The 110,553-nt window shown below is 61.5% G+C and carries 118 protein-coding genes, 5 tRNA genes and 2 pseudogenes (2 of these 125 cut by a window edge); 52 read left to right on the top strand and 73 right to left on the bottom strand.

Annotated features, from left to right (window positions below; translation table 11 throughout):
- The 4 genes from BLW62_RS14100 to BLW62_RS14115 form a co-directional block, all read left to right on the top strand.
- Window positions 1-28: the 3' end of a DUF7311 family protein gene (locus tag BLW62_RS14100; RefSeq protein ID WP_090507694.1), read on the top strand. 437 nt of this gene lie to the left of the window's left edge; only the last 28 of its 465 coding nucleotides appear in the window; the start codon falls outside the window, past its left edge; it ends in the stop codon at window positions 26-28.
- 31 nt (window positions 29-59) lie between these two features.
- Window positions 60-1,985 (top strand): ATPase, T2SS/T4P/T4SS family, encoded by a 1,926-nt coding sequence (locus tag BLW62_RS14105; RefSeq protein WP_090507871.1) that lies wholly within the window; start codon window positions 60-62, stop codon window positions 1,983-1,985.
- Between the two features lie 3 nt (window positions 1,986-1,988).
- Window positions 1,989-3,710: a secretion system protein gene (locus BLW62_RS14110; protein WP_090507695.1), complete on the top strand. Its 1,722-nt coding sequence runs from the start codon at window positions 1,989-1,991 to the stop codon at window positions 3,708-3,710.
- Between the two features lie 75 nt (window positions 3,711-3,785).
- Entirely contained in the window at window positions 3,786-5,144 is a 1,359-nt protein-coding gene (locus tag BLW62_RS14115; RefSeq protein ID WP_090507696.1) for a DUF7125 family protein, read from the top strand.
- A gap of 53 nt (window positions 5,145-5,197) precedes the next feature.
- Here BLW62_RS14115 and BLW62_RS14120 read toward each other — a convergent pair whose 3' ends face one another.
- Window positions 5,198-5,893, bottom strand: a complete 696-nt coding sequence (locus tag BLW62_RS14120) for a MinD/ParA family ATP-binding protein (protein WP_090507697.1) — start codon at window positions 5,891-5,893, stop codon at window positions 5,198-5,200.
- Window positions 5,890-6,261 (bottom strand): DUF7857 domain-containing protein, encoded by a 372-nt coding sequence (locus BLW62_RS14125; RefSeq protein WP_090507698.1) that lies wholly within the window; start codon window positions 6,259-6,261, stop codon window positions 5,890-5,892. Before BLW62_RS14125 ends, BLW62_RS14120 begins: the two co-directional genes overlap by 4 nt.
- A gap of 184 nt (window positions 6,262-6,445) precedes the next feature.
- Here BLW62_RS14125 and BLW62_RS14130 point away from each other — a divergent pair, with 184 nt between their 5' ends.
- Both BLW62_RS14130 and BLW62_RS14135 read left to right on the top strand, forming a co-directional pair.
- Complete coding sequence (locus BLW62_RS14130; protein ID WP_090507699.1) at window positions 6,446-7,459, top strand: type II glyceraldehyde-3-phosphate dehydrogenase; 1,014 nt, start codon at window positions 6,446-6,448, stop codon at window positions 7,457-7,459.
- A 119-nt stretch (window positions 7,460-7,578) separates the two neighbouring features.
- Window positions 7,579-7,980, top strand: coding sequence for an Hsp20/alpha crystallin family protein (locus tag BLW62_RS14135; protein WP_076583746.1), 402 nt, complete (start codon window positions 7,579-7,581; stop codon window positions 7,978-7,980).
- 99 nt (window positions 7,981-8,079) lie between these two features.
- Here BLW62_RS14135 and BLW62_RS14140 read toward each other — a convergent pair whose 3' ends face one another.
- Window positions 8,080-8,955 (bottom strand): ATP-grasp domain-containing protein, encoded by an 876-nt coding sequence (locus tag BLW62_RS14140; RefSeq protein ID WP_090507700.1) that lies wholly within the window; start codon window positions 8,953-8,955, stop codon window positions 8,080-8,082.
- Between the two features lie 147 nt (window positions 8,956-9,102).
- Between BLW62_RS14140 and BLW62_RS14145 the strand changes: the two genes are divergently transcribed.
- On the top strand, window positions 9,103-9,948 hold the full coding sequence (locus BLW62_RS14145) for a bile acid:sodium symporter family protein (RefSeq protein ID WP_090507701.1): 846 nt from the start codon (window positions 9,103-9,105) through the stop codon (window positions 9,946-9,948).
- Window positions 9,949-10,093: 145 nt separating this feature from the next.
- On the opposite strand, the gene BLW62_RS14150 is transcribed toward BLW62_RS14145, so the two are convergent.
- Window positions 10,094-10,624, bottom strand: a complete 531-nt coding sequence (locus BLW62_RS14150; protein WP_090507702.1) for a 50S ribosomal protein L16 — start codon at window positions 10,622-10,624, stop codon at window positions 10,094-10,096.
- A gap of 193 nt (window positions 10,625-10,817) precedes the next feature.
- Here BLW62_RS14150 and BLW62_RS14155 point away from each other — a divergent pair, with 193 nt between their 5' ends.
- The 3 genes from BLW62_RS14155 (at window position 10,818) to BLW62_RS14165 (ending at window position 14,065) form a co-directional block, all read left to right on the top strand.
- On the top strand, window positions 10,818-11,999 hold the full coding sequence (locus BLW62_RS14155; RefSeq protein ID WP_090507703.1) for a CBS domain-containing protein: 1,182 nt from the start codon (window positions 10,818-10,820) through the stop codon (window positions 11,997-11,999).
- A 180-nt stretch (window positions 12,000-12,179) separates the two neighbouring features.
- The gene (locus BLW62_RS14160) at window positions 12,180-13,265 is read left to right on the top strand and encodes an ABC transporter ATP-binding protein (protein WP_090507704.1); all 1,086 of its coding nucleotides are present in this window, start codon (window positions 12,180-12,182) and stop codon (window positions 13,263-13,265) included.
- Window positions 13,265-14,065 carry an ABC transporter permease gene (locus tag BLW62_RS14165; RefSeq protein ID WP_090507705.1) on the top strand — a complete coding sequence of 267 codons (801 nt, stop codon included), beginning with the start codon at window positions 13,265-13,267 and terminating at the stop codon, window positions 14,063-14,065. Before BLW62_RS14160 ends, BLW62_RS14165 begins: the two co-directional genes overlap by 1 nt.
- Before the next feature lie 95 nt (window positions 14,066-14,160).
- Here the strand turns inward: BLW62_RS14165 and BLW62_RS14170 are convergent, their stop codons facing one another.
- Window positions 14,161-15,177 carry an NADP-dependent oxidoreductase gene (locus BLW62_RS14170; protein ID WP_090507706.1) on the bottom strand — a complete coding sequence of 339 codons (1,017 nt, stop codon included), beginning with the start codon at window positions 15,175-15,177 and terminating at the stop codon, window positions 14,161-14,163.
- A 254-nt stretch (window positions 15,178-15,431) separates the two neighbouring features.
- Between BLW62_RS14170 and BLW62_RS14175 the strand changes: the two genes are divergently transcribed.
- The 6 genes from BLW62_RS14175 (at window position 15,432) to BLW62_RS14200 (ending at window position 21,168) form a co-directional block, all read left to right on the top strand.
- Complete coding sequence (locus BLW62_RS14175) at window positions 15,432-16,139, top strand: carbonic anhydrase (protein ID WP_090507707.1); 708 nt, start codon at window positions 15,432-15,434, stop codon at window positions 16,137-16,139.
- Window positions 16,140-16,268: 129 nt separating this feature from the next.
- Window positions 16,269-16,487 (top strand): hypothetical protein, encoded by a 219-nt coding sequence (locus tag BLW62_RS14180; RefSeq protein WP_090507708.1) that lies wholly within the window; start codon window positions 16,269-16,271, stop codon window positions 16,485-16,487.
- A gap of 106 nt (window positions 16,488-16,593) precedes the next feature.
- Window positions 16,594-16,788: a cold-shock protein gene (locus BLW62_RS14185; protein ID WP_004267330.1), complete on the top strand. Its 195-nt coding sequence runs from the start codon at window positions 16,594-16,596 to the stop codon at window positions 16,786-16,788.
- 133 nt (window positions 16,789-16,921) lie between these two features.
- Window positions 16,922-17,323 carry a cupin domain-containing protein gene (locus BLW62_RS14190; protein WP_090507709.1) on the top strand — a complete coding sequence of 134 codons (402 nt, stop codon included), beginning with the start codon at window positions 16,922-16,924 and terminating at the stop codon, window positions 17,321-17,323.
- A gap of 107 nt (window positions 17,324-17,430) precedes the next feature.
- Entirely contained in the window at window positions 17,431-18,954 is a 1,524-nt protein-coding gene (locus BLW62_RS14195; RefSeq protein ID WP_090507872.1) for an NAD(P)H-dependent oxidoreductase, read from the top strand.
- A 147-nt stretch (window positions 18,955-19,101) separates the two neighbouring features.
- A complete protein-coding gene (locus BLW62_RS14200; RefSeq protein ID WP_090507873.1) occupies window positions 19,102-21,168 on the top strand; it encodes a DEAD/DEAH box helicase in 2,067 nt (688 codons plus the stop codon).
- 43 nt (window positions 21,169-21,211) lie between these two features.
- On the opposite strand, the gene BLW62_RS14205 is transcribed toward BLW62_RS14200, so the two are convergent.
- Window positions 21,212-21,466, bottom strand: coding sequence for a hypothetical protein (locus BLW62_RS14205; protein ID WP_090507710.1), 255 nt, complete (start codon window positions 21,464-21,466; stop codon window positions 21,212-21,214).
- Window positions 21,467-21,552: 86 nt separating this feature from the next.
- On the opposite strand from BLW62_RS14205, the gene BLW62_RS14210 reads away from it, so the two are divergent.
- From BLW62_RS14210 to BLW62_RS14220, 3 genes are all read left to right on the top strand, one after another.
- Window positions 21,553-21,625, top strand: a tRNA-Pro gene (locus tag BLW62_RS14210).
- Window positions 21,626-21,829: 204 nt separating this feature from the next.
- Complete coding sequence (locus BLW62_RS14215) at window positions 21,830-22,492, top strand: DUF502 domain-containing protein (protein WP_090507711.1); 663 nt, start codon at window positions 21,830-21,832, stop codon at window positions 22,490-22,492.
- A gap of 266 nt (window positions 22,493-22,758) precedes the next feature.
- Window positions 22,759-24,861 (top strand): minichromosome maintenance protein MCM, encoded by a 2,103-nt coding sequence (locus tag BLW62_RS14220; RefSeq protein ID WP_090507712.1) that lies wholly within the window; start codon window positions 22,759-22,761, stop codon window positions 24,859-24,861.
- Window positions 24,862-24,929: 68 nt separating this feature from the next.
- Here BLW62_RS14220 and BLW62_RS14225 read toward each other — a convergent pair whose 3' ends face one another.
- From BLW62_RS14225 to BLW62_RS14280, 12 genes are all read right to left on the bottom strand, one after another.
- Window positions 24,930-25,829: a transcription initiation factor IIB gene (locus tag BLW62_RS14225; protein ID WP_090507713.1), complete on the bottom strand. Its 900-nt coding sequence runs from the start codon at window positions 25,827-25,829 to the stop codon at window positions 24,930-24,932.
- 197 nt (window positions 25,830-26,026) lie between these two features.
- On the bottom strand, window positions 26,027-27,292 hold the full coding sequence (thrC, locus tag BLW62_RS14230) for a threonine synthase (RefSeq protein ID WP_090507714.1): 1,266 nt from the start codon (window positions 27,290-27,292) through the stop codon (window positions 26,027-26,029).
- 389 nt (window positions 27,293-27,681) lie between these two features.
- A complete protein-coding gene (argF, locus tag BLW62_RS14235) occupies window positions 27,682-28,602 on the bottom strand; it encodes an ornithine carbamoyltransferase (RefSeq protein WP_090507715.1) in 921 nt (306 codons plus the stop codon).
- Complete coding sequence (locus BLW62_RS14240) at window positions 28,602-29,699, bottom strand: [LysW]-lysine hydrolase (protein WP_090507874.1); 1,098 nt, start codon at window positions 29,697-29,699, stop codon at window positions 28,602-28,604. Before BLW62_RS14240 ends, argF begins: the two co-directional genes overlap by 1 nt.
- An 8-nt stretch (window positions 29,700-29,707) precedes the next feature.
- Window positions 29,708-30,856 carry an aspartate aminotransferase family protein gene (locus tag BLW62_RS14245; protein ID WP_090507716.1) on the bottom strand — a complete coding sequence of 383 codons (1,149 nt, stop codon included), beginning with the start codon at window positions 30,854-30,856 and terminating at the stop codon, window positions 29,708-29,710.
- Window positions 30,853-31,713 carry an acetylglutamate/acetylaminoadipate kinase gene (locus BLW62_RS14250; protein WP_090507875.1) on the bottom strand — a complete coding sequence of 287 codons (861 nt, stop codon included), beginning with the start codon at window positions 31,711-31,713 and terminating at the stop codon, window positions 30,853-30,855. Before BLW62_RS14250 ends, BLW62_RS14245 begins: the two co-directional genes overlap by 4 nt.
- A gap of 56 nt (window positions 31,714-31,769) precedes the next feature.
- On the bottom strand, window positions 31,770-32,843 hold the full coding sequence (gene argC / locus BLW62_RS14255) for an N-acetyl-gamma-glutamyl-phosphate reductase (protein WP_090507717.1): 1,074 nt from the start codon (window positions 32,841-32,843) through the stop codon (window positions 31,770-31,772).
- Window positions 32,843-33,718 carry a lysine biosynthesis protein LysX gene (gene lysX / locus BLW62_RS14260; RefSeq protein ID WP_090507718.1) on the bottom strand — a complete coding sequence of 292 codons (876 nt, stop codon included), beginning with the start codon at window positions 33,716-33,718 and terminating at the stop codon, window positions 32,843-32,845. The genes argC and lysX overlap by 1 nt, the downstream gene beginning before the upstream one ends.
- A 58-nt stretch (window positions 33,719-33,776) precedes the next feature.
- Window positions 33,777-33,941, bottom strand: coding sequence for a lysine biosynthesis protein LysW (gene lysW, locus BLW62_RS14265; protein WP_005554620.1), 165 nt, complete (start codon window positions 33,939-33,941; stop codon window positions 33,777-33,779).
- Between the two features lie 195 nt (window positions 33,942-34,136).
- Entirely contained in the window at window positions 34,137-35,609 is a 1,473-nt protein-coding gene (argH, locus tag BLW62_RS14270; RefSeq protein WP_090507719.1) for an argininosuccinate lyase, read from the bottom strand.
- Between the two features lie 2 nt (window positions 35,610-35,611).
- Complete coding sequence (locus BLW62_RS14275) at window positions 35,612-36,847, bottom strand: argininosuccinate synthase (RefSeq protein WP_090507720.1); 1,236 nt, start codon at window positions 36,845-36,847, stop codon at window positions 35,612-35,614.
- 461 nt (window positions 36,848-37,308) lie between these two features.
- Complete coding sequence (locus tag BLW62_RS14280; protein WP_090507721.1) at window positions 37,309-38,403, bottom strand: helix-turn-helix transcriptional regulator; 1,095 nt, start codon at window positions 38,401-38,403, stop codon at window positions 37,309-37,311.
- Window positions 38,404-38,489: 86 nt separating this feature from the next.
- On the opposite strand from BLW62_RS14280, the gene BLW62_RS14285 reads away from it, so the two are divergent.
- A complete protein-coding gene (locus tag BLW62_RS14285) occupies window positions 38,490-38,675 on the top strand; it encodes a DUF7554 family protein (protein WP_090507722.1) in 186 nt (61 codons plus the stop codon).
- A 50-nt stretch (window positions 38,676-38,725) separates the two neighbouring features.
- The gene (locus BLW62_RS14290; protein WP_090507723.1) at window positions 38,726-39,226 is read left to right on the top strand and encodes a 2'-5' RNA ligase family protein; all 501 of its coding nucleotides are present in this window, start codon (window positions 38,726-38,728) and stop codon (window positions 39,224-39,226) included.
- A gap of 25 nt (window positions 39,227-39,251) precedes the next feature.
- On the opposite strand, the gene BLW62_RS14295 is transcribed toward BLW62_RS14290, so the two are convergent.
- Entirely contained in the window at window positions 39,252-41,402 is a 2,151-nt protein-coding gene (locus BLW62_RS14295) for an ATP-dependent DNA helicase (RefSeq protein WP_090507876.1), read from the bottom strand.
- A 179-nt stretch (window positions 41,403-41,581) separates the two neighbouring features.
- Between BLW62_RS14295 and BLW62_RS14300 the strand changes: the two genes are divergently transcribed.
- The 3 genes from BLW62_RS14300 to BLW62_RS19130 all read left to right on the top strand — a co-directional run bounded on the left by BLW62_RS14300 (window position 41,582) and on the right by BLW62_RS19130 (window position 43,365).
- A complete protein-coding gene (locus tag BLW62_RS14300; RefSeq protein ID WP_090507724.1) occupies window positions 41,582-41,998 on the top strand; it encodes a hypothetical protein in 417 nt (138 codons plus the stop codon).
- A gap of 113 nt (window positions 41,999-42,111) precedes the next feature.
- Entirely contained in the window at window positions 42,112-42,648 is a 537-nt protein-coding gene (locus BLW62_RS14305) for a metallophosphoesterase (protein WP_090507725.1), read from the top strand.
- A 591-nt stretch (window positions 42,649-43,239) separates the two neighbouring features.
- Window positions 43,240-43,365, top strand: a complete 126-nt coding sequence (locus tag BLW62_RS19130; RefSeq protein ID WP_257787611.1) for a DUF7859 family protein — start codon at window positions 43,240-43,242, stop codon at window positions 43,363-43,365.
- 52 nt (window positions 43,366-43,417) lie between these two features.
- Here BLW62_RS19130 and BLW62_RS14310 read toward each other — a convergent pair whose 3' ends face one another.
- Entirely contained in the window at window positions 43,418-44,440 is a 1,023-nt protein-coding gene (locus tag BLW62_RS14310; protein WP_090507726.1) for a threonine aldolase family protein, read from the bottom strand.
- A 156-nt stretch (window positions 44,441-44,596) separates the two neighbouring features.
- On the opposite strand from BLW62_RS14310, the gene BLW62_RS14315 reads away from it, so the two are divergent.
- The 3 genes from BLW62_RS14315 to BLW62_RS14325 all read left to right on the top strand — a co-directional run bounded on the left by BLW62_RS14315 (window position 44,597) and on the right by BLW62_RS14325 (window position 46,522).
- Entirely contained in the window at window positions 44,597-44,806 is a 210-nt protein-coding gene (locus tag BLW62_RS14315; RefSeq protein ID WP_090507727.1) for a hypothetical protein, read from the top strand.
- A gap of 70 nt (window positions 44,807-44,876) precedes the next feature.
- Window positions 44,877-45,971 (top strand): aminopeptidase, encoded by a 1,095-nt coding sequence (locus tag BLW62_RS14320; RefSeq protein ID WP_090507728.1) that lies wholly within the window; start codon window positions 44,877-44,879, stop codon window positions 45,969-45,971.
- A 134-nt stretch (window positions 45,972-46,105) separates the two neighbouring features.
- Window positions 46,106-46,522, top strand: a complete 417-nt coding sequence (locus BLW62_RS14325; protein ID WP_090507729.1) for a universal stress protein — start codon at window positions 46,106-46,108, stop codon at window positions 46,520-46,522.
- A 22-nt stretch (window positions 46,523-46,544) separates the two neighbouring features.
- On the opposite strand, the gene BLW62_RS18775 is transcribed toward BLW62_RS14325, so the two are convergent.
- The 5 genes from BLW62_RS18775 to BLW62_RS14345 all read right to left on the bottom strand — a co-directional run bounded on the left by BLW62_RS18775 (window position 46,545) and on the right by BLW62_RS14345 (window position 49,270).
- Window positions 46,545-46,703, bottom strand: coding sequence for a hypothetical protein (locus BLW62_RS18775; RefSeq protein WP_175459760.1), 159 nt, complete (start codon window positions 46,701-46,703; stop codon window positions 46,545-46,547).
- Window positions 46,704-46,715: 12 nt separating this feature from the next.
- Entirely contained in the window at window positions 46,716-47,216 is a 501-nt protein-coding gene (locus BLW62_RS14330; protein ID WP_090507730.1) for a hypothetical protein, read from the bottom strand.
- Between the two features lie 71 nt (window positions 47,217-47,287).
- Window positions 47,288-47,980: an alpha/beta hydrolase gene (locus BLW62_RS14335; RefSeq protein WP_090507731.1), complete on the bottom strand. Its 693-nt coding sequence runs from the start codon at window positions 47,978-47,980 to the stop codon at window positions 47,288-47,290.
- A complete protein-coding gene (locus BLW62_RS14340; protein ID WP_090507732.1) occupies window positions 47,980-48,600 on the bottom strand; it encodes a VOC family protein in 621 nt (206 codons plus the stop codon). Before BLW62_RS14340 ends, BLW62_RS14335 begins: the two co-directional genes overlap by 1 nt.
- 49 nt (window positions 48,601-48,649) lie before the next feature.
- Entirely contained in the window at window positions 48,650-49,270 is a 621-nt protein-coding gene (locus tag BLW62_RS14345; RefSeq protein WP_090507733.1) for an NAD(P)/FAD-dependent oxidoreductase, read from the bottom strand.
- 358 nt (window positions 49,271-49,628) lie between these two features.
- Between BLW62_RS14345 and BLW62_RS14350 the strand changes: the two genes are divergently transcribed.
- A complete protein-coding gene (locus BLW62_RS14350) occupies window positions 49,629-50,714 on the top strand; it encodes a glutamate--cysteine ligase family protein (RefSeq protein ID WP_090507877.1) in 1,086 nt (361 codons plus the stop codon).
- 17 nt (window positions 50,715-50,731) lie between these two features.
- On the opposite strand, the gene BLW62_RS14355 is transcribed toward BLW62_RS14350, so the two are convergent.
- From BLW62_RS14355 to BLW62_RS18780, 6 genes and pseudogenes are all read right to left on the bottom strand, one after another.
- Window positions 50,732-51,889 carry an MFS transporter gene (locus BLW62_RS14355; RefSeq protein ID WP_090507734.1) on the bottom strand — a complete coding sequence of 386 codons (1,158 nt, stop codon included), beginning with the start codon at window positions 51,887-51,889 and terminating at the stop codon, window positions 50,732-50,734.
- 683 nt (window positions 51,890-52,572) lie between these two features.
- Window positions 52,573-52,823: pseudogene (locus tag BLW62_RS19030) on the bottom strand (DUF7692 domain-containing protein).
- Between the two features lie 324 nt (window positions 52,824-53,147).
- The gene (locus BLW62_RS14365; RefSeq protein WP_090507735.1) at window positions 53,148-54,059 is read right to left on the bottom strand and encodes a hypothetical protein; all 912 of its coding nucleotides are present in this window, start codon (window positions 54,057-54,059) and stop codon (window positions 53,148-53,150) included.
- 156 nt (window positions 54,060-54,215) lie between these two features.
- On the bottom strand, window positions 54,216-54,914 hold the full coding sequence (locus BLW62_RS14370; protein ID WP_090507736.1) for a hypothetical protein: 699 nt from the start codon (window positions 54,912-54,914) through the stop codon (window positions 54,216-54,218).
- A gap of 1,502 nt (window positions 54,915-56,416) precedes the next feature.
- Window positions 56,417-56,491: transfer RNA gene (locus tag BLW62_RS14385), tRNA-Arg, on the bottom strand.
- A 195-nt stretch (window positions 56,492-56,686) separates the two neighbouring features.
- Complete coding sequence (locus BLW62_RS18780) at window positions 56,687-57,142, bottom strand: hypothetical protein (protein ID WP_175459761.1); 456 nt, start codon at window positions 57,140-57,142, stop codon at window positions 56,687-56,689.
- A gap of 359 nt (window positions 57,143-57,501) precedes the next feature.
- Here BLW62_RS18780 and BLW62_RS14395 point away from each other — a divergent pair, with 359 nt between their 5' ends.
- Window positions 57,502-58,074, top strand: a complete 573-nt coding sequence (locus BLW62_RS14395) for an AAA family ATPase (protein WP_090507878.1) — start codon at window positions 57,502-57,504, stop codon at window positions 58,072-58,074.
- On the top strand, window positions 58,071-58,484 hold the full coding sequence (locus BLW62_RS14400; RefSeq protein ID WP_090507739.1) for an RNA-binding domain-containing protein: 414 nt from the start codon (window positions 58,071-58,073) through the stop codon (window positions 58,482-58,484). Before BLW62_RS14395 ends, BLW62_RS14400 begins: the two co-directional genes overlap by 4 nt.
- Window positions 58,485-58,506: 22 nt before the next feature.
- Here the strand turns inward: BLW62_RS14400 and BLW62_RS14405 are convergent, their stop codons facing one another.
- The 4 genes from BLW62_RS14405 to BLW62_RS14420 form a co-directional block, all read right to left on the bottom strand.
- On the bottom strand, window positions 58,507-58,881 hold the full coding sequence (locus BLW62_RS14405; RefSeq protein WP_139305418.1) for a hypothetical protein: 375 nt from the start codon (window positions 58,879-58,881) through the stop codon (window positions 58,507-58,509).
- Between the two features lie 220 nt (window positions 58,882-59,101).
- Window positions 59,102-60,493 carry a signal recognition particle protein Srp54 gene (locus tag BLW62_RS14410; RefSeq protein WP_090507741.1) on the bottom strand — a complete coding sequence of 464 codons (1,392 nt, stop codon included), beginning with the start codon at window positions 60,491-60,493 and terminating at the stop codon, window positions 59,102-59,104.
- 61 nt (window positions 60,494-60,554) lie between these two features.
- Window positions 60,555-61,016, bottom strand: a complete 462-nt coding sequence (locus BLW62_RS14415; RefSeq protein ID WP_090507742.1) for a toxin-antitoxin system TumE family protein — start codon at window positions 61,014-61,016, stop codon at window positions 60,555-60,557.
- A complete protein-coding gene (locus BLW62_RS14420) occupies window positions 61,017-61,553 on the bottom strand; it encodes a DUF7342 family protein (RefSeq protein WP_090507743.1) in 537 nt (178 codons plus the stop codon).
- A gap of 124 nt (window positions 61,554-61,677) precedes the next feature.
- Here BLW62_RS14420 and BLW62_RS14425 point away from each other — a divergent pair, with 124 nt between their 5' ends.
- Entirely contained in the window at window positions 61,678-61,899 is a 222-nt protein-coding gene (locus BLW62_RS14425) for a type II toxin-antitoxin system HicB family antitoxin (RefSeq protein WP_090507744.1), read from the top strand.
- 62 nt (window positions 61,900-61,961) lie between these two features.
- Window positions 61,962-63,482: a dihydrolipoyl dehydrogenase gene (locus tag BLW62_RS14430; RefSeq protein ID WP_090507745.1), complete on the top strand. Its 1,521-nt coding sequence runs from the start codon at window positions 61,962-61,964 to the stop codon at window positions 63,480-63,482.
- Here BLW62_RS14430 and BLW62_RS14435 read toward each other — a convergent pair.
- Entirely contained in the window at window positions 63,479-64,276 is a 798-nt protein-coding gene (locus BLW62_RS14435) for a sulfurtransferase (RefSeq protein ID WP_090507746.1), read from the bottom strand. The two genes, BLW62_RS14430 and BLW62_RS14435, sit on opposite strands and share 4 nt — an antisense overlap.
- A gap of 281 nt (window positions 64,277-64,557) precedes the next feature.
- Here BLW62_RS14435 and BLW62_RS14440 point away from each other — a divergent pair, with 281 nt between their 5' ends.
- Entirely contained in the window at window positions 64,558-65,415 is an 858-nt protein-coding gene (locus tag BLW62_RS14440) for a sulfurtransferase (protein WP_090507879.1), read from the top strand.
- 146 nt (window positions 65,416-65,561) lie between these two features.
- Here the strand turns inward: BLW62_RS14440 and BLW62_RS14445 are convergent, their stop codons facing one another.
- Window positions 65,562-66,743 (bottom strand): polysaccharide deacetylase family protein, encoded by a 1,182-nt coding sequence (locus tag BLW62_RS14445; protein ID WP_090507747.1) that lies wholly within the window; start codon window positions 66,741-66,743, stop codon window positions 65,562-65,564.
- Between the two features lie 195 nt (window positions 66,744-66,938).
- Here BLW62_RS14445 and BLW62_RS14450 point away from each other — a divergent pair, with 195 nt between their 5' ends.
- Window positions 66,939-67,571, top strand: coding sequence for a rubrerythrin family protein (locus tag BLW62_RS14450; protein WP_090507748.1), 633 nt, complete (start codon window positions 66,939-66,941; stop codon window positions 67,569-67,571).
- Between the two features lie 14 nt (window positions 67,572-67,585).
- Here BLW62_RS14450 and BLW62_RS14455 read toward each other — a convergent pair whose 3' ends face one another.
- The 6 genes from BLW62_RS14455 to BLW62_RS14480 form a co-directional block, all read right to left on the bottom strand.
- Window positions 67,586-67,858 (bottom strand): DUF7553 family protein, encoded by a 273-nt coding sequence (locus BLW62_RS14455; RefSeq protein ID WP_090507749.1) that lies wholly within the window; start codon window positions 67,856-67,858, stop codon window positions 67,586-67,588.
- A 103-nt stretch (window positions 67,859-67,961) separates the two neighbouring features.
- On the bottom strand, window positions 67,962-68,801 hold the full coding sequence (gene thiM, locus BLW62_RS14460; RefSeq protein WP_090507750.1) for a hydroxyethylthiazole kinase: 840 nt from the start codon (window positions 68,799-68,801) through the stop codon (window positions 67,962-67,964).
- 10 nt (window positions 68,802-68,811) lie between these two features.
- Window positions 68,812-69,462 (bottom strand): thiamine phosphate synthase, encoded by a 651-nt coding sequence (thiE, locus tag BLW62_RS14465; RefSeq protein ID WP_090507880.1) that lies wholly within the window; start codon window positions 69,460-69,462, stop codon window positions 68,812-68,814.
- Between the two features lie 83 nt (window positions 69,463-69,545).
- On the bottom strand, window positions 69,546-70,292 hold the full coding sequence (locus tag BLW62_RS14470) for a CatB-related O-acetyltransferase (protein ID WP_090507751.1): 747 nt from the start codon (window positions 70,290-70,292) through the stop codon (window positions 69,546-69,548).
- A 216-nt stretch (window positions 70,293-70,508) separates the two neighbouring features.
- Entirely contained in the window at window positions 70,509-71,129 is a 621-nt protein-coding gene (locus BLW62_RS14475) for a GNAT family N-acetyltransferase (RefSeq protein WP_090507752.1), read from the bottom strand.
- A 71-nt stretch (window positions 71,130-71,200) separates the two neighbouring features.
- Entirely contained in the window at window positions 71,201-72,253 is a 1,053-nt protein-coding gene (locus tag BLW62_RS14480) for a phosphatase PAP2 family protein (RefSeq protein ID WP_090507753.1), read from the bottom strand.
- Window positions 72,254-72,490: 237 nt separating this feature from the next.
- On the opposite strand from BLW62_RS14480, the gene BLW62_RS14485 reads away from it, so the two are divergent.
- Window positions 72,491-72,931 carry a hypothetical protein gene (locus BLW62_RS14485; RefSeq protein ID WP_090507754.1) on the top strand — a complete coding sequence of 147 codons (441 nt, stop codon included), beginning with the start codon at window positions 72,491-72,493 and terminating at the stop codon, window positions 72,929-72,931.
- 76 nt (window positions 72,932-73,007) lie between these two features.
- Here the strand turns inward: BLW62_RS14485 and BLW62_RS14490 are convergent, their stop codons facing one another.
- From BLW62_RS14490 to BLW62_RS14520, 7 genes are all read right to left on the bottom strand, one after another.
- Complete coding sequence (locus BLW62_RS14490) at window positions 73,008-74,807, bottom strand: Coenzyme F420 hydrogenase/dehydrogenase, beta subunit C-terminal domain (RefSeq protein WP_090507755.1); 1,800 nt, start codon at window positions 74,805-74,807, stop codon at window positions 73,008-73,010.
- Window positions 74,797-76,482: a nitrite/sulfite reductase gene (locus BLW62_RS14495; protein WP_090507756.1), complete on the bottom strand. Its 1,686-nt coding sequence runs from the start codon at window positions 76,480-76,482 to the stop codon at window positions 74,797-74,799. The genes BLW62_RS14490 and BLW62_RS14495 overlap by 11 nt, the downstream gene beginning before the upstream one ends.
- A gap of 381 nt (window positions 76,483-76,863) precedes the next feature.
- Complete coding sequence (locus BLW62_RS14500) at window positions 76,864-77,466, bottom strand: hypothetical protein (RefSeq protein ID WP_090507757.1); 603 nt, start codon at window positions 77,464-77,466, stop codon at window positions 76,864-76,866.
- A 115-nt stretch (window positions 77,467-77,581) separates the two neighbouring features.
- A complete protein-coding gene (gene ftsY, locus BLW62_RS14505) occupies window positions 77,582-79,030 on the bottom strand; it encodes a signal recognition particle-docking protein FtsY (protein ID WP_090507758.1) in 1,449 nt (482 codons plus the stop codon).
- Between the two features lie 21 nt (window positions 79,031-79,051).
- On the bottom strand, window positions 79,052-79,498 hold the full coding sequence (gene pfdA / locus BLW62_RS14510; RefSeq protein WP_076583852.1) for a prefoldin subunit alpha: 447 nt from the start codon (window positions 79,496-79,498) through the stop codon (window positions 79,052-79,054).
- Window positions 79,495-79,671, bottom strand: coding sequence for a 50S ribosomal protein L18Ae (gene rpl18a, locus BLW62_RS14515; protein ID WP_090507759.1), 177 nt, complete (start codon window positions 79,669-79,671; stop codon window positions 79,495-79,497). Before rpl18a ends, pfdA begins: the two co-directional genes overlap by 4 nt.
- 80 nt (window positions 79,672-79,751) lie before the next feature.
- On the bottom strand, window positions 79,752-80,705 hold the full coding sequence (locus BLW62_RS14520; protein WP_090507760.1) for a DUF6159 family protein: 954 nt from the start codon (window positions 80,703-80,705) through the stop codon (window positions 79,752-79,754).
- A gap of 149 nt (window positions 80,706-80,854) precedes the next feature.
- Between BLW62_RS14520 and BLW62_RS14525 the strand changes: the two genes are divergently transcribed.
- Window positions 80,855-81,175, top strand: coding sequence for an ASCH domain-containing protein (locus BLW62_RS14525; protein WP_090507761.1), 321 nt, complete (start codon window positions 80,855-80,857; stop codon window positions 81,173-81,175).
- Window positions 81,176-81,353: 178 nt separating this feature from the next.
- On the opposite strand, the gene BLW62_RS14530 is transcribed toward BLW62_RS14525, so the two are convergent.
- The 6 genes and pseudogenes from BLW62_RS14530 to BLW62_RS19225 form a co-directional block, all read right to left on the bottom strand.
- Window positions 81,354-82,019: a translation initiation factor IF-6 gene (locus BLW62_RS14530; RefSeq protein ID WP_090507762.1), complete on the bottom strand. Its 666-nt coding sequence runs from the start codon at window positions 82,017-82,019 to the stop codon at window positions 81,354-81,356.
- A 2-nt stretch (window positions 82,020-82,021) separates the two neighbouring features.
- Window positions 82,022-82,300 carry a 50S ribosomal protein L31e gene (locus tag BLW62_RS14535; protein WP_090507763.1) on the bottom strand — a complete coding sequence of 93 codons (279 nt, stop codon included), beginning with the start codon at window positions 82,298-82,300 and terminating at the stop codon, window positions 82,022-82,024.
- A gap of 2 nt (window positions 82,301-82,302) precedes the next feature.
- The gene (locus BLW62_RS14540) at window positions 82,303-82,455 is read right to left on the bottom strand and encodes a 50S ribosomal protein L39e (RefSeq protein WP_006092547.1); all 153 of its coding nucleotides are present in this window, start codon (window positions 82,453-82,455) and stop codon (window positions 82,303-82,305) included.
- Between the two features lie 202 nt (window positions 82,456-82,657).
- On the bottom strand, window positions 82,658-83,215 hold the full coding sequence (gene thpR, locus BLW62_RS14545) for an RNA 2',3'-cyclic phosphodiesterase (protein WP_090507764.1): 558 nt from the start codon (window positions 83,213-83,215) through the stop codon (window positions 82,658-82,660).
- Window positions 83,216-83,279: 64 nt separating this feature from the next.
- A complete protein-coding gene (locus BLW62_RS14550) occupies window positions 83,280-83,795 on the bottom strand; it encodes a hypothetical protein (RefSeq protein ID WP_090507765.1) in 516 nt (171 codons plus the stop codon).
- A 232-nt stretch (window positions 83,796-84,027) separates the two neighbouring features.
- Window positions 84,028-84,168, bottom strand: a pseudogene (locus BLW62_RS19225) (ABC transporter ATP-binding protein); the annotation flags it as partial.
- 198 nt (window positions 84,169-84,366) lie between these two features.
- Between BLW62_RS19225 and BLW62_RS14560 the strand changes: the two are divergent.
- The gene (locus BLW62_RS14560) at window positions 84,367-85,260 is read left to right on the top strand and encodes a tetratricopeptide repeat protein (protein ID WP_090507766.1); all 894 of its coding nucleotides are present in this window, start codon (window positions 84,367-84,369) and stop codon (window positions 85,258-85,260) included.
- 3 nt (window positions 85,261-85,263) lie between these two features.
- Window positions 85,264-85,554 carry a DUF424 domain-containing protein gene (locus tag BLW62_RS14565; protein ID WP_090507767.1) on the top strand — a complete coding sequence of 97 codons (291 nt, stop codon included), beginning with the start codon at window positions 85,264-85,266 and terminating at the stop codon, window positions 85,552-85,554.
- A 26-nt stretch (window positions 85,555-85,580) separates the two neighbouring features.
- On the opposite strand, the gene BLW62_RS14570 is transcribed toward BLW62_RS14565, so the two are convergent.
- Both BLW62_RS14570 and BLW62_RS14575 read right to left on the bottom strand, forming a co-directional pair.
- Window positions 85,581-86,456, bottom strand: a complete 876-nt coding sequence (locus tag BLW62_RS14570) for an ABC transporter permease subunit (RefSeq protein WP_090507768.1) — start codon at window positions 86,454-86,456, stop codon at window positions 85,581-85,583.
- Complete coding sequence (locus tag BLW62_RS14575; RefSeq protein WP_090507769.1) at window positions 86,453-87,427, bottom strand: ABC transporter ATP-binding protein; 975 nt, start codon at window positions 87,425-87,427, stop codon at window positions 86,453-86,455. The genes BLW62_RS14570 and BLW62_RS14575 overlap by 4 nt, the downstream gene beginning before the upstream one ends.
- A 385-nt stretch (window positions 87,428-87,812) precedes the next feature.
- Here BLW62_RS14575 and BLW62_RS14580 point away from each other — a divergent pair, with 385 nt between their 5' ends.
- Window positions 87,813-89,057 (top strand): aminotransferase class V-fold PLP-dependent enzyme, encoded by a 1,245-nt coding sequence (locus BLW62_RS14580; RefSeq protein ID WP_090507770.1) that lies wholly within the window; start codon window positions 87,813-87,815, stop codon window positions 89,055-89,057.
- A gap of 159 nt (window positions 89,058-89,216) precedes the next feature.
- Here BLW62_RS14580 and BLW62_RS14585 read toward each other — a convergent pair whose 3' ends face one another.
- On the bottom strand, window positions 89,217-89,489 hold the full coding sequence (locus BLW62_RS14585) for a PadR family transcriptional regulator (protein WP_076583876.1): 273 nt from the start codon (window positions 89,487-89,489) through the stop codon (window positions 89,217-89,219).
- A gap of 562 nt (window positions 89,490-90,051) precedes the next feature.
- A complete protein-coding gene (locus BLW62_RS14590; RefSeq protein ID WP_006182670.1) occupies window positions 90,052-90,246 on the bottom strand; it encodes a cold-shock protein in 195 nt (64 codons plus the stop codon).
- A 366-nt stretch (window positions 90,247-90,612) separates the two neighbouring features.
- Between BLW62_RS14590 and BLW62_RS14595 the strand changes: the two genes are divergently transcribed.
- The 3 genes from BLW62_RS14595 (at window position 90,613) to BLW62_RS14605 (ending at window position 93,493) form a co-directional block, all read left to right on the top strand.
- Window positions 90,613-91,350, top strand: a complete 738-nt coding sequence (locus BLW62_RS14595; RefSeq protein WP_090507771.1) for a queuosine precursor transporter — start codon at window positions 90,613-90,615, stop codon at window positions 91,348-91,350.
- A gap of 103 nt (window positions 91,351-91,453) precedes the next feature.
- Window positions 91,454-92,536, top strand: a complete 1,083-nt coding sequence (locus BLW62_RS14600; protein ID WP_090507772.1) for an aminopeptidase — start codon at window positions 91,454-91,456, stop codon at window positions 92,534-92,536.
- A 342-nt stretch (window positions 92,537-92,878) separates the two neighbouring features.
- Entirely contained in the window at window positions 92,879-93,493 is a 615-nt protein-coding gene (locus BLW62_RS14605; RefSeq protein ID WP_090507773.1) for a DUF309 domain-containing protein, read from the top strand.
- Window positions 93,494-93,544: 51 nt separating this feature from the next.
- Here the strand turns inward: BLW62_RS14605 and BLW62_RS14610 are convergent, their stop codons facing one another.
- Both BLW62_RS14610 and azf read right to left on the bottom strand, forming a co-directional pair.
- Entirely contained in the window at window positions 93,545-94,516 is a 972-nt protein-coding gene (locus BLW62_RS14610) for an aldo/keto reductase (protein WP_090507774.1), read from the bottom strand.
- A gap of 99 nt (window positions 94,517-94,615) precedes the next feature.
- Window positions 94,616-95,362: an NAD-dependent glucose-6-phosphate dehydrogenase Azf gene (gene azf, locus BLW62_RS14615; RefSeq protein WP_090507881.1), complete on the bottom strand. Its 747-nt coding sequence runs from the start codon at window positions 95,360-95,362 to the stop codon at window positions 94,616-94,618.
- A 98-nt stretch (window positions 95,363-95,460) separates the two neighbouring features.
- Here azf and BLW62_RS14620 point away from each other — a divergent pair, with 98 nt between their 5' ends.
- Window positions 95,461-95,826 carry a dihydroneopterin aldolase family protein gene (locus BLW62_RS14620; RefSeq protein ID WP_090507882.1) on the top strand — a complete coding sequence of 122 codons (366 nt, stop codon included), beginning with the start codon at window positions 95,461-95,463 and terminating at the stop codon, window positions 95,824-95,826.
- A gap of 159 nt (window positions 95,827-95,985) precedes the next feature.
- Window positions 95,986-96,408 (top strand): DUF5790 family protein, encoded by a 423-nt coding sequence (locus tag BLW62_RS14625; protein ID WP_090507775.1) that lies wholly within the window; start codon window positions 95,986-95,988, stop codon window positions 96,406-96,408.
- Between the two features lie 113 nt (window positions 96,409-96,521).
- Here BLW62_RS14625 and BLW62_RS14630 read toward each other — a convergent pair whose 3' ends face one another.
- A complete protein-coding gene (locus tag BLW62_RS14630; protein WP_090507883.1) occupies window positions 96,522-97,259 on the bottom strand; it encodes a creatininase family protein in 738 nt (245 codons plus the stop codon).
- A gap of 240 nt (window positions 97,260-97,499) precedes the next feature.
- On the opposite strand from BLW62_RS14630, the gene BLW62_RS14635 reads away from it, so the two are divergent.
- The 3 genes from BLW62_RS14635 (at window position 97,500) to BLW62_RS14645 (ending at window position 100,003) form a co-directional block, all read left to right on the top strand.
- Window positions 97,500-98,519: a sensor histidine kinase gene (locus tag BLW62_RS14635; RefSeq protein WP_090507776.1), complete on the top strand. Its 1,020-nt coding sequence runs from the start codon at window positions 97,500-97,502 to the stop codon at window positions 98,517-98,519.
- A 114-nt stretch (window positions 98,520-98,633) separates the two neighbouring features.
- Window positions 98,634-99,599 carry a phosphatase PAP2 family protein gene (locus BLW62_RS14640; protein WP_090507777.1) on the top strand — a complete coding sequence of 322 codons (966 nt, stop codon included), beginning with the start codon at window positions 98,634-98,636 and terminating at the stop codon, window positions 99,597-99,599.
- A 59-nt stretch (window positions 99,600-99,658) separates the two neighbouring features.
- A complete protein-coding gene (locus tag BLW62_RS14645; RefSeq protein ID WP_090507778.1) occupies window positions 99,659-100,003 on the top strand; it encodes a DUF5789 family protein in 345 nt (114 codons plus the stop codon).
- Between the two features lie 64 nt (window positions 100,004-100,067).
- Here BLW62_RS14645 and BLW62_RS14650 read toward each other — a convergent pair whose 3' ends face one another.
- On the bottom strand, window positions 100,068-102,011 hold the full coding sequence (locus BLW62_RS14650; protein ID WP_090507779.1) for an ABC transporter ATP-binding protein: 1,944 nt from the start codon (window positions 102,009-102,011) through the stop codon (window positions 100,068-100,070).
- 76 nt (window positions 102,012-102,087) lie between these two features.
- A complete protein-coding gene (locus tag BLW62_RS14655) occupies window positions 102,088-102,582 on the bottom strand; it encodes a DUF192 domain-containing protein (protein ID WP_090507780.1) in 495 nt (164 codons plus the stop codon).
- Between the two features lie 60 nt (window positions 102,583-102,642).
- Between BLW62_RS14655 and BLW62_RS14660 the strand changes: the two genes are divergently transcribed.
- Window positions 102,643-102,716 (top strand) — tRNA-Val (locus BLW62_RS14660).
- 300 nt (window positions 102,717-103,016) lie between these two features.
- Here the strand turns inward: BLW62_RS14660 and BLW62_RS18785 are convergent.
- Window positions 103,017-103,193 carry a hypothetical protein gene (locus BLW62_RS18785; RefSeq protein ID WP_175459763.1) on the bottom strand — a complete coding sequence of 59 codons (177 nt, stop codon included), beginning with the start codon at window positions 103,191-103,193 and terminating at the stop codon, window positions 103,017-103,019.
- Window positions 103,194-103,552: 359 nt separating this feature from the next.
- On the bottom strand, window positions 103,553-103,999 hold the full coding sequence (locus BLW62_RS14665; RefSeq protein ID WP_090507781.1) for a DUF7344 domain-containing protein: 447 nt from the start codon (window positions 103,997-103,999) through the stop codon (window positions 103,553-103,555).
- Between the two features lie 222 nt (window positions 104,000-104,221).
- Here BLW62_RS14665 and BLW62_RS14670 point away from each other — a divergent pair.
- Both BLW62_RS14670 and BLW62_RS14675 read left to right on the top strand, forming a co-directional pair.
- Window positions 104,222-104,295 (top strand) — tRNA-Phe (locus tag BLW62_RS14670).
- 1,081 nt (window positions 104,296-105,376) lie between these two features.
- On the top strand, window positions 105,377-106,237 hold the full coding sequence (locus BLW62_RS14675; protein ID WP_090507884.1) for an aldo/keto reductase: 861 nt from the start codon (window positions 105,377-105,379) through the stop codon (window positions 106,235-106,237).
- Here the strand turns inward: BLW62_RS14675 and BLW62_RS18790 are convergent, their stop codons facing one another.
- Entirely contained in the window at window positions 106,238-106,405 is a 168-nt protein-coding gene (locus BLW62_RS18790; protein WP_175459764.1) for a hypothetical protein, read from the bottom strand.
- Between the two features lie 208 nt (window positions 106,406-106,613).
- A tRNA-His gene (locus tag BLW62_RS14680) sits at window positions 106,614-106,685 on the bottom strand.
- A 160-nt stretch (window positions 106,686-106,845) separates the two neighbouring features.
- Here BLW62_RS14680 and BLW62_RS14685 point away from each other — a divergent pair.
- On the top strand, window positions 106,846-107,301 hold the full coding sequence (locus BLW62_RS14685; RefSeq protein ID WP_076581651.1) for a DUF5814 domain-containing protein: 456 nt from the start codon (window positions 106,846-106,848) through the stop codon (window positions 107,299-107,301).
- Window positions 107,302-107,351: 50 nt separating this feature from the next.
- Here BLW62_RS14685 and BLW62_RS14690 read toward each other — a convergent pair whose 3' ends face one another.
- The 4 genes from BLW62_RS14690 to BLW62_RS14705 all read right to left on the bottom strand — a co-directional run bounded on the left by BLW62_RS14690 (window position 107,352) and on the right by BLW62_RS14705 (window position 110,019).
- The gene (locus BLW62_RS14690; protein WP_090507782.1) at window positions 107,352-107,771 is read right to left on the bottom strand and encodes a DUF8146 domain-containing protein; all 420 of its coding nucleotides are present in this window, start codon (window positions 107,769-107,771) and stop codon (window positions 107,352-107,354) included.
- A 94-nt stretch (window positions 107,772-107,865) separates the two neighbouring features.
- On the bottom strand, window positions 107,866-108,357 hold the full coding sequence (locus BLW62_RS14695; protein WP_090507783.1) for a VOC family protein: 492 nt from the start codon (window positions 108,355-108,357) through the stop codon (window positions 107,866-107,868).
- A gap of 89 nt (window positions 108,358-108,446) precedes the next feature.
- Window positions 108,447-109,088: an RPA family protein gene (locus BLW62_RS14700; protein ID WP_090507784.1), complete on the bottom strand. Its 642-nt coding sequence runs from the start codon at window positions 109,086-109,088 to the stop codon at window positions 108,447-108,449.
- Between the two features lies 1 nt (window position 109,089).
- The gene (locus BLW62_RS14705; RefSeq protein ID WP_090507785.1) at window positions 109,090-110,019 is read right to left on the bottom strand and encodes a replication factor A; all 930 of its coding nucleotides are present in this window, start codon (window positions 110,017-110,019) and stop codon (window positions 109,090-109,092) included.
- Window positions 110,020-110,263: 244 nt separating this feature from the next.
- Between BLW62_RS14705 and BLW62_RS14710 the strand changes: the two genes are divergently transcribed.
- Window positions 110,264-110,553, top strand: partial view of a DUF7091 family protein gene (locus BLW62_RS14710; RefSeq protein ID WP_090507786.1) — the 5' portion only. Its footprint extends 22 nt past the window's final position; only the first 290 of its 312 coding nucleotides appear in the window; it begins with the start codon at window positions 110,264-110,266; its stop codon lies off the right edge, out of view.

Below are 110,553 nucleotides of genomic sequence, written 5' to 3' on the forward strand. Positions count from 1 at the left end.
CCCCATCGTCGTCGCATCCTATGCCTGAGTTTAAACCGGATCACGCGGCCAGTATCGGCATGTCTCAGGATGGTGTCACGAACGCACTCAGGTCCGTTTTCGCCGACCTCGAGTGGCCCTCACTGTTCGACGACGGCGAGACGGGGGCTGCGTGTACGTGTCGACTCACGTTCGAAGACGACCGGTTGCTCATCGACGCAGACGGGTGTGACGGCGACCTCGCGAGTTCCCCGGCGTGTCGACACGCCGCCGTCGAAGCCCTCTCAGACCGTGACGTCTCGGGAATCCGCACCCGTTCGAGCGGGATCGAACGCCGCTACGACCAGCGAGGCGTGGACCTCCTCGGTGCAGCAGGCCGCTTCCTCGAGTTGCTCGGAGACCGAGACGAACGTCTCGCTGAAGCCGTTACGCGCGACCCGCTCTCGGTGACGCCGGACGTCGCCGACCAAATTGGCCCCGTCGGCGACGTCGCACTCGAGTCGGGCCTTCTCGAAGCAGTCCGTGCCGTCGATAGCTACGAATCGGCGCTCTACTCGGCCACTGGCCTCACCATCGGTCACTACTTCCTCGATCATCGACTGGGCGACGACGGGCGCCTCGAGGACGCCCGGACGCTCGAGACCGGCAGCGAAGCCCGCATCTACGTGCGACCGGATAGCGTTCCGCTGTACGTCCTCGACGTCGTCGATCAGACGCTCTCAGAGGCGGAGCGAGGGCACCTCCTCGCAGGCTACGAAGCCATCGCAGAGGGCTACGTTGAGGGTGATCGGGCGGCCTCCCGTGCGATCGAGTACGCGACGGACGAGCCGGCAGATCCGGTACTGGCTCGCGTCCTCGCCAAGCACACGAGTGGATACGGCATTCTCGAGGATTTATTCGCCGACGAACGGGTGACGGACGTCTACGTGACCTCGCCCGTGTCGAAGAACCCGATTCGCGTCGTCGTCGACGGCGAGTCCATGACGACGAACGTCCACTTGACATCGGATGGCGCTGGTGCGCTGGCCTCTCGCGTGCGCCGAACCAGCGGGCGCGCGTTCTCGAGAGCGAACCCGACGGTCGATGCGGTCGCTACGCTCGAAAACGGCACGGGCATTCGCGTCGCAGGTGTGACCGAACCGGTCGCGTCGGGAGTCGGGTTCGCGTTTCGCGAGGAAGCTGGGGATCGCTTCACGCTCCCCGCGCTCGTCGCGAATGGAACCATGCCAGCGGCTGTCGCCGGCTTTCTCTCGGTCGCCATCGAGCGAAACGCCGCCGCGTTGATCGCCGGCACTCGAGGCTCTGGGAAGACGACGCTGCTCGGAACGCTGTTGTACGAACTGACGCCCGATACGCGAACCGTGTTGATCGAGGATACGCCGGAGTTGCCGGTCGAGTCGCTCCAGTCGGTCGACCGAGACGTTCAGGCGCTCCGAACCGGCTCGGACGACGGTCCGGAACTCTCCCCGGGCGAAGCGCTCAAGACGGCTCTCAGGCTGGGCGATGGTGCGCTCGTAGTCGGTGAAATTCGCGGGGACGAGGCGCACGTCCTCTACGAGGCGATGCGCGTCGGTGCGAACGCGAACGCCGTGCTCGGAACGATCCACGGTGATGGTGGCGACGACGTCTACGAACGCGTCGTCTCCGACCTCGACGTCGAACCCTCGTCGTTCGGTGCGACGGATCTCGTCGTGACGGTCCAAGCCCACGAGACGGAGACCGGACGGAGCCGCCGTGTTGCGACGGTCGAGGAGGTCATCGCCAACGGCGAGGAAATCTGGTTCGAGTCGCTGTACGAACTCGAGGGCGAACGGGCCGTCTCGACCGGTCGGATCGATCGCGGTGAGAGCCGACTCGTCGATCACCTGGCTGGACCGACCGAGGCGTACGCGTCGGTTCGTCGGGAAATTGCCGACCGAACCGAGGAAATTTCGGCTCTCGTTTCCGACGGACGGACCACTCCGCGTGACGTCGCAGCGGCGTACGCCGATCGGAGGCTCGAGTGACCGATGTCGTCGCTCGACACACTCGTGGTGCACCTTTCCGCGCTCTACCCCTACGAGGTCGATGCGGGCGAGGAACTCGCCGAGTCACTTTCGTTTATCGAGTCGCCCCACGACGCCGAGACGATCGTTCGGGCGGGGTACGGCGGCGGAATTCTCGGTGCGGTGATTCCACTCCCGCTACTGTTGACGGAGACGCCACTCTCGTTCGTCTTGTTCTTCGTGTTGGTGACTCCGCTTGCAGCAATTCACTCGATTCACTCGCTGCCACACCTGCAGGCGGCGTTTCGCCGAACGGAGGCTCTCGGCGACACGCCGAATCTCGTCGGTCGCGCCGTGTTACGCATGCAAGTCCAGCCGGCCCTCGAGAGCGCCGTTCGGTTCGCGGCCGATACTGGCCGCGGTCCGCTCGCGGCAAGTCTCAACGGCCACATCGACCGATCGATGGGGACCGCACAGACCGGGCTCCTCTCGTTCGCCGAGGAGTGGGCGACGTGGTTTCCCGCATTGCGACGCTCTGCACACCTGCTCGCGACGGCCCAGGACGCTCCTGATGGGGAACGAATTCGGACGCTCGACCGGGCACTGTCGGCCGTCCTGACCGGCACGCGAAATCAGATGGCGGACTTCACGGCAGCGATTCGCGGGCCGACGACGGCACTGTTCGCGTTCGGCATCATGGTTCCACTCGCACTGATCGCGCTCGTGCCTGCCGTTCCGATGGTCGGCATTCCGGTCAACATCTGGATCTTCGTCCTGTTGTACAACGTCGTTCTCCCGGCGTGTCTCGTCGCTGCGAGCCTCTGGTTGCTCACCCGTCGCCCGGTCGCCTTTCCGCCACCGAACGTCAGCCACGACCATCCCGACGTTCCCGACCGGCTCTGGATTCGCGGCTTATGGGGCGTACTCGCAACGGGAGTTGGCTATGCGATCACGGCTTCGTTCGGACCGCCCCATCTGGCACCGGTCATCGGTGTCGGCCTCGGTCTGGGGACGGCTCTCTTCGCGATATTCACGCCCATTCTCGCGGTTCGAAACGACGTCCGGGCCGTCGAAGCACACCTCACCGACGCCCTCTACATCGTCGGTCGACAGGTCGCCGAGGGCGAGTCCGTCGAGTCAGCCATCGAACTCGCCGCCGAGCGGGTCCCAGCCGAAACTGGCGCGGTCTTCGAACACGCGGCCGGGGTTCAGCGTCGCCTCCACGCAAGCGTCGAAGCGGCTTTCCTCGGCGAATACGGCGCGCTGAAAGCCGTACCGAGCCCTCGAGCCCACGGGACTGCTGCGTTGCTCGCAATCGCCGCCGAGGAAGGTAAACCGGCGGGAAGAGCCATCGTTTCGATGGCTGACCATCTCGAGGAACTCGACGAGGTCGAAGCCAAGACCAAACGGAGCCTCAAACAGGTGACGGAGACCCTCGACAACACGGCGGCGTACTTCGGGCCGCTCGTCGCCGGCGCAACGGTCGCGATGGCCGAGATGATTGCCGACGAGAACGTGATGGACACGACGGATCTCGACGCCGCTGCGTTCCCCGCCGAATCGCTCGCGATCGTCGTCGGTGTCTACCTGATCGCGCTCTGCGTGATCCTCCTCCCGCTTTCGATCGCGCTCCGATACGGGATGGACCGCGCGCTCTTTGGCTATCACGTCGGCCGGGCGCTCATCGCGTCGATGATCATCTACGGCCTCTCCGTCTCGGTTCTCGAGTCCGTGCTGGTGTTTTGATCATCGTCGCTAACGCCGTCTCGCTGTCAGTTCCAACGGCCGCGGGTTCAAAAAGGAAGCCGCACCAGACACCCTATGATCGCCATCGCCGGTGCGAAAGGTGGATGTGGAAAGACAGTAACGACACTCGGACTCACGGAGGCGTTCGCTCGAGAAGGCACGCCAGCTATCGCGATCGACGCTGACAGACAGCTCCCGAACGTACACGTTGCAGGCGGTGTCGACCGCGAACCGACACTCGCAATGATCTCGACTGACACTGGAAGTAGCGACCGAACAGGTGACGCTGACGGCGTCGATCTTCGATCGATCGCGCAGGTGAGTCCGCGAACCACGAGCGCCGGCATCGTTCCGGCTCCGGCCCCCACCGACTCACTCGACCTCGAGTCCGTACTGGGGAGTCTCGAGAGCGAAACCGGTCAGCTACTCGTGGACTGTCCGTCCGGTGCGGGGCCGGACGTGGTGGAACCGCTCTCGGCTGCCGACGGCGTCGTCGTCGTCACGACTGACGGGGATCGAAGTCTGAAGGCTGCCAAAACGACGGTCGCGATGGCTCGTCGACTCGGCGTGCGCGTCCTCGGCGTCGTGGTGAACAGGTGCTCGAGCGTTCCACCGGCGATCGAGTCGTGGGTCGACGTACCGGTCCTCGGTGTGGTTCCGGAGGCGAAGTCGCCGCTGACGGACGAGGCGACGACGAGTGCCTACGCGGACGTCGTCGAAACGCTGCGGACGCGACACGTGACCGATCAAACGGCGGTTGCGTACGACGACGACCGATTGTCGACGGGGATTGTGCCACTCGACCGCCATCTCGGCGGTGGCCTCGCTCCGGGGTCCGTCCTCGCGGTGACGGCCGAGCCTGCCAGCCAGTCCGAACACCTGGTCTACGAGGCCACGGCTCCTCGCGGAACGCTGTATCTGACGACCGACCGATCGGCCGACAACGTCCGGCGGGCCCTCGAGACGACCACCGTCGACACTGGAACCCCAACGATCCGCCGCGTCACTGGCGACGACCGACTCGAGGATGCGACGGCCTTCATCGAGAAGTTACCAACGGGTGCGACCCTCGTCGTCGACGTGATGGGCCCACTGGAACGCCACGATCGAGAAGCGTACGTCTCGTTCTTGAACGATCTGAAGGATCGACTGGTCGAAACCGAGAGTATCGCGTTGTTGCACTGTCTCGAGGGCGCTGTCAGTCCCGAGCACAGAACCGCGACGATTCACGCGGCCGACGCAGTCGTCGCCGTCGAGTCGGCACCATCGGTCCGCGAGTCGGCGAGCGGACGCGAACTCACGATTCGGAAGTGTCGGCACGAACGAGTGAGTTCTGCGCCGATCGACCTCGAGGGAACGGACGCTCGCGCGAATCTCCACGAATCGACGTCAGCGTCGACGACCACTCGGGACGCGGAGACTCCGGATCAGTAATGTGCCAAAGACGTACTCGCCAGAGAGGCCGAACCGATACGCGAGACGGCTGTTTACAGGACGCCGACGCGACCCGAGAGGCGCTTTTCACAGCGTTCGATCGCTCGCGCGAGCGATTCGAAGCCGGCGGTTCCCTCACTGGTAGGGTGCCAGTCACGTACTGGTCGCCACTGGGCCATCGCCTCGTCGATCGCCGCTCGTTCCTCGATTACCGTCGTTTTCGCCCCGAACCTTCGTTCGACTCGAGTCGCGAGTTCGTCGTCTGGCGTTCTGACGCGATTGAGAACGACCGCCGCAATTGGGGTCTCGAGGTCGCGCGCGAGTGCTCGCGTTCTGAGCGCATCGACGAGTGCGGATTCGGTCGGCGTCGTGACGAGGACCGCGGCGTGTACACTGTGTAACTGGGTTCCGACGTCGCGTGCCAGCCCCGCCGGGCAATCGACGACGACGCGGCCACATGATCGCTCGAGTCGCCCGAATACGTCCTCGAGCGCAGCGAGGTTCGCCGCGCGAGCACCGGCGAGCGTTCGCCCACAGGGCAGGACGCGAACCGAGCCAAACGAGTCGACGGCCTCGAGCGGGGTTGCCCGCCCCGCGAGCACGTCGTGGAGGTCGGGGCCGTGCCCGCGAGGGAGGTCCGCCGTCGAGAGGTCGGCGTCGACGACGACGGCGTCGAGTTCTCGAGCGAGGTTCAACGAGACGGTCGATTTGCCGACGCCACCTTTCCCGCCGGTGACGGCGACGATCATGGCGCCGGTGGCAACACGTCGGTCGGTGGCGCCCACCCCTCGAGTGTGGCGAGCGTTTCCGCTGGTGTCGCACTTTCGTTGCCGGAACGTCGACACCGACGTTCGTCGCAGCGTTCGAGTGGTGGCTCCGTCGGCTGGGCTGGACTTGCGAATCCGATTCCTCGAGTGCGTCCCGGTTTGATCGTTCCGTTCCACGTCTTCCCGTCCCACTCGGGTGTGGTGATGCCGTCGCGTCGTGGCGGCCAGACCGGTCCCTCGAGTCGACTCTCGAGACGGACCGTCTGGGGCGTCGTCTGCGTGTTTCGAACGAGCGCCGTCACGAACGTGACGCCATCTCGGCGCGTCACGTCGTAGTCGAGTGTGACCATGCCGATGGTTTCCGGCGGCTTTTCCTAAAAAGTCACACACGAACGAGCGGACGATCACTGGTTTTCATCGACGACGGTACGTCCCGAAATACTCACGATAGCCGACGTAAAACTCTCTTCTGAGTAACAATCGATCGCGAAGCCTCGAAACGGTTATCCCGTTCGGTAGTGCAGTTTCGGGCATATGATTCAGGTCGCCATCAACGGCTACGGCACGATCGGCAAACGCGTCGCGGACGCCGTTCGAGCACAACCAGACATGGACGTTCTCGGCGTTGCCAAGACGCGACCCAACTTCGAGGCCGAGACGGCACTCGAGAAGGACTTCGACCTCTACGCAGCCATCGAAGAACGCGCCGACCAGTTCGCCGAAGCCGGACTCGAGATCGCGGGCCCCGTCGAGGACCTCGTCGACGCAGCCGATATCGTCGTCGACGCTACGCCCTCCGGAATCGGTGCCGAGAACAAGGCCCTCTACGAGGAGTACGACACGCCCGCACTCTACCAGGGTGGCGAGGACGCCGACCTCGTCGACACGAGTTTCAACGCACGATCGAACTTCGCGGACGCCGTCGGTGCCGACCACGTCCGCGTCGTCTCTTGTAACACGACCGGCCTCTCCCGTGTGATCGCGCCCCTTCGCGAAGCCTACGGTGTCGAGAAGGTCCGGGCGACGCTCGTCCGCCGCGGTGGCGATCCCGGACAGACCGATCGCGGCCCGATCAACGACATTCTGCCGAATCCGGTGACGATCCCCTCCCATCACGGTCCCGACGTGGAGACCATCTTCGATGACCTCGACATCGACACGCTCGGGATGAAAGTCCCCGCGACGCTGATGCACATGCACAGCCTCAACGTCACCCTCGAGGCCGAGGTCGACGCTGCAGACGTTCGCGAACTGCTGGCCGAGGAGTCGCGTCTGTTCTTGATCCCCGAGACGATGGCCATCGACGGCAGCGGGAAACTCAAGGAGTACGCGATGGACGTCGGTCGCCCGCGCGCCGACATCTGGGAGAACTGCATCTGGGAGGAATCCATCTCGACCGTCGGGCGCGACCTCTACCTCTTCCAAGGGATCCACCAGGAGAGCGACGTCGTCCCCGAGAACGTCGACGCGATCCGTGCGGTCCTTGGCGAAGCCGACGCCGAAGAGAGCATCGAGTTGACCAACGAAACGATGGGTGTCGGGCTGTAATCGACGGCTTTCCGATCTCTACTCGAGAGTTTCGCCGCCGTTACGGTCGGTGATTTCGTTCACCCCGAACAACTAGTGACGACAGAAAGTTTTTGCCTCGCGGTCTACTATCTCCTCGTATGCGCCGAGACGACCGCGACGAACCCTTCGATGATCTGTTTCGCGAGATCGAGCGGATGATGAACGAGATGATGAACGGTGCAGATGGGAACGTCGATTTCGCCTCCTCGGGTGACGTCGACAACGGCTTCGGCATGGACACGCACGTCGACATCCACGAAACCGACGAGGAGATCCGCGTCATCGCAGACCTTCCCGGCGTCGAGAAACACAACATCGACCTCGAGTGTGATGGCAAGTCACTGACCATCTCCGCCTCGAGCGACCACCGTGAGTACGACGAACGCGTCTCGCTCCCACAGCGCGTCAACGAACACTCCGCCGCCGCGACCTACAACAACGGCGTCCTCGAGGTCGTCTTCGATCTCGCAGAACAGTCGTCCGGAATCAGTCTCGAATAACGACGCTCGCGGTCGCGTGTCGCCGTTTTTGTCGACTCGTTCGCTCACGCACACTTCGTCTCACAGCACAGTCGCCGCCTCCGGTTCGATCGTTCTCGTTCAGTTCCGATCGGCAGCGTTTCGAATCGCCGCTGCGAGTCGATCGTAGAAGTCCGGTTCGTACTTCGTCTCCTCGTCGATCGTCGGCCGCGCGTTCGTCTCGTTGACCACCAGTTTCTCGCCCGTCTCGAGCAAATCGACCCCGAGGAAGGGAATCTCGAGTTCCCTCGCGACGGATTCGGCGAGGTCTCGCCAGACGTGGGGCAGGTCGACGCCGGTAGCCACTGCACCGCGGTGGACGTTGTGCTTCCACTGGCCCTCCGAAACGGCGTCCTCAGGGAGTCGCCGTTCGACGGCACCCACGTACTCGCCCTCGAGGACCATCACCCGATAGTCGGTCGCGTCGGGGAGGTACTCCTGAACGAGGAAGGACCGATCACCCGTCGCGCGGTAATCGTGGACCAGCGAGAGGTAATCACAGATGCCAAGAAACGAATCGAGGTCGTGAGCTTTCGCGACGCCGACGCCTCGCGTCGTCGAGTTCGGTTTGACGACGACCGGTGGCTCGAACCGTTCGAACGCGTCGGTTAGTTCCTCCGCTCCGACCTCGTTCGAGACGTAGACCGACTTCGGCACCGGCAGATCGGCTCGCTCGAGGCGCGCGAGCACCTCGGCTTTGTTCCGCGAGGTGAGGACCGTTTCGTGATCGTTGAGCCACGGCACCTCGAGCAAGGCGTCTGCGACTCCCCCTTCCATCAGTCGACCGGGGTAGACGAAGCCGACGTCGTACTCCTCGCCCGACCACGGCGCGTTCTCTCCCAGCGAAACGACGCGTTCACTCGCGGGCACGTGGTGAACTTGTATTCCCCGTTCGGCCAACGGCTCGCGCATCCGTTGGAATGTCTCCTGATCGTTGGCGACCGCGAGATCGATCATACTCGAGTGTGGGGTGGAGACGGGTAAAAAGGTGCCTCGAAGGAGCCTCGAAGGTACCTCGAAGGTGGTGAGGAGTACAGTGTCGCCGTCGAGTAACGAATGACATATACTGATCGTTTACATACATTCGACTATCGTGGGAGACGAATGGTAGCGGTCCCCGTCGATGCGATTGTGGATGTCGCGACGACCGTTTTCGTTCTGTCGACGATGCTCGCGATGGGGTTCGAACTCGCGCCCGCTCAGTTAGTGAACGCGCTCAGGAAGCGACGGCTTCTGGCGAAGTCGCTGTTGGTAAATCTCGCCCTCGTCCCACTGGCTGCGTACGCTATCGTTTGGATCATCCCGATGAGTACGGGACATGCGATCGGTATCCTGCTAATAGCCATGGCACCGGGCGCTCCCTTCGGGCCGAAGATCGCGGAGATCTCCGAGAGTGATATCGCGTTTGCAAGCGGGCTCATGGCCGTGTTAGGAATACTCTCCGTCGTCTCGGTTCCGATAACGGCCGCGCTGCTCATCCCCGGCGACGCCGCAGCCGACCCCGTCGGGATCGCTCAGTTAGTTATCGCCGTCCAACTCGTTCCGCTGGTCGTCGGACTCGCCATCGACATCCGGTACGAATCCGTTTCCGGCCGCCTGTATCCACCGACTCAGCGACTTTCTGATTATTCGTTCGCTTTCTTGCTCGTCTTGTTGGTGGTCGTCTACATCGACGACATGCTCAGTCTCGTCGGCACCGGGACGCTATTGGCCTCGAGTCTGATCGTCGTCGTCGCACTCCTGGCCGGGTACGTCCTCGGCGGACCGACTCGCGATACACGTGAAGTGCTGGCGACGACGACCGCCGCTCGAAATGCGGCACTCGCGTTGTTCATCGCGACGACGAGCTTTTCGGACCCGAACGTCCTCACGATGGTTCTCGCCTTCTCCTTTATCGGCGTCCTCGTTCCCGTGTTCGTCGCTGGCGCGTGGCGACGCCGTCCTCGATAGCCGCTTTCGTCCCGAGGGACCAACCGGTATAGAATTCGATAGGTAGACAGACGATCAGCGCAGACGGTCGTCACTGAGCGTCGAAAGATACCTGATCGCACGACGAGTGTGCGAACAGTGTACAAATCGTGTCGGTTGCGCGATATTACGCGATGAGTTGCTCTTCGCCCTTCTCGACGACGACGCGACACGGCGGCGAGATCTTGTTGTAGGCGCGTCGGAGCGCGTCCTTGGCGAACTCGGCGTCGTCGACGTCACACCAGATCGTGAAGATACGTTCGCCGGCGTCGATTCGTGCTGCGGTGCCGACGATCTTCCCGAAGGACTGGCGCATCCCGTCGGAAACACGGTCTGCACCCGCACCCGTCGCCTGCTTGTTCTCACGGATGACGTGGTGGGGGAACTTTCGGAGAATCATCTTGTAGTTGTGCTCTCCGGCGTTTTTCAGCATGTGACGGTTAGCCGAGAGACGCGAGGCCTCGAGGCTGCCGTGGCGAATCTGGACTTCTTCCTCGGTGACGAGGCTGATCTGGACCGGATATTCTTCCGGGTCGGCACGGACGTCGCCCATCTTGTGCTGTGCGATCTTCGAACCAGGGATCCCAGTAATGTACTCCCGGCGGGTGTACGCCGGCTTACTGATTTCCCGATACATTGAGGCGGGTTTGTCGGACATGGTTGTGATTACTTACGAAAACGCAGGCCTACCGTGCGGATAAAGGCTTCGAACCACGCTCTGGGTATGTCGGGCGGTCTCGTACTGACGTTCTCCCCTCGAGTACGTCTTCGGTCGACCAGCCTGCGTAACTACTCACAGCAAACGGCGTTCTGGCGGCGCGTTTAAGGCCTTTCCGGAGGTACCATGGGGCATGATGAAGAGCTTCCGGATCGGCTCGCTGTTCGGGATCCCGATCAGGTTGGATCTGACGTTCTTACTGGTGTTGCCGCTGTTCGCCTACCTCATCGGTGCCCAGATCGACCCAGTGGTTGAACTTCTCAACTTGAGCATGGGTGCTGGTATCGACAGCGATGCCTTGACCGCCGAGTGGTGGCTGCCGTACGTCGTCGGCCTCGCTGCGGCGATCGGCCTGTTCGCCGGCGTCGTCTTACACGAACTCGGCCACTCGCTGACGGCCCAACGGTACGGTTTTCCGATCGACTCGATTACGCTCTGGCTGTTCGGTGGCATCGCCGCGCTCTCGGAGATGCCAGAAGACTGGCGAAAGGAGTTCACCATCGCCATCGCCGGACCGATCGTCTCCGTGCTTGTCGGCATCGGTTCCTACGTTCTCTTTATCCTCACGCCGGAAACGTTCGACAGCACGCGATTCGTTCTCGGCTATCTGGCCGTGTTGAACGTCGCGTTAGCCATTTTCAACATGATCCCGGCGTTTCCGATGGACGGCGGTCGCATCCTCCGGGCGTTACTCGCTCGCAGCCAACCCTACGCGAAGGCGACCCAGCAGGCGGCGTCCATCGGGAAGATGTTCGCGATTTTCATGGGGCTGTTCGGACTGCTCCAATTCAACATCATCCTCATCGGCGTCGCCTTCTTCGTCTACATCGCCGCCTCGAGTGAAGCCCAACAGGTGACGATGAAGGCTGCCTTCCAGGACGTGACCGTTGGCGACATCATGACGCCAGTTCGGGACCTGCACACGGTCGAACCGCAGACGTCGGTGGCGACGTTGATCCAGCGAATGTTCACCGAACGTCACACGGGCTATCCGGTCATCGACACGAACGGGTTCGACTCCGGCCGACTCGTGGGTCTCGTTACGCTGTCGGACGCCCGCGAGATCAAACCGGTCGAACGCGACGCCTACACGGTCGAGGAAGTGATGACGAGCGATCTCAAGACGATTTCTCCCGACTCCGACGCGATGACGGCGATCGACCAGATGCGCGAGGACAACATCGGCCGCCTACTCGTCGTCGAAAACGGCGACCTCGTCGGTCTCATCTCGAGGTCTGACGTGATGACGGCCTTCGATATCGTCCAGAAGAGCGGTTCGGTCAACCCGGCGGGCCAGCCGTGGATGGCAGACTGACTCGTTACGGTGACGTTCGTCCCGTCTGCTGGCTCGAGTGACCTGAATCAGATACGACACAACGACAGCAAATCGACCCTTCACGGTAGATTCCCGCTCACAGTCGGGCGTGGGTACCGTTTTCAAGCGTGAGTACCGCTTTCAACATTCTTAACCGCGGCCGGGGCTGATACTGCGCCGATGCCACCGGCAATCGAGACCGCCGATCTCGTGAAGGAATACGGCGATCTGCGGGCTCTACAGGAACTGTCGTTGACCGTCGAGGAGGGGGAATTCTTCGGGCTGCTCGGACCGAACGGCGCCGGGAAGACGACGTTCATCAACACGCTGGTCGGGTTGGTTCGAAAGACCGGCGGCGAGGCGCGCGTCTTCGGCTACGACGTCGAAACCGAGTACCAGCAGGCTCGAGACGCGATCGGAGTGGCTCCCCAGGAGTTCAACGTCGACCGATTCTTCCCCATCAAGGAGGTCCTCCAGCACAAAGCCGGCTACCACGGGATTCCCGAGGAGGAGGCCGCCGAGCGAGCCGACGAGGTGCTCAAACGCGTGGGGATCTACGACAAGCGAAACGAGCGCTTCGACTGGCTTTCGGGCGGGATGAAACGCCGCCTGCTGCTCGCTCGCGCGCTCGTCACCGATCCCGACCTCCTGATCCTGGACGAACCGACGGCCGGTGTCGACGTCCAGTTGCGCCACGACCTCTGGGATCTCGTCACCGAACTCAACGAAGAGGGAACGACCATCCTCTTGACGACCCACTACATCGAGGAAGCCGAACGCCTCTGTGACCGCGTCGCGATCATGAACGAGGGCCGGAAGGTAACCGTCGCGACGCCGGACGACCTGAAAACGCGCGGAACGGATACGATCTCGGTTCGTCTCGAGTCCTCTATCACCTCGTCCGCGGCGGCCGATCTCGAGTCCGAACTCGCGGCCTACGCACACGGCGTCGAGCCCTCCCCAGCCGGTGACGGTCTCGACGTTCGCGTCGACGACGGCGGTTCGAGCGCGCCGCGACTCTTGAACGATCTCGAGGCGCGAGGGTACGAAATCGCCGATCTCGAGATCTCGCGAACGTCGCTCGAGGAGATTTTCGTCGACCTGACCCGAAGCGAGGATCGGACCGTCACGCGCTCGTCGGCGTCGGACGCCGAAGACGCCGTAGACGATGTGGACAACGAAAACGACGAAACCGAAGCGATGGAAGCGGACACAGGGGATGAAACCGCAGAACCGAGCGAGCCAGAGCAAGGAGGTGTCGTCTGATGTTTTCCGTCGGCTTTCGCGCGCTCTTCAAGCGAGAACTGTTGCGGTTCATCCGTCGCCCGAAGAACACGTTCATGCCGCCGGCGATCACGAACGTGCTCTACTTCGCCGTCTTCGGGCTCATTCTGGGCGGTCGAATCGAGGAACCGGTCGATGGAATCGGCTACATCCTCTTTCTCGTCCCCGGACTCGTCGTGTTGGGAACGATCTCGAACTCGTTCGAGAACGCCTCGTTCTCCATCTTCCACGGTCGGTGGAACGAGTACATCCACGAGACGCTCACCTCGCCGCTTTCCTACGCCGAGATGGTCGTCGCCTACGTCGGCGCGAGCGCCGTTCGCGGCCTGATCGTCGGCGTCATCGTCGCCGTCATCGGCCGGGTGTTCGTCCCCATCTCGATCGAACACGGGCTCTTTCTCGTGGTCACGATGATGGTCATCGCCGCCCTCTTCGCCGGATTCGGAATCATCGGCGGCCTCGTGGCACGCGATTTCGACGATCTGACGGTGATGAACCAGTTCATCTTGCGCCCGCTCGTGTTCTTCGGTGCGGTCTTCTACTCACTCGAGATGTTCGATTACGCCTGGCAGGTGTACCTCTCGCTGTTGAATCCGATGGTGTACATGGTCGATAGCGTTCGATACGGACTGATTGGGCACTCGGACATGCACTCCGTCGCGCCGGCCGCCTACGCGGAGTTCGCGCCGTACGCGTCGCTCGCCGTGTTGAGCACCCTCACCGCCGTCGTCATCGCGCTCGACGTCTACCTGTTCAAAATCGGATACGGACTGACGGACTGACGGATTGATGGACTGACTGTCTGACAGACTGACGGATTAACCAACTGACGAACCGATAAATTCGAACCGGCGAATCCGGGCCGCCGTTGTCCGCGTTATCGCTCGTACTCGGCTACCTGCACCACTTGCTTCCCGATATTCTCACCCTCGAACAGGCCGAGGAACGCGTCCGGAGCGTTCTCGAAGCCCTCGACGACGTTCTCGCGGTAGCGCACGTCGTCGTTCTGGATGAACGTCGAGAGTCGCCCGAGCGCTTCGCCCCAACGGGGCTGATAGTCGCTGACGAGCAGTCCCTCGACCGTCGCTCGCGTTTCGATGAGTTTCGTGAGCTTTCGCGGGCCGGTCGGCACCGACGTCTCGTTGTAGAGGGCGATCTGCCCGCAGACGGCAACGCGAGCGTCGAGATTCAGTCGAGGCCAGACGGCGTCCGTAATCGGGCCGCCAACGTTGTCGAAGTAGACGTCGACGCCGTTCGGACAGGCCTCGTCGATCGCACCGGAGAGATCGTTGGTTTCCTTGTAGTTGATCGCCGCGTCGAAGCCGAGATCCTCTGTGAGCCAGTCGACTTTCGCCTCGCTGCCGGCCGTGCCGACGACGCGTGCGCCCGAGAGTTTGGCGAGTTGGCCGACGACGGAGCCGACGGCACCCGCCGCGGCGGAGACGACGACGGTGTCGCCGGGGATCGGATCACAGACGTCGTTGAGCCCCCAGTACGCCGTGACGCCGGGCATGCCGAGGACGCCGAGGGCCGTCGAAATCGGTCCGTGGTCCGGATTCACCGGCTGGAGTTCGTCCGCGCTCGCAACGGCGTGTTCGGCCCAGTAGAGGTCCCCCGTGACCACGTCGCCTTCCTCGAAGGCGCTAGCGTTCGACTCGAGGACTTCGCCGACGACGTTCGCCTTCATGGGGTCGCCGACATCCCACGGCTCGGCGTAGGACTCCGCATCGCGCATCCGACCGCGCATATAGGGGTCGACGGACTGGTAGAGCGTCCGCACGAGCACTTCGTTCGCGTCGGGTTCGGGTCGGTCGACGGTGACGAGTTCGAAGTTTTCGTGCGTCGGCTCTCCGACGGGACGACTCGCGAGCTGCCACTGTCTGGTTTCTGCCATACGCCGGTGAAAGGCGGGCTAGTAAGTGACTATTTGGGTCCCGGAACCAGTTAGTGACGGTAATTTCCGACCGTCGATGCAGGCTGCTCGATCAATTCTTCCCTCTCTCACCAACCGTCTGGCCAGTTCGACGCCCAGGTGCGCCTCGTGGCCACCAACTGGTCGGACGGGTCGACGCCCCGTCGCGTCTCGTGGCCGTCGCAAATTCGGACCGAACAGAAACCGTTTTGCTGGGGATCCGTCACTAGCACCGTATGGACGCGGAACACGACGTACTCGAGGAGTTGCTCGCTGGAAATGAGCGCCACGTCACGGGACTTCCCGAGGAGTACTTCGGGACGGTACAAACCGGGCAAGAGCCGGACGTCGTCACGATTTGTTGTTCCGACTCGCGGGTTCCACAGGAACGGATGTGGGGGACGGACGGGCCGGGAACGGTCTTCACCCCGAGCAACATCGGCAATCAGGTCTGGGACGACGACGCCGGCGAGCGGATCGTCGACGGCGGCCTCCTGTACCCGATCCACCACACCGGCACGGACGCCGTCGCCGTCGTCGGTCACACGGGCTGTGGGGCGGTCACCGCAGCCTACAACGCTGCGACGGGGGGTGACCTTCCCGGCCCGGCGGGCGTCTCCAAGTGGGTCGAGCTACTCGTTCCGGTCGTCGAGGAGGCCCTCGAGAGCGGCCTGATCGACACCGATGCGGACGAGAGTCAGATCATCAATCAACTCGTCGAGTACAACGTCGAGTATCAGACGCAGTTCTTACGAGCCGCGGACGACGACGTCGTTCCCGCCGACCTCGACATCTACGGCTTCGTCTACGACTTTCAGGGCGTCTACGGCGACGAGCACGGTCGCGCGTATCTCGTCACCGTCAACGGCGAAACCGACCCCGACGTGATCGCCGACGATGTCCCCGACTCCTACGACGCGACGGTTCGGAGTTTGCTTCACTAACGACCATCACTCAGCGAGTCGGTGACACAGCGCGTTCGACGCTGACGGTGACTACGCGAGCGCAACCCTCCAAGGCTTTCGAGGTATGAACCCGGTAGGGTTTTGCGCTTCGCAGTAAATTGTCGACGTATGCGGAAGTTCCTCGAGTCCGATACGGGATTTTACTACGCTATCGGATTCTTCATCATCGCGATCTTCGTCGTCGCGTTAGCCGTGCTCGTGGTGATTTCGCCGGTCTCTCTGGGCGCCGTCGAACTCGTCGGGTTCGTCGGTGGGTTCGTCCTCTTCATGCTCGTGTACTTCGTCGCGATTTCGGTGCACCGACTCGAGGGCCGCAACGAGACGTAGCACTGGCGTAGCGAATTTTCGAGGGACGTGTGTCGTACGTGCCGTTATGGATGATATTGGCAGATCCGATGGGTTTATCAGTATTGCCCGCCTCTCTTCACAGGCAATGGCGAAAGGAACCGTTGATTTCTTCAACGACACTGGCGGCTACGGATTCATCGAAACTGAGGACGCGGACGACGACGTGTTCTTCCACATGGAAGACATCGGCGGCCCGGACCTTGAGGAAGGACAGGAGCTCGAGTTCGAAATCGAGCAGGCCCCAAAAGGCCCACGCGCGACGAACGTCGAGCGCCTGTAAGGCGAATTCGCGGAGGTATCGGCACTTCAGAACTGTATTTTACACCCCTGAGCGACGGCGCCGTCGCTCGCGATTCGATTACCCGGTTCTCGACTCGATGAACGTTTAGTACCACCAGCGCGTACGTCCCGGTATGACCGACGCGACCGCAAACACCGAGGACAGAGCAGGTGCCGAGCCGTTGGTTCGGCGCGGCGACGAAATCGACTACGCAGCCGTCGACGCAGCGGACGGCCTCGAGAAGGGTGTCTTGATCGCCGACGAACACGGCGCACCGAACTTCGCGATCCGTCGATTCGTCCTCGAGGCGGGCGCGGAGGTACCCGAGCACACGAACGATGTCGAACACGAGCAGTACGTTCTCGAGGGCGAGTACACGGTCGGGGTCGGAGACGAGGAGTACACGGTCGAAGCGGGCGACTCGCTCTTGATTCCCGCGGGAACGGTCCACTGGTACCGTAACGAGGGCGACGACCCGGGTGCGTTCCTCTGTGCCGTTCCCAACGGTGACGACGAGATCGAGTTGCTCGAGTAACGACCGAGCAGCGAGTTGGGACGTTGCCTGCAGGTCGGTCGTTTCGCGTGGGGCAACTGTTCGAAGAGGACAACGTTATTTCTCGGGCCAGTGACGAACGAGACGACGTGAACGTTCTCGTTATTCTGGGACATCCTCGAAACGAAAGTTTTGGCGGTGCACTGGCCGAGACGTATCGCGAGGGCTGCGTCCAGGCGGGCGTGAACGTTCGCTCGCTCGCCGTCAGCGACCTCGAGTTCGACCCCGACGTCCACACCGAGTGTCCGAGCGACCAGCCACTCGAGGACGACCTGGTGACAGCCCAGCGAGACATCGAGTGGGCGGATCACCTCGTCTTCGTCTACCCGAACTGGTGGGGTACGATGCCCGCGCAGCTTAAGGGCTTTTTCGACCGCGTCTTCGAACCCGGCTTCGCGTTCGCGGAGTACGAGGAGGGCGAGGGCGCGGGTCACGTGGAACTGCTGGACGACAAAACCGCCGAGTTGATCGTCACGATGGACATGCCGCCGTGGGTCTATCGTTGGGTCTACCGCCAGCCCGGGACGAACGCGCTCAAGCGCGCAACCCTCGGGTACGCGGGTATCGAGACGACGCGGGTGACCGAGATCGGTCCGATCGAGGACTCCTCGCTCGAAGAGCGCAACGAGTGGCTCGCGGACGTCGAGGAGTTGGGGCGCTCGCTGACGACGGGCCCGAAATCGAGGGCCACTCGAGCGAGACAGCGACTGACGACGTGGCTCGGCGCGCTCAGACTGCAGTTCTATCCGATGGCGTGGCTCGCGTACACGATCGGCGCACTGGCCGCAGCGGACTCGAGTGCGGTCTTCAGTTCGCCAGCCTACTGGCTCGGACTCGGATTTCTGTGCTTCCTTGAGGCAGCGACCGTGCTCACGAACGAGTATTTCGACTACGAGACGGATCGCGAGAATACGTTCGCCGGACCGTTTACGGGTGGCTCGCAGGTGCTGGTCGATAACAGAGTGTCGTTCGAGGAGATACGGCAAGGAATCGCCCTCACGCTCGGACTCGGCGGGCTGTTCGGAATCGCGACGGTCCTCACGACAGCGGGGTCGCCGATCGCGCTCTCGAGTGCGATGGTCGTCCTCACAGCGTTGGCACTTGGCTACACGGCACCGCCGCTGAAGCTGTCGTATCGAACCCTGGGTGAGGCGACGGTCGCCTGGACGCACAGTATCGGCGTGTTGATGATCGGTTTTCTCGTCATTGGCGGATCGTGGCACGTTCCGGAACCGTGGCTGCTCGGTGTTCCTTTCTTGCTCTCCGTCCTGCCATCGATCACGCTTGCCGGCGTCCCCGATTACGCGGCCGACCGGGCGGCCGGAAAGCAGACGATCGCCGTTCGCTTCGGACTCGCGGGCGTCCGGGCTGTTGCGATGGGAACGGCGCTGTTGGCTGCGCTGGTCGGACTCGTCTGGTACGGACGCGGTGTGGCTTCTCACGCGTACGGGCCAGTGATTTCACTGAGTCTCGGCCACGCCCTCGCGCTCTGTTGGCTGATCCACCGTCGATTGGACGGTACGGCTGGCTCCCAACGCATCGACGGCCTCATGCTCGCTTCCTTGAGCTACATCAGCTGGTTTGCTCTCATACCGCTTCTGGGACTCCTATAGGCCGCTTGTCTATACTCCGTCCATTACATCCTCTGTCAATCCGAAACGGACAGTCCACTCCTGTTCGAACGGCCCCTATTGATGCATGGTGGCAATGGTCGTATGAAGTCCGAATCGCTCAAGTACGCGACGCTACTACCTGCTGTCGTGTCGAAGCAGGTCCAGGATGTCGAGACGATCTTCTGTCACGAGGTCGGCAACGACTACCTGATCGTCGTCCAGCGTGACGGAAAGCGATTGTTCCGGGCGAAACTCGGACTCTCGGAAACCTCGGCCGGTCCCCGTCCGGCGAAGTTCCGGCTCAAAGACGGCTCGAGCGAAGAGCCTCGCCAACCCGACGAGTTCGTCGAACTCGCCCGCCGAGCGAAGCGAATCCGAATTTCAGAGCAGACGTCGTCCTCGGGCCGCCAGGACCTCACCGAGATGTTCGGCGGCTACCAACTCGAGGACAAAGTCAAGGCCGTCCGGACCTGCCGTTACTGTGCGTCTGCGGGGCGATACTCGCCGATCACGACGGAGACGGCGATCAAAGACGACAACGACTGGATCTGTACGGACTGCGCTCGCCAGGAACTCGAGCGCCAACTCAGCTACTCCGGTGGCGGCGAGGTCAGCGGTGCCGCCAAAGACCGACTTGAGGACCTCATGCTCGAGGTTCAGGAGTTAGATCGGATCATCAACCTGCTGAAGGGGCAACTCGATCCCGATTTGACGAAGTTTGATACCATCTCGGCGACGACCGACGAGGTCGACCCCGTCCGCGTGGACTCACTCGATTTGCACCCGGACTTACAGGGGCTGCTCGAGGATCGATTCGAGACGCTACTGCCGGTTCAGAGTCTCGCGGTTGAGAACGGACTGTTCGATGGTGACGACCAGATGGTCGTCTCGGCGACCGCGACCGGGAAGACCCTCGTCGGCGAGATGACTGGCCTCAACCGCGTTCTCAACGGAAAAGGGAAGATGCTCTTTCTCGTCCCCCTCGTCGCGCTGGCCAACCAGAAACACGAGGACTTCGAGGACGAGTACGGCCACCTCGTCGACGTCTCGATTCGCGTGGGTGCGAGTCGCATTTCGGACAACGGGAACCAGTTCGATCCGAACGCCGACGTCATCGTCGGCACCTACGAGGGGATCGATCACGCCCTGCGAACGGGCAAGGACATGGGCGACATCGGCACCGTCGTCATCGACGAGGTTCACACCCTCAAAGAAGAAGAGCGCGGCCACCGACTCGACGGCCTCATCTCACGGCTCAAATATACGTGTGAAACACGAGCGAAGCGCCGAGACGATTACGGCGGCGCACAGTGGGTCTACCTCTCCGCAACTGTCGGCAACCCCGAACAGTTAGCGAGTGCCCTCGAGTCGACGCTCATCGAATTTGAGGAACGACCCGTTCCTATCGAGCGCCACGTCACATTTGCCGACGGCCAAGAGAAGGTTCGCATCGAGAACAAACTCGTTAGACGCGAGTTCGACACCGAGTCCTCGAAGGGGTATCGCGGGCAGACGATCATCTTCACGAACTCCCGCAGACGGTGTCACGAAATCTCGCGGAAACTGGATTACTCCGCCGCGCCCTACCACGCCGGATTGGACTACAAGCGCCGGAAACAAGTCGAGCGTCAGTTCGGCGAGCAGGACCTCGCGGCCGTCGTGACGACCGCTGCACTTGCTGCCGGGGTCGACTTCCCGGCCTCGCAGGTCGTCTTCGACTCGCTCGCGATGGGTATCGAGTGGCTCTCCGTCCAGGAGTTCCACCAGATGCTCGGGCGCGCGGGTCGTCCCGATTACCACGACGAGGGGAAAGTGTACGTCCTCGTCGAACCCGACACCGCCTACCACAACTCGATGGAGATGTCGGAAGACGAAGTCGCGTTCAAACTGCTGAAAGGCGACATGGAGTCGGTGATGACCCACTACGACGAAGGGGCGGCCGTCGAGGAGACGCTCGCGAACATCACCGTCGGCGGGAAGGCCGCGAAGGGACTCAACGACCGCATGCTCGGCGACGTCCCGACGAAACACGCTATCGGCAAACTCCTCCAGTACGAGTTCATCGATGGCTTCGAGCCCACGCCACTCGGCCGGGTCATCACCGAACACTTCTTAGAGCCCGGCGAAGCGTTCTCGCTCGTCGACGGCATACGAAAGGACGCCCACCCCTACGAACTGATCGCGGAGCTCGAACTTCGCGAGACGGAACTCTAAGCGAGGACTCGAGCGGCCCGCGAAAAATCGTGTGACGCGATACTTATGGGACGAACGCGACGCCCAGCAGTGCCAACAGGATGACGGCGCCCGCGCCGACGACGCCGCCGAGAGCGACGATGACGAGCACGAGCGGCGTCACCGCGATGGGGAGCCCGAACACCGCACTGGTCAAGAACAAGACGAGCAACCCGACCACCGCGTTGACGATGAAGGGGGCGATTGCACGGACGATCGTCGCCGCCGCGAGGACGCCTACGAGAACGAGGATCAACAGTAGTATCTCGAGGCCAGTCATGGGACCTGTTAATTCCACCTCGATCGGTAAAACCGTTCGGCTCGGAACGAAACCCTTTATGCAATGCGGCGGAAAGGTGGAGGTACGGGATCGTGGGTTAGCTTGGTATACTTCGGGCCTTGGGTGCCCGTGACCCCGGTTCAAATCCGGGCGATCCCATACTTCTGTTGCGAACAACGTTGTGAGTCCCGACTCTGTGTTGGTCGTCGGGGATGGCCTCGAGTTTTGAGGCTGGGACACGTCCGATCACGTCGTCCATCTCGAGGAGGTGGTGTATTGCGGGGGCTGCCTATACCATCAAAAAATCGACTATATTCTCCAAAACTGGCCATCTTCATAAGTACCCTCCGTTACTCTGCATTTATGACAGCATTTCACAGACGTGGAAAGACGCTCCTCAAGCGGTGGTTGATCAACGGCATCGCGATCACGATTCCGCTCGTGATCACGATTTTGGTGCTAGTCGTCGTCCTCAACTTCGTCCTGAACATCTTGTCTCCGGTCGTCCAGGGAATCGTCTATGTCCTTCCGAACGACCCACCGACGGTTGTCGTTGAACTCGTGACACTGTTGTCCCTGATTGGGTTCTTTTTGCTGGTCGGGATCATCGCCGAGTACACCCCCGGCAGATACATCTCACAGCGCTTAGACGCGACGATGGAAACGATTCCGGGCGTGAGTACGGTCTACGAGAGCGTCCGTCGAGCGAGTAATATGCTGATCGACGACGATACGGAGCAGTTTCAGGACGTAAAAATCGTCGAGTTCCCGCACAAAGATGCGTATATGCTCGGTTTTCTTACGGCAAATACGCCGCACGCGATCGAAGACCGAGTCGACAACGGGACGCTCGTCACGATCATGGTTCCGCTTGGCCCGAATCCAACAACGAACGGATTCATTATGCACATGCCCGCTGAACACGTCTACGACGTCGATATCACCGTCGAGGAAGCGATTCGATCGATCGCAACGCTCGGCGTCGACTCGAGCGACCTCGGGAAGACAGATGGCCCGAATGAGTGAAGACTTGAACGTAATCCGTACTGTCCGTCTCAGCCAATACAAATCGGGCATACATACATATGGGTGCTGTCCCGATTGGAACTGTGGCGATGGTGACTGGAGGGGAACAGGGGACAGGAACACGGCGTGTGCGCCCCAGCATCCTGCTGGTGGCGATCGGTGAACGAACGGTTCGGATTTCCGATTCGTTCTCTGGTAGCGTTCGACGATCAGTTTCGCTCTGCTTTACCACCATTTATACCCGGTGGCGAACCTAGGAGTGTCTAATGGCGCAAGCGGGAAATTCGGAACTCGTCGACGCATTCGAGCAGTTCTTCCGCAACTACTACGACAACCAGATCAAGCAACTCGCCCAGCGGTATCCGAACGAACAGCGCTCGCTTCACGTCGACTGGCAGGATCTCTACCGATACGATCCCGACCTCGCAGACGACTTTCTCAATCAGCCCGAACAGCTTCAGCGCTACGCCGAAGAAGCGCTTCGACTGTACGACCTCCCCATCGATGTGAGCCTCGGCCAGGCACACGTCCGGGTCAAGAACCTTCCCGACACCGAAACCCCAGAAATCCGTGACATTCGTGCGCGGGATATGAACTCGCTCGTACAGGTTCACGGTATCGTCCGAAAGGCAACGGACGTCCGTCCGAAGATCGAGGAAGCCGCCTTCGAGTGCCAACTCTGTGGCACGCTCTCGAGAATTCCCCAATCCAGCGGCGACTTTCAGGAACCCCACGAGTGCCAGGGCTGTGAACGGCAGGGTCCCTTCCGCGTCAACTTCGATCAATCGGAGTTCATCGACTCCCAGAAGCTTCGGATGCAAGAGAGCCCAGAGGGACTGCGCGGCGGCGAGACGCCACAGTCACTCGACGTCCACATCGAAGACGACATCACCGGCGAAGTCACGCCCGGCGATCACGTCTCCGCCACCGGCGTCCTCAGACTCGAGCAACAGGGCGACCAACAGGAGAAATCGCCCGTCTTCGACTTCTACATGGAAGGCATGTCCGTCGACATCGACGAAGAGCAGTTCGAGGACATGGACATCACCGATGAGGACAAAGAAGAGATCGTCCGCCTCTCCTCGAGCGACGGAATCTACGAGAAGATGATCGCCTCCATCGCGCCCTCGATCTACGGCTACGATCAGGAGAAACTCGCGATGATCCTCCAGTTGTTCTCGGGCGTCACGAAGCAGTTACCCGACGGCTCGCGGATCCGTGGTGACCTGCACATGCTCCTTATCGGTGATCCAGGTACTGGTAAATCGCAGATGCTGGGCTACATCCAGAACATCGCGCCTCGAGCGGTCTACACCTCGGGGAAGGGTTCCTCGTCTGCAGGACTGACCGCGGCTGCCGTACGCGACGACTTCGGTGACGGCCAGCAGTGGACGCTCGAGGCCGGGGCGCTCGTCCTCGCCGATCAGGGAATTGCAGCAGTCGACGAACTCGATAAAATGCGCAGTGAGGACAGGAGTGCTATGCACGAGGCCTTAGAGCAACAGAAAATCTCGGTCTCCAAGGCCGGAATTAACGCGACGCTCAAGTCGCGGTGCTCGCTACTCGGCGCGGCGAACCCCAAGTACGGCCGGTTCGATCACTACGAACCCATCAGTGAGCAGATCGACCTCGAGCCGGCGCTCATCTCGCGATTCGACCTGATCTTTACCGTCACGGACCAGCCGGACGAAGAGAAAGACCGAAATCTCGCTGAACACATCATCACCACCAACTACGCGGGCGAGTTGACCACCCAGCGCGAGCAGATGACGTCGATGGACGTCTCGACCGAGGAAATCGAGGAGATGACGGAGCAAGTCGACCCCGAAATAGACGCGGAACTCCTGCGAAAGTACATCGCATACTCCAAGCAAAACTGTCACCCCCGCATGACGGAGGCTGCTCGAGCGGCAATTCGAGACTTCTACGTCGATCTCCGTTCGAAGGGAACCGACGAAGACGCACCGATTCCGGTGACGGCACGAAAACTCGAGGCCCTCGTCCGATTGTCGGAGGCCAGCGCCCGCGTTCGACTCTCGGATACGGTCGAGGAATCGGACGCGAATCGCGTCATCGAGATCGTTCGCTCGTGTCTTCAGGACATCGGTGTCGATCCCGAAACCGGCGAGTTCGACGCGGACATCGTCGAGGCCGGAACCTCGAAGTCCCAACGCGATCGGATCAAGAATCTCAAACAGCTTATCAGCGACATCGAAGAGGAGTACGACGACGGCGCACCGGTTGATATCGTCTTAGAGCGCGCCGAAGAGGTTGGAATGGACCACTCGAAGGCAGAACACGAAATCGAGAAACTCAAACAGAAAGGCGAGGTCTACGAGCCGAGTACGAACACTCTCCGGACGACCTAACGGCTGGCGAGTGCTCGGACTCGAAAGTGGGTTCGTACGCAGAAAATCATCGAATACTCGAGTGCGCGTTACAAGTCGTCGATGAGCGTGACTGTCGACCGGATCGTTGCCGGCGCGACGTCGGCAACGTCGGCTGCCTGGGCTTGCGTGACGGTCGGCCACTCGTCGCGTTCGCCGGCAGCTTTGTACAGACAGGCTGCGGCGACACCGCTTGGATTTCGCCCGCTCATGACTTCCGCCTCGAGCAATGCGGAGGCGTGTGCGTTGGCTCGCTGTTCGACGGCGCTCTCGAGGTCGAGTTTCGATGCGTACCGAGGCAAATACTGGGTCGGCTCGATCGGACCGGTTGGAAGTCCCAGTTCACGATTCAACGCGTCGTAGGCGACCTGCAGTTCGTCGCTGTCAGCGCGGGAAACGGCCGTGACTTCGTCGACCGTTCGTGCCAGTGAGCACGTTCGACAGATCGCGTACATCGATGCAGCGGCGAACCCCTCGAGAGAGCGTCCCTGAAAGAGTCCCTCCGATTGGGCTGATTTGAAGAGCGTACAGGCCTGTTCTTTGGCACTCTTGGGAAGCGAAAGCGACGCGGTGATCCGACGAATTTCGCTAAAGCCGTAGACCTGGTTGCGTTTCGCTTTCGTCGAAATTCGGGCGCGATTGTGCTCTCGACGAAGGCGAGCGATCTGTCGTCGCTTTCGGCCGGTCAGTCGAGCCCGGTAGCTGGCATTCGATCCAGTCCCGAACCCGATTTCGGTCGATAGCCCACGGTCGTGTCTCGAGCGCGTCAGGGGTGCTCCGGTTCGTCGTCGGTCGGTTTCTTCGTCGTCGAACGATCGCCACTCCGGCCCCCGGTCGATCGTATCCTCCGCGGATACGAGTCCGCAATCTTCACAAACCGTTTCTGTTCCGTTGGTTCGTAATCTACCGTCACACTCGGGGCAGACGGCAGTTGAATCGGCAATCTGCATTATTGTGTCGTACGTGATGAATTACTAACTTGTTAGTATTTAAAATATTGGAAATTGAAGGGAATACTACTTGCCGGATGCAGGTTCGCTCGCAAACGAGTCTTCCGTTCGCTGGTCGAACGACGTTGTTGGACGATTCGACTAACAGTGTGGATTCCAGAACAGAATCGTGCTCGAGGATTGTGCCGTCTGGTCGCTTACGCGTCGTCGCTCAACGTCTCGAGCACACCGTCGATATCGCCGGGAACCGGTTCGGGGTCGCCGCCTGCAGCGGCTGCAGCGTCCGGATCCTTGAGCAGGTGACCGGTGGTGAGACAGGCGACGCGTTCGTCGGCGTCGACGATACCCGCGTTTCGAAGTTTCCGGAGTCCGGCGACGGAGGCGGCGGAGGCTGGCTCGACACCGATGCCCTCGCCGGCGAGGTCACGTTGAGCGGCCGTAATTTCTTCGTCGGAAACCGAGACCGCCGTTCCGTCTGTCTCGCGAATGCCTGGTAGCGCTTTCGGCGCGTTGACCGGGTTCCCAATCCGAATCGCGGTCGCGCGCGTTTCGACGTCGTCCCACCGTCGGACTTCGTCCGCACCGTTTTCGATCGCTTCGACCATCGGCGCTGCCCCCTCGGCTTGCACGCCGGTTAGCTTCGGCACGTCTGCTTCCGCGAGTTCGCCCGCCTGGACGAGTTCGCGGAAGGCCTTGTACAGCGCGGACGTGTTTCCAGCGTTGCCGACTGGCAGGACGATTCGATCCGGAACGGTGTCGTAATCCGCGAGGAACCCTTCGAGAATCTCGAGTCCGATCGTCTTCTGGCCCTCGAGTCGGAACGGGTTCAGCGAGTTCAAGAGGTATGCCTCGCCTCGACTGGCCAGTTCCTGGACGAAGTCGAGGCAGGTATCAAAGTTGTCGTCGACCTCGAGAATGCGAGCGCCGTGCAGGCTGGCCTGAGCGATTTTCCCCGCGGCGACCTTGCCGGCGGGGAGGAGCACGAGCGTCTCCATTCCCCCGCGAGAGCCGTAGGCCGCGAGTGCGGCGCTCGTGTTGCCCGTCGACGCGCAGGCGAGGCGACCGACGCCGAGTTCCTTCGCGACGCGAACGCCGACCGTCATTCCGCGGTCTTTGAACGAACCGGTCGGGTTCATCCCCTCGTGTTTGATTCGCAGCGCCTCGACGCCGATGTCGTCTTCGAGCCGTGGCACTTCGTACAGCGGCGTGTCGCCTTCCTGGATCGAGACTCCCTCGTCGAATGGGAGCGCGTCGGCGTAGCGCCAGACGCCTCGTCCCTCGAAATCGTCGAACGTCGGCAACTCGTCGTAGCGAACTTCGAGCAGGCCGTCACACTCATCACAGGTGTAACGGATGTCGTCGAATGGGGCGAACGTTTCGCCACACTCGATACACTCGAGCCAGACGCCATCGTCGGCGTTGGCGGGTACTGCCGGTTGATCAGCGGAGAGGCTGAGACTCATTATCGCTCGAGAGGGGGGCGAGGGGGAAAAAGGACGTGGGTTCGTGGGGCGTGGGGAGTAAACGGCAGCGTCCACGACGAACCCGTCCGGGTGATCGGTGCGTTATTTTCGCGTCGATTCAGCGAGTCGAGACCGCTCACGCTACGACGAGGATAAGGAGTGCCGCCGGCACGATCATCATCAGTAGCGTGGCGAGCAGTGCTTTGAACCACATGGTCTCGACTGCCCGGTCCCGATCCGTTCGTATAATGTTCTGTCAGTGTCTCAAATTGCGAAAGTAACTCGCCTCGAGAAACTCGGAATTTACTCGAGTAGGGCTTGCCTTGTACCTCGAGAGAGTTCACCAGTCAACATTCATCTGGCGACAACCGCCGCTCGTGGCGAATCGGTCACTCGAGTAGCCAACTCAACAACGCCTTCTGTGCGTGCAGCCGATTTTCGGCCTGATCGAAGACGACCGATCGGTCGCTCTCGACGACGTTGTCGGTGATCTCTTCGCCGCGGTGGGCGGGTAGACAGTGCATAACGGAGGCGTCAGGGGCGTGCTCGAGCAAACTCGAACAGACCTGAAAGCCCTCGAAGGCGTCCATTCGGACGTCTCGTTCGTCCTCCTGGCCCATGCTGATCCAGACGTCGGTGTAAATGACGTCGACGTCCGAGACAGCATCGACGGGATCGCTCGTGACCGTCGGGTCACCGCCGAGTTCGCGCGCTCGCTCGAGGACGGTCTCGTCGACGCCGTAGCCATCGGGCGTCGCGACCGTCAAGTCGATGCCGGCGAGCGCACAGCCGAGGACGAACGACTGGGCGACGTTGTTGCCGTCGCCGACCCACGCTGCCGAGACGTCCTCGAAGCCGCCTTCTTGCTCGCGGATCGTCAACAGATCGGCGAGCGTCTGGCAGGGGTGGGCGTCGTCGGTCAGCCCGTTGACGACCGGAACAGAGGCGTACTCTGCGAACACTTCGATGTTCTCGTGTTTGAAAACGCGAGCCATCACGGCGTCGACGTACCGCGAGAGCGTCCGCGAGGTGTCTTTGAGCGGTTCGCCTCGCCCGAGCTGGATGTCGTCCTCGCCGAGGAAGACGGCGTGGCCGCCGAGTTGGGTCATCCCCGTTTCGAAGGAGACGCGAGTCCGCGTACTCGGCTTCTGGAAGATCATGCCTAGGGTCTGGCCAGCCAGATCTTCGTGGTTCTCGCCGCGTTCCTGAGCGCGCTTGTACGTCGCTGCGCGTTCGAGGACCGTCTCGAGTTCGACCTGTGAGAGGTCGGTGATCTCGAGGAAGTGACGGACGTCAGTGGTTGTGGCCATCACTCCTCACCTCCGCGAAGCGTTGTCGAAACCTCTTCTAAGACCGCAACGGAGCGGTCGAATTCCGCAAGCGAGAGTCGTTCGTCCGGTGCGTGATCGAGGTCCGAGTTGCCGGGGCCGTAGGTAACCATCTGACAGTCCCACTCGCCGGCATAGAGGTTCATGTCGCTGGTCCCAGTCTTGCGGATCAGCCGCGGATCACAGCCTTCTTTTCGGATCGCCGCGCGAAACGCGCGGGCGACCTCGGTTCGGGGACTCTCCATGACCGGTGGAATCGGTTCGGCCCAGGAGACGGTCCCGATCTCGAGGCCGGCTTCGGCTGTCTCGCGGACCGCTTCAGCGTCCAGTGACGGCGGAATCCGCAACTGAACGTCGAGGGTCGCTTCGACTGAAAGCCCGTCTTCGCTGATCCCGCCGTCGATATCGACGGGTTTGGCGGTGACGCGTTCGAAGACGGCCGTGTACTCGTCGTCCTCGAAGGCCGCTTCGACGCCGTTCCACCAGTTCGTCGCGTGTTGGATCGCATTCGGTTCCGGCCGTGAGGTGTGGCCGGATTCGCTGGTCGCGACGTAGGTGCCTGCGAGAAAGCCACGATAGCCGAGGGTGATGCCCGTCGACCCGCTCGGTTCGCCGTTGACGACGGCATCGGGTTCCGCTCGGTCCTCGATGAGGTGGCGCGCCCCGCGCGAACTGGTCTCCTCGCCGACGACGCCGACGAAGGAGACGCCGGTTCGAACGGCTGCTACGGCCATCGCGGCCAACGGACCGGTGGCGTCGACGCTGCCACGACCCCAGAGGACGTCTTCGCCGAGTTCGTCGGCAACATCTTGCTCGAGGTCGTTCTCGTCCGCTGGCTCGACTTCGACCGGAATTTCGCCGGGCACGGTATCGACGTGTGAGGTCAACAGCACGGAATCGTCTGCCGGTGCCCGTACGTTGCCGACCTCGTCAAGCCACGCTTCCCGGCCGTAGCTCTCGAAGAACTCGACGAGAACCTCAGCCGCGTCGGTTTCTGCATCCGATGGTGACGGTGTCGATACGAGATCGATCAGGAGTTGGCGGGCGTCCGCGTCCGAAACGTCGGTCTGGTCGGTCATGCTCGCGTTCATGATTCCTCGTCGGAGCCGATAACTGCCGTGAGCGCGGTGACGAGTTGGTCTGCTTCTGCCTCGTCGATCACGAGTGGCGGCAACAGCCGCAACACGGTTCGACCCGCGGGCAAGGCAAGCACCTGATGATTCATCGCCAGATCACGTGCCGCGCGGTTCGCGCCGCGTTTTAGCTCGAGGCCGATAAGCAGGCCCTCACCACGGATCTCACGCACGTCCTCACCGAGTGCGGCCTCGAGTTCGGTCGTGAGATAGTCGCCCATCTCGGCGGCGTGGGCGGGCCACTCCTCCTCGACGAGCGTCGAGATGGTTGCATGGACTGCGGCGGTAACGACGGGCCCGCCGCTGAACGTGGCGTTGTGGGATGCTGTGCCGTCTGCGATCCAGTCCTGGACCGCAACCGCACCGATTGGCAGCCCATTGCCGAGCCCTTTCGCGGTCGTGAGAATGTCGGGCGTGACACCTGCACCTTCACAGGCCCACATTTGTCCCGTCCGGCCCATGCCGGTCTGGACCTCGTCGAAGACGAGCGCTGCACCGATGTCCTCGGTACAGTCACGAGCCGTCTCGAGGTAGCCCGCCGGTGGGACGTTGATCCCCCCTTCGCCCTGAATCGGCTCCAAGATCACCGCGGCGGTCTCGTCGTCCACAGCCTCCGCGAGTTCCTCGCTCTCGCCGTAGGGGACGAACTCGATGTCGCCGACGAGCGGTTCGTATGGCTCTTTGTACTTGTCTTTCCACGTCGCTGCGAGTGCACCCATCGTCCGTCCGTGAAACGAACGAGTCGCGGCGATGATCTTCGAGTTGCCCGTCGCCGAGCGGGCGAACTTCAGTGCGGCCTCGTTGGATTCGGTCCCGGAGTTACAGAACCACGCCTGCTCGAGGCCGTCGGGTGTCGAGGCCACGAACGCGGCGTAGGCGTCTTCTCGAGACTGAACTGGGAACGAGGAGTCGACGAACGTCAGGTCTTCGACCTGTGTCGTGACGGCGTCGACGACCGCTGGATGGGAGTGGCCGAGGGGCGTACACGCGAAACTCGCGCCAGCATCGAGGTACTCCGTTCCGTCTGCGGTGTACAGCGAGACGCCCTCGCCGCGTTCGATTCCGATCGGCTTACTGCCGGAAATGAAATCATCGTCGCTCATTTTGCAGTCTCCGTTTCCATTTCGTCTGCGAGTGCGCCGGACTCGAGCGTCGTGCCCTCGCCTGCGAGCGCGTTCGTGATCGGTGCGTCTGCGTTTGCGGTCGCGACGATCACCGAGGACGCGCCGCCCTCGAGTGCCTCCTCGGCGGCCATGACTTTCTTGGTCATGAAGCCTTCTGCAGCCGATTTGACCTGCTCGAATTCGTCGGGGGTTGCAGCCGAATCGATCTTGGTCGACTCGTCGTCGGGATCCTCGTAGATCCCGGATACGTCAGTAAGGACGACGAGGTCTGCCTCGAGTGCGCCAGCAATCGCTGCCGCAGCGCGATCAGCGTCGGCGTTGACTGCCGTGTAGCCTCCGTTCTTTTCCTTCCCGAGTACAGGAACGGAGACGACGGGGGTGTAACCGCCCGCGAGGACGGTCTCGAGCAAGTCGGCGTTGACAGACTCGATCTTCCCCGAGTGGTCGCCGCGTTTGATCTTCTTCTTGCCGTCTTCTTTCACGCGGACGGCTGACTTGCGTTTCCCCTCGAGCAGCTTGCCGTCCGTACCCGAGAGGCCGACGGCGTCGACGCCCTCGTTTTGCAGGCTCTCGACCAGATCGGTGTTGAGTTTGCCGGGCATGACCATCTTGAACACGTCCATCGTGTCCGCGTCGGTAAAGCGTCCGACGACGCCGCCGGGGGTCTCGACGTAGGTGGGTTCTTGGCCGAGTTCTTCTAAGGTCTCGTCGACGGCAGTCGACCCGCCGTGGGTCAACACCACGTCCTCGCCGTCTGCGACGAGGCTCGCGATGTCCGCCAGTGCGCCTTCGGGATCGACGGCACGTGCGCCGCCGAGCTTGACGACCACGGTCACTCCGGACACCTCCGTTCCCTGCTTCCGATCGCGTTCGCTCTCGAAAAGACCGTCATCTACGGTGCCCCCACTGGATGGAGTCCCGCGAACTCGAGTCCGGCCGTCTCCTCGAGCCCGAGTGCGATGTTGGCTGCGTGGACGGCCTGTCCCGCGGAGCCCTTCATCATGTTGTCGATGGCCGAGAAGACGACGATCCGTTTGTTCGAGGGATCGAGTTCGAAGCCGACCTCGGCGAGGTTCGTCCCGGCGACCGATTTGGGTTCGGGATACCGATAGACGCCGGAGCCGCCTGCGGCCATGCGGACGAACGGTTCGTCCTCGTAACAGCCGCGGTAGGCTTTCCAGAGGTCTCCCTTCGAGACGGGACCCGAGGGGAAGACGTGACTCGTCGCGCTCGCGCCGCGGATCATGTCCACGGCGTGGCAGGTGAAGGAGACGCTCGTGCCGAGGAACTGTTCGATTTCGGCTTCGTGGCGGTGTCCCGTCGGTGCGTACGGACGGACGACGCCCGAGCGTTCGGGATGACTCGAGGCCTCGCCGCCGCCTGCTCCGCCTTCCGAGGAGCCAACTTTGACGTCGACGACGACCTGCTCGTCTCCCTCCAAAATGCCGTGTTCGAACAGCGGGTACAGCCCGAGAATCGTCGCCGTGGCGTTACAGCCGCCGCCGGCGATCAGTTCTGCGCCCGCGAGGTTCTCGCGGTTGATCTCGGGCAGGGCGTACTCGGCCTTTTCGAGGTACTCCGGCGCGTCATGGCCGTCGTACCACTCCTCGTACTGTGCTTCCGTCTCGAGGCGGAAGTCAGCCGAGAGGTCGACGACGGTGTCGGCGATGTCGAAGAACTCGTCGATCTGTCCCATGGAGACGCCGTGGGGCGTCGCGGCGAACAGAACGTCGACGGACTCGAGGTCGTCGGGTTCCGTAAAACGGAGATCCGCTCCGCGCAGTGGTGGGTGGACCGAGCCGACGCTCTTGCCGGCTTTCGATCGACTGGTGACCTCGGCGATTTCGATGGTCGGGTGGCCGGCGAGCAGGCGAAGCAGTTCGCCGCCCGTAAAGCCCGACCCACCGATGACGCTCGCGGTGAGCGCCTCGACGCTCTCGGCGTCTGTCTCGGCTTCGATCGCCATCAGGCGCTCACCTCGAGTTCGTCAGCCTCGGCGGCCGCTTTCTCCTCGAGCCAGTCGACGACGGTGCCGGCGATGTCGGTCTCGACAGCGCCGTCGAGGGCTTTGAACTCGACCGTGTGGTTGACTTCGTGAACGGTGTATCCTTCTTCAGTCTCCATCAGATCGATACCGAGTAAGCCGCCGCCGACGGCGTCACTCGCCTTCTGGACGAGTTCTCGAGCCTCGTCGTCGAGTTCGAAAACGTCCGTCTCGGCTCCTTTCGCGGCGTTGGTAATCCAGTGATCCGAGGAGCGAACCATCGCGGCGATGGGCTCGCCGTCGGTCGCGACGACGCGGATGTCCCGACCCGGTTTCTCGACGAACTCCTGGACGTAGAACACCTTGTGCTCGTAGTGACCGAGCGTCGCCTTGTGCTCGAGGATCGCCTCGGCAGCGTCCGGCGAGTCGATCTTGGCCATCAGTCGACCCCAAGACCCGACGACGGGTTTGAGGACGCAGGGATAGCCAAAGTCCTCGATAGCCTCCATCGCGCTCTCTTTGGTGAACGCGACTTTCGTCTCCGGCGTCGGAACGCCGGCTTGCTCGAGTGCGAGGCTGTTTTTCACCTTGTCCGCGCAGATGTCCGCCGTCTCGTGGCTGTTGACGACGGGAATGTCGTAGGCCTCGAAGAACTGCGTGGCGTAGAGGCTTCGACTCGTGGCGAGACAGCGATCGACGACGATGTCGAGGTCCGCGAACGAGTCGGGTGCCTCGCTGATGTCGAAGTCGTGTTTCCGGACGTCGATCTTTTCGATCTCGTGATCGCGCTCGCGAAGCTCGTTGAGCAGGAGCTTCTCGTCTTTTCGAATACGGGAGTAGAGTATTCCTACCTTCATGCGAACCACCCGTGATCAGGGCGTGCAGGGAGTACTGTGGTTGTGACCGTCTGCAAGGTCACTCACCCCAGTCCTCTTCGAGCTCGGGGGCTCGCTCGAGGACTGGCGGCTCGGTGTCGACGACTTCCAGTTCGGCTCCGCACGTGGTACAGTCAACGATCTCTCCAACTTCCAGATCGTCGTGCAGGGACACTTCTGCCCCACACTCGACGCATTCGGTCATTGTACCTGCAACTGAGAGCCCAGATCCCTTAAACCCTTCGAACTTAACAGCAAAGTTATATTATCTGTACCGGTCGCTAACGGACAGAGAAAAGCGCCTCACCGCGAATCCAATTTGACATATCATGTGGTAGGTAGCTTGTCCCCGGGCGGGGACGGCCGTGGTAACTCCGGCAAGAACGACCGACTGCTCCCCTCAAACATAGCCGTTCACCTCCTCGCGAAGGTCGGTGTGTGCCTCCTCGAGTACGCCACTCGTCTCCTCGAGTGTCACTTCGTCAGCCGCGAGCGTCTCGCGGGCGGACTCGAGTTGGGCCGTTACTGTGGCGGGAGCAGGCCCACCCCGCGAGTCGCGACTCGCGACGCTTTCGGCCGGATCGAGGGCGGCTTCGACGGCCGCCGGATCGACAACCGACTCGAGTGGCTCACCGAGGACATCCTCGGCTGCCGACTCGAGGGCGTCGTAGTCCGCACCGGTTTCGGCGGCGATGGCCACCAGTTCGTGGGCCGTTCGGAACGGCAATCCGTTCGCCGCGAGCACGTCGGCGACGCCGGTCGCCGTCGAGAATCCCTCGCCGGCTTCGGCGGCCAGCGTCTGCTCGTTCCACTCGGCCGTCACAATCGCCCCCGCGGCGACCTCGCTGGCGTCCGTCACGGCGTCGACGGTCTCCCAGGCGTGGGTCGTCGCCCGCTGAAGGTCGCGATTGTACGCTCGAGGGAGTCCCTTGAGCGTCGCCGTCAACCCCTGGACCGACCCTGCCGCGTCCCCCGCGACCGCACGAACCAACTCGAGCGTATCCGGGTTCTTCTTCTGGGGCATGATCGACGACGTCGAAGAGTAGTCGTCCGATAGCTCCACGAAGCCGCGATTCGCGAAGATGATCACGTCCTCCGCCAGTCCCGACAGCGTCGTCGCGTGCGTCGACAGCGCCTGCGTCGTCTCGAGCAAGAAATCCCGACTCGAGGAGGCGTCCATCGAATTCTCGACGACCGAGTCGAACCCGAGCAGTTCAGCCGTGCGCTCGCGGTCGATGTCGAACGTCGTGCCCGCGAAGGCCGCGCCACCGAGGGGTGACTCGTTGATTCTGCCGTAGGCCTCGAGCAGTCGCTGGGTATCGCGGCGGACGGCTCCCTCGTAAGAGCACGCCCAGTGTGCGACGGTGATCGGCTGGGCGGGCTGGAGGTGGGTGTAGCCGGGCATGATCGTCTCCGTGTTCGCCTCGGCGACCTCGACGAGTGCCTCGCGCAGCGCGAGCGTCGTTTCGATCGCAGCGAGGACGTCCTCGCGCAGGCGATAGCGAATGCACGCGGCGACCTCGTCGTTTCTCGAGCGCGCGGTGTGCATCTTTCCGCCGTTGTCGCCGATGCGTTCGATCACGGCCGTCTCGATGGCTTCGTGAACGTCCTCGCCGTCGGGCAGCGAGTCGTGGCCGTCGACTTCGATCGCATCCAGCGCCGTCAGAATTTCGCCGGCGACGTCGTCGTCGACGATCCCTCGCTCGGCGAGCATGACGACGTGGGCGCGATCGACCGCGAGGTCGGCCTGGAAGATCCGTTCGTCCGCTGCAAGCGAGGAGAGGAACCCTCGAGCGGGGCCGCCGCTGAAGCGATCTCGTCGAACGACCGACTCGTTTTCTCCGGTCCCGTCGGGGGTGCTCTCCTCGGTCATGATTACTCGTCCTCGTCGGCGTCGCCGCCATCCGTCGCGAGTTCGACTTCCTCGTCCGTATCGTCGTCGATCACCGAGTTCGCGAGACGGCGCTGGAAGCCGTGGTACTTCGCGACGCCCGTGGCGTCTTCCTGGTCGATCTTGCCGACCGTCTCCGTGTCGAAGGAGGCGTGTTCGGCCGAGTACGCCGCGTACTCGCTGTCACGTCCAACCGCACGAGCCTGGCCGCCCTCGAAGCGAATCGTGACGGTCCCGGTCACGCGCTGTTGGGTCTCGTCGATGAAGCCCTCGAGTGCGCTTACGAGGGGTGCGTCGACCAGTCCTTCGTAGCCCTTCTTCGACCAGCGCTGGTCGATGAGCTGTTTGAACTCGCGTTCTTCTTGGGTAAGGACGAGCCCCTCGAGGGCCTCGTGGGCGTTGAGCAGCGTCGTCGCGGCCGGGTGCTCGTAGTTCTCGCGAACTTTCAGGCCGAGCATGCGGTCTTCCATCGAGTCGGTACGGCCGACGCCGTACGCGCCAGCGACCTCGTTCAGGTGTTGAACGAGCTCGACCGGCTCGTACTCGACGCCGTCGACGGCGACGGGGTAGCCCTCCTCGAATGCGATTTCGATCTCCTGGGTGTCACCCGTCGGGGCCTGCGTCCAGTTGTAGATCTCTTCGCCCGGAACGTAGCTCGGGTCCTCGAGTTCGGAGCCCTCGACCGAGCGACTCCAGATGTTCGTGTCGACTGACCACTTGCCGCCGTCGCCACCCTCGACGGGCAGGTCCTTTTCCTCGGCGTACTCGTTTTCCCACTCGCGCGTGAGCCCGAGTTCGCGGACGGGCGCGATAACCTCGAGATCGGAGTCGCGCCAGACGGCTTCGAAGCGAAGCTGGTCGTTTCCTTTGCCCGTACAGCCGTGGGCGATGCCGGTACAGCCCTGTTCCTCAGCGACCTCGAGAATCGCGTTCGCGATTACGGGGCGTGCGAGCGCCGTTCCGAGCGGATAGCCCTGGTACGTCGCGTTCGCGCGGACGCTGTCGAGACACAGCTGTGCAAATTCGTCTTTCGCGTCGACGACGTAGTGTTCGAGGCCGAGCGCTTCGGCGGTTTCTTCGGCTTCGTCGAATTCGGACGCCGGTTGGCCCACGTCGACCGTGACGCCGATGACGTCGTCGTATCCATATTCTTCCTCGAGCAGCGGGACACAGACAGTCGTGTCCAGTCCACCCGAGAACGCAAGTGCCACGCGTGTCATATCGTGTTCGAGGGAAACGCCAGGAGAGACTTAAGCACATTGGTTTCAAATCCGAAAAATAGCGAGAGAGATGCTACTAACCAAGAATTCGGGGTTTGCTGATCGTGTTGAACGGTGAAATGAACCGGTCTCGGGAGGTAAAGTAGTAGTCGGGCTCAACGGCCCGGCCGCCGTCGTCGTGGTCGCCGCGGCGAGACGGTCCCGTCGGTACCGAAAAGGGTGAGCGCGGTACCGATGGTGGGACGCATACCCAAGGCTATGCGAGCGATCGATATTAAAACCTGCTACATGGCGATCTAACACGTTTCCGTGGTGAGAGCGATTGTGATCAGAGTCGTGGCCAGCGGTGTGATCAGCGAGTTCGGACAAACACAGTGATCAGCGGGTTTGGGTCAGCCCGGTCGCCGTACTCGTTCCCTCTCGAGGTGTGGTGAACGTTCCTCCAAAATAGCGGGCGTAGGTTACAGCGGTTCGTCTCCGTCTTCGTCGTCCGGGATCGCCAGCACGTTTTCCCGGCCGATGCGGAAGACTTCGATCTCGTCGTCTTCGCGGAGGCTGCCGACGACCTGACTCGTCTTCGCCTCGGTCCACTCGAGTTCGGCGACGACTTCCTGCTGTTTAATCCGTCCACCTCGGTTCTCGAGTAACTGCAGGACGCGTTCTTCGTTGCTGAGGAGTTCGGGTGGTGGGCCGCCGGTGTCGTTCGACGTGGTCGCCCCACCTGCCGGCGGCGGTGAGACGCCGCTGGTGTCGGCGGCGGAACTCGAGTCGTTGCCGTGTCTGAGCCACCAGCCGACCGCACCACCGGTCGCAAGCAAGCCGAGGGCGGCGACGACGGCAAGCCAGCGCGTCGGCAACTCGTCATCGTCGTCCGTTGTCGTGGCCTCCTCGCCGTCGTCTTCGATGAAGACGACTCGCGGCTCGTCGTCGCCGAACTCGGTTTCCTCACCGTCCCATTCGACCGAGTCGGTTTCGGAACCGTCCGGTGACGGCTGTGCGTCGTCGAGGACGTAGTCGTCGGGGGCATTGATCTGCAACGACGTATCGTCCACGAGTGTCAGCCCCGAGAGTTCGGAGCCGGCTTCGATCTCGTCGACCATGACGGTTGCGAAGGAATCCCACTCAAAGGTGAACTCCACGTGGCCGATGTGTCTCGGAGCCGAGTTTTCTTCGACCGAGACGTTTTCGTTCGAGATGACTTCTTCCTCGAGGTCGTCACCGTTTCGTGTCTCGTTCCAATCGGCTATCTCCGCGTCGGTGTAGGATTCCGGGTCGGATTCGATCTCTTCGCGAAGCTCATCGAACGCCTCCTCGGAGTTGTTCTCGTCCTCGAGGTGATAGCGGTAGTCGACTTCGAACGTCGCCGTCTCGTCTTTCGCGAGGTGGACGTTGATGTGTACCTCGTCGGCGTCCTCGAGTTCCTGACGCTCTTCTGACTCTTGGATCGCTGCGCCAGTGTCTGCAACAGCACCAGCAGACGCGCCCAGCACCAACGCAACTGCACCTCCGGCAACCACGAGCACCCAGAACAGGGCCCAAAGCCCCTTCGCTTCCATTACCATGTCTTGTTGTATCCGTCTAAATAGGTCTTTCCGACCGGCCTAACGATGAACTTTTGAAACGTTCGTCCGTATCGACGATCATGACCGATACCCGCGGCGAACTCGAGGTCGAAACGCTACTCAAAATCGTCCTGGCTTTGGTGGCCGTCTTGCTCGCACTCCAGATCATCGGGACAGTTGTCAGCTGGATCGCAAATCTGCTGACGCCGCTGTTGCTCTTGGCCATCGGATTGGTCATCGTCCTGTGGCTCTACGATAGCATCTAAGTCGGCCGAAGCGTCACACTGATAGGTCGATTCCCCCTATCGCAACTGTCGTGTACAGCGTCAACGTCCCGGTTCCCGGCCGCGTCCGCACGATCGCCAACGAGCTTTACCCCGACCTCGTCGGCTTCGAGCACGTCCGCGAGGAACACTCGTGTCTCCTCAAACGCCTCGGCGAGGCCGACCACGTCGCCCAACTCCAACACCGAGCGCATCGCGCACTCGAGGGAACTCCCGCCGTCGAAGCGCGGATTACGGGTATCGAGTACTTCGCGGAGCCGCCACTGGGCTCCGCACCCGTCGTCTACTTCGCCGTCGAGAGCCCCGGCCTCGAGTCGATTCACGCCAACTTGGCGGAGACGTTCGACCCCGTCGACGACCTCGAGGGCGACGACTACGTCCCCCACGTCACGCTCGCGCGCGGCGGTGACCTCGAGACGGCGAAGCGACTCGCCGGGCGAGAGATCGAGCCAATCCGGTGGACGGTCAGCGAACTCGAGTTCTGGGACGGAACGTACAAGCTCCCAGTGAGCAGAATTTCGTTGCCCGCGTGAGCGTCCCTCGATCGGTTTCGAGTACCTACGGCGCGGGCGTCTCGCCGTCGTAGGCGCCGTGATCGCCGTAGAAGTTGAGCATCGCGAACTTGAGTTTCTCGGGGGCGATGTCGAGGAGTTCCTCGCGTTCTTCGTGCGGAAAGGTGCCGTTGACGCTGTACTTGCCGAGATCCGACTTCGCCGAGCGCGAGTAGCGGCGATCGAGCAGCGCTCGAACGCCGACGTCCTCCGGCGAGCGGATGACCCGTCCCAGCGCCTGTCTGGTCTTGCGAACCGTTGGAATCTCGACGGCGTAGCGCCAGCCCGTTTCGGTCCCCTCGAACGCCGCGTCGTAGGCCTCCTGGACGGCCTCCGCGCGGTCGTCCAGATGCGGGTAGGGGACGCCGACGACGAGCACCGTATTGGCGTCGTCGCCGTCGAAACTCACGCCCTCCGCGAGGGTCCCCCAGAGTGACGTACACAGAACGGCCCCCTCGTCCGCGACGAACTGCTGTCGCACTTCCTCGACCGAGGTTCCCGACTTGTCGAGGTAGACCGGCCGATCCGAGCGTCGCTCGAGTCGTTCCGCGTAGCGATTCGCCTCGCCGTAGTTGGGGAAGAACGCGAGCGTGTTGCCGGGGGTCATCCGCGTCGCGTCGTGAATCGTCTCGGCGACCGCCTCCTGAACGTCGGGATCGTCCCGATCAGAGGAGAACAGCGGCGGCGTCTCGACAGCGTACGTTCGCCGCCGATCCTCGGGAAACTGCAAGCCGTACGCCATCGTCACCGCCTCCTCGAGGCCGAGGACGTTCTCTGTGACGTCGAAGGGCTGGAGCGTCGCGCTCATCAGGACGGTCGAGTAGACGTCGTCGAACAGGCGTCCGGTCACCTGGCGGGGCAGACACGAGTAGAGTTCTGCGCGGCCGTAGACCTCGTCCGTCCCGGCGTCTCGAGTCACCGAGACGACCGGGTAGAGCCCTTCTTTCGAGCTCTCGTTCATCCACGCGCTGACGAACGCGGCGGCCTGCAGGGTCTGACACTCCGTGCGGGTGGCCGTCTCGCCCTCGCGGTAGGCTTCCTCGTACTCCTCGTCGAGTTCCTGACCGAGTCTCATCGCCGCCTCGAGGTCGTCTTCGATGCCCTGGCCGGCGTAGCGCTGGAGGAACTCGAGGGTCAGCTCGTCGCGTCGACCCTCGTTCGCGACGGGAACGTCTTCCCAGTTCTCGCCGATTCGCTCGCGCTCGCCGAAGCCAAAGGAGTCCTCGTAGGTCTCGACGAGCGCGCGGTGAAACGCCGAGAGGACGTTCGCGGCGTCGTCCGATCGGGGGTCGTCCGTGTCGGCGAGTTCGTCGAGTGCGGAGTCGATGGTCCGTTCCGAGCAGGTTCGAGTGGCGTGCTCGCGGGCCGCGTCTTCGACGTTGTGGGCCTCGTCGAAGACGGCGATCACGTCCTCCGGGTCACGGCCGAGCCACCGGAAGAACTGCTCGCGAATCGTCGAATCGAGGAGATGGTGGTAGTTACAGACGACGAGGTCGACGCCTTCGATCCCCTCTTTCAGGAGTTCGTACCCACAGAACTGGCGTTGCTCCGCGTACTCGTAAATCTCGTCGGGCGTCCGCACGTCGTCGAAGAGCCACGCGAAGAAGTCGTCCGTGTTTTCGGTTAGATTGTTCCGGTAGTACTCACAGACGTTCTGGTCTTCGAGGTCGTCGAGTCGCTCCTCGAGATCCTCGAGTTCGTCCATGACGGCGCTACGGGCGTCAGCAGCCCCGCCATCGCCGTCTTGACTTTCCGCCAAGAGTTCCTGTTGGCGGCGCTCGAGTTGCCGTTTGTCGCGTTCGGTGTCGACGACGCTGCGCGTGTTGTCCCGAAGCGCCTGACACTCCTCGTAGCCGACGTCGATGTGACACATCGACGATTTGCCTTTGAAGACGATCGCGCGAATGTCCTCTTCGCGCGTAATCGCCCGCGCCTCGGCGACGAACTGGCGCATCTGCTGGTGGACGTTCGTCGTGATGACGACCGTCTTGTCCTGCTCGCGAGCCACCTCGAGGGCGGGTGCGAGCGACGAGAGGGTTTTGCCGGTCCCGCAGGCACCTTCGAAGAGCACGTCCTGTCCGCGAGTGATCGCGTTGTGGATGCGATCCATCGCTTCCCGCTGGTTCTCGTAGGGCTCCTCGTAGGGGAAAAAGCGCATGTACCCGGCTGTCTCGGACACGTTAGTTGAGTTGTTCCCGATACGATAAAAGGATTCGTCTCGGTGTCGGTCTCTGCTCCGTGAGCTGTGTACACGCTCCACACGGCTGGACCAGTAGTCATCATCGGCTGGCGTACGCGCGCTACAGGGCCAAAGGGATCGAGGGCTTCGCCTCGAGTATGGCTATCCCCGGGTACGATTCGAGCAGCGTCGCCGAGTACACACTCGAGCACGCCGGTGCGACCGTCGCCGTCGTCGCCGGTGTCGTCCCCGACGCGTTCGACCTCGAGAAGAGCGGCCGCGACCCGCCGGTCGACGGACTCGCGGCTCCGGTCGACCTCGTCGGCGTCGACGAGTTGAAGGCGGTCGAAGCGATCAGCATCGAACTCGTCTACGATCCCTCCAGACTCCCGCCGGGTGCGAGCCCGACCGACGTGTCGGTCGCCGTCGAGATGGCTGAGGGCTGGACGCCGCTCGAGTCGACCGTCGACCTCGAGTCGACGACGGTGACGGCGACTTTGAACGAACACCCGCCCGGCTCGACGGTGGTTGCAGGGTACGACGACAGTGACGACAGCGACGTTCCGTCTGCGTAACTTCGTTCCGCCGTTGTCACGGTCGGCACGTGACGACCGACGACGAACGATTCCGTCGAGCGGTAGCGTCCGATGACGAAAGGACCGTTAGCGCGGAGTCAGTAGCCACTGGCATGATCGCGATTTTTTCGGATACGCACAGTACCAGCGGGCACGAACTCACGGGCGACGCACTCGACGCGGCCCGCAAAGCAGACGCCGTCGTCCACGCGGGTGATTTCACGAGCGACGCAGCACTCGAGGCCTTTCAATCGGAGTGTGACCACCTGTTTCCGGTCCACGGAAACGCGGACGACCCGTCCGTCAAAGACCGGCTTCCAACGGCTCGCGTCGTCGAGGCAGACGGAATCCGCATCGCGCTCACGCACCGTCGAGAGGGCGGTCAGACTGGGCTGGCAATGTTCGGCCGCTCGCACGACGCCGACGTGGTCGTCTCCGGTCACACGCACCGACCGACGGTGATCGAGACCGACGATGTCTTGCTGTTAAATCCCGGCAGTCACGCCGACCCGCGCGGCAATCGGCCGGGGTTCGCCGTCCTCGAGTCTCGAGTAGCCGACGACGCGAACGATTCCGCGACGCAGATTGAAGGGGAGATCCGAACGCCGGAGGGCACGCGACTCGCGTCGATCGACTACTCGAACGAGTGACGAGGACCGTCTTCGGTCGTCGGAACCCATGATCAGTAGTCGAAGCACGTGACCTGACGATTCTCACGGAACATAGCTCTCTCGAGGCTCAGTCGAAACGAGAGTCCGTTTTCGATTCGGCCTCGAGATGTCTCGTGACGTCAACGGGGCGACCGCCGGGCTGAGAGGCGGTTCGTAAGGGGCTCCTGGAGGGTGTCCGGAGAGTGTTTGGAGGGCGTTCGGATGGACGATCGGAAGGTGATCGGCGTGGAGGTAGTGGGTTGGTGCGAGTAGCGGGAACCTCGAGACTGCGATACCCCAGACCCGGCACAACCCGCTGGAACTGACGTGCTGAGGCACCTGTGGAGGGGACTCCAACGAGTTGATGGCCCCGACCGGCGGGGTGGAATCACCGGATCGGGACAGATCGCACTTCGTTGGCGATCCCGATATAGGCGGCGTAAGGTGAAAACGGCGTTTTAGCTACGGTACGTCCGGCGAACAGGAGACTCCGTCGACACGAGTCGACCGTCTTCCGATCACGAGTCATGATTCCGGACGCCGCCGCTTCGGTCGAAACGGTTTTGCATACTGACACGGTATCGATCGATTATGCTGGGTTTCCTCCCCGACGACCCCGTTATCCTCGCGATCGTAGTGATCTTGCTGTCGCTCGTGTTCTTCTCGTATCTCCTCTTGCGAAAGACGATCCTCGAGTTCCGCGAAGGAATGCAGTAGACGGCTGTCTTCTCCTCTTCCAATCGGTTCGAATCGCTGTTCCGAGCGCGTTCTACGCCGTATTGAGGGCCGATTCGACTCCCTCGAGCGCCTGCTCGATATCGGCGTCTGACACGTCGCGGTGTGTACAGAAGCGAACCGTCGTCGGGCCAAACGGCGAGGCTACCACGCCATGGTCGCGACAGCGCTCGAGGAGTGCATTCGGCTCGAGTCCAGTTTCAGCCACGTCGACGAGCACGATGTTCGTCTCCGGTTCTTGTACGTCGAATCCCTCGAGCGTCGACAGCCCCGCTGCGAGTTCGCGTGCGCGTCGATGATCCGTCTCGAGGTCGGCTCTGTTCTCGAGCGCTTCCAACCCGGGCGCGGCGATGATTCCGGCTTGACGCATGCCGCCGCCGAGGAGTTTGCGGGTTCGCCGGGCCCGTGCGACGAACGCCTCGTCCCCGGCTAGTACGGACCCGACGGGTGCGCCCAGCCCCTTCGAGAGACAGTACATCACCGAGTCGACAGGGGAAGTGAGGTCGCTGGCGGAAACGTCGAGCGCCGCGGCGGCGTTGAACAGGCGCGCCCCGTCGACGTGGACGGGCACGTCGCGTTCGTGGGCCGCGTCGGCCGCCGCTGCGATCCGTTCGGGTTCGACGGCGAGTCCGCCTCGAGCGTTGTGCGTGTTCTCGAGCCAGAGTAGCCCCGTTCCCGGGCGGTGGAGGTCTTCTTCGACGTACTCGTCTGCCACCTGTTCGGGGGCGGGGACGCCGCGGTCGGCCTCGAGCATCCGAACCTGGAGGCCGGCGTGTTGGGCGAGGCCGCCGAGTTCGTACTTGACGACGTGGCTCTCCTTGTCCGCGAGGAGTTCCTGGCCTCGCTCGGTGTGGACGCGCGCAGCGATCTGATTGCCCATCGTCCCCGAGGGGACGTAGAGGGCGGCTTCCATGCCGACCAACTCGGCGGCGCGGGCCTCAAGTTCGGCCACCGTCGGATCTTCTTCGTACACGTCGTCGCCGACCTCGGCCGCTCGAGCGGCCTCGCGCATCGACTCGTCGGGTTTCGTCACGGTATCGGAGCGAAGGTCGATCATGCCTCGAGATCCGAACTCGGTGGTGAAATAGGCGACGACCGTCTTCCACGATTCGACTCGAGTTCGAGCAACGATTTCTCGACGTAGAACCGTCGACAGCTACCGCAAACACATCGAACCACCAACCTTTTTGACGCGATCACCCAGTTCGAACGTATGGCCGATCGAACCGATCCCGGGGTCCGTCTCGTCTCTGCGCTTCGCCTCGCAGCGGTCGTCTTGCTCGCGGTGGGGTTCAGCGGCTGGCTGCTCGACGACGGCGGCGAGGTGAGCCTCGAGTCGCCGTTCACCCTCGCGTTCGCTGGCGGCGTCGCGTGTGCGTTCGTGTCGATCTACCTCGGGATTTTTCTGGCGAATCGGGAGTAGTTCTCGCAGGTAGTCTCGCGGATGGTTTCGATTCGAAAACGGTATCCCAGCGCCGAGAGACGTGTGTCGCATGGACGCACGCATCCGCGAACACGCCGAAATCATCGCGAACCACTCCGTCGATTTGCAGGAAGGCGACAACGTCATCGTCGACGCCCACCCCGTCGCCGAGGACCTGGTCGTCGCGCTTCACGAAGTGATCGGCGACGCCGGCGCGAACCCGATTACCACGAGCCAGCGGACGGGTGCCCGCCAGCGACGCGCGTTCCTCCGCGCCGGTGACGACGAGTACGAGACACCGGAACACGAACTCGCCTTGATCCAGAACACCGACGTCTACATCGCGATTCGGGCTGGCGACAACGCGACCCAGACCGCCGACGTCGACCCAGAGACGCAGGCAGCCTACCAGCAAGCCCACCGTCCGATTCTCGAGGAGCGACTCTCGACGCGGTGGTGTCTCACGCAGTATCCGGCCCCGGCCAACGCCCAACTCGCCGAGATGAGCACGGAAGGCTACGAGAATTTCGTCTGGGACGCCGTCAACAAAGACTGGGACGAACAGCGCGCCCACCAGGCCAACATGGTCGAGATCATGGATCCCGCCGAAGAGATTCGCATCAAAAGCGGCGAGACGACCGACGTGACGATGTCGATCGACGCCAATCCGACACTCAACGACCACGGCGAACACAACCTCCCCGGCGGCGAGGTCTTCACCGCCCCCGAACCCGACAGCGTCGAGGGCGAGGTGCTGTTCGACATGCCGCTGTACCATCAGGGTCGTGAGATCACGGACGTCTACCTCGAGTTCGAGGGCGGCGAAGTCGTCCAGCACTCGGCAGCGAAAAACGAGGACGTGCTGACCGAAGTCCTGAACACGGACGAAGGTGCCCGCCGACTCGGCGAACTCGGCATCGGCATGAACCGAGATATCGATCAGTTCACGTACAACATGCTCTTCGACGAGAAGATGGGCGATACGGTCCACATGGCGGTCGGTCGCGCCTACGATGATACCGTCGCCGAAGGCAACGAACAGAACGATTCCGCCGTCCACGTCGACATGATCGTCGATATGAGTGACGACTCGTTCATTGAAGTCGACGGCGAGGTCGTCCAGCGCAACGGGACGTTCCGATTCGAGGACGGCTTCGAGGAATAGTCTCCGAGACTCACGTCGGTTGTCGCAGCGCGTTCTCGAGTCTGCAATCGTCTCGAGTCTGCAATCGTCTCGAGGAGCGCGAGTGCCACGCTCGTCGACCGGATTTATGCTGCGCGAGCGAGTATCGATGGGTGATGACAGTCCTCGTCGCGTACGACGGTTCGGAACCGGCACAGAAGGCAGTGAAGCGAGCGTTCGACGAGCACGGAGACGAGGAACTCGTCTTATTGCGCGTCGTCGAACTCGCCGACGGGTACACGGAAGCGGGAATCAAGGCGGTACAGGACGTGCTCGGGGACCGACGAGAGTCGGCGGCGGAAGAACTCCGCGCGGACCTCCCGGACCTCGTCGACACCGATTCGGTCGACTTCCGAACGGAAGTCGCCACCGGTAACCCGGCTCGAGAGATTGTTTCCGCCGCCGAGGAGTACGACGTCGACCAGATCGTGATCGGAAGCCACGGCCGCTCGGGCGTCTCTCGCGTCTTGCTGGGGAGCGTCGCCGAGTCGGTCGTTCGCCGCTCGCCGGTCTCCGTGACGGTCGTTCGATAGGCTGTGCGCAGGGAGTTCGAGTTCACCGCTCTTCGTCTTCGTTCTCGCCCTCGTCCTCGGAGTACTCGAGTTCGACACTTTCGTCGGAGAGGACGACCCACCAGAGCCACCATCCGAGCAGGTACAACAGGATGGCAATGCCGGCGAACGCCAACATCGGCTCGTACGGCGGCGTCGTCATCGTCGCGAGCGGTTACGTCTTCTCCGAGACGATCACGACGTCGCCTCGCTGCCCGTCTCGTTGGTACTCACACCGATATGTTTCCATCTCGGCCGTCGCTCGGAACGCGAGCGACTCGGTCTCTCCGACTGTCTCGTTACCGTCGCTCGAGTAGTCCGAGACGACTTCCTCGTCGGCGTCCCAGAAGGCGATGTTGTGGTGGACGCCGTCCATATTCTCCCAGACGAGTTCGTACTCACTCCCCTCGCGGAGCACGAGCGTCGGATTCTCGACGCGGTCGATAGCCGTCGGCTCGACGCCGACCCAGCCCCCGACGTAGCCGTCGAATCGGATCGTTTCGACGCCCGCCCAGGCCTCGGGGTCGGTCTCGCCCTCAAGTTCTTCGGCTGCGTCGACGACCGGCTCCGGGTCGTCTTCGGCGTCGTCTTCACCCAGACAGCCGGCGACGGACGCAGTCCATAGCCCCGCGAGCCCTCCGAGTACCGCTCGTCGGCCCGTGTGCTGCGGTGTCACTACCGGACGTACACCATCGAACGGGATAAGTCGCCGTTCACGCGCTAAAAACAGTCGACTCGAGCGAAACGTCACTCCGGGACGAGCGCCGCGACCATCTTCGAGACCGTCGCGAGTTCGTCGTCGTTGATGCCGTGGCCCATCCCTTCGTAGAGTCGCTTGGTCACGTCGGCGTTCATCGCCTCGAGCACGTCTGCCGTCTCGTGGACCCGTCGTTCGGGAATGTGGGGATCGACGTCGCTACAGCCAAGGAAGACAGGGGTCTCCTCGAGGTCGGCGTCGTCGCTCGTGTACGCCTCCGGGTCGATCTGCTCGCCGATGAGCCCCCCGCTGAGGGCGGCGAGGCCGCCGTATCGTCGCGGGTTTCGGGCGACGAACTCGCTGGCGAGACACGCACCCTGCGAAAAGCCGATCAACATGATGCGCTCGCATGGAACGCCGGCGTCGGTCGCCTCGCCGATCGCGTCCGCAATCGCCTGGAGTCCCGACGATCGTCCCGGTTCGTTCTGCTCGACGGGTGCGAGAAACGAGTTCGGATACCACGTCTGGCGGGCCGCCTGCGGGGCGAGAACGGCGACGCCCTCCTCGTGAACCTCGTTCGCGAGTTGAACCATTCCGCGTGCGCTCGCGCCGCGACCGTGCGTGAGAACTAATGCTGCCTCTGCGTCCTCGAGTGGTGTCCCGTCGGTAACGAGTGGCTGATTTTGGTGTGGCCCGTTTTCGCGGCCCTCCTGCGGTCCGTCGCCGTCGGACCTGCCCCCCATCACTCGACCCCACCGGTGCCGGCGCTGGCCTCGGGGAGGTCGTACTCGACGACCTCGAGGCCGAGTGCCTCGATCGCTCCCCGGAGGTGCTCGTCTTTCGCGTAGTCGGCACCATCGTCTTCGCGGAGTTCCTGGGCCTTCGCGAGTACCTCGCCGCGTCGGTCGTCGGGAATCTCGTACTTGTCCGTCGAGAGTTCGATGACGAGGCCGTTGTTGTCGTGCGTGTAGATCGAGTGGAAGATTCCCCGGTCGAAGACGTTGTAGCGGTAACCCGCGTCCTCGAGGGCGTCCATCGTCTCCTCGTACTCGTCGGGTTCGATGCGGAAACAGAGGTGATGGACGGCCCCGACACCGCCGCGTTGGCCCTTCGCGGACGGTCGATCGTCGCTCACGAAGAATGTGAGGATCCGACCGTCGCCCGTGTCGAAGAACAGGTGGGTCTGGGACGGATCGTCGAGGTTGGGCTGGCGGAGTACGAGGGGCATCCCGAGGAGGTCTTGGTAGAACTCGACGGTTTCCGCTTCGTTGCTTCCCCAGATGGTGATGTGGTCGGTTCCGGCTGCGTGAACGGGGCTGTCTGGTAGTTCGGGCGTGACTGGTGTCTGTGAGTCGTTTGACATGGGTCGGTATGGGTGGAGTGGTGTAGGTAGGTCGGTCGGGTGAATATCGCTACTCTGCGAGTACGTCGCCGAAGACGCGCTCGGCGTCGGCGGGCACGTCGAAGTCGTGATAGTGGTCGCCGCGGACGGCCGAGAGGATGTTGAGCGCCGCGGCAGCGCCGTCGCCGACGGAGATAGCGGCTTGCCACTCCTCTGGTCGGACCATCGCGCCGGTCGCGTAGACGCCCGAGACGCTCGTCTCCATGTCGACGTCCACGTCGACCACGTCGGCGTCGGTGAACGCACAGCCGAGGTCGTCTGCGATGTCGCGGTTCGCACCCGTCGCCAGGATTACGTAGTCGGCGTCGTACTCCCCGTCCTCGGTCTCGACCGTGAAGCCATCGGCCTCGTCGCTCACGGCAGTGACTGGCTCTTCCTGTCGTCGGTCGACGCCGAAGTCGTCGACTTGCTGGCGCGCCGTTTCCATGAACTCGCTGCCGCCGACGGAGCCGATGCCGAGGTAGTTGAACAGGTGGGCCTTGTGCATCCACGTCTCGTCCGCGTCGAACACCGTCGTCTCGAGGCCGTTTTTCGCCGTAAAGAGTGCGGCGCTCAATCCGGCAGGACCGCCGCCGCCGACGATCACCGATTCATCGAACTCGTTATCGTTCTCGGAGGAACCGTTGCTCATCTGTAGTTACACATTGTTACCGCACGCACATGAACCCACTAGAGACACCAGACCAACCCCGTTACACGAGTGTTAGTGGGCCACCAGCGTGTTACGGCGAACGTCGGTTCACTCGAGGGAGGATTCTCTTCGATTGATTGGTTGTATATGTGGAATAGAAGCCCTCTACTCCCGATTTAGTCCCTGCGTTCGCAGGCTCAATCAATTCACGTGACTGCGCGCTATCGTCTACTCCACAGCAGAGACCTGACGCCTTCAGGTCTACACACGAAGGCAGCCGCCGTCCACTAGCACCGTTCGGCCCAGTGACAGGCCACTCGAGGGCCAATCTACGCACACCATGCCAACGGAGACATCCATGAACACCAGCCTCGAGGTAGAGTACTGGGTTATCGACGACGATGGTAACCTGGTGCCACCCGGCTCACTGCTCGACGTATCCCCACAGCTCGATCCCGAGTTCGTCGAGCCGATGCTCGAGATCAAAACAACCCCGTGTCAGTCGATGGCCGAACTCCGCGCGGAGTTTCGCCGTCTCATCAGCACCGTCGTCGATGCAGCCCACGACCAGCAAAAGCGTCTCGTCCCCCTTTCGACGCCGCTACACGCCGGTCCCGAATCCATTCCTTACCGCGACAAACGAGGAAGCGACCTCCAGCGTCAGATCGTCGGCCCGACGTTCGAGGACGCCCGCGTCTGTGCGGGCACGCACGTTCACTTCGAACGCTCGAGCGTCGTCGACCAGTTGAACACGCTGACGGCGATCGACCCCGCGTTCGTGCTCGTGAACAGTTCCTCTCACTACCGCGGCGAACACCTCCTAGAGTGCGCCCGTCCCTACCTCTACCGACGCTCGTGTTACGACCCGTGTCCCCAGCAGGGCCAACTGTGGTCGTACGTCGACAGCGTCGAGGAGTGGGAACAGCGCCTCGAAGACGCCTACGAGTGCTTTCGCGAACGCGCACTCGAGCGCGGCGTCGACCCGGCGGCGTTCGACGACGCGTTCGACCCGTTCGACGCCGTCTGGACGCCGGTTCGGCTCCGAAAAGCGATGCCAACTGTCGAGTGGCGTTCGCCCGACGCCGCCTTGCCGAGTCAGATTCTACGGCTCACCGAGACCGTCCGCTCGCTCGTCTCACACGCCGATGCCCACGGAACCGTCGTCGCGTCCGACGAGCACCGGTCGGCGAAGACCGACGACCGACTGTCCCTCCCCTCGTTCGACACCGTGGAATCGGTCACCGACGCGGCCATCCACGACGGACTCGAGGATCCGTCCGTTCGGAACTACCTTCGCGAACTCGGCTTCACTCCCTCCGCGCACGACCCGCTCGCGAATCGGCTGCCGGCGTCTCGACTCACCGAGCGACAGGCGAAACAACTCCGACTCGAGGCCGCGAGCCAACTCGAAGCCGACCTCGAGCGGACGCCCGCTCGGGTATAGGCCTCCGTGTTGTCGACTCAGTTTGGTAAGCGATCCGCTCGTTCGAGCACTGCGAGGCCGATAACCGTCACGCCGAGGAAGAGGGCGGCGATTCGGAACACGGTGTCGTAGGCGTAGCCGTGTTCGACGAAGACGCCCAATACGACCGAGCCGAGCGCCTGTGTGAGCATCCATACGGAGCTGAATACGGCGTAGGCGCTCCCTCTCGAGGAGTCCGGCAGCGTATCGAGGAGGAACGTGTCCGTGGCCGGAAAGAGCGCGTGGATCACGAAGCCGACGATACTCGAGATGAGGACCAATCCGAGGAAGCTCTCGACGACCGTCAACACGAGGACGCTGAGCGCGAACGTTCCGACGATCCCGAGCAGGTACGGAACCCGCGGCAGCTTGTCGGCTAGATCTCCGCCGAAGTAGAAGGCGGGAATTCCGGCGGCGAAGACGATCGAGAGCATCAGTCCCGACGCCTGCGAGGAGAGTCCTTTCGATTGCATGTACAGTTCGTAGAAGTTGAACACGCCCTGCCAGATGAACGACGCCGCGCCGACGATTGCCAGCGCGGTGACGATGAGTCGCCACTCCGAAAGCGCACCGGCCACGAAGTTTCGATCGTCGACCCCCGCTCTCGGGAGTTCGGTTCTGACCGCGGCGAGTCCGGTGTACACCGTCACGAGTGCCGTCCCGAAGGCGATCGCCCACAGCGAGAGTCGCCAGTCGACGACGAGCGTGAGCGTCACGAGCGGGGCCGCGATCACGGCGGCGATCTGGCTGGCAGCGCCGTGGATGCCGATGACGCGGCCCACACGTCCGGGATACAACTCGCTCAAAAACGGGTTCGCGGAGACGAAGTAGACGCCGGAGGCGATCCCCATCAAGAACGCGCCGACCATCAGGTGGTGGATCGTCGTCGCCGTGGCGGCGAACGCCGCCGCAGCCGTCAGAATCGCACCGGAGCCGATCACCACGGTGTGTCGAGGAAGCTTCGTCAGGAGCCACCCCGTCGGGAGTCGCGGCGACGCGCTCCCGATCCACGTCAGCGTCACGAGGAGCCCGGCAGTCGCCTCACCGATCGCAAACTCGGCGATGATGACGTCAAGCAGCGGTGCGAAGATAATTCTCGCGAGGTTGAGCAAAAAGACGAGACCACACAGCGAGGCGAAGAGTCGGGCGCGGCTCACGAGCGCTCTTTCTAGTACACGCTCTCAAACGTTCCGAAATTCGACCACTACTCGTGGCGGAGTGAAACCGACGCTCAACGCGCTCGAGTCCCTCGAGTGTCGGACGGAGGACCCGCTAGTCGAACGTGAGTAACAGTGAGGACGAGTGACCGTCCGCGGTCGTAGCGGGGTCGCGGTGGTCAGAACTGTGTTCGTCGTTGCACAGATGATCGCGGAAGCAGCCAGCACGCGTGGCCACAGCCAGTGTATGCCGTGGGATTCGGGGGTCGAAACGACCTGTCTGCATGCTATTTATTCACATCACCTCGACCAATACGTGTGTGCGTCCAATAATAAGCTTTCACCCTCCGGCAATCAGTCTCTTTATTCGCAGAAAGGGGATGGAATGGGCATAATACATCGAGAATATGTTCTGAAACTCACTTTTTGGAGCTTCGTGTTGATGGGTTTTGCTCGAGTCTTCCCTTTCAGTGCTGTCGCTCGCGAATTATCCGCGACAAGAAGAGCACAATGAGATGTGAACGATACCATCGGCTCGTTCAAATCTCCTCTCAACTCCACATCAGCAGGGCCGCAACGCGGTAGCGTGCCTTTCGTATCACGGGTTCAGGATAAAATGGATTTCTCGCGTACTCACCACCGTTTCAGAAACACGCCGGTGGTGATCACTGCGGGGACGAACACTAATCAACACTATCCTGTCTTCGGTGACCGCATTCGTTTTTCTCGACGGTAATCGATTGTTCGACGGAAACTGATACCCCTCGAGTGTTCAATGTCTTGGCACTCTCTCGGCGCTACTCGAGGGTGAGATCGTCGCGCTCGAGGACCTGGCGTGTGGCTGCACTCAGGTGGGCCACGTCGTCGCAGGCGCTCACCACTGCTCGAGTCTTGGTAAGTCGTAGAAGCGGGGTGCGCGTTCAATAGCGTCCATTCAGTGTGCATAGTCGCCGTCGGTTCGGATTCCCTTGCCCGTACACACGGGCCCTCGAATCCTCGTGTTTTGGCTCACTCACTCGCGCCCATAGTCGATAATCGGGGGTCTTCTATCAGTCAACTCGAGTGGTCGACGGTCCCGTCGGGTCGATCGGCGCACAATATGCACACGGCGTTCTCGGTCTCGTGTGCATATTCGGGGAAGGAGATTTGTCGACGTGCAACCCCAGGGAGTGATGAGTCAGAGATAGAAATAATAAGCCGGTGAATGGTTTTTGCTGATTGGAACTTATTGTATAAGACAACGTACCTATCGATAATACTATTCTGAGCGTTCTAGAACATCTGTGAGTTTTGGTCTATCACTCGAAGAGTTAGTACCTAAAATGCGGCTTGGGTTTTCATCTAAGGTATTAATCAGTGACTCATCAAGATTCTCAGATGCTGTTTCATCGCCTTTCTCAGTGAACTCTTTCTTATATCCTTGGTATGACTTTGCCAAAACTTCCTTATGTGCATATTCTTCCATGAGTCGCTTATTTTTCCGATATTCACTTGAGCCGAATGCTGCCAACCAAGCAAAGGCAATAAAGAATGGAATTCTCGCTATGACATTAGATGCTGCTGCTTCCACGCTACTGGGATCATCTAATGCCCAAACAGCTGTTAAAACAAACCCCACTATGCCGATGATAAATATGGAAACAAAAACTATTTGCGGTCGAATATACCTCTGCTTCTGATCTGCGAAGGCTTTTGTGAGTCCTACACTCGCTGCGCCAGGCAACAAGGATTCTATTTTTTCGTACGTATTTTCAAATCTATCCTTCTGATCTTCCATATATTGGTCGATTTCTTCTTCTTTTGTATCAAGCCGTTTATTAAGTCCGCCAGTTCGGTTTCCATCTTCATTCTCTTCCCCGAATACCATGGTAAAGAATTTATCAATTTCATCTTTCTTCACCTCGGTTGACGTTAACAGCTCGTCTAACGTCTGTTCTATATCCTCAATTTCATCCCGGGAATCTTCAATATCATCCTTTAACTCTTCAATCGTTTTTGAATTCTCTTCCGACTCTTCGGCAAAGTTGGCTGCTTCGGACTCGTGTTCTTCTATCTTGTCCAAGTAATCTTTGTTCTCTTCCAATTTAGAGTCTACTGATTCAAATTTCGTCTCTAAATCTTCAAACACCGACTGGAGATCAGTTATTCTTTCCCGATTAGATTTGCCCATAGGAGCTTTAGTTATACAATTATCTTAAAACTCTCTATACTTTGACTCTTGGTCTAAGCCATACCATGAGACGCCGAAGTCTCTCACGAAGGCTTCTCGCCCTCGTGTTCATGTCTGAGAAGTTGATTCTCTGAACGTGCGACCAACGGGAGACATTCACTGAGCCCTTTTAGAAAATTCCTCTTTTAATAAATTAATATAGTCATCTAAAGATTCGACCTCTGATGCCATATCCATTGCATTCGTGTATCTATTGTCGCCGAATATCTTTCTAATTAAAGCCATACCAAAGAGCAGAGGAATTACTAATACCTTATTGCAAACAATCTTCTGCCATTTCACAGCGACATCTAAATCACCTGTTTTCACTTCGCCGACTCCAGAGTATGCAATTCGGTTCAAGAGAGCAACCCTAACCAAAACAAAGAATGGTAACAACAACAAGAGTGCCTCTATACCCCATCCATGGAAGGTACTGCTTAGCACAGAGATATTCATTGTACCAGCAAATATGACCAAAATACCGATTACAAAGGTGAAAAGAAGCTCGCCATGTTCATGCTGTCTTTCACCTTCTGATTTTATTTCTCTAAGCTCTTGATCTACACTATCCACATCCCATTTGACTGCATCATTTGAGACAGCTTGAACAATATCAGATCGTACCCCCTCCAACTGAAGATTATCCAAAACACTTCCGAAATATGAGTTAATATTGACATTCCCTACTTTACTTATCAAACCCGATAGCCATAGTAAAAATACCAGCGGAATTAGTGTGAGCAAAAGTGGTATGGAGACTACGATAACAGCCAGAATAAGGATGACAAGAGTGACATAATCGATTTTCATCATGTATCCAATATTATATTTTATACAAATAGCTGTTTTGGCTGGGCTTCTATGTGGTGTTCGACCTTGCTTAGACGTTAAGCGATTCTCCTATTGAATCTGGAACAGTGATAAAATAAATTTCCACCTTTTTCTGCTGTGCCAGTACGTGAGTTGTGCAGTAGAAGCGGTGGTGAATTTGTGACCTCGATTTCAACCACAGCTACTCGAGTTGACGAATTGCATCACTCACTGTGAGTCCGTGCCGATCCGCAATCTCGGCTGCCAACTCCAGAGCCCACTCCTCTTTCAGAGTGCCCCTATACTCCTGAGCAAGTGAAACGAGGGCATAGACGATTAACAGATCATCTTGTGGATGGCGCATGACACCCACGGTTGGCCTCGGATTCAGTAATAAACTCTCTGACGAACAGCTACTACTCGTGAAAACCGAGGGTCGCGTTACGCTGGAGTCGTATTCACCTGCTCTTCTACCGCACTCACCCCTTCCTCGAGCGCAACAATCCAACACTCCTGGGCGAGCATGATTGAAATGAGGTGCGCGTTCATCGGGTCCGTACTATTTTGAATGCCGCCAGCATCCGCGAAATTTCGTACCTGCCCAAAGAGGCACTCGAGGTGAGGTTTGTACTGCTGGCGGAGTACTCTGTGATACGGAGACCACTCGTGTTCGAATTCTCTGAGTGTATCTCGGTCTGTAGGGTGTGTTTTGCCCATACGAGATCCAGCGAAGGGGAGCAGATAAGCAACGGAGAGCGGTCTCCGGAATTCCGATACCGTTCTGGAAACCACCGTTTCCTGTTCATCAGGTAGTGACAGGGGGTAATGAACGGGAATCGGTGGTGTAGAGAATGCCGGGAATGAACCGACATCAGTGCCTCATCCGCTGGTGGGTGAATCGGATGGATTGGTCGAGAGCTGGTGCCAATGATGTGAGGTCATATTGGCCCGGATCTCAACCAATGGCGGGATCGTCGGATGCCCCAGGTCGGACAGACTGTCAAGACAGTTTTCCACCCCGCCATGAATTACTTCGTCCTCAACATGGTAAGCTAGACACCTAACTAGTAATGCATAGGACGCTCCACTCACTATTTCGATTGGTTGAGCGTGCCACTGTTTTGAGTAGCACCTCCGTTTTCTGTCGATCAAGTGGAGACCAGCGAGCGTCCGCCACTCCTCACGATACTTCCGGACACGAAGCGATACATCGCCCTCACAATCGCAGCAAAAGCGCTCCTCGAGTCACCTATCTCTGGTCGGGATTTTATTCTCACGTGCGTTCGCCGGAAAATCACGGGCACGATGGGAGTATGAACCATGCCCGAGAACCTGCGCGAAGCGCAGAAGCTCGGTCTGATTCAAATCCCTGTGCCGTTACTGCTCACAATGTTCACAGATAACGGGCACGATGGGATTATGAACCACGGTCGCAGCAAGCTGCTCCCTGATTCAAATCCCCTGCGTGCTGCGTTCAGCACGCCTCGCAGTGCTCGGCGGCTTTACGGGCACGATGGGATTTGAACCCACGACCGTCGGATTAGAAGTCCGACGCTCTTTCCGGACTGAGCTACGTGCCCTCGAGTACGAATCCACGATCAATCGGTATAAGCAGTGTGGATTGAACCTGCAGGGGTGGCTACACGCGTCTCGTGGCCAGAGACTCGAGTATCGTCGACACGATTCTCGTCCGGATCGAGCCGATCGCAGTCGCTCGAGAGAACGTGCGCGTGCGAAAAATAAACAGTCAATAGCCGTGACCTCGGTCAGCCCGCTTATAGACCCTCTTCGTCGTCTTCGTCGTCTTCGTCGTCTTCGTCGTCTTCGTCACCGTTCATGCCATCGTCTTCTTCTGCGCCCATGCCGCCTTCGTCGTCTTCGTCATCGGCGTCTGCATCCGCGTCGGCATCCTCGTCTTCGTCGTCTTCCATGCCGTTGTCTTCGTCATCGTCGGCATCCGCATCCTCGTCATCGTCGTCGTCCATTGGGTCATCGTCATCATCCATCTCGTCGTCATCATCATCCATCTCATCGTCTTCGTCGTCCATCTCATCGTCTTCGTCGTCCATCGCGTCGTCGTCCATCCCGTCTTCATCGTCGGCATCGGGTTCGCCATCGTCAGCCGGCTCTTCTTCTTCTTCATCGTCGTCCATACAGCCAGCAACTGCCGCAATCATCCCGACGCCGAGGGCTTTCGTGAATCGACGTCGATCGAGGGTTGGTGCTTTCATAACGCGCGTCTGGAGCATCCAGCGATTGGCAAATAATGGGGACCGTCCGTTGAATTTGATACTCTCGAATTTGGATGAATTATCGCAGTTAACCCGAGATAACCTCGCCGTTGCGAACTCACGCGTTGTTTTGCGCTGTAGAATTCATTCGTCCTCGCGGACGCCCCTCCCCGATATTCTGCTTGCAACTCACACCGTGTCCACCCCGACGTGGTACTCGGCAAATCGTCCGTGAGCGCACTCGAGGAGTGGCTTTTTTCCGCATTTGCTACTCGTACAACGGTTGTTCTCGGCGAGGAAGGTCGCGGCCGAAGCGACGAACACAGCGCTTATGCACGTCTCGGCGGTAGATGCTCTCGATGCACGTCATCGGAACGGTGGGGCTCCCCGGCAGCGGGAAGGGCGAGGCAGCCACCGTCGCACGCGAGAACGGAATTCCGGTGGTGACGATGGGCGACGTCGTCAGACAGGAAACCGCCGATCGCGGGCTCGATCCCTCGAAAGACCACGGTAGCGTCGCGAAGGCACTCCGCGAGGAACACGGCCCGGCAGCGATCGCCGAACGCTCGCTGCCGATGATCGCCGACCGACTCGAGGATCACGAGACGGTGCTGGTCGACGGCATTCGCTCGGATACCGAAGTCGACGTCTTCGAATCGGAGTTCGGCGACGCGTTCACGCTCGTGAGTATCGAAGCGCCCTTCGAGGTTCGTGCCGAGCGAATCGACGCCCGCGGTCGCGACCTCGGCGAGGACGACGGCGGGGAAGCCCTCGCTACTCGCGACGAGCGCGAACGCGGTTTCGGGATGGACGACGCGATGGCTCGCGCCGACGTCGTCATCGACAACACCGACTCGCTCGAGGCGTATCACGACCGAATCGAGCGGATTATCCACCAGCAGACGCACGATACGGAGGCCCACCACTCATGACCGATATCTACCGCGTCGACGTCGAGATCACGGCCCCGGTGTACGATACCGAAGTGACGAGTCGCGTCACCGATGCCATCGTGAACATCTTTCCCAACGCCGATCTCGAGGAAGGATTCGGCGAGATTAGCGCCAGCGCACACTCGATGGATCACTTCTCGGAACTGCTCCACCGACAGGAAATCTTAGACACCGCACGCGGCGAATTCTTCGGAAGCCGGGAGGGAGACACGTTCTCCTTCGCACTCAAGAAACAGGCCGCATTCGAGGATCGGATCAATTTCTCGGTCGGTGAACCGGACGAACTCGGCGAGATTGCCGTCCGCGTTCGCGTCGAAGAACCCACGCTCGAGGAGTACGTCGACCACATCGCCCCACCGACGGAAGACGGGCGACCGATCGATCCCTGAGTTTCTCGCTGTGTGACTCGAGTCAGGAGTGGCTGTGTACGCACGACGTTCTCGCTCGATAACCCTGCCAGCCACAGTACAGCGAGCCGAGGGTGAAGATGACGACGGCACCCGCATACTGCGAGGCGGGGGCACTCGCGTACGCGACCGCGGCGAAACCGGTCATTCCACCCGTGAACGCGAGTCCGGTCACGTGGGTCATGCTCGCCTCGAAGAGTGCCGCGAGGAGCAACACCACCGCGGCGTAGACTCCTCCCAGCCCCATGCTAATCTGGTCGATCCCGCCGTCTTGAATCGAGTTGTGGAGTAACAACACCTGCAACACGACCAATAATCCGAACACGACGACGAGCGGGCGATTTCGGGAGGCACGACCCACCGTTGACCGACCTGACATACTGTTCCACTATTTCTGTCGTGGAGTTAATTCTTTCTCGAGTGTTCGGAGCTGAATCGAACGCTTCCGAACAGGGATTCGTGCCCGCGGTGAGGTCAGTTACTCGCCTCGACTTAGTGCCAATCGAACGGTTTCGACGAGAAAAACGATCGAATTTGCTCGAATTGTACTGGCTAAAACGATCGGTACGTGCGATACCAAGGGCCGTGTGCGCTTTCGATTAGCCGAACGGCCCCATTCCGCCCATGCCACCACCGCCGCCACCGCCGCCTTGCATCTGCTTCATCATCCGCTGCATCTCCTGTTCGGAGCCCATGCCCTGGAACTGCTTGATGGTCTTTTCCATCATCTTGTACTGCTGGAGTAACTCCCGGACCTTCTCCTCCTCGGTGCCCGACCCGCGGGCGATGCGTTCGATCTGGTTCGCGCCGATGGCCTTCGGATACTCCTTTTCGGCGTCGGTCATCGAGTCCATGATGACGCTGAAGGTTCGCATCCGCTCTTGGGTGACGTCCATCGCGTCGTCGGGCAACTGGTCTTTGATCCCGCCGCCGAAGCCGGGGATCATGTCCATCACCTGATCGAGGGGACCCATGTTGTTCATGGCCTCCATCTGCTTTTGCATGTCGTTCAGGGTGAACTGACCCTGAAGCATGTCCTCTGGCTCCCAATCTTCCTCGTCCATCTCGGTCTGTTGCATCGCGCGCTCGACGCGCTCCGTGAGCTGTCCGAGGTCGCCCATGCCGAGCAGTCGGGAGATGAAGCCGTCCGGTTCGAAGCGCTCGATGTCTTGGACCTCTTCACCGGTCCCGAGGAAGGCGATCGACGAATCGGTCTGGTCGACCGCAGTCAGCGCGCCACCACCCTTCGCAGTACCGTCGAGTTTCGTAATGACGACGCCGTCGATACCGATCGACTCGTCGAACTGCTGGGCCTGGTCCTTCGCACCCTGCCCGATTGCCGCGTCGAGGACGAGCAACGAGGTGTCTGGTTCGACGACGCCTTCGATCTGTTCGATCTCGTCGATTAGATCGTCCTCGAGCGCGTGGCGACCGGCCGTGTCCACGATGTGGACGTCGGCTTCGCTGGTCTCCTCGAGTCCCTTTCGAGCGATTTCGACGGGATCCTCGGCGTCAGGGTTGCCGTAGAAGTCGACCTCGGCGCGCTGGGTCATCTCCTTTGCCTGATCGTACGCACCGGGCCGGAAGGTGTCGGTCTGGATCACGGCGGGACGGAGCCCCTTCGTCGAGAACCACCAGGCCATCTTCGCCGCGGAGGTCGTCTTCCCCGACCCCTGCAGTCCGGCGAGGAGAATCGTCTGTTCCTCGAGGGGCAGCTCCGTCGATTCGCCGATGAGGGCTACCAGTTCCTCGTAGACGATGCTGAGGACGAAGTCCCGCGCCGGCGTGCCAGCCGGTGGCTCTTCCTCGAGCGATCGCTCTTTGATGTTGTCCGACAGCTCCATCACGAGCGAGACGTCGACGTCGGCCGAAAGCAAGGAGCGTTGAATCTCCTTGACGATCTCCTCGATGTCCTCCTCGCTGAGTCGTGACTTCCCGCGGAGTTTGTCGAGGGTACCCCGCAGAGAACTCCCGAGATCGTCGAGTACCATTTGCCACGACTACGGGGCGACGGTGTTAAAGGCTTTTTCTACGGTCGACAGCGGGGTCCGGTCACTCCTCGGCCGTCGTCGACTCGTCCCACCGCTGTTCGACTCGTGTTTCGACGGCAGCCAACACGACCGACAGAACGTCTCTCGGGTGCAACGACGGCAACTCGAGGCCGGTCGTGTCGTTCCCAGCAGGCGGCTGGTGGAAGTGAAGCCTGTCGTCGTGCGCGTTCGGATGGCGATCCCAGCGACACTCCCATCGTACGTCACTCGCCATCGATTCGACGTAGTGAAACGAAAAATCCCCCGTCGTAAACCAGCGACAATCGAGCCTACTCGCCGTCACCTCCGACGGATACTGCTCGTCGTTGAGGCGCACACGAAGCTCCCGAGGTTCGTCGCTATTTGGATCGAACACAGTCTCCTCGACGATGGGTTCGGCCGAGAACTGGCGCTCGAGCAATCGAAGCGTCCGACGGTCGGGTGGGCCGGTCGTCGGCTGGTCCCCACTTGCAGGAGCCGTCATTTAGGCCGGAATGAGGTGTCCATCGTTCTGTGAAATCTGGCGTGCGAGTTCGTAGAGGCGGATGTCCCGTTCCAGTGCGTGCCACTCGCTGAGTCGGTCCATTCGTTCGTGGACGCGCTCGTGGTCGGCGCGATCGAAGACCGAGACTGCCGACGGGTCGTCCGTTCCGAACTGGTCGACGAACTCCTCGCGACGCGCCTCTAACTCGCCGACGCGGTCGATAAGTTCGTCGACTGGCCGATCCTCGGCCAACCGATTTGCTTCTTGCCACTCGAGATAGCTGTCGTTGCGCTGGTACTGGGCGGGTTGGACGTCGTGGTCCGCGCGCACGATGCCCATTTCGGCGAGTCGATCGAGGTGTTTTTTCGCCGCGTTCGGCGAACACGCGGCGATCGACGCGATTTCGGCGTACGACGTCGACTCCGTCACCCCGAGCACAGTATCGTAGACGCGGTCAAACGTATCCGTTCGCTCGCGCCACCGGTCGCGGACCTCGTCGACGGCATCTTGATCCGGCACTGGATCGAAATCGGTCATAGTCGTCGTACGCACTCGAGACTAATATGTGTTCACAGTCGCAAATATTTGTGAGCAGTGTCTCTGCTGACACAGGCGCACTGTCGTCGATGCGTATTTCAGCCGTCCAGACCAACGCCTTCCTATGAGTAACGACGCAGATATCGACCCCTCGAGCTACGAGGGACTCGAGGATGCGGAAGTCACGATGCGCGAGAACGACCACGGCTTGCACATCGCCGACGACGAGGTGACGGGCGTCTCGAGCCAGGGGCCGACGCCCGAAACGGCCCTCGAGAACCTCGCGGAGGCTGTCAAGTCCTACCGGGAAGCGACGAACGACGATCCGGGAGACGACTGGCTCTAGACGCTCGAGACCGGCCACCGCACGCTCGTGTTTTACGGACCCGTTCGTGGACAAATAGTGGTATGGACGAGTACGATATCGTCGTCGTCGGCGGGGGCTCGGGCAGTCAGGTCGCGACGGCAGCGGCCGAAACGGGCCTCGAGGCGGCCGTTGTCGAACCCGGCCCGCTCGGGGGTACCTGTATCACTCGGGGTTGCGTGCCGTCGAAGGCACTGATTCATCGAGCAGACTTGCTCGAGGAGATTCGACACGCCGAGGCGTTTGGCATTCCAGCCGAAGTCGGGGGGATCGACTACGGCGCGATTACGGACGCGATTCACGAGACGGTCTACGAGAAGGCGGATCGACAGGAAGCGAGCCTCGAGGACGCCGAAAACGTGACGCGCTACCGCGGCGAGGGTCGCTTCGTCGACGACCGAACGCTCGAGGTCGCGTTGAACGAGGACGCCGACGCCGCGGATTCTGCAGGCGAGACGATCGAAATTCACAGCGAGACGATCGTCCTCGCGGTCGGTAGTCGACCGATGGTGCCACCGATCGACGGCCTCGACGAGATGGATTTCCTCACGAGCGAGGACGCGCTCTTTCTGGACGACCGACCCGACTCGCTCGTGATCGTCGGCGGCGGCTACATCGGTGCCGAACTGGGGTACTTCTTCGGTGCGCTCGGCACGGAGGTGTCGATGATCGGTCGCAGCGAGACGCTGGTCCCGCGCGAGGACGACGATGTCAGCGAGTTCGTCACCGAGTCACTCGAGGACTACTGTGCGGTGTACGCCGGCTACGAGGCGAACGAGGTCGACCAGCGGGACGGACAACCGGTCGTCACTGCCGTCCCTGCCGGCGGCGACGGCGGCGATGACAGCGACGACGACGGCGGCGAATCGATCGAACTCGCGGCCGACGACCTCCTGCTCGCGACCGGCCGCCGACCGAACACGGACACGCTGAACCTCGAGAACACGGACGTCGAAATGGACGACGAGGGCTACGTCGAGACGGACGACCGTCTCGAGACCACCGCGGACGATATCTGGGCGCTCGGCGATATCGTCGGCGAGGAACCCTACAAGCACGCGGCGGACTACGAGACGAGAATCGTCACGGCGAACGTGCTTGGAGACGGTGCTACCGTGCGCGAGGACGGCGAGACGGGTTCGGCGTCGGTCGAAGGCGGCCGGACCGTCGATTACACCGCCATGCCCCACGCGATTTTCACCGCGCCACAGGTTGCGAGCGTCGGCCAGACGACGGGGGAACTCGAGGAGTCGGGAACCGAGTACGAGTCGGCGAGGGTCTCCTTCGACGCCGCGCCGCTGGGACTGATCCGCGAGGCAGAGGGCTTCGTCAAGGTGCTCGCGAGTCCAGCGGGCGAGATTCTGGGCTGTCACATCGTCGGCCCGGACGCGTCGACGCTGATTCAGGAGGTCGTCGTCGCGATGGACGCCGGCGACGGAACCGTCGACGACGTCGCCGACTCGGTGCACGTCCACCCGGCGCTCTCGGAAGTGGTGTACGCGGCGTTCGACGACCTCTCCTCGAGTCAGTTCTCGAGCGCGCCGGACTGGCGAGACGTGCGTTAGTCGGCCGTCCCGGTTTCGACAGCGCCGTCGTTCGCCAGCCACTCCGTCAAACTCCCCTCGTAGAAGCTGACGTCATCGTAGCCCAGCGCGCGGAGGACGACGTAGGTGTGGCTGATCCGTCGGGCCGTGTTGCAATAGAGGATGATTTCGCGCCCGCGCGTGATGCCGGAGGACTCGAGTAAGTCCTCGAGTTCGGTCTCCGATTTCAGCCGGCGCGTCTCGTCGTCGACGACTTCGCGCCAGTTGAATCTGAGCGCACCGGGCAGTCGGGCTTCTTCGAACTCGGCTTGCTCTCGAGTGTCGACGAAGAGCGCGTCGCGTTCGAGGGCGTCTTCGACGTCCTCGAGACCGATCAGTGGACTCTCCTCGCGCGAGAGCGGGGTCGGTTCGTACTCGGTCGGCTCGATGTCTGGCGCTTCGCTTTCGGTTTCGTACTCGAGGTTCCACGCGCTGTAGTCGCCGTCGAGCAAGCGCACGTCGTCGTGGCCGTACTCGAGGGCGGTCAGGACGAATCGAGCCGCGAACACACCGTGGGTGTCGTCGTAGGCGACGATCGTGTCCTCGGGCGAGATTCCAGCCTCGGAGAGCAGCGTCGCGAACGCGTCGGCGCCAGGGAGCGTTCCGCGATCGACGTCGGATTCGTCTCGGTAACGTTCGAACGGGACGTTCACGGCACTCGGAACGTGTCCGATGCCATCGTACTCCCAGGGATCTCGAACGTCGACGACGCTGAGGTGAGGATCCTCGAGTCGATCTGCGAGCCACTCGGGGCCGACGACGAAGGTATCGTCCATTGGCTGGTGGTTGCCGACTTACCTCCGAGAACACTCCGATTCCGACACCATTCCCCTGAGTACCGAGGTGACGGCAATAATTGTGAGTACATGCCGATTTTCCGATTCGCCCATCCCGTCAGTTGACGGCCGGGGCTATAACTGACCGTCCGGGAATGCGCCGGCGGATCGGCACGAATTCGGCCGTTCGAGATAGCGGCAACAGTCACCGTTACGATCGACCGCCGTCCGAATTGTCCGCTTCGAGAGGCCCTATGACCCTCCCAGCCTACGTTTCGAGTATGGCAACAGAATACGCCAACGACGTACTCGTCACGGCTGAGTGGGTCGACGACCGACTCGAGGAGTTCCAGGACGACGATTCCGACCTGCGACTCGTCGAGGTCGACGTCGACACGGAGGCCTACGAGGACGAACACGCGCCGGGCGCGATCGGGTTCAACTGGGAGACCCAGTTGCAAGATCAGACCACGCGTGATATCCTGACGAAGGAGGACTTCGAGGACTTACTCGGCTCCCACGGCATCAGCGAGGACTCGACCGTCGTCCTCTACGGTGACAACTCCAACTGGTTCGCCGCCTACACCTACTGGCAGTTCAAGTACTACGGCCACGAGGACGTCTCCCTGCTCGACGGCGGCCGAGAGTACTGGCTCGAGAACGATTATCCGACGACGGACGAGGAGCCTGACTTCTCGGAGACCGAGTACGACGCCGCGGGTCCACGCGAGAGCATCCGCGCCTACCGCGAGGACGTCGAAAACGCGATCGATCGCGGCGTTCCGCTGGTCGACGTTCGCTCGCCAGAGGAGTTCAGCGGCGAGATCCTCGCCCCGCCGGGGCTCCAGGAGACCGCCCAGCGCGGCGGCCACATTCCTGGCGCGAAGAATATCTCGTGGGCGGCCGTGACGAACGACGACGGCACGTTCAAGGACTACGACGAACTCGAGGACCTCTACGCCGAGGAGGATATCGACGGCGACGAGACGACCGTCGCGTACTGCCGAATCGGCGAGCGCTCGTCGGTCGCGTGGTTCGCACTGCACGAACTGCTCGGCTACGAGGACACCGTCAACTACGACGGTTCGTGGACCGAGTGGGGTAACTTGGTCAACGCGCCGATCGAGAAAGGCGAATAACACGACATCGCTCTCCTAACTGGCCCGTATTATCCGCTTTTTGAACGGTCGCTAGCCACACCTCGAGCTATTCGGGTCCGTTCGATCGGCCATAAAAGAACGGTCCACACCGCGGTGGGAGCGACGCTAGTCGAGGGACAGACGTCTCAGTCGAGGTACTCCGACTCGAGGTCGGCGGGCGTGATGACGTCGACGTCGGCGTCGTCGATCGCCGAGAGGGCGTCTTCGATGTCGTCGACGGAGTCGCCCACGTTTCGGTAGGAGAGCGTGGCGATCAGGCGCTGCTCGGCGGCCCACTCGAGCAGTTGCTCGACGTCGTCGCCCTCTGGGTTGGTCGTGCGCGGGGCGAGGTGTGGGTTGCTGAGGTGGCCGTGGCCCGTGTAGCTACTCGTGAACGCCACGTCGGAGTACTCTTCGGCGAGTTCGACGGCGCTCTCGTCGTAGCGGTTGAGGCCGTAGGAGTAGTAGCCGGCGTCGAAGCCGTTGTCCTCGAGCCACTCGGCCGCGCTGGCGAGTTCGTCTTCCTGCCCACTCTCGTCGTGTTGGGTGAGGTTGGTTCCCGTCGCGCCGGCGCTCGCGATAGTCCAGCCGTCGTCCTGGAGGCTCTCGAGGTCGTCCTGTGAGAGTCGATCTTCGCCGCCGACGTAGTCGGTGGCGACGAACACGGTTCCGGGCACGTCGTACTCGGCGAGCAGCGGGGCAGCTTCGCTGGCGACGTCGTCGTAAGCCTCGGGGAACTGGACCATGACGGCTCCCGTCTCCGGACGCTCGACGAAGTGGTAGTCGTCACACCATAGGGACAGTTCGCGGTCGCCGGCCCAGACGGAGATTTTCGTGTGGTCGATCGAACTCAGGTCCGGGTCGCCGTCGGTGTCGACGACGCCGAGGTTGTGGCGGGCGAACGGTCCCGCTTCGCGGACGCTACACTGGAGGAACAGTCGGTCGCCGTCGGTGTCCGTCAACTGGATCGTCGGGTTGACGTCGTGATCGCTCGCGAACGCCAGCGCGGGGAACTCGGTGGAGAGGTCCCGCGGGGTGTCGAACTCCCGCTTGATCATGACGCGTTCGCCGTCGCCGTCGGATTCCATCCGGGCGGACTGGGAGCCGGAGTAGACGCGATCTTCGTCGGCGCTGAGCGATCCTTCTTCGACCGTCCACTTGTCGAGGTCTTCGAAGTCGTCGAACGCACCCGGTTGTTCGTCCACGGGATCGGAGGACCCGTTGTCGTCACCGTTGGCGTCATCGTCGTCGCTTCCGGAGTCGGTCAGGGCGGAACAGCCGGCGACGGTGACCGCCGCCGCTGTCGCGAGGTATGCTCGTCGTTTCATTCCAATCGAAGACTGTTCGCTACCGATGATTGTTATGACTGCTCTAGAGTCTCAGCTTCGTGAGTAACGGCTGCTTATCGACTCGAATGGGCTCCCTACCCTCCCCGTGAAACCGAGTGACTGTGGTCAGACGAGGGGGACTCGAGTAAGCGCGGTCGCGACACATCTAACTCGCGGGCGAGCGAAGTTCCTGCTATGACCGACGCTGGCGCGTTCGTCGATACCGTCCGTGAAGAAAACCAGACCGCCCTCTCCCGACTCGGTTCCTCGAAATCCCTCTACGCCGAGACCGGCGGCGACATCGACACCGAACCGGTTCTCCGTGCGACAGCGGACGCCGAATACGCGGCCTGGCAGACGTTCAGCGGGTGGGCCGAGGATGCGGCCGACGATACTCGGGAGGCTTTCGAAACCACGGCGACGGAAGAGCGAGAGCACTACGAAACCGTCCGCTCCCACCTCGGCACCGAAGACTACGACCCGGAAGAACTCCCTGCCCTCCACGAGTACCTCCGCGGCCTCGAGTCACCGGTCGAGCGCGTCGGCGGCTTGATCGGCCGCATCGTCGCGAGCAAACGCTCGAAAGAACAGGTCGTCGGCTACTTCGTCGGCGACGCGGACCCGCAGACGGCGAGCGTCTTCCGCGAGTTCGGAGCCGATCTGGACGACCAACTCGAGCGCGCACAGGCCCTCGTCGAGTCCGTCTGCGACGACGAGTCAGATCGCGAGCGCGCACTCGAGGCCGCGACGGGTGCAATCGAGGCCGCCTACGGCGAGTACGTCGAAAATATGGAAGCACTGGGTGCGAATCCGAAGCCGGTCTGCTGAGGAATCGATACGACTCAGACGCCCTCGAGCGTCTCTCGATACGCGTGAATCGACTCGAGTGCCTCCGCGATCAGGTTCGCGACGGCGCCGCCTTCTTCGTCCGCAATCTCGGTGAGTACGTGTTCGTGACGCGCGAGTTTGCCGTGATCCGGTCCTCGGTCGGCGTCGGCGAGCGTTTCGAACTGTGACGATTGGTTTTCGAGGCGTTCTTTCGTATCCTCGCCCGACGCAGCGTCGGCTGCTTCTTCGAGTGTCGACGCAGCGTGCTCGAGGGTGGCTCGTGACATACGATCCGATTCGCTCGTCGACGATAAAACAGTTTCACACCTGAAGGTCACGCTGGTACACCCGGATGATGAACCGCCGGTATGTGCCGGCTCTCTCGGTGTCTCACTCGAGGCGTTCGATCCGACCCTCGAGCGAGCGGTCAGCGACCCCGTCGGCCGCCAATCCGGCGACCGTGTCGTGAAAATTCGTTCGATAACTCGCCGGTCCGGCGTACTCGCGTTCAGCGGCTCGCTCGCCCGCGATTCCGAAGGCAAGCGTCGCGTGGATGGCGGCAGTCGTCGGATCCTCGAGTGCGCCCCGGAAGACGGCGACGGTCGCGCCGAGCATACACCCGGTGCCGACGACCGCCGCGAGCATCTCGTGGCCGGCGCTGAGTCTGATCGCCCCGTCTGCGGTCGCGACGACGTCTTCGACGCCGCTGGCGACGACCGTCGTGTCGGTCGACTCGGCGAGTGACTGCGCCGCCGTCTCGATCTCGTCGTACTCGCCGACCGATTCGACACCTCGCACCTCGGCGTCGACGCCCGCGAGCGCGCTGATCTCGCCGTAGTTGCCCTTGATGACTGAGAAGCCGACGGTCTCGAGGAGCGACTCGGCGACCTCGCCTCGAGTCGGGGTCGAGCCGACGCCGACGGGGTCGAGGACGATCGGAATGTCGTGTTCGGCTGCGGTCTCCGCCGCATCGTGCATCGCCTCGACTTTCCCCTGGGGTACCTGGCCGGTGTTGAAGAGGATCGCGGCCGCACCGGCGGCCATCTCGCCGGCGTCGCCGGGCGAGTCGGCCATCACCGGGAGCGCGTTCCAGTGAAGGGTGAGGTTCGCGACGTCGTTCATCGTCACGTCGTTCGTGAGGTGCTGGACGAGCGGTGAGGTTTCGTCGATCGCTCGCAGCGAGTCGCCGAGTTCGGCCTCGGTGACGCTCGAGGGAAGTGTGCTAGTCATCGAATCACATTCAGTCCTCGACTGTCTTCGCCGTTTCGACCGCTTCAGCGAGTGCGGCCGTCGCTGCCGCCGGATCCGTGGCGGCCGTAATTTCGGAGATGACGGCGACCCCGGTGGCCCCCGACTCGACGACGGGGCCGGCGTTTTCGGCCGTGATTCCGCCGATTCCGACGACGGGAATCGAGACGCTGGCCACAATGTCGGCGACTCGCTCGGGGCCGACGCCGTCCTTCTCGGCGGCGACGTCCTTCGAGGTCGTGCCGTAGATCGTCCCGACCCCGAGGTAGTCCGCACCGGCTGCCTCGGCTTGCCGGGCCTCCTCGAGCGTCGAGGTCGAGCAGCCGACGACGGCGTCGGGACCGAGAAGATTGCGGACGGCGGCGACCGGGAGGTCCGATTGGCCGACGTGGACGCCGTCGGCGTCGATCGCCCGTGCGATGTCGACCCGGTCGTTGATGATCAGGTCCACGCCCGCCTCGGCAGTCAGTTCGCGAAGTTCTCGCCCAAGTTCGTATCGGAATCGAGCGTCGGTGCCCTTTTCGCGGAGTTGAATCGCGTCGACGCCGCCGTCGATCGCCGCGCGAACGATCTCGAGGGTTGTCCGCCCCTCCGAGAGCGACGCGTCGGTCACGAGATAGGTGTGCCAGTTCGAGACAGTCATATCGGTGCCTCTGTCCGCCGAGATAAAAGAGACGATGGTCCAGGTTCGAACCCGATAGACGCCCGATCGTTTCTCGAACTGCGTCACTCGAGCGCCGAGGTGGGGCGAGTCTCCGCGTCGAGAGCGCCGTGTTTCTCGACGATAGATCGTGGAATGTCTTCGAGTGCGTTGAGTTCGCGTTCGAAGAACTCGCGATTGGCACGCATCGTCTCCTCGTCCCACTCCCACCACTCGAGGGCGAGAAGCGCCTCTCTGACTCCGTCCGGGAATCGCCAGTTGATGCGTTCGGCTGGAACGCCAGCGACGACGGCGTACGGTTCCACGTCGCTGGTGACGACCGATCCAGCGCCAATGACCGCGCCGTCGCCGACCGTAACGCCGGAGAGTATCGTCGCTCCGGTGCCGATCCAGACGTCGTTTCCGACCGTGATCGGGCCCTCCGCGGTCGGGGGTAAGTCGCTGTCGAGAACCTCGTCGTAGAATCGAATCTGCATCGACGGCTGACTCATCCGGTGGTTCGTCTGTTGAAACGTCGACTCCCTGGCTATCGCACAGTACTTCCCGATCTCGACGTCTCCAATGAGATCGCAATTCGGCTCGAGGTTCGTCCGCTTTTTGACGGTGACGTCGCCCCCGAGTACACACCCTCTGCTCAGGCGCGTCTGTGGCTCGAGTGTGACTTCTCCGCGGAGTAGACACCCCATCGAGATTCGTGCCGACGGGGCGATATCGAGTGTAACCGACTCGGCGTAGCGATTGAGCAGTTCGTGTGTTGGAGGCGGGTATCCGAGTAGCGACACCGATCGTTCCACGAGCATGCCGAGGGACATATCGCATGGACGACGAGTAGATAAATATCACTTGTCCACCTTTGTTGAACACTTTTCAAAAAGAGGGGTTCAACCGGCACGATAATTGTTCAGAGAGACATAAACCGCCTGTCCGATGAGATGTGGAGATGTCGTTGAACTGCTCCTCACTGACACCGACGTCCCGACGTTCGCCTCGTGATTTTCCTCCCACCAACTCACGGTCTACTCTGTCACTCACTCGCTCGCATGTGCGTCTTCCTCGAGGACGCGCTCACCCGCTCGGACCAGCGACCGCCCATCGTCGGATTCGCGAACGGACGAGAACGGTCGGATCGGCGTCGGTTCGTCGGCCTTTTCAGTGAGTTGTCGACGCCACCAGGCGACGTCGTACCACTCGTCTTCGATGTAGCCCATCGCGGGGAAATCGACGACGCGATCGAAGTCCAGTCGCTCGTGGAAGCGTTCCGTCTCGGGGTTCGGAACCGTCGTCACCGCGTACGCGTCGCAGACGCCTTGGCGCTCGAGCACCGCGAACAGAGACTCGTAGAGCGCTCGACCGACGCCCGTCCGCCGCGTCGATTCGTCGACGTACACCGAGAGTTCTACCGTCCACTGGTACGCTCGGCGCTTTCGCAGTCGACTCGCGTAGGCGTAACCGACGACGTCCTCCTCGAGTTCACAGACGAGCCAGGGGTAGGTCTCGAGGGTCGACTCGATGCGCTCGGCCATCTCAGCTTCGGTCGGTGGGGTCTCCTCAAAGGTGACTGGTGAGGATTCACAAAATGGTGCGTAGATGTCACGGACATCGTTCGCGTCCGCCGGTCGTGCGATCCGAATCCGGGGATCGGCGTTCATACTCGAGCGTTCTCCTGAGTCGTGATAAGCGCGCGGGAACGCTCGGATACGAGTTGACCGACGGTCCACGATTACTCGGATACCCGTGCTCGAATCCACCGTCGGGCCCGACCGGCGTACTCTTGCCCGCCAGCGTACCCTCGCCGCCACGTCGTCGGTCGAAGCAGATATCGGATGCCGAGTCCGGCCATCGTTACCCAAAAGACGAGTGCCCGCCAGACTCGAGTCGCCCGTTCGGAGCGACGCAAGACGGGAATTGTCACGAATATACCACAGGCGATTCCGAGTGCAGCGCCGATAGCAGGCACCGAAAGCGGGTGGAATACCTCAAGTGCACTCGCCAATAGTGCGAACGCACAGGCTGCGAGTCCGCCGGTGAGTACGAGTGGACGAACTGCAGTGGTCGGTTGCTCTGCAACTGCGAGGGCCCGTCCGAAACTGATCAGTTGCCATCCCCCGAACGTTCCGAGTGCGGCTCCGAGTAACAAGACGGCGTCTGGATCGGCGCTGCTGGCAACGACTGCGAGTCCACTCGAGACGATTGACACGGAGAACGTGATGGTTGCGTGTCCGTTCTCGACTCGAGTGAACACCCACTCGAGAAGCGCGAGGAACGCCAATCCGACGGCGATTCCGACGACGATATCGACCAGATAGTGAACGCCGAGTGCGACGCGCGAGAGGCCGACGAGCGTGATGATCGCTGTGGCACCGATCAGTCGCTGACGCGACGTTCCGATCGACAGTCGGCGGGCGAGACTGACGTAGACGATGGTCGTCATGAGCGCGTGCCCGCTCGGGAAGCCGTAGCCACTGGCCATCGCCGTCCCCTCGTACACCGGCTGGATCAGGCCGGGAAGCGCCTCGAGCGCCACGAGCGGCTGCCCGGGCCGTGGGAGTGCAAAGACGTGTTTCAGCGCCGTAATCACCGACAGTCCGGCTATCGTAAGGCCGATGATAATCGCGCTGTCTTCGCGGTTGTCCGCGGACAGCCAGTACAATGTGCCCACGAGTATGGCGAGAAACCAGACATCGCCGAGTTGTGTAACGAGTGCAACGAGGACGGCCGCCCACTCCGGAACGAGTTCCTGTATGGGTTCGAACTCCCCGATACCTCTGGACATACCGGTCCCTACGGTGAACGGCCACTAATCGGTATCGTATCGACATACCCCGCACACCTCTAGCAGCCACTGTAAGTCAGTGCACACCTAATCGCTAGGCAGTTCGGCGATCAGTGTGTGATCCGTTTCAGTTGATACTATCGTGAGTGCGAACGGCGTCGCGATGGCGAGTGCACCAGTGGGTTCGCCACCGGTACGCCATCACTTCTTTTCCCTCAGGTCGACGTTGTGGACGGCATGGACGATCGCTCACAGCAACTGATGGAACTCGACGACAACGAAGCGAACGCGCTCGCAGAGCGGGCGCTCGAGTCTGAGTACGTCGACCGACTCGAGACGTTCCTCGTCGACGAACGCGGCGTCGACGTTCCGACCGAGGACACCCGCGCGTTCGAACGAAGTGACGGCCTGCAGGTCGTCTCCGTTTCAGCAGACTCGAGCGTCGAGGACAGGCCAGCAGTCGCGATGACGGTCCACTTCGAAGACGGCGACGTCGTGCAGGCGACAACCGAGCGTCACGACCCCGTTGCCGAGGGAACCGTCGAACTTGCGTTCCCGAGCGAACTCGCCCCCGATCCGGAAGCGGCGGTAACCGACATCCTCGAGCCGGATGGGCAATCCGTGACCGTCACGGTCGACGAGGTGGACGACGTCACAGTGTACCTGATAACGCTGTAGCGAAAGCGGGTAAACTCGAGTACGTGCGTCGAAAAGAGCGCACAACAGCGAAAATCGCTCGGCAACCCGAACCCGTTCAGTGACCCTGATCGTGCGGGTTCAGTGCCGTCCCGTAGCGCTCGGCGTGATCCGTGTAGTCGATGAATCGCGGTGCGTCGGGATCGAACGGTCGCTCGAGACTCTCGAAGGCCTTCTTCTTGTCCCAGCCCTGGAGCTTGCCGACCGCCGACTTGTCTTCGAGGTCGTGGTAGTCGAGTTTCGGCTCGGTGAGCTCCCACGCCTTCACGCCCTGTTCGGTTCGGAGGATGACGCTCGAGTACTCGTCGGAGCTCCCGACGGAGCCGACGGTGATGTCCGAACAGAAGCCGGTGAAGTCCGCACACTCGTCACAGCCTTTGAGTGCGGCGTCGTGGAAGTTCTCGACGTCTTCCTCGACGATCATGTTCCCGTCGTGGTCGTAGACCATCATCTTGCCGTGGAGGACGTCCATCTTGCCGATTTCGTCGGGTGAGATGTTGCGTTTTTCCTCCAACTGCTCGCCCATGAGGCTGTAGTAGTTGAAGTTCTTCGTACACATGAGCGAGATGGTGTAGTCGACGGCTCGGATGCCCTCGTTCTGGGCCTGATAGTCCCACTCGAAGTCCTGCAGGGCGCGGATGCCTTCGATCTCACACGGCGTGCCGACTAAGGCGAGCGAGAGGTCGTCCCAGTCCTTGTCGGGGAGCTTGTGCTCCCACTGTTTCAGGTCGAGGTTGCCGAGTGCGAGCGTCTGGTTGTAGACCGTCCCCGCGTTCTCGATGAGCTCCTGTTCCGTAGTCGCGAGGAAGCTCTCGGCCTTCCAGGCCTCTTCGTCGCTCTCGGTCGCGATCAGCGCGCCGTCGATTTCGCCTTCCTCGAGCAGGGTCGCGAGGATACCGGTGACGACGCCGCCGTCTTGTGCGCTGTCGGTCCAGTCGTCGTCGACCTTCGCCGAGAACTCCGTAATCGGGTCGCCAGCACCCTTGACGTTGTCCTCGCCGCCGGTGATCTTCCACTGGCGTTCATAGCGCATGCCGCCGCGGGGACAGAAGTCCCAACAGAGCGAACAGCCGGTACACATCTTGACGAGTTCCGGCAGGTCGTCCTCGCCGACGCCGATGGAGTCGGAGGGACAGGCGGCAACACAGGTCCCACACTGGATACACCGGCCCTCGTCGATGACGGCCTCGTCCAGTTCCATGAACCAGGTCTTCTCGTCGGGCGTCTCGATATCGTTCATCTCCGAGCGAATCGAGTAGTCGGGCGTCTCGAGGTCGACGCCATCTGGCACGCCGACGCGCGTATCCGGCGAGTCGTCGTAGACGTCCTGACTGACGTTTTCAGCGGGTTCGGTGAATTCGAGATCGCCGAGTTCGCCCATCTCGTCGACGTTCGCCACACCCGCCCCGTCCGTCGCGACGCGCTGGTCCTGTGAGTGTGACGACGCGTCCTGCTCTTGTGGCGACGAATCCGCGGTCTTCTCGCCGCACGAGCAGGTGTTCGGCGAGCAACTGCCGCCGCTGGCGTCGTCCGCGCCAGTCTGAACTGCGCCCGCTCGAGCGTGATCCGTTCCCTCGCGGGACCGCGGCGCGGCGCTGCCCGATTCAGGGAACATGACGGCTTCGTCGTCGTCCGTCTGGGACTCGGGAACACCGGGGAACGTCCGTTCGTCCTCGCGGCTCGCGGCTTCGCCGTCTTCTCGCGGGCTTCGCCCGCTCGAACGGTCCGCGGAGCTTCGCTCCGCGCTACTCACTTCATTCGAGGACTCACTGCGTTCGTCCTCGTAGCTCGCGTGTCGCTCCGCTTCCGCTCGCGTCTCTGAGAACTCGCTTCGCTCGTTCTCATTGTCAATCCCCATGGGCAACACCTCCAGCAACCGGGGCCTCTGCCCCTTGCATGATTGTGCGGAGTCGTCCGTTGTCGACGCGGCGACACCACTCGTAGAACTCCTCGCCGTCGTGGCGGTCGGCGTTGTAGGCCTCGAACAACTGCTCTAAGGCCGGAATCACGGAATCGGCGGGAACGGCGCTCTCGATCCAATCGAGGAACTCGTTGTCCGCGCCGAGTGAACCACCGAGGCCGAAGTCCATGCCTTCGACGATGTCGGACTCGCCGTCTTCGTCGATTTTGACGGTCTCGCCACGGAAGCCGATGTCCGCGATCTGGGGCTGCGCACAGGAGGCGGAGCAGCCGGACATGTGCATTCGGATGGCCTCGATATCGTCGGGGACGTCGATGCGCTCGTCGAGTTCGCGAGCCCAGCGCTTGGTTCGCTTTTTGGTCTCGATGATCGCGTAGTTACAGAACTCGCTGCCGGTACAGCCGACGGCACCGCGGGAGAACGCGCCGGGATCGGGCTGGTAGTCCGCGGCGAACGGCTCCGCGAGGAGGTCCTCGACGTTCTCCTCGGGGATGTGGCTGATGAGGAAGTTCTGGTCGGTCGCGAGGCGCACGGAGGCGTCCTCTGTGCCGTACTTTTTGGCCGCGCGAGCGGCTTCGGCGAACTCGGTGCCGCCCATTCGGCCGGCGACGACGTTGAAGCCGACGTACTGCAGCCCCTCCTGTTTCTGATCGTGGACGCCGACGTGGTCGTCCTGATAGCCGACGGTCAGGTTCTGACCCGCAGTCGGGAACTCGAGGCTAGTTCGGTCGCGGATCGCTTCCTCGAACTTCTCGGGGCCGAGTTGCTCGACGAGGTATCGCATGCGGCAGACGCCGCGGTTGTTTCGGTCGCCGATCTCTTTAAACGTCTGTGCGACGGCGCGACAGAACTCGACGGCGTGTTCTGGCTCGATGAAGAGGTCGAGTTCAGAGCCCATTCGCGGGCCGTCAGAGAGGCCGCCACCGACGCGAGCGTGGAAGCCGTAACGATGCTCTCCCTCGAGTTCTTTCTTCGCGGGGACGAGTCCGATGTCGTTGATCTGAGACTGCGCGCAGTCGTGGGCACAGCCCGTGATCGTGAGCTTGAACTTCCGCGGAAGGTTCGCGTACTCGCGGTTGCCCGTGAAGAACTCGGAGACGGCGTCGACGACCGGCTGGGCGTTGAAACACTCGTGGTCGTCGAGACCGGCAGCGGGACAGCCGAGAACGTTCCGGGCGGAGTCGCCACAGCCTTGGACCGTCGTCAGGCCGACTTCGTCGTATCGATCCCACATTTCGGGCACGTCCTCGACGCGAATCCAGTGTTTCTGGATGTCCTGACGGGTCGTGATGTCGAGGTAGGCGTCACCCCACAGTTCGTTTTGCTCTTCCCCGCCGTACTCCTCGGGTGCGACGGCGAGGTCGTCGGTCACTTCGCCGATAACCTCGGCCTGTTCGGGCGTGAGCTTTCCGCCCGGAACCTTCGTCCGGATCATGAAGTACCCCTCCTGTTTCTGGGCGTACATGCCGGCCCACTTCAAGCGCTCCCACTCGCCGTCACCGGCTCGCTCTTCGATTTCTTCGAAGGAGAGTCCGTCTTCTGCGTACTCGTAGACGTCGTCGATCACGTCGAGGGGATGTTTGTTCTGTTTGTACTGCTCCGTCGTATTCATCTGAACCACCGCCGGTGTGTCTCCCAAATGGCAGACACTGTGAGTGCCGTCTCTCGTACAGTCATCTAGTAGCAAGTACTCACACCCGAACCCTATACCAGCCTGCAATTCGGCGAATCCTGACGTCGGTCCGCTCCACCAGCAACTCTTGCCCCGTTCGGATCGACACACCACTCGCTGCCGACTGGATTTACGGTCTATCGCAACTGAGACGTGCCGATCCAGTGGCACCCGGTGAGATCCGTCACTGGTAGCGGACACGATTGCCGGTACGAATGCGGACGGTTCGAGTCGACTCCTGGCCCGACCTCAACCGTCGTACTCGCTCCTCAGCACTGTCTCCATCGCTCGAGAAACGACAGTCGAGGGCCCAATTCGGCGTTACTCCGAACACGCGACGACGGTGCCGGTCTCCCCACGCGGATCGGGTTCGAACTCGGGTTCGTCGGCGATACCCTGATTTCGTGCCCGAATCGTGACGTTTTCGTCGATATAATAGGTGACGCGCGTCCCTCGTTCGGTCGGGTTCGACCCCTGTGAGGTCGCCGTCGTATGGTTGTAGACGATCGACACCATCACCGCGTCCGTCTCCATCTCTGCATCCGACTCGACATCTGGGTTCCCCTCAATTTCGGTCAGCCGATTTCGCTCTAGGTCGAAGTGAACGTCGTGTGCTTCCGAGCCATACTCCTCGAGGAAGGCGTTTTGCCGATAGGCCTGCTCGAACCCGAGTGCGTACGTCTCGGCGTCGTCGCTCACCGACTCCGGAGTCGTCGGATACGAGACCCGCTCGAGCGTCTCGCTGGGTGTGGGTTCCTCGGGATCCGGACGGTCACGGTCGCCACAGTCGTACTCGTCGGGTGAAACCAACTCCGCATCGTCGTCATCTGTGCGTGCGAGTTGTCCGTCGAAACAACCGGCGAGGGCCGCTGTAACCGGCAGTACTGACGACAGGAGGGACCGACGAGTCCGGGGAGTTCGCATACTGTAAACTAAGTTACCTGTATTATGGGCTTTTCGTTTACTCGCTCGCTCGTGACAGTCACTCGTGGACTGGTACGGTCTCTCGACGATCTAAAAAAGGGGCTGGGTTCGGCGGCTACACGTCGTCTTCGAGCAACCGATCGATCATCTCGTCCGGATCGAAGCGCTCGATGTCGTCGTAGCCCTGTCCGACACCCAAGAAGAGGATCGGCTTCCCGGTGACGTGAGCGATCGAAATCGCGGCACCGCCGTTCGAGTCGGCGTCGGCTTTCGTCAAGATTGCACCGTCGATTTCGGCAGCCTCGTCGAACTCGCGAGCACGATTGACCGCATCCTGTCCGGCGACCGCTTCGTCGACGAACAGCGTCATATCGGGGTCGACGACTCGACCAATCTTCTCGAGTTGGTCCATCAGTCCTTCGTCGGTGTGGAGTCGCCCTGCCGTATCGCCCAAGACGACGTCGATGTCGTTCGCTTCGGCGTACTCGACGGCGTCGTACAACACGGCGGCGGGGTCGCCGCCTTGTTCGTGACTGATGAGTTTCGTGTCGAGCGCGTCCGCGTGCTCTTGGATCTGCTCGTTCGCTCCGGCGCGGTACGTATCGCCGTTCGCCATCACCGAGGAGTACCCTCGTTCCTCGAGATACTGACTGAGTTTGGCGATCGATGTCGTCTTTCCGACCCCGTTGACGCCGGTAAAGATGATCGTCACCGGCGCGTCCTCGGCCGCGAGACGTTCTTCGAAGTCGAACTGGCCGACGCTGATGACGTCGTAGATCGCGTCGTGCAGTGCTTCCTCGACGACTGCACCCGTCGAGGTCGTAAACGTCCGTGTCTCGCCGATCAGTTCCTCGCGAATGTTGTCGAGAATCTCCTGGGCAACGTTCATCTCCACGTCACTCGAGAGCAACGCCAACTCGAGTTCCTGAAGTGGGCCCTCGAGGTCGTCCTCCTCGATGACGAACTTACCCTTGACGAGCGAGCGCGCTTTTGCACCGAAGCCGGTTCCGTTATCCTCGTCTGCGTCCGCTGTGTCGTCGTCTTCAGTGCCGTCTGCGACCGAAGCACCCGCTGCGTCCTCGGTCTCGCCGACCTCGATGTCGTCGTCCTCGATCGCTTCGCTTTCCGGTGTCTCCTCGTCGACGTCCGACTCCTCGTGGGTCGGTTCCGAGGCCTCGTCGACGGTGTCTGCGGCGGGGGTTTCCGACGCCACCGCTGGCGTGTCGTCGACAGTCTCGGTCGAAGCGTCCTCACCCTGGGACTCGTTCTCGAGCGCTGATTCGCTCGTCGCGACAGCCGTCTCGTCGCTCGCAGTCGCCGTTTCCCGCGTCTCGGGTGCATCCGCCGGCTCGTGATCGTCTTCTCGCGCGCTGGGTGCGTCTCCAGTCGACTCCGCAGTCGCTGCTGGGGCGTCCGACGGCTCGGGTGCTGTCGTCTCTTCGGCAACCTCGGAGTCTTCGTCCTCGAGTTCTTCCTCGTCGTCGACTTCCTCGACGTTCTCCTCAGCCGCCGCTTCGGCGTCTTTGCGGAAGCTCCCGAGTTTCTCCTTCAAATTATCGAACATGATGCGGATAGTCGCCCGACGTTATTCGTCGGGGTTCTGGCCCTGCATCTGTTGCATCTGCTGTTGCATCGCCTGCTGTTGGAGCTGTTGGGCCTGCTGTTCGAGTTCGTCACTTTCAGACTGCAACTCAGAAATCTCGCCGTTGACCTCGTCGATTCGGTCGTCGAGATTCTCCTGTTTGCTCTCGAGGGCGTCGATCGCGTCGTCCTGTTCGAACTCCGCGGCGTAGTCTGCACCGAGTTCGACGATCACTTCGTCGATGTCCTCGACCGTCGCGCGAAGGTAGGCACCGCCGCCGACCGGAACCTGCACGGTCGATCCGGTCTCGAGCGTCTCGAGCGCCTCGGTCGCCTCGTCGGCTTCGTCTTTTTGCTGTCGGATCGCTTCGACGTTCTGCTCGAGCGTTTCGATCTCCTCTTCGATCTCTTGAAGCTGCTGGGACAGTTGCTGAAGTTGTTGTTGACTCATCGTTGTGCCACCTCTTCGAGGTCGATTTCCGTTCGCTTGAGTCCGTGTTCGCTCCCGAACTGGGAGAGCGCGTGTTCTCGTGCGACAGATTCGTTTACGGCGTCGATCGTCGTTTCGAACGACGCGTACCCGTCGCGGTTCTTGAACCGGCCGGTGACCGTATATTGATTCATGTCTCTCACTCCGGCAGGCAGTCGGAAGAATCTTCCCTTCCATCGGAGTCAGGAGTGTTCGACTCCCGACATTGATCGCCTCAGATCTGTCCGGGCTGTTGGCCGGACGGGTCACTCGACACCGACTTCGAGCCTCGCCTTCGCGTGGCGAGGCTCTGCGGGTCGATTCCGTCGAACTGTGGTGGCAGTTCGCCGCCGTCTGCGTACTGGTAGAGTGCCGTTTTCGCGATTGCCGTCGCAGCAGTGTGGACGACGACGAGCGCGCCCAACAGGAGGATCGTCACCGCGACCGAGTAGGGCAATACGCCACTGGGGTCCTCGAGGAAGAACAGCGGTGCTCCGATTCCCGTCGCGAGAACGACCAGCGCGAGCGGAACGATGACGAGGCCGATACCGAGGCTGACGCCGCCGACTTCGCCCCACGTCTCGCGGAACGTCGTGACGCTCTCGCGCATCGACTCTCGGACGCCACCGTCCTGAAAGACGATCACCGGAACGATGAAAAACGTCATCGCAAACCAGGCGAAGCCGGCGATTCCTCGAGCGATCTGTGCGCCCAGTCCGTCTCGGCTCTCGAGGGCCTGGAAGACGAGACCGACGACTGCACCGACGACACCCCACGCGAGAATCGTTCGGTGGGACTCCCACGCACCGGCGAGTCCGTCTCGGACGCTCGTCTCTTCGCCCTGAAACAGTTTTCCGACGGAATGGACGAGCGCCGCGCTGAAGAACGTCGCGACGGCGGTCGCGACGAACATCACGCCGAAGGAGGCGACGAGTGCGACGACCTGAAACACGCCGTCGACCGTGCCGTCGGACGCGCCGGTGAACTGCTCGAGGACGCCGATGCCGATGCCGGCACCGACCAACGCGACCAGGAGACCGGCGATGAGGAGGGCGATTCCGACAGTCCACGTGAGCCCGTATAACAGCGGAAACACGAGCAGCCACTTCTCGCTGCGAAGGACGCCGAACGACGCTTTCGCAATCGTGAACCCGGTCTTGATCCGGGCGAAGACTGATTGGAGAACCATACATTTCATCTCACTATCCACTCGTATAACTCTTCAGGAGAGGTCCGTTAGTGCAGGTGTATGCCGATTTTGGACTCCCTGTTACGCAATCGCTTCACCTGAACTCGCCGGTGACAACGGATTTTGCGCTGGCCCACGCACGAGCGAGTATGAGTCAACTCGAGCCAGCCGAATTACTCCCGAGCGAGCGCATGCAAACGCAGGTTCTCGAGGGCGAGGTGACCCAGATCCACCGCGGCCACCAGTATGCTGAGGTCGGCGACACGTTCACCATCGAGGGAACGACGTTCGAGGTAACCGACGTAACCGAACGAACGCTCGGCGACCTGACCGACGCGGACGCCCAGGCCGAAGGGATGGACGACCTCGCGTCCTACGAGCGACTCCTCGAGCGCGCACACGACTCCTTCGAGTGGGACGACGACAGCGACGTCGTTCGCCACCGGTTCGAACTCCAGGGCGACGAATAGCGCCGTTGGGAAGCGGAGACTCGAAGCCTCGAGTGGTGTCGTCACCGTCGTCCCAACTGAAACGGATCACACGCCGCTCACCAGACGGTTCGGCGATCAGGTGTGCACTGATTTGTGGTAGCTCCTATCGCTCTTCGAGAAATCGAGAACGGGCGATCCAGCCCGTGAAAATGGGGTGTTACTCCAGATAGCCGAGCGCGTCTTCGATCCGGCCCAGCTCGGGTCCGGTCGTATCCTCGCCGATGACGTAGCCGGCTTCGTTCGCGATCAGTCCGGAGCCGACAAGCGGCGCGCCGTAGTTGACGGTGCCGACGTCGGCGCGAACGTCGAGTGCGTCCTCGAGGAAGTCGAGTTCCTCGTCGGTCGCTTTCGGGTGACAGAGCACCCCGGAGTTGGTCGCGACGGCGGCGGTGCCGACGGTGCGAACACCCGCGAGGTCGCCGCGTTCGACGGGCACCTCGAGCGTGTCTTTGATCGTCTGGATCGTTTCTCGAGGGAGATCCGGATGGACGTACGCACCGTAGTCGTTCGCGAGGACGACGTTCCCCGCGGCGTTGATCTTTCCGGAGAGTTCCGTCACCGGAACGTCCACTTCGTCCTCGAGTCGTTCTCGTTCATACTCGAGAATACGAGAACTGACGAGGAGTCCGTTCTCGTTACCCGTCGCTAACGCGCCGACCGTCGAGGAGCCGCCGACGGTCGTCTGAATCGCGGGCACCTCGAGTTCGTCGGTCAGGTCAGCGACGGTGTCGTCGTCGACGTCCGGTCGAACGAGCACGCAGGTGTCGGTCGCACGGGCGAAGACGCCGACGTAGGCTGACCCGACGAAGGCGAGTCGTTGCAAATTTAGTCGGCGACCTCGGCCTCGACGACGGCCTCACCGTCTTCGTCGAAGCGAGCCGCACGAACGCGAAGTTTTCGTGGCGGGTTGGAACGACCCTGTGACCACACTTCCTCGTTGATCGAGGGATCCAGTCGGATCGCCTCCTCGTCGACGGAGAAGTGTTTTGCGAGGTGTTCGCGGATGAGTCGCATCGCGAGGTCTGCGGCTTCGTGGTTGGCTCCTTTCTTGACGTCGCGCAGGGGAACGGTGACGACACGTTCCTCGAAATCACTTGCACTCATCGTTACTCGTCGGTGTCGTTACGCCGCCAGTTGCGTCGTTTTGGGTTTCGCTGGACTTCCATGTCCGTCTTCATCATAACCCACGCCGGAACGCGGCTGTTCTGGTTCTCGAGTTTGGCAAGACGCTTTTTCTTGCCCTTCGTTTTCTTACCCATAGTAGGCGGACGTAGCCCGCGGTGGCTTAAAATGTTGTCCATCTCGGCGCCAGCGTGCGAAGGCGACCCCACGCGGCCGTGTAGCGATCTCCGTGCGCTCGCGTCGGTCGTTCATTCGCCGTCTCGTGCGTCGCTCGTTCGTGCCCTTTCACTCCGCTCGCTACCTCCTGGTTTCTGGAGAGCTGGTCGCTCTCGAGGCCGCTTACTCGAGCGAGAACGAGTCGACACTCGAGTACGTCGGCCCGTCGTCGGTGAGCGTGCTCTCGGTCAGGTGAATCGAATCGACGTGCATCTTTCCGACCGTCGGTTCGCGCTCGCGGACGACGTTCTGGACGAGTTCTTTTCCACCGGCGTGTTCCATTCGGGCGAGCGTCACGTGTGGCGTGAACTCGTGGGATTCCGGCTCGAATCCCATCGCGACCGTCCGCGATTCGACGGCCTCGTGGAGTCGCGTGAGCGAGTCGCCTCCAGCTTCGACGCCGAGCCAGACGACGCTGATGTACTCGAGGCTCGGGAAGACGCCTAGTCCACCGAAGCGAGCGGAAAACGGCTCGACGGACGCATCGGAAACGGCAGCGGCGAGTTCGCGTCGGAGGTCGTCCAACTGACCCTCGCCGACGTCGCCGAGGAATTTGAGCGTTACGTGCGTCTGCTCGGGGTCCGTGAACCGCAATCCACTCGCATCGCGTAACTCGTCTTGAACGGTCTCAATCGACGCCGCGAGGTCGTCGGGAAGGTCGACGCTGACGAACAGTCGCATGTGCTGTTCGTAGGCTCGAGTGCTTCTTCAACGATTTGGCGGTGGGGTGGGCTTTCCCATCACCTCACTCCTCGAACTCTCCCTCGAATTCGTCCTCGAGTTCGGAGAAATCTTCGATGATGTGGAAGCTGATTAGCTCTCCTGGCCCTTCCTGTGCAATGCCGACCACGAGTCGCTCCTCGTCCGGATCGTCGATTGTGACGGTGTCGGTTCGTTCTGGACCGAGTGGAGTGGCGTTGTCGTCGCCATCGTCGCCATCGTCGTTGTCCTCCCCGTCGTCCGCTGACTCGCCATCGTCACTCGCCTCGTCGGGTTCGTCCTCGAGTTCGACGCTGACCTCGTACTCGCCGGCTTCAGACCAGGTATCGTCGTAAAACGCGGCCCCATCGTTGTCCTCGTCGTCGCCGTCACGGTCTCGCTCGAGGTCGAACGACTCCTCGAGTGCGACGTCGCCGTCCGGGTCGACGATTTCGATCGTCCCGCTAATCGGCTCGTCGGCTCCGTTGAATACGTTTACCTCCTCTAAGGTCATGTCTGCGAGGAAGTCGACGGCGCTCGAACAGCCGGCTACGGAAGCCACTGCCGCAGTGGCCCCGACGGTAAGAACGCGTCGTCGAGTGAACGGTCGTGAAACGGGGCGCTGCGTACTCGATGTATCGGGCGTCGGCGTCGGTCCGGAGGTGTCATCACACGGAGACATTCGGGTGGTCGTACCAGCATGTTCTATTAAATTCCTGCTATTTCTTCGTTCACATACCAACGCCGGTGACTCGAGAAAACAGACGATAGCTCAGTTTCGCTCCGCTCTCGTTCGGACTCTCGAGAACGAGTAGGCCCGGTTCGCCGATGAGGGCCATCCCGAGGACGAGTCGCTGTGACATTTCCTTCGAGTAACCACTCGGTGTCTGATCGGCGGCGTCGTGGATCCCGACGCGCTTGAGGACGTCTATGGGTGGACATTGGCGTCTTTGGCTTCGATGGCGGTTCCGATGAATTCTCACCTTTACTAAATCCGTGTGATCTGTGATTTAACCACTCTCCCAACGGTTAGTCTGTGTGGCACACGTCGCGACGAATCGCGATCGGTCGACCGAACAGGAATAACACTCGAGGTCGCAGCCCTTAACAGTCCTCGACGCCACATTCCGCCAATGACTGACCGAGAGGGCGATCGCGACCACCGATTCTCCGAAGGCGAGGGGTTCGGTGACACCTACGACGAATTCGATCTGGATCCGCCGGAACTGGGCGTCGACCCCTCGAAGGTCGACCCCGTCGACTCCAGGGTTGTCACCGACACGCTCGATTCGCACAACATCGATCAGGACGACGTCGCGGCGAGTGAGTTACTCGACGTCGGCCTCAACTACATGCAGATCAACCGCTTTGAGCAGGCGACTGCCGCGTTCGAGCGGACCGCGCGTTTCGCCGACGATGAACGCATCGAACAGGAAGCGTGGGTGAACAAAGGCGTCGCCCACGCGGAACTCGAGGAGTGGGACGAAGCGATCGGTGCCCATCGCGAAGCGCTCGAGGTGGACGACTCGAGTGAGCACGCCGCGACGGCCGAGACGAATCTCGCGTACGCACTCTGGGAGTTCGGCGAGACGGCGCAAGCGCTCGAACACGCCGAACGCGCCATCGAAATCGACGAACGCTTCGCCGAGGGTTGGTTCAACCGAGCCTTCTTCCTCTCAGAACGAGGCCTCGCAGAAGACGCCCTGCACTGCATCGACAACGCGATTCGCCTCGGCTTGCGTAATGCGAAGGTCCTCGAGGAAAAGGCCGAAATTCTCGAGGAGTTAGGCGAGTACGACGAAGCCGAAGAGATCGCAGAGGAGGCAAACGCGTTACTCGAGCAGGCCGAACAGGACGTCATGGAAGAACGTCGAGAGATGAACGGCCAGGGACAGGCTGCCGGCACCGGCGGACCGGCTGGTGGGCCCCCTCGAGAGAATCTCGACGCACAGGATCTGACCGACCCCGGCCGTAGCGCTCCCGACGCCGACTCCGAAAACGGCGACGAGGAGTGGCGACTCGAGTAACGGATGATCGTCACAGAACAGGAGACGCCGGAGGGGTTGTTGGTCACGGTCTGCGACGAGGACGCCCTCGGCGAGACGTTCGAAACAGACGATGTCTCCTTGACCGTCACCGAGGAGTTCTACGGCGGCGAGGTGGTCGACGAGGAGGCCGTTGCCGACAGCCTCGCACGGGCGACCGTCAGTAACATCGTCGGGACGCGCTCGGTCGAGTTCGCGATCGAAGCAGGATTCGTCGACGAAGCGAACGTCCTCGAGATCGGATCGACGCTTCACGCGCAGACGCTTCGGCTTTGATTCGAGGCTGGCGGTATCGAAGTCGCTCAGAGATCCGCTCTTTTGAACCGGTAGTAACCGATCGCGATGGGAACGACCAGCCAGAACATTAAGACGACGATGCCGAACCAATCGTCCAGATAGAACGGCGCACCGTCGCCGTAGCGCTCGGCTGGCGTCATCTGCCCAGCTTCCCAGTCCTCGAGTCCGTACTGGAACGCGAAGGGGACGACTTCGCCGTCGACGACGTTGCTCGCCATCGTCGTGTAACTCGTGATCGGGTTGAACTGCTCGAGGAGCAGGTACCACGTCTGGGCTTCGACGGGCGGCCCGTTGCCGTAGATGAGGTAGTAGGGGCCGGCCGTGAGGAGTTCCCAGAGGGCGACGAAGATCATGTAGAGGCCGACGACGAGCGCCATAGATTTTCCGCGTGAGTCGACGCCGGCGGAGACGCCGACGGCGAGGCCGGCGAACGAGAGACCGAAGAGCAGCGTGAGGGCGGCGAACGCGAGGATGCTCGTAAGCGGGACCGAGCCGAAAAGGACTGCCCCGAGAACGAGCGCGACGAGGAACGCGAGGACGATGGCCGCCCCGACGACGGCCATTCGGCCGAGGACCTTCCCGAAGACGATGTCGGTGCGATTGGGCGGGAGTCCGAGTAGGAGCTTCATGCTCCCGGAGCGTCGCTCGCCGACGACGGCCATGTAGCCCGTGATCAACGCGGCGATCGGAATGATCGTCTGTAACGGGAGGCCCAAAAACCCGAGCATCTCGTCCGCGCTGACGTCGCCTCCGGTGTACCAGACCGCCGTGTACCCGACGACGACGATTCCGACGAGCAACGTTACAAGCACCCAGAGGAGCTTCGATCGCCCGGCGTCCTCGAACTCTTTGCGGGCGACGGTGGTGATGTGGGAACTCATCTCGCCACCTCGGATTCGGTCGCGACGGCACTTGCCGGTGATTCAGACGCGTCTCCGGCTTCGTCGCCGTTCGTCAACGCGGTGAATAGCGTCTCGAGCGAGACGTCCTCGATCTGTACGTCGCGTATCGTCGCGCCCGCGGCGTCGAGTTCCGTGATGACGGTCGCTTTCGCCGTCGGGTCGGTGATGGTACACTCGAGGCTGTGTTCGGTTGCACTGACCTCGCTAATCCCGGAAACCGAACAAGCGACGTCGGAGAGGTCGTCGACAGGGTCGGAAAGCGTCAGTTCCATCGTCGCGCCGCCGCCGATGGATTCGCGAAGACCGTCGATCGTGTCGACGGCGACCAGTCGCCCCTCGTTCAAGACGCCGATTCGATCGCAGACCGCCTCGACGTGTTCGAGAATGTGACTCGAGAAGAAGACGGTCGTTCCGCGTTCGGCTTCCGAACGGACGAGAGCTTGCATCTCGCGGATCCCGTGTGGGTCGAGCCCGGACGTGGGTTCGTCCATGATCAACAAATCGGGATCGCCGACGAGGGCCATGCCCGTCGCGAGCCGTTGACGCATTCCCTTGGAGTAGCCACCAGCCGGTCTACTCGCGTCGTCGCCAGACAACCCGACGCGCTCGAGGATCCTGTCGGGGTCGTCGTCGGCGGCTTTGGTTTCGATCGCGAACTCGAGGTGACGACGACCCGAGAGGCGCGGATAGATGTCGAATCCTTCCGGAAGGACCCCGACGCGGGGACTGATCGCGTCGGCTTCCGCTTGTGTGTCGTAGCCCAGTACCGTCGCCGTCCCCGCCGTCGGTCGAGCGAAATCGAGCAACATATTGATGGTCGTGGATTTACCGGCCCCGTTTGGCCCCAAAAACCCGAAGACCTCTCCGTACTCGACGCTCAAATCGAGGGTGTCGACGGCGGTTAACTCACCGTACGTTTTCGTGAGTCCCGACGTTTTAATCACAGGCATCGTATCTGTCCGTTCACATGTATTGCATATAATTAGTCGGGTGCTCCGTTCGGACATCGAGAACCGTTGCATGTCGGAATCCAAAACTCATCCTGCGCTATTTTTCGGAACAGATTCAATGTAGCCAAACTATTTTGGAAATACTGATATGGTCCTTGCGCTGAACAGTCTAATTGGCAGGGCACGAACAGTGGTTGGTTAGCCGTCCCTGCTGAGGCACCCACCCACCAGTCCGTTCACATCTTCGGTCCCCCCTTTTGACGCGTTCTCCTCGAGCAACCGTTCGACGTCCGCACGTCTCCTCACGCCGAGCGTTTCGATTTTCACACCCTCGCCCTGTCACGGACCGAAGGAGTGTTTTGTCTCGAGTCCCTCCTCGTACGTAATGAGCCATCAGAATTTCGAGGGTCTCGACGTCGAGTCCATCCGCGATGCGTTCCCCATTCTCGAGCGGGAATTCGACGGCCAGCAGGTCGTCTACCTCGACAACGCGGCGACGACACAGACGCCGGATCCGGTCGTCGACGCGATGAGCGAGTACTACCGCCGGCACAACGCGAACGTCCACCGCGGTATCCACCACCTGAGCCAGGAAGCCTCCGAACGCTACGAATCAGCCCACGACCGCGTTGCCGACTTTATCGACGCCGACGGCCGCGAGGAAATCATTTTCACGAAGAACACGACCGAAGGCGAGAACCTCATCGCTTACGCCTGGGGACTGAACGAACTCGAGGCCGGCGACCGCGTGGTCCTCACGGAGATGGAACACCACGCGTCGCTCGTCACCTGGCAACAGATCGCCAAACAGACCGGTGCCGAGGTCGAGTACATTCGCGTCGACGACACCGGGCGACTCGATATGGATCACGCCCGCGAACTGATCGACGACGACGCGGCCATCGTCTCCGCGGTCCACGTCTCGAACACGCTCGGCACCGTCAACCCCGTCTCCGAACTCACCGACCTCGCCCACGAACACGACGCTCTCTCCTTTATCGACGGCGCACAGGCCGTCCCCAACCGACCCGTCGACGTGAGCGAGATCGACGCCGACTTCTACGCCTTCTCGGGGCACAAGATGGCCGGCCCAACTGGCATCGGCGTCCTCTACGGTAAACAGGAACTGCTCGAGGAAATGGAGCCCTACCTCTACGGCGGCGGCATGATCCGCAAGGTCACGTTCGAGGACTCGACGTGGGGCGACCTCCCATGGAAGTTCGAACCCGGGACGCCGCCAATCGCCGAAGCCGTTGGACTCGAGGCCGCGATCGACTGGCTCGAGGAAATCGGCATGGATCGCATTCAGGCCCACGAGGAGGAACTCGCTGCCTACGCCTACGACCGACTCGAGGCCGAAGGCGACGTCGAGATCTACGGCCCCGAAGGCGGCCCCGACCGCGGCGGTCTGGTGAGCTTCAACCTCGAGGGCGTCCACGCTCACGACCTCACCTCGATCATGAACGACCACACGGTCGCCGTCCGCGCCGGCGATCACTGTACGCAGCCACTCCACGACAAACTGGGCGTTCCGGCGTCGACTCGAGCGTCGTTCTACGTGTATAATACGCGCGAAGAAATCGACGAGTTGGTCGCGGCGTTGGACGATGCGCGGCAGTTGTTCGCCTGAGCCTGAGTTGCTTTCTACGGCTTGAATGGCCTTCTGTGGCCTCGAGTGCGGCCCCGTTAAGTACAGATTGTTCTACTCGAGAAAGAGAGAGCGACGTCGCACCATGGTGTGTCTGTGCGACGTCGACGGCCGAGAACCCACTCGATTACTCGAGCGGGATCACTCGAGGTACTGTTGTTCCCACGATCGTCGGTCTTTGATCTGATCGAGGCCTTGATCGCCGAGCGCGTAGTAGTTCGTTCGGCGATCGAGTTGGCCCTTTTCGACGAGTTCCTTGTTGACGAGCGTATCGAGATTGGGATACAACCGGCCGTGGTTGATCTCGCTGTTGTAATACGTCTCGATTTCGTCCTTTACTTCCTGCCCAGACGGCTCGTCAGCTCCGGCGATCACGTACAGAAGATCGCGCTGAAATCCGGTCAAATCGTCCATGTTACAACCACAGACGACACACCAACTGTCCGACTATTTGTTATCGTTCTCGTATCAACTGTTTCTTTACTGTGGTGACGGTCTAACTGAGAGACAACTGGTGAATATCCAGTTCACTGCCGGTAACGGGCAATTACACGTCGGTTTTCGAAACTGTTCAAAAATCGTCAATATACTCCGCATAACGGATACTATCGTCTTTTCGAACCCAGATGGGGCGGATTGCACTGCATAAAACAATCCCGGCCGCTATCCACGGCTCATTTCCAGGTTCGACCAACTGAATGCCACCACTGTAGTTGTACTCTCGACATATTTTATGCGGAAGACAACGAGTGTGAATGACACTCGAGAACGACTCTCTGACTCGAGGATAGGTGCCAGTGGTGAATGGTGAGTGTCGAGTGTTCGTGTGGGGTCGCGATGTCGAGTTACCTATGCGAGTAAGTCGAGCGCCGTCCCCGAGTATCGGGTCGGCTGCATTACTCGCCAGTATCCACGTACACTGTCCGAAGAATGGTTGGTAAACTGTGAAACCCGTTACCGAACGTGATTAGCCGTGTTACAGGCGGGTGACGTTGGTGGCGCGGGGGCCTTTTGGGGCCTGTTCGATGTCGAATTCGATCTCTGTACCTTCTTCGAGGTCCGGACCGCCAACGTCTTCCATGTGGAAGAAAACGTCGTCGTCTGCGTCGTCCGTCTCAATGAAACCGTAGCCGCCTGTGTCGTTGAAGAAATCAACGTTTCCTTTCGCCATTGCATCCAAAACAAACCCCGGGACACGTATAACAGTTGTGTTGTGCTCGTCCTCTCGAAGAACAGACAAACGAATGCTGAAAACTGCGGATAGTTGGAGAATGTCCTGTAGTTTGGAGAACTTGGAACTATATTGGGGCTGATAGAATCTCCCTTAGACACGACGATTGCGCCGTAGCGTCGCTCGTGGTGCGGTGTGGCCGTACACGGGATGGGAGATACGGACGCTGAAACCACCAATTCTTCTCACGCCCATTTCTCGCTATCCTGTGAACGGGCTGCCAATAACTGCGAGGCGATTGCCGATTCGTGACTTCTCGAGGACGTCTCGAACCGTTTAGGTAGCTCCGATGGATACGCCGTGTGCATGACCCAGTCGGATTCGCACTCGCAGACGCCCCCAGCGCCCTCGATTACGCAGGTCGCGCTGATCGGGCTCTTCGTGACGGCGTTGGTGACGGCGCAGGTGACGGCCTCGAAAGTACTCGCGTTTCCCATGCCCGTTTCACTCCCGATTACCGGTGCAGAGTTGGTCTTGCCCGGCGCAGCGCTCGCGTACGCGTTGACGTTCTTGGCCAGCGACTGCTACGCGGAACTCTACGGCCGTCGGGCCGCACAGGTCGTCGTCAACGTCGCCTTCGCGATGAACTTCGTCGTGCTCCTCCTCATCTGGTCGACGATTGCGGCCCCGGCCGACGTCTCGAGCATCGACCCGGAGATGTTCGAAGCCGTCCTGGGCGCGTCGACGAACATCGTCCTCGGCAGCCTCTTTGCCTACGTCGTGAGCCAGAACTGGGACGTGATTATCTTCCACCGAATTCGGGACCACACGGGTCGGGAGAAGCTCTGGCTTCGAAACATCGCGTCGACGGCGAGCAGCCAGGCGATCGACACGGTCATCTTTGTCGCGATCGCGTTCTCGCTCTCGCCAGCCCTACTCGGCGTCGGCCCGAGCCTGGGTGCGAGTGAAGTGCTCGCCTTGATGGTCGGTCAGTACCTGTTGAAACTCGCGATTGCCGTCGTCGATACGCCGATCGTCTACGCCGTGGTGGCGTTCGTTCGCGCTCGCAATCGAGGGGCCGCCGACGACCCCTCGCCGAGTTGACCCGGCGGCGTCGCTGACTCGAGTCGGTCGACCCGTCTCGCCTGGTTCTCGAAGACGCGCCGTGAACGGTGAGCGTTTAGTGGCCCGCTCGAGAGTTGCCGGTATGGACGAACGCGTACGCGAACACGCCGAGGTACTGGTCGAGTGGAGCGCACGGGTCGAAGCGGGGGACGACGTCGTTCTCTCCGTCGGCCCCGAGGCACACGAACTGGCGGTTGCGGTCGCCGAGCAACTCGGCGAGCGAGGTGCGAATCTGCTCTCGACGTTCAGTTCAGGGGAGATTACGCGCGCGTACCTGCGGGCACACGACGGCGAATTCGAGGCGGATCCGGCCCACGAACTCGCGTTGGTCGAGAACGCGGACGTCTACCTCTCGCTCGGCGGCGGGCGAAACACCAGTTCGACGGCGGACGTCCCCGGTGAGACGCGTCAGGCCTATCGAAGTGCCAGAACCGAGATCCGCGAGACCCGACTCGGGACGCGCTGGGTGTCGACCGTTCACCCGACGCGCTCGCTCGCCCAGCAGGCCGGGATGGCCTTCGAGGAGTACCGAGACTTCGCGTACGACGCCATCCTCCGGGACTGGGAATCGCTGGCCGAGGAGATGGGGAAAATGAAGTCGATCCTCGACGACGGCAGCGAGGTTCGGATCGTCTCGGAGGGCACGGACCTCACCATGCAGATAGCGGGACGAACGGCGGTCAACAGCGCGGCGTCGGTCGCCTACGACTCGCACAACCTCCCCAGCGGTGAGGTGTTCACCGCCCCTTACGCTACCGAGGGCGAGGTGACGTTCGACGTGCCGATGACGCTCCGCGGCGAGTCGGTTCGGAACGTCCGCCTCGAGTTCGAAGACGGCGAGGTCGTCGACTCCGACGCCGAACAGGGCGAGTCCGTGATCGGTGAGATCCTCGAGACGGACGAGGGCGCACGCAAACTCGGCGAACTCGGCATCGGCATGAATCGGGGCATCGACCGCTACACGGACAACATCCTCTTCGACGAAAAGATGGGCGAGACGGTCCACCTCGCGCTTGGGCGGGCCTACGACGCGAACCTCCCGGAGGGTGAGACGGGGAACGACTCCGCCGTCCACGTCGATCTAATCGCCGACGTGAGCGAGGATTCCCGGCTCGAGGTCGACGGCGAAGTCGTTCAGGAGAACGGACAGTTCCGGTGGGAGTGACGCCGCCGTCTCCACTCGAGCCAGTGACACGCCCGATCTCCAGGAGGCGTTTACAGCGCCAATTACGGTGTTAAGCGGTGCCTTCTCGCCTCTCGTGACCTGGCAGAGACTGCATAATAATAGGTCGGTCTCGCCACGGTTAGTATACCGCCATAACCGGTGGCGGACAGTAATCGGTTGGGGCTCGCTGCTCGTCCCACGATCGTCACACGCGACGATCGGTGTATTCCCTTCCACCCTCGCCGACTCGCCCTGCCGGAGGCGATCCGTATCCGGCCAACACTGTCTCTCCGCAGCTGACTCATCCGATATACTCACCAGTCTCGAGCGGGTACGCTTCCTATGCGCGATCACCTCCGAGCCGGGGCCGCGATCTACAACGCGGGATTCTATCACGCCGCTCACGACGCCTGGGAGGACTACTGGCTCGACCTCGAGTCCGGAACCGACGACGAGCGCCTGCTTCACGGGCTGATCCAGTTCACCGCCGCTGTCTACCACACACGCGAGCGCAACTGGGAGGGTGCCGTGGGGCTCGCGACCAGCGCTCGAGCGTACCTCTCTGGGTTACCACCAACCTATCGAGACGTCGATCTCGAGTCCGTGCGTGCGTTTCTCGTCGTCCTCGAGTCCGACCCCGAACTGATCGAACGTCGACCACCGATTCGACTGGTTCACGAAGGCGACGTTCCGACACGCGATGGGCTTGGCTTCGAGCCGACGGCGATTGCGGCAACCGTCCTCGCGGACGAACTGGGATTCGACGAGGAGCCAATCGAACGGGCGAGAACGTACGCCAGACGCGATCTCGAGGCCGGCGACGACGGGAGTCGATTCGTCACGCTCCTGTTCGATTTCGTTCGCGAGGACGAGCATCGGGGAATCATCTTCCAGCGACTGACGGAGCACGTCGACCGGCGCGAGGCTCGAGAATCTGACGTCGAAGGACTGTTCTGACCGTCCGGCTCGAACAGGCGACCACCGCGTCTCCTGGCGGTCTACGTAGCCTCACTCGTGGCCGGCGATCGGTAACGGCTCGTACGGTTCCTCGAGATAGCTCATATCCGATGCCGTCAGGTCGATTTCGAGGGCTTCGACGGCCTCCTCGAGGTGGTCGATGCTGGTCGTGCCGACGATGGGGGCGTCGACCCATTCTTTGTGGAGTAACCAAGCCAGTGAGATCTGGGCCATCGTGACGCCCTTCTCGGCGGCGAGTTCCTGAATTCGCTCGTTGATCTCCTCGCCGCCGCCGTCGAGGTACGGAATCTGTTCGAGGTACTCGTCGGTTTGCCCGCGCGTCGTCGACTCGAGCTCTCCGAGCGGACGGGCCCCGACGCCGCGAGCCAGCGGCGACCACGGGATGACGCCGACGCCTTCTTTTCGACAGAGGGGGAGCATCTCGCGTTCTTCCTCGCGGTAGAAGACGTTGTAGTGATTTTGCATCGTCGCGAATCGCTCGAGGTCGAGGCGGTCGCTCGCGTGCAACGCGTCGGCGAACTGGTGGGCCCACATCGAGGAGGTGCCGACGTACCGCACCGTCCCCCGACGAACGGCGTCGTCGAGCGCCCGAAGGGTTTCCTCGATGGGCGTCTCGTCGTCCCAGCGGTGGGTCTGGTAGAGATCGATCGTGTCCATCCCGAGTCGATCCAGACTCGCCTCGAGTTCCTGCTCGATGGCCTTTCGCGAGAGGCCACTCGAGTTGGTATTCGCGGGGTCCATCTCGGCGTACGCCTTCGTCGCGACGACCTGTGCGTCCCGGTCGTAGTCTGCGAGCACGTCACCCAGAATACGTTCGGAGTCGCCCGACGAGTAGACGTTCGCCGTGTCGAAGAAGTTGATCCCGAGGTCGATCGCCCGTTCGATGAGTTCCCTACTCTCCTCTCGGTCGAGCATCCAGTCTCGACCGGTCCCGAAACTCATGCAGCCGAGGCCGATCCGACTGACGGACATGCCGGTCGACCCGAGCGTCGTGTACTCCATACGTATCGTTGTCACGTCCGAGGACAAAACGCCACGCCTCGAGGTGACCGGTTGCCGGCTTCGCCTCTCATAGTCGTCCGCCGCTCGCGTCGCCCCGCCTCAGTCGTCGTGACGCGCCGAATTGTCCTGTGGCTCGTAGCCGAGGACGTCCTTCGCTCGCTCGAGCGAGTAGTACTTCCGGTCATTGTCGGAGATGCCGTAGACGATTTCGTAGTCGTAGTCGGCCCGAATACAGCGATCGAAGAGGTGTGCACAGTCGCGATAGGAGAGCCACATCGCCTGTCCACGCTCGTAGTCGATCGGCGGGTGACCCTCCGTGAGGTTGCCGATGCGGACGTTGACGACCGAGAGACCGTACTCGTCGTGGTAGTACCGACCGAGGGATTCTCCCGCGACCTTCGAGACGCCGTAGAGGTTCCCGGGGCGGGGGAGTTCCGTCCCGTCGAGTAAGTAATCGTCGTGCGTCCGATACATCTCGGGCGTCCGCTCGTCGGTCTCGTAGTGGCCGACGGCGTGATTCGAGGAAGCGAATGCGACCTTCTCGACGCCGGCGTCGATGGCGGCCTCGAAGACCGTCTGCGTGCCGTCGATATTGTTCGTCAGGACGCTCTCCCAGGGCGCGGTCTTACGAGGGTCGCCCGCGAGGTGGAGCACGACGTCGATACCTTCCATCGCCTCGCGGACGGTATCGCCCTCGGTGATGTCCGCGACGACGAACTCGCCGGGATGGTCTTCCGTCGGCGGGTCACGATCTAACAACCGCCACTCGTGTTCGTCCGCGAGGCCCTCGAGGATGGCCTCTCCGACCCGCCCCGCAGCCCCAGTAAGCAGGACCGACTGTGCCATTCGTTCGGTGTGAGGGTAACGGGCGATAAGTACCATACGGTTCCGCGTCGATGGAACCGATCGGAATGCCCTTCCCTGACGCCCGCGAGGACGCACGTATGTCGACCGACACGAGCCCCACCGACGCCGAAGCCGCCTGTTTCGAGGCGGGTATCAAGTTCGGAACGCTCTATCACCAGTTCGCCGGCACGCCGATTTCACTCGAGAGCGCACCCAGTCTCGCCACGGCGATGGAAGACTCGATCGAGAACCAACCCCACTGCGACCGCGTCACCGTCTCCGTTCGAACCGACGAACTCGAGCCCGCACTCGCCGAGTCGGCGGCCGACTACACCGAGTTGACGGGTCGGTTTCTCGAGGTGGAGATCGTCGTCGACTATGAGGGCTGTGAGGTCCTGACGCGAATGGAGATGGAAGACGGCTATCCGTTGATGCGCATCGATTCGGTTCGCGGTCGACCCTAGCCACGCTTCCCGTTCGAAACTCACGGCAGACGCGAGCCGGACCGATCGACTACCCTTTCGAAATCCCGCTGCTGTTTCCGCAATATCGTCTCTCTCCAGCTAGTTTTCACTTTCACTTTCGGGCTACCTTTTAACCTCGGTCGTCGTGAAGACACCGACATGAGTCAAGCGACGCTCGGCGACGACGAGGAACTGTTCGGTGAAGCGGCCAACGAGATGCGCGAAGACGTGGAATCCTCACTCGAGGACGCCTGGGACGCCCTTCCAGCGGCGGACGAGATCTGGGAAACCGACGCGGACAACGTATTGGGCGTACTCAACGGCCTCAAAACCGCACTCGACGTCGGTGACGCCGAGGACCACCTTCGTGACGCCAAAAAGTGGTTCACGATGGGCCAGCGAGCGGACGCCTTCGAGGACGCCGACGACCTCGAGGAGGAAATCGAGACGCTCGAGGAAGCCATCGGGGACATCGCCGATGCGGGCGAGCAAGTCGGCGACCTCACCTCGACCATTCCGGCCCTCCGTGGCACGCTCGAGGATGCTGGTCCCGCTGGCGACGACGAGAAAGACGAAGAGTAACGACCCGGTTCACGGTCGCCGAGACGAACATTCGTCCGAGTACCTTTCGAACGGTGGTCGCAGCCTCTGAGCCGTTCGCCCTTCCGTCCCAGCTCTGGTACCCGTCGCGGGTCTTATCGACGTTCTGGCCGCGAGATATCGCGCTCAGCGACTGCCTCGAGGAGGTCCGCGAGCGACGCTGCGGCCAGTTCGAGCAGTTCCTCGCCGCGTACCTCGTCGCCCGCCTCTGGATCGCCGACGACGCCGTTTTCCGTGAACTCCGCCGCGTCGTAGGCTAGATTCGCGTGGCTCTGCCACTCGCCCCAACCGTCGGCGCGGCCGTCCTGGGCCTCCTCGAGTCGGTCCTCGCGAACGAGGTCGGGTGCGCAGTGGCGAAGGAGTGCCGTCTCGAGTGGCCCGCCGTGGCCCATATCGCTCGAGTGGTCGCCGACGGCCTCGAACCAGGTGAACGGGACGGCGTACGCGTCGCCGCTTCGGGTGAGTCGACCGCCGAGCGCTCGCAGCGCGTCGACGTTACCGCCGTGGCCGTTGACCACCACGACTCGCTCGAGACCGTGGTGGGCGAGGCTCTCGATCGATTCGCGGACGTAGTCTCGGAACGTGTCCTCGGACACCCACATTGTCCCGGGGAATTGGCGGTGTTCCTCGGCGATCCCGATCGGGATCGCCGGCGCACGGACGACCTCGAGATCGGTTTTCTCGAGGCCGGCGTCGGTGACGGCCTCCGCGGTGATCACGTCAGTTCCGAGGGGGGCGTGGGGGCCGTGTTGTTCCGTGCTGCCGACGGGGACGACCGCGAGATTCGTCTCGCAGTCGCGAACGTCGGTCCACGTCGCGTCACGTAAGTCCATGTTGGTGTACTCCCACGGGAGCGGCATGAAACTCTCGGTAACCGGGTTCTCGGTCCGCTCTCCTCTCCGTCCCCACGGTGGCCTGACGAAGTTCACTCGTCGGCCAGTGCGACACTCTTCCGGTCACCGTACGTTTTCGAACACCAGAACCGAAAAATCACGGCGTAGCCCGCTGAACGGAACGAATACCGGCCATCAAGTACTTTCCGCTGTCCGTTCTAGCGTACGAGTGACTCCGCCGTGAACGCTGGTCTCTTTCCCGCTTGCTTCGATGCACTGCCCTTCGAAATCGCCCTAGTGGATACAGCAGGTACCATCGTGTACGCGAACGAAACGTGGGTCGAATTCGGCGATGTCAACGGGAACACCCACGATACCTGCTGGGTCGGCGAGAACTATCTTCGCGTTTGTCGCCGGGCCGAGGACTCGACGGCGACGCTGGTGGCAGACGGTATTGAGGCATTGCTGGCCGGAACGCGGACGCACTTCCAACTCGAGTACCCGTGTCACTCCCCCGACGAGTACCGTTGGTTCCACCTCGAAGCGACGCCGCTTACGCACGACGGCGAACGGTACGCACTCCTCGCACACGTCGATATCACGACCCGAAAACAGGTCGAACTCCAGCGGGATACACAGATCGAACAACTGAAAACGATCGTCACGGTACTCTCTCACGACATTCGAAACCCGCTCGCAGTTATTCAGGGATACGCAGCCAAACTCGAGACTGCTGAGGCTGATTCTGACGCGGTCGACGCGATCCAGGAAAGCGCAGATCGGATAGCTGATATGATCGAGTCGATCCTCGAGTTCGCCCGAACACAGAGCCTCAACGACGTCTCTCGGGTTACCGTAGCAGACGTTGCGCGGGAATCATGGGCGCAGACGGCGACCGTCGAGGCGTCGCTGACTATCGACTCGTCGCGTCCGTTCCTCGCCGACGAATCCCTCCTCCACCAAGTGTTCGAAAACCTGTTTCGAAACGCCGTCGAACACGGCGGTCGAGGAGTTACAATTTGGGTTGGGACGACGGACGATGGTGTATACGTCGAAGATGACGGCCCCGGAATTCCTGCGTCCCGGCGCGAGAAATTACAGGCGAACGAGGCGGGAGTAGGGACGAGCATCGGTGGGATTGGTCTCGCAATCGTCCGTGCAATCGTCACCGCACACGACTGGTCGTTCTCGCTCGAGGAGGGCCGAGAGGGTGGAACCCGCGTCGAAATCACTGGAATCGACTTTCTCGAAGCGACCTGATTGACGCAGTCGTCTGCTTGCGCCGTCGACTCACCGACGCTTTCGCGCTCGTTGGTAAATCACTTGCAAGTGCGTGTGGTCACTGTCCTTTGTCCGTCGGTCGTATCGGTCGCTATGTATCGCGGTGGCGATTTCCTCGAGGCGTTCCACGGCTCGCTCCCGGAGTGGCTATTGATTCTCGCCGCGTTCGTGACTCGATTCGGCGACGTCTGGGTTCTCATCTCGATGACGATTCTCGCGTCGTGGCTCCTGGCGTGGAAGAACGTCTCGGTCGGCCCTGCTCGAGCGAGAGACAGAACTACCGGCACGGAATCGCCACCCGGCGACTCGGCGTCGACGGACGGTGGCGGTGTCCCGTCTGCCGTCTGGCTCGTCGGTGTCGTCGTCGGCGGATTAGCCGCCATGACTGCGCTCAAGTACACCTTTCTGTTGCCACGGCCCGATCTACTCGCGCCGACTCCCGCTCTCTTACCCGCTGCGCTCGAGTCGACGTACGTCTCGACGGTGACTGTCGGCGGCTACGCCTTTCCGAGCGGGCACGCCTTCGGGGCCACCGTGGCGTACGGGGCACTCGCGATGGCGATTCCGTGGGGGGCTCGCCGAACCAGATTTGCCGTCGCCAGCGTCGTCATCGTCGCGATCAGCCTCTCGCGAGTCGTACTCGTCGTTCACTACCCGGGCGACATTGTCGCCGGGATGGTTATCGGCGCGAGCTATCTCGCGGCCGTCTGGTGGCTCCTCGAGCGCTCGCCGGTCGATCGGCAGACGACGGCGTTCGCCGTTGCTCTCGGCCTCGCACTCGTCGCGGTCGCCGTTAGCGGTGGTGCGGGCCGGTCGGTGACGTACGCCGCGCTCGCGGGCGGTGCGCTCGCGGGGTGGTCGATCGGTCGCCCGGACGCGGTCACCTTGCGCCAATCGACGCCTCTGCGCGCGTATCACGCCGGGTCCGGGACGCTCGTGCTCGCAATTCTCGTCGGTCTCGCCATCGTCAGTGACGTGCTCACGGTCGCGTGGGCTGGTGCACTCGGTGTGCTCGTCGTTGCACCGGCGCTCATCCTCCCGCGCCAACGGGACGCCTGAGCCCCGCTGTGGCTAGCGCAGGGCCAACTGGTTTCCGCCACGATCCGTTCACTTCGACTATGACCGACGACAACCGTCAACTCGGCGTCGAACTCGGGGAACTCGGCGACGAACTCGAGTCCGCGGACTACCCCTTGAGCGAGGACGAACTGCTCGAGCGATACGGCGACGAGGAAATCGACATGGAAGGCGAGACGGCGACGCTCGAGGAACTGATCGGGCCACTCAACGAAGACGAGTACCGAGACTACGGCGAAGTCGAGCAGGCGATCATGAACATGGTCGGCGACGAGGCGATCGGGCGGAAGAACTACAGCGACCGAACGCCCCCTGCCGCGGGCGAGCAGCGCCAGGACGAGGGTGCACCGGATCAGGACGATCAGGAAGGCCAAGAGTCGTTCTAAGGTGTCGACGGCTCACGGCCATGGCCCGCGACGTCTGCACGACGTCCCCAACCCGAGTCAGCGCTCAGTCGTCGTCATCGGTACTGGCTTCCGTTCGCGCCTGTCGGCGCTGTGCGCGTTCGATGAACTCCTGGGGTAGCTCCTCGATTTCACCGGCCTGAACGCCCCAGAGGTGTGAGTAGAGCCCCCCGTTTTCCAGCAACTCGCCGTGCGTACCGCGCTCGACGATTGCGCCGTCCTCGAGGACGAGGATCTGATCCGCATCCTTGATCGTCGAGAGTCGGTGGGCGATGGCGAACGTCGTTCTGTCTACGGTTAGATCGTCGATCGATCGCTGGATGAGCATCTCGGTCTCGGTGTCGACGTCGCTCGTAGCTTCGTCTAACACCAGGACGTCGGGATCTTTGAGCACCGCGCGGGCGATGGCGACGCGCTGACGTTGACCGCCTGAAAGTTTGACTCCACGTTCGCCGACCATCGTGTCGTAGCCGTCGGGGAGGTTCTGGATGAAGTCGTGGGCCTCAGCGGCCTTCGCCGCCTCGACGATCTCCTCTCGACTCGCATCGAACGTACCGTACGTGATGTTCTCCTCGACGGTGCCGTAGAAGAGGAACGACTCCTGGCCGACGTAGCCCATCGACTGGCGCAGACTCGCCAGCGAAACGTCGCGAATGTCCTGCTCGTCGACGCTGATCGCCCCGTCGTCGACGTCGTACAGCCGCAAGAGGAGTTTGAGGACGGTCGACTTCCCCGCGCCGGTCGGCCCGACGAGTGCGACCGTCTCGCCACCGTCGACCTCGAAGGAGATATCGTCGATGATTCGGTCGTTTTGTTCGTAGCTGAACGTAACGTCCTCGTACTCGACGCGACCGTCACTTACCTCGAGATCGGGGGCGCCCAGATCGCGCTCGATTCGTCCCTGTTCGTCCATCAACCCGAAGATACGCTCGCTCGAGGCCTCCGCGCGCTGGTACATGTTGATGACCTGCCCGAACTGGGCCATCGGCCAGACGAGTTGCTGGGTGTAGAGGATGAACGCGACGAACGTCCCAGTCTGGAGCGTGCCCGTAAACGGTCCCGGAGCCGTGCCCATGAGGACCCAGTAACCGCCGACGACGAACGTAAGCACGAAGCCGATTCCCGAGATGAGTTGGAGGCCGGGGAAAAAGCGGATCCGAAGCCAAATCGCTTCCCAGTTCGTATCGTAGTACTTCTTCGAAACACCCTCGACGCGATCGGATTCGTAGCCCTCGGTGTTCGAGGACTTGATGACGCCGATGCCGCCCAAGTTATTCTCGAGTCTCGAGTTCACCTTTCCGACTGACGAGCGAACGGCGGCGTACTTGGGCTGAATCTTCTTGACGAAGATGTAGGTGAATATCGCGATCAGCGGAACCGGTGCGAGCGAAACCAGCGCGAGTTGCGGGTTGAGCCAGAACAGCAAGAAACCGATCCCGAAAACCATCACGATCAGCCGCGTTGCCGAATTCATCCCCTCGTTGAGAAAGCGCTCGAGTTGGTTGACGTCGTTGCTCAGGACGGACATCATCTCGCCGGTTTGCTTCGAGGCGAAGAACTCCATGTCCAGTCGCTGCATCTTGTCGTAGGTCGCGGTTCGGACATCGTGTTGAATGTCCTGCGAGAAGGCGTTGAACCCCCAGTTTCGCAGCCAGTGAAAGATCGCGCCGAGGGCGAACGAGCCGGCGATCGCGATGGTGACGAACGCGAACTGACTCTCCGGCGTCGTCGGCAGCCACGCGTCGGGCAGGACGACGAGTGGGACTTGCTCCGCGAAGACGGCATCACCGAATATCGCGTCGATGGCAACTGCGAGCAAGAGCGCCGGCAACAGGTCCAACGCGCGGGCGAAGACGCTCGAGACGAGGCCGACGCTCACGGAGAACCAGTAGGGGCGACCGTACTCGAAGAGCAACCGGCGCATCGGGCTCTCGACGTGTTCTCGTTGTTCCTCGAAGGGGTCGTCTTCCTCCCAGTCGACATCCGCCATTGCATTCGACTCCGGGACCGCCGCCAATAAGGGTTTTCGACGGCCCACTGTCCGAATTTCGAGGCGGACGAACACCTTACTCGTACTCGATTCCGATCTCGTCACCGGCCTCGATGCCGTGTTCGTCGGCGTACCCCTCCGGTACCTCGAGCACCCACTGGGCTTGGCCGGTGTACTCGTGATCCTCGCCGTCTTCGTCGGCTGCGGGTTCGGGTGCCGTTTCGATCGACGTGATCTCGCCGTCGGCATCGACGAAGATGATGTCGATGCCAAAGTCCATATTCCGCATGACGTACGTCCGCTCGTCCTCGTCGGAGTGGACGAAGAGCATGCCCGAATCGTCCTCGAGCGAGTCGTGATCGCTCAGCCCCGTGTAGCGCTCCGAGGCGGTGTCCGCGACTTCGGCGTCGACGGTCGCCAGTTCGTCGCCGTCGTCGCCGTCGATGAGTTGCACGTCGGCTCGATCCTCGTGCCACGGGGCGTCGAGAAACCCGAGCTGGAGGGTGACGAATCCGAGCACCGAGACGGCCGCGACGACCAGTAGCGCCTTCCAGACGGACTCGAGGACCATACCGGTAGCTTCACGCGAGAAAGTAAAGGTTATTCGCCCGGGGGAATTTCCTTCGAGTACGGGCTCGTGGTCTAGCTGGTCATGACGCGGCCTTTACAAGGCCGAGGTCGGTGGTTCGAACCCGCCCGAGCCCACTTCTGTCGCGAACAATGGTGAGCAGAGAAATCTATGCGAGCGGCGGTTCGAACCCTCTCAGTCCGCGCAGCGTCGCGAGCACGTCTGATTTCGGTTCGAACCCGCCCGAGCCCAGTTCTGTCGCGGGCAATCCCGTCCAACCCTCGCTCTCGAGGACACGGTCCGAGAATCTGCACCGAACTCGAGAGGCTTCAGGAACCGTTCGACCTGCCCGTAACGTGAGGTGAGCACACCAACGATCACGGCGAATAGTCACTCGAGGATCACAATCGCCGTACACGCAACGTAGACCACGTCCGCTATCGTTTTGCGACGGCGTCGAGCCACCGCGAAGACCAGAGCCACTCTGTGGACGACGATTCGCCGTCCGGATCTGCCTCGATTCGCACGCCGACGACTCCGTCCATCGACTGTGGGTTCCACTCCTCCTGGACGGGCGTCGGACGAAACCGGTCGTCGTCTCGAGACTCCAGCATCGTTCTCGTCGATTCTGTGATGGCGGGCGTGGTTAGTTACGCACACCCGAACGATTCGCTTTCCCGAGTAACCTGTGATAGTGTCCGAAAGTGCAACTGGCCATTCCGAGTATTGATTGATGAGCGACGAGTTCAATCACGTCCACGTCAGTGTGGATCAGTTCGTCCAGTCGTGAGACTATTCACTCGAAGTAACTCGAGACTACGAACGGCGGTTCTTCGACTCGCAGACACGTCCTTTAGCGTTCGATACGCAGCCGATGTGTGAGGGACTCAACCCCGAACGCTTCCGAAAACCAGCTCCACAACCCCTCGAGTCATCCGGTGTCGATTCCGTCTCTAATCTGCTCATTCGGTCGTTAATGCTTCAACCGAGCCACGTTCTCTCGAATCTGGCCCAGCAATCCCTCTCCGGATTCTTGCTCGAGTGCGGCGTGTAACATCGAATTTTCCGGTTCGTCCTTGATGACGACGCGGAGGTAGGGCTCGAGTTGGGTGAAATTGCTTGCGAGCACGACGGTGTGATTCTCTTCGTCGTGGTCGACGACGCCTGCGTCGGCCAGTTTCGGGACGTGGCACTGTACCGACGAGACGTAGACGCTCTTGTACTCGTTTTTTGCGACCTCCTCCGGCGGCACGTCGTGTTCCCACCCAGCGACCTGCTCGGCTAACGTCGACAACTCGATTGGATGTTCTTGGCCCCGCAGCGCGTAGAGGAGGTACCGTCGCCGGCGGTTAGCCAGCAACTCGAGGATGGTGTCTGCAGAGAGTTCTTGCTCCCCCTGACTCGAGGTAAGTGTATCCATAACATGGTATTACCCGCCAGACCGGAAAAGGGTGTCTTGAATATCCCGAAATCCAACAGACTGCGGGAAATAGATGGTGAACGTGATAGTATGGTCTCCGTTTCTATCCGATACGAACTCTTCCTGTCGAATTCCTCCACACATTTTGAATGGTACTAATCCACACGATTCGGATCTCCGATTCGAAATCCTTTTTTATACGATCGACGGATGTGAGAGTGAGCCGCCTTAGCTCAGACTGGGAGAGCACTCGACTGAAGATCGAGCTGTCCCCGGTTCAAATCCGGGAGGCGGCATGGCTTTTTCACGCGGTATACACTTGAGAAGCTGTTGGACTCGACTGAAGATCGAGCTGTCCCCGTTCCCGCGAGCGTAGCGAGCGGGAAGTCGAAAGACGAGCGCCAGCGAGTCTTTCGGAAGTTCAAATCCGGGAGGCGACACTTTTGTGACGAACAAGACGGTGAGTGAAGCGAAATCCATCTGATCGGATCTGACCCCTGGAAGTCACAGCCCGCACAGCGAAGCGAGCAGGAAGGTAACGGTAGTGTGCGAAATACAGGGTCTGAGACGTCGGTTTCAACTCCGGGGGCGGCTGTCCGATCTCCCTCTCACTTGAGTGGCACAATTCGAAACCGAACGGACCGAATGGAACTAGGCTTCAAACTCGATTTCCGAACAGCCATCAGTAGATGGCTGCTAAATCACGACGAGACGTATACTGAACGTTCCGTTACTCGTCGAACCGACGGCGGTAGGGTCGCCCCCTGTGGCCGTTGATTTCCACTCGAGTTTCTCACTTGCTGTTGGTGCCGAGAGTCGTCCCACGGATCACAATTACTGCGGTACAGACTCCGGCGGCTGCGAACTACGAAACCTGTCAACATTTCCGTACCGTATTCGTAAACAGACTAATTCGTATCATCTATGGACAAACTCGGTACAACTGACGCGGACGAGACTCCGTCGATTGGAAAGTCGGTGTTATTCGCGGGAATCTTCGGAGTCGTGTTCCTTGGTCCGATTCTCTCGGCTCTGGTGTATCCGCTCTCGTCTCTCGAGTCGTTCTTCACTCCTATCGAGTGGATGTAGCCTGCAGTCGACCAGGCTTGTTCTGGACCCACCTGTGGGATTACCGGACTGTTCGGTCTTTACACGGGCTACACGCTCTTCCTTGCAGGGACTTTGACGGCTGCAGTTTGGGTTGGAGTGCAACAAACCAGTGTCTTCAGCACGTCACTCACTCCGTAGAGAACGTATCCTGACCGACGAATTCGAATTCGTATCGACTACTGTTTCTGATCGCGCCGGTCCACTATCGTGCTCGTGGCTGCAACTGAACGCCCAACGGTTATGCGACTTCCCCCAGTCGTCGCGTCCATGAGTAGCGAGTCGATCACGAACGAGAGCGACACCTTCGACATCGGCGACACCACGATCCACCGGCTGGGATTCGGCGCGATGCGTCTCTGTGGCGAGGAGATCATCGGCCCGCCCGAGGACGGAGCCACTGCTCGCACGGTCCTCGAGCGAGCGCTCGAGTGTGGAATCGACTTCATCGATACCGCGGATTCCTACGGGCCGGGGGTCAGCGAACGCCTCATCGGCGAGTCGATCGGTGATCCAGACGACGTACTGGTGGCGACGAAAGCCGGCCTCCTCCGAAATCGAGAGAGCGACTGGATTCCCCACGGCGAGCCAGACTACATCCGCAATCAGGTGCTCACGTCCCTCGATCGGCTTCGAACGGACACCATCGATCTCTATCAGTTCCACCGACCCGACCCCGACACGTCGTTCGAGGACTCGATCCAGACGTTCGCCGAACTCCAGGACGAGGGCCTCGTCGATCAGGTCGGCGTCAGTAACGTCTCTGTCGACCAACTCGAGACGGCTCGCGAGCACGTCGACGTCGCCACCGTTCAGAATCGGTTCAACGTAGACGACCGATCGAACGCGGACGTTCTTGAGGTCTGTGAAGACAACGACATCGGCTTCATTCCGTGGGCGCCGATCGACGCCGAGGATTTGGACGGACACGGCGACCTCATCGACGAGATCGCCGACGACTACGACGCGACCCGACGCCAGATTGGGTTAGCGTGGCTCCTCGAGCGCTCCGACGTTATCCTCCCGATTCCGGGAACGTCGGATCCGGAACACCTCGAGTCGAACGTCGAAGCCTCCAAGCTCTCGCTCGCGGACGAAGACGTACAGCGACTGACCGATGCTGGCGAGTAATTACTCGCCGACGTAGACCGTTCGCAGCCTCGAGCCGCAGTGAGGACAACACAGCGTCTGCCACGTCATCGGATCGAGGTCGCCCATCGGTTTGCTCCGACGAGCGTCCCGAATCGTCACCGTCGCGTCGCACGTCTCGCAGGTGAACGGTCCCTCCGTTTGTGCCATTGCTCGCGCTGACGACGGTGGTGATATTGGCTTCTCGGTTTCCGCTGGTGGGTCGCTGGCGCTGATCGGCTCCTTGGCTGAGTACATGTCGCAATTACTGTCCGGGTGCGAGAATCGAACCACGGTCGTTCCGCTCACTTCGTTCGCTTCACTCCCTGGTTCGATTTCGGTCGGACTTTCCGCTCTTCACTTCGCTCGTCGCGAAAAAGTCCGGGTGCGAGAATCGAACCCGCGTCTCAGCCTCCACAAGGCTGAAGGATAACCACTACCCCAACCCGGACACGTGTGCAGACTGATTTAGGAGCGGTTAGACTAAAATACGTTACGACTCGAGGGGACATTCGTGCGAGTCAGTACCGCGATTTCCACCCGTCGTTCCCCGATTCAACCGCTTCTGATCGGGACGTTTTTCGGCACACAGGTCATAGCAACGCCAACGCGTGGCCATCACCGACAAAATCTACGTCAAGAACCACCGACAGCTGAGCTCCCAACTCGAGACGAACATCCCCAAGGGAGCGTTCAAAGGGGCGACGCTGGACATGCTCTTTCAGGGCCAGGGTCTCGAGAAACTCGACGACGCGACACGTGATCGCGTGCTCGACTTCACCGAGGACTTCCTCGACTGTGGCTGTGACAACAACCCCTACTGTGGGTGCCCGGAGCGCAAGTTCATTCAGTACCTCCTCGAGTTACGCGCACAGGGACTGGGCCCCGACGCGATCGTCGACGTGATGACCGACGACTACATGGTCTACGCCTATCCCGGCGACGTCCTCTCGTTTCTCGACAATGGCGTCCGGACGCTCGAGGCCGCGGAGGGACTCGCCCGGGTCGAAGGTGCCGACGAGGCACACGACGACATTCGACGAGAGAAACGCAACCTCACCCGCTAACTTCGGCTCCACTCGGTCTTTTCGCGGAAAATACGTACAGTAATGAGACGCTAGCGCAACTGGTACGATTCGTCTTCGTCGTCTAACTCGTCGAGTAAGAGCACTTCGTCCTCTTCTTCTTCGAGTCGGTCCTGAAGCTCCGTGACGTAGGATTTGTACTCATCAAGTTGTTCGCGGAGGTGGTCGGCCTCGAGTTCGAGGCGCTCGTGTTCGCGGATGAAACTCTTCGGAACCTCGACGCTCGGCGGGAACGTTCGGTCACCGTCCTCGCCGTCGGTTTCGGTCGCGGCTCTCGCCTCGAGTTCGTCTTCGGGGGCAACGACGACCTGACCGTCGTGTTCGACGAGCAAGTCGACGTAATCCCGGAAGACCGCGGACAACGAGATATCGCGCTCCTCGGCGATGTCCTGGAGCGCTGCGAACGCGTCCTCGTTCACCCGAAACGAGATGGTTTTGTTCTTGTTGCCCATTGTCACCTATTCGTCGGTCATGACACTTAACGCTTCGTCAGACAGTGTCGTTCGACGTCCTCGAGTATCGTCTCGCTCGAGAAACCCGAACCCGTCACTCTCTGTCGTCGGGATTGAGCCCCTTCTCCGCGAGTTCGGCGATCGCATCGTCGGTCTTCTCGAGGTCGTCGAGATCCATTCCCTCGAGGACGTGGTCTGCTTTCGTGAACTGAATCTCCTCGTAGTCGACGATTTGGATTCGGTTACCCCACGGATCGTGGAACTCGAGGCCCCGTACGTCGAGTCGGTCGATGTCGAGCTCGTCCAGTCGCTCAGCGACTCGGTCCGCGTCGTCGACGACGAGGCCGAAGTGACGGGCGTCGTCGCTCGTCTCGCTCGCACCATCGGTCTCGGCGAGCGCGATGAACTGATCTCCCATGTCGATGAACGCCTTCGTCTCGCCGTGGCTTCTGAGGTCGAACACGAACAGCGATTCGTAGAATTCGAGGGCCGCGTCGATGTCGCCGACCTCGAGTGCGACGTGGTTCGTTCCGACGAGTCGTGCGCGGTCGTCGCCGTCGCCGATGGCGTCGTCTGTCTCCGTCATACTACCAGATAGTCGCTCGAGAACGGTAATGGCTGTGCTGGCGGCTTATAACCGGCGAAATACGCTGCGAAAAACCGCTGACTGGCCGATTAGGCCGGTGCTTCCGCGTCTTCGGTGTCGGTGTCCTCGAGTTGCTCGAGTGCCTGAATCACGTCGTTGCGGTAGTTGACGACCGGTGAGTCGTAGCGTTCGCGTGCCATCTGGGCGTACTCGTTGGTGGGTGCCGTCGACCCGCTTTCGGGGGCCTCTTGTTCGGCTTCCCACGATTCGAACGCTTCGATTCGATCGATCGTCCGTTCGGCGCACTCGACGACCCAGCGGTCGCGCGTGTCGTCGTCGACGACGGCGATCGATTCGGGTCGGACGGAGACGTTGACGCTGCCGTCGTCGGTCTCATACGTGCGTGGTTTTCCGACGATGGCGACGTACGCCGGCGGCTCCGTGTCGCGGAGCACGGCGGCGGCTTCGGGCTGGTACTGGCCGGCGTAGACGAAGAACGTGCCAGTCGGGTCGACGACGCGGCCGCGCCAGTACTCGCTTTCGTCACCGACGTCTTCGGTCTCGGTGAGCGTGCCGACGATGAACACGCGGTTCGCGCGGTCACCGGTCGGCAAGAGTGCGTAGTTTGGCGCGCGCTCGTCGTCGCTCTCTTTGAAGGTGTACGTCGAATCGTTGAATTCGGAGGCGAAGACGCGACGTGCGACTTCGCGGGTGAGTTCTGACTGGCTCATGTTACATCGACCTCGCTTTGATCAGCAGTTCCTCAGCATCCGTCGGCCCGGCGAGTTCGGAGACGTCGTCCGCGAGGACGTATCGCCCGAACGTCAGCCCCTCGATTCGGTAGTAGGTGCCGACGATGTCGTCCATAATCTCGTCGGCGACGATGGTCGTATCGAGGGCGTCCATCGCCATCTCCTTGGCCTCCTCGAGTGAGAGTCCCGTTAGATCCTCGGTGGCTTCCTTGTCGAAGATGACCTCGTGGGCGTCCAGTCCGTCGTCGACGACGGCCTTGATGCGGAGGTCGAACTCGCCTTCGACCTCGCCGTGTTCGTTACAACGGCCGTTCTGGAGGACGCGCGTGCAGTCGTCCTTTGGGCAGCGCTTGATGAGGCCGCTGCCACTTTGCATATCGACGAGTGCGCCTTCGATTTCGCTCGTGTCGTCGCCGACTTCGATCTCTTCGTCGCGTTCTTCGATCACCGTCGTCGAGTTCAGTTTGACCGAGTACCGGCCCTGGTACTCGTCGGTGACGACGTTTCGAAGGTCGTAGACGCCACCTTCCTCGAGTGCGGGGAGGTCGGATTTCGCCCACTTGGTGAACTTGATCGTACCCGTCGGATCGCCGAGCAAGCCGACCTGCGCGACGGAGTCGCTTCGTGGGTCCCAGAGTTCGATGACTTTCGCGGTGAGGTCGATCCACTCCTCTGGTTCGTCGACGTCTTCGACGTTGACGGCCTCACTGCCGCCCCGGGAGATATCCTCGCGCTCGAGTCCGGCTTCCTCGAGGTAGTGGTTGGTCACGCTCCGGCGTGCTTCGTCGATCGGTACTTTGTATTCATCGACGAGCGTTGCGAGTCGCTCTTCGACGTCGTCGACGCTTACGTCGATGTGGTCCGAAAACTGCTCGTGTATGTCGTCCGCGTGCTGTCGTACGTCGCTCATTGTGTCACGCCTCCTCTTTCGTTTCACTGGGAGGCATACGACACTTCGTGCCCGATAGTATTTAAAGTGCCGGCGCCGGAGTGAAAGTGAACGAGACGGACGCAAAGCGCACGCCTGCGGTACGATCCGCATCGTGGAATGGCGATCTCGAGTGGTGAAAATGACCGTTGATCGCCCGGGTGAATCGCGTCTGTGGTCGCGACTGGCGACGAACCTATGTGTTCCGGGGGCGAACGATGGGGCAATGGCGGATCGTAACCGACTCGAGCAGTTCTTGCGCTCGACGGTTCGAGGCGCGGGTGAACGCTACGAGCAGGCTCGCGGCTCGACGAACGAACAACTCGCAGATGCCCGCGAGGCCTATCAGGCGGCGAAAAACGCCCGCAGTTTGCCCTCGGACGAGGCGGGTCGGGTGAAGATCGTTTGCCGACGCTACGCCGAACAGCGAGCGACGAAACTCGACGACGAGTACCGACCAGCGTGTTACGAAGCCACGCACCCCGACTGTGAGGGCTGTGTCGAAGACGTCTACGA

The organism is Natronorubrum sediminis, from assembly GCF_900108095.1.
GTDB lineage: Archaea > Halobacteriota > Halobacteria > Halobacteriales > Natrialbaceae > Natronorubrum > Natronorubrum sediminis.

Coding starts and splice junctions, on each gene's coding strand:
- BLW62_RS14105 (WP_090507871.1), top strand. CDS start 60: ATGTCTCAGGATGGTGTCACGAACGCACTCAGGTCCGTTTTCGCCGAC.
- BLW62_RS14110 (WP_090507695.1), top strand. CDS start 1,989: ATGTCGTCGCTCGACACACTCGTGGTGCACCTTTCCGCGCTCTACCCC.
- BLW62_RS14115 (WP_090507696.1), top strand. CDS start 3,786: ATGATCGCCATCGCCGGTGCGAAAGGTGGATGTGGAAAGACAGTAACG.
- BLW62_RS14120 (WP_090507697.1), bottom strand. CDS start 5,893: ATGATCGTCGCCGTCACCGGCGGGAAAGGTGGCGTCGGCAAATCGACC.
- BLW62_RS14125 (WP_090507698.1), bottom strand. CDS start 6,261: ATGGTCACACTCGACTACGACGTGACGCGCCGAGATGGCGTCACGTTC.
- BLW62_RS14130 (WP_090507699.1), top strand. CDS start 6,446: ATGATTCAGGTCGCCATCAACGGCTACGGCACGATCGGCAAACGCGTC.
- BLW62_RS14135 (WP_076583746.1), top strand. CDS start 7,579: ATGCGCCGAGACGACCGCGACGAACCCTTCGATGATCTGTTTCGCGAG.
- BLW62_RS14140 (WP_090507700.1), bottom strand. CDS start 8,955: ATGATCGATCTCGCGGTCGCCAACGATCAGGAGACATTCCAACGGATG.
- BLW62_RS14145 (WP_090507701.1), top strand. CDS start 9,103: ATGGTAGCGGTCCCCGTCGATGCGATTGTGGATGTCGCGACGACCGTT.
- BLW62_RS14150 (WP_090507702.1), bottom strand. CDS start 10,624: ATGTCCGACAAACCCGCCTCAATGTATCGGGAAATCAGTAAGCCGGCG.
- BLW62_RS14155 (WP_090507703.1), top strand. CDS start 10,818: ATGATGAAGAGCTTCCGGATCGGCTCGCTGTTCGGGATCCCGATCAGG.
- BLW62_RS14160 (WP_090507704.1), top strand. CDS start 12,180: ATGCCACCGGCAATCGAGACCGCCGATCTCGTGAAGGAATACGGCGAT.
- BLW62_RS14165 (WP_090507705.1), top strand. CDS start 13,265: ATGTTTTCCGTCGGCTTTCGCGCGCTCTTCAAGCGAGAACTGTTGCGG.
- BLW62_RS14170 (WP_090507706.1), bottom strand. CDS start 15,177: ATGGCAGAAACCAGACAGTGGCAGCTCGCGAGTCGTCCCGTCGGAGAG.
- BLW62_RS14175 (WP_090507707.1), top strand. CDS start 15,432: ATGGACGCGGAACACGACGTACTCGAGGAGTTGCTCGCTGGAAATGAG.
- BLW62_RS14180 (WP_090507708.1), top strand. CDS start 16,269: ATGCGGAAGTTCCTCGAGTCCGATACGGGATTTTACTACGCTATCGGA.
- BLW62_RS14185 (WP_004267330.1), top strand. CDS start 16,594: ATGGCGAAAGGAACCGTTGATTTCTTCAACGACACTGGCGGCTACGGA.
- BLW62_RS14190 (WP_090507709.1), top strand. CDS start 16,922: ATGACCGACGCGACCGCAAACACCGAGGACAGAGCAGGTGCCGAGCCG.
- BLW62_RS14205 (WP_090507710.1), bottom strand. CDS start 21,466: ATGACTGGCCTCGAGATACTACTGTTGATCCTCGTTCTCGTAGGCGTC.
- BLW62_RS14215 (WP_090507711.1), top strand. CDS start 21,830: ATGACAGCATTTCACAGACGTGGAAAGACGCTCCTCAAGCGGTGGTTG.
- BLW62_RS14220 (WP_090507712.1), top strand. CDS start 22,759: ATGGCGCAAGCGGGAAATTCGGAACTCGTCGACGCATTCGAGCAGTTC.
- BLW62_RS14225 (WP_090507713.1), bottom strand. CDS start 25,829: ATGCAGATTGCCGATTCAACTGCCGTCTGCCCCGAGTGTGACGGTAGA.
- thrC (WP_090507714.1), bottom strand. CDS start 27,292: ATGAGTCTCAGCCTCTCCGCTGATCAACCGGCAGTACCCGCCAACGCC.
- argF (WP_090507715.1), bottom strand. CDS start 28,602: ATGGCCACAACCACTGACGTCCGTCACTTCCTCGAGATCACCGACCTC.
- BLW62_RS14240 (WP_090507874.1), bottom strand. CDS start 29,699: ATGACCGACCAGACCGACGTTTCGGACGCGGACGCCCGCCAACTCCTG.
- BLW62_RS14245 (WP_090507716.1), bottom strand. CDS start 30,856: ATGAGCGACGATGATTTCATTTCCGGCAGTAAGCCGATCGGAATCGAA.
- argC (WP_090507717.1), bottom strand. CDS start 32,843: ATGGCGATCGAAGCCGAGACAGACGCCGAGAGCGTCGAGGCGCTCACC.
- lysX (WP_090507718.1), bottom strand. CDS start 33,718: ATGAAGGTAGGAATACTCTACTCCCGTATTCGAAAAGACGAGAAGCTC.
- lysW (WP_005554620.1), bottom strand. CDS start 33,941: ATGACCGAATGCGTCGAGTGTGGGGCAGAAGTGTCCCTGCACGACGAT.
- argH (WP_090507719.1), bottom strand. CDS start 35,609: ATGACCGAGGAGAGCACCCCCGACGGGACCGGAGAAAACGAGTCGGTC.
- BLW62_RS14275 (WP_090507720.1), bottom strand. CDS start 36,847: ATGACACGCGTGGCACTTGCGTTCTCGGGTGGACTGGACACGACTGTC.
- BLW62_RS14280 (WP_090507721.1), bottom strand. CDS start 38,403: ATGGAAGCGAAGGGGCTTTGGGCCCTGTTCTGGGTGCTCGTGGTTGCC.
- BLW62_RS14285 (WP_090507722.1), top strand. CDS start 38,490: ATGACCGATACCCGCGGCGAACTCGAGGTCGAAACGCTACTCAAAATC.
- BLW62_RS14295 (WP_090507876.1), bottom strand. CDS start 41,402: ATGCGCTTTTTCCCCTACGAGGAGCCCTACGAGAACCAGCGGGAAGCG.
- BLW62_RS14300 (WP_090507724.1), top strand. CDS start 41,582: ATGGCTATCCCCGGGTACGATTCGAGCAGCGTCGCCGAGTACACACTC.
- BLW62_RS14305 (WP_090507725.1), top strand. CDS start 42,112: ATGATCGCGATTTTTTCGGATACGCACAGTACCAGCGGGCACGAACTC.
- BLW62_RS19130 (WP_257787611.1), top strand. CDS start 43,240: ATGCTGGGTTTCCTCCCCGACGACCCCGTTATCCTCGCGATCGTAGTG.
- BLW62_RS14310 (WP_090507726.1), bottom strand. CDS start 44,440: ATGATCGACCTTCGCTCCGATACCGTGACGAAACCCGACGAGTCGATG.
- BLW62_RS14315 (WP_090507727.1), top strand. CDS start 44,597: ATGGCCGATCGAACCGATCCCGGGGTCCGTCTCGTCTCTGCGCTTCGC.
- BLW62_RS14320 (WP_090507728.1), top strand. CDS start 44,877: ATGGACGCACGCATCCGCGAACACGCCGAAATCATCGCGAACCACTCC.
- BLW62_RS14325 (WP_090507729.1), top strand. CDS start 46,106: ATGACAGTCCTCGTCGCGTACGACGGTTCGGAACCGGCACAGAAGGCA.
- BLW62_RS18775 (WP_175459760.1), bottom strand. CDS start 46,703: ATGACGACGCCGCCGTACGAGCCGATGTTGGCGTTCGCCGGCATTGCC.
- BLW62_RS14335 (WP_090507731.1), bottom strand. CDS start 47,980: ATGGGGGGCAGGTCCGACGGCGACGGACCGCAGGAGGGCCGCGAAAAC.
- BLW62_RS14340 (WP_090507732.1), bottom strand. CDS start 48,600: ATGTCAAACGACTCACAGACACCAGTCACGCCCGAACTACCAGACAGC.
- BLW62_RS14345 (WP_090507733.1), bottom strand. CDS start 49,270: ATGAGCAACGGTTCCTCCGAGAACGATAACGAGTTCGATGAATCGGTG.
- BLW62_RS14350 (WP_090507877.1), top strand. CDS start 49,629: ATGAACACCAGCCTCGAGGTAGAGTACTGGGTTATCGACGACGATGGT.
- BLW62_RS14365 (WP_090507735.1), bottom strand. CDS start 54,059: ATGGGCAAATCTAATCGGGAAAGAATAACTGATCTCCAGTCGGTGTTT.
- BLW62_RS14370 (WP_090507736.1), bottom strand. CDS start 54,914: ATGATGAAAATCGATTATGTCACTCTTGTCATCCTTATTCTGGCTGTT.
- BLW62_RS18780 (WP_175459761.1), bottom strand. CDS start 57,142: ATGAAAGCACCAACCCTCGATCGACGTCGATTCACGAAAGCCCTCGGC.
- BLW62_RS14395 (WP_090507878.1), top strand. CDS start 57,502: ATGCACGTCATCGGAACGGTGGGGCTCCCCGGCAGCGGGAAGGGCGAG.
- BLW62_RS14400 (WP_090507739.1), top strand. CDS start 58,071: ATGACCGATATCTACCGCGTCGACGTCGAGATCACGGCCCCGGTGTAC.
- BLW62_RS14405 (WP_139305418.1), bottom strand. CDS start 58,881: ATGTCAGGTCGGTCAACGGTGGGTCGTGCCTCCCGAAATCGCCCGCTC.
- BLW62_RS14410 (WP_090507741.1), bottom strand. CDS start 60,493: ATGGTACTCGACGATCTCGGGAGTTCTCTGCGGGGTACCCTCGACAAA.
- BLW62_RS14415 (WP_090507742.1), bottom strand. CDS start 61,016: ATGACGGCTCCTGCAAGTGGGGACCAGCCGACGACCGGCCCACCCGAC.
- BLW62_RS14420 (WP_090507743.1), bottom strand. CDS start 61,553: ATGACCGATTTCGATCCAGTGCCGGATCAAGATGCCGTCGACGAGGTC.
- BLW62_RS14425 (WP_090507744.1), top strand. CDS start 61,678: ATGAGTAACGACGCAGATATCGACCCCTCGAGCTACGAGGGACTCGAG.
- BLW62_RS14430 (WP_090507745.1), top strand. CDS start 61,962: ATGGACGAGTACGATATCGTCGTCGTCGGCGGGGGCTCGGGCAGTCAG.
- BLW62_RS14435 (WP_090507746.1), bottom strand. CDS start 64,276: ATGGACGATACCTTCGTCGTCGGCCCCGAGTGGCTCGCAGATCGACTC.
- BLW62_RS14440 (WP_090507879.1), top strand. CDS start 64,558: ATGGCAACAGAATACGCCAACGACGTACTCGTCACGGCTGAGTGGGTC.
- BLW62_RS14445 (WP_090507747.1), bottom strand. CDS start 66,743: ATGAAACGACGAGCATACCTCGCGACAGCGGCGGCGGTCACCGTCGCC.
- BLW62_RS14450 (WP_090507748.1), top strand. CDS start 66,939: ATGACCGACGCTGGCGCGTTCGTCGATACCGTCCGTGAAGAAAACCAG.
- BLW62_RS14455 (WP_090507749.1), bottom strand. CDS start 67,858: ATGTCACGAGCCACCCTCGAGCACGCTGCGTCGACACTCGAAGAAGCA.
- thiM (WP_090507750.1), bottom strand. CDS start 68,801: ATGACTAGCACACTTCCCTCGAGCGTCACCGAGGCCGAACTCGGCGAC.
- thiE (WP_090507880.1), bottom strand. CDS start 69,462: ATGACTGTCTCGAACTGGCACACCTATCTCGTGACCGACGCGTCGCTC.
- BLW62_RS14470 (WP_090507751.1), bottom strand. CDS start 70,292: ATGTCCCTCGGCATGCTCGTGGAACGATCGGTGTCGCTACTCGGATAC.
- BLW62_RS14475 (WP_090507752.1), bottom strand. CDS start 71,129: ATGAACGCCGATCCCCGGATTCGGATCGCACGACCGGCGGACGCGAAC.
- BLW62_RS14480 (WP_090507753.1), bottom strand. CDS start 72,253: ATGTCCAGAGGTATCGGGGAGTTCGAACCCATACAGGAACTCGTTCCG.
- BLW62_RS14485 (WP_090507754.1), top strand. CDS start 72,491: ATGGACGATCGCTCACAGCAACTGATGGAACTCGACGACAACGAAGCG.
- BLW62_RS14490 (WP_090507755.1), bottom strand. CDS start 74,807: ATGGGGATTGACAATGAGAACGAGCGAAGCGAGTTCTCAGAGACGCGA.
- BLW62_RS14495 (WP_090507756.1), bottom strand. CDS start 76,482: ATGAATACGACGGAGCAGTACAAACAGAACAAACATCCCCTCGACGTG.
- BLW62_RS14500 (WP_090507757.1), bottom strand. CDS start 77,466: ATGCGAACTCCCCGGACTCGTCGGTCCCTCCTGTCGTCAGTACTGCCG.
- ftsY (WP_090507758.1), bottom strand. CDS start 79,030: ATGTTCGATAATTTGAAGGAGAAACTCGGGAGCTTCCGCAAAGACGCC.
- pfdA (WP_076583852.1), bottom strand. CDS start 79,498: ATGAGTCAACAACAACTTCAGCAACTGTCCCAGCAGCTTCAAGAGATC.
- rpl18a (WP_090507759.1), bottom strand. CDS start 79,671: ATGAATCAATATACGGTCACCGGCCGGTTCAAGAACCGCGACGGGTAC.
- BLW62_RS14520 (WP_090507760.1), bottom strand. CDS start 80,705: ATGGTTCTCCAATCAGTCTTCGCCCGGATCAAGACCGGGTTCACGATT.
- BLW62_RS14525 (WP_090507761.1), top strand. CDS start 80,855: ATGAGTCAACTCGAGCCAGCCGAATTACTCCCGAGCGAGCGCATGCAA.
- BLW62_RS14535 (WP_090507763.1), bottom strand. CDS start 82,300: ATGAGTGCAAGTGATTTCGAGGAACGTGTCGTCACCGTTCCCCTGCGC.
- BLW62_RS14540 (WP_006092547.1), bottom strand. CDS start 82,455: ATGGGTAAGAAAACGAAGGGCAAGAAAAAGCGTCTTGCCAAACTCGAG.
- thpR (WP_090507764.1), bottom strand. CDS start 83,215: ATGCGACTGTTCGTCAGCGTCGACCTTCCCGACGACCTCGCGGCGTCG.
- BLW62_RS14560 (WP_090507766.1), top strand. CDS start 84,367: ATGACTGACCGAGAGGGCGATCGCGACCACCGATTCTCCGAAGGCGAG.
- BLW62_RS14565 (WP_090507767.1), top strand. CDS start 85,264: ATGATCGTCACAGAACAGGAGACGCCGGAGGGGTTGTTGGTCACGGTC.
- BLW62_RS14570 (WP_090507768.1), bottom strand. CDS start 86,456: ATGAGTTCCCACATCACCACCGTCGCCCGCAAAGAGTTCGAGGACGCC.
- BLW62_RS14575 (WP_090507769.1), bottom strand. CDS start 87,427: ATGCCTGTGATTAAAACGTCGGGACTCACGAAAACGTACGGTGAGTTA.
- BLW62_RS14580 (WP_090507770.1), top strand. CDS start 87,813: ATGAGCCATCAGAATTTCGAGGGTCTCGACGTCGAGTCCATCCGCGAT.
- BLW62_RS14585 (WP_076583876.1), bottom strand. CDS start 89,489: ATGGACGATTTGACCGGATTTCAGCGCGATCTTCTGTACGTGATCGCC.
- BLW62_RS14590 (WP_006182670.1), bottom strand. CDS start 90,246: ATGGCGAAAGGAAACGTTGATTTCTTCAACGACACAGGCGGCTACGGT.
- BLW62_RS14595 (WP_090507771.1), top strand. CDS start 90,613: ATGACCCAGTCGGATTCGCACTCGCAGACGCCCCCAGCGCCCTCGATT.
- BLW62_RS14600 (WP_090507772.1), top strand. CDS start 91,454: ATGGACGAACGCGTACGCGAACACGCCGAGGTACTGGTCGAGTGGAGC.
- BLW62_RS14605 (WP_090507773.1), top strand. CDS start 92,879: ATGCGCGATCACCTCCGAGCCGGGGCCGCGATCTACAACGCGGGATTC.
- BLW62_RS14610 (WP_090507774.1), bottom strand. CDS start 94,516: ATGGAGTACACGACGCTCGGGTCGACCGGCATGTCCGTCAGTCGGATC.
- azf (WP_090507881.1), bottom strand. CDS start 95,362: ATGGCACAGTCGGTCCTGCTTACTGGGGCTGCGGGGCGGGTCGGAGAG.
- BLW62_RS14620 (WP_090507882.1), top strand. CDS start 95,461: ATGTCGACCGACACGAGCCCCACCGACGCCGAAGCCGCCTGTTTCGAG.
- BLW62_RS14625 (WP_090507775.1), top strand. CDS start 95,986: ATGAGTCAAGCGACGCTCGGCGACGACGAGGAACTGTTCGGTGAAGCG.
- BLW62_RS14630 (WP_090507883.1), bottom strand. CDS start 97,259: ATGGACTTACGTGACGCGACGTGGACCGACGTTCGCGACTGCGAGACG.
- BLW62_RS14640 (WP_090507777.1), top strand. CDS start 98,634: ATGTATCGCGGTGGCGATTTCCTCGAGGCGTTCCACGGCTCGCTCCCG.
- BLW62_RS14645 (WP_090507778.1), top strand. CDS start 99,659: ATGACCGACGACAACCGTCAACTCGGCGTCGAACTCGGGGAACTCGGC.
- BLW62_RS14650 (WP_090507779.1), bottom strand. CDS start 102,011: ATGGCGGATGTCGACTGGGAGGAAGACGACCCCTTCGAGGAACAACGA.
- BLW62_RS14655 (WP_090507780.1), bottom strand. CDS start 102,582: ATGGTCCTCGAGTCCGTCTGGAAGGCGCTACTGGTCGTCGCGGCCGTC.
- BLW62_RS18785 (WP_175459763.1), bottom strand. CDS start 103,193: ATGCTGGAGTCTCGAGACGACGACCGGTTTCGTCCGACGCCCGTCCAG.
- BLW62_RS14665 (WP_090507781.1), bottom strand. CDS start 103,999: ATGGATACACTTACCTCGAGTCAGGGGGAGCAAGAACTCTCTGCAGAC.
- BLW62_RS14675 (WP_090507884.1), top strand. CDS start 105,377: ATGAGTAGCGAGTCGATCACGAACGAGAGCGACACCTTCGACATCGGC.
- BLW62_RS18790 (WP_175459764.1), bottom strand. CDS start 106,405: ATGGCACAAACGGAGGGACCGTTCACCTGCGAGACGTGCGACGCGACG.
- BLW62_RS14690 (WP_090507782.1), bottom strand. CDS start 107,771: ATGGGCAACAAGAACAAAACCATCTCGTTTCGGGTGAACGAGGACGCG.
- BLW62_RS14695 (WP_090507783.1), bottom strand. CDS start 108,357: ATGACGGAGACAGACGACGCCATCGGCGACGGCGACGACCGCGCACGA.
- BLW62_RS14700 (WP_090507784.1), bottom strand. CDS start 109,088: ATGAGCCAGTCAGAACTCACCCGCGAAGTCGCACGTCGCGTCTTCGCC.
- BLW62_RS14705 (WP_090507785.1), bottom strand. CDS start 110,019: ATGAGCGACGTACGACAGCACGCGGACGACATACACGAGCAGTTTTCG.